Origin of the sequence: Victivallis lenta (assembly GCF_009695545.1) — a bacterium.
Classification (GTDB): Bacteria; Verrucomicrobiota; Lentisphaeria; order Victivallales; family Victivallaceae; genus Victivallis; species Victivallis lenta.
Genome location: NZ_VUNS01000018.1, coordinates 1 through 114,579, shown reverse-complemented (window position 1 = coordinate 114,579; position 114,579 = coordinate 1). Strand labels below are relative to the sequence as shown.

Below are 114,579 nucleotides of genomic sequence, written 5' to 3'. Positions count from 1 at the left end.
AACAGTACGAACGCGACTGCGCGCTTCAGAAGAAGATCGACGAATACAGGCAATCCGGCAGGAAACTGCCCGCGGAATGGATCAGAAACACATTCCTCCGCAAATATTACCGCGACAACGGCATGCTCCTCCAGTAAAGGACGCCGCACGTCTGTACTCGCGTAAAGGCGGCAAAGGCGCCGCCGTCTCTCCGGCCGGCCTCCCCCCCGGCCGGCTGAGACGCGCCTCCCCCAAACCGCATCGAGGGGTGCACGTATTTACAATATATGCGTTCCCCCTGCCCCTGTGTTCCGCTTCCCTATTCGCACGGGCCTCCGGCGGCGGCAATGCCCTGTATTCCCTGTTGCCGCGCAGCGCATACCGCACTTCAGGCCCCGATGCGGTCGCCGATCACCAGCTCTCCGCCAAGGTACGGCGCAACGCCGATCGCCCTCAATGCGGCGGCCAGCTCCGCGTTCGTCTCGAACGTGTTCCGCGTCGGCGGGCGCACCGGCCCGACCGGCTGGCCGATCAACTCCATGATCTGCTTCCCGGCCGAGCCGCCGAACCGCATCAGGAGAAGCACGAGCTTCTGGCTCAGGAGCTGCAGCTTCCGCGCCGTCTCCATATCCCCCTGCCTGAACGCCGCGATCATCCGGTGATACAGCGGCGCCGCATAGTTGTAGGTGCTGCCGACGCCGCCCTCCGCACCAAGCGCCAGCCCGGCCAGCAGAATCTCGTCCCGCCCGAACAGCAACTGAAAACGTTCCGGATCATAGTTCAGACTCAGCTGAAAATCCATCAGGTTCTCGTAAGTGAACTTGACTCCGGCCAGCATCGGAATCCGCTTCTCCGCCGCCTTCAGAAAGTCGAGCACCGGGAAATTGACTCCGGTCAGCGCCGGAATATGGTAAAAATAAAACGGCAGCTTCGGCGCCGCTTCGCTGATCTGCGCCATTGCATCGACGAGCTCCGCAACGCTGCCCGGCCGGAAGTAGTACGGCGCCACCGCAGCGATCGCGTCGGCCCCGGCCGATTCGGCGTGAGCGGCGAGTTCCTGCGACTCGCGCACTCCGTCCGAACCGACGTGCACGATGACCGGAATCCTGCCCGCCGCCGCCTTGATGAACGCTCCCGCCGCGGCTTTGCGCTCCGGCGCGGTCATGCCGGAACACTCCCCGGTCGAACCGCAGACGAAAAGCCCGGCCAGCTTCTGCCCGACCAGATAATCCGTCAGCGACGGAATCCGCTCGAGATCAAGCTCCAGATCCGACTGAAACGGAGTGTTTGCCGCGACGACCAATCCCTTGAATTTCATTTCATTCCACCTGTCTTTACTGTTTTCCAACCTGGAGATTCCAGTGCTTGTAATAAATATCGTCGGAGGCCGGGTTGCCCGGACGCCCGGACTTCCCGGAGGTGATCAGCTCGTTCTCCGCAAGCCCTCCCTGCACGTGGCCGTCGTAGAACGACGCATTGACCTTGCGGCTGTGGCGGTAGGCCACTCCCATGATCGTGCCCTCGCCGTTTTTGGTGTAGTACGAGGAACTGACCGCGTGGCTGTACTCGGGGTTCCAGCCGGTCGCGTCCATGAAGTCGAGCTTGCCGGACGGATTCCGGATCGAGCCGAGCTTGATGCTCCGCACGGACGGATTGTTCCACGCCGGCCCGAACTCGTTGTTGCGCCCGTAGGAACGCGCAATGTTCGCGCGCCCGTCCTTGTGGCTCGCCGCCGTATCGACCTGCAGCGCGAAGGTCGCCAGCGGGCAGAGCAGCTTTTCGGGCCAGTATTCGTAGGTCGCCCGGAACACGTCGCCGGTGACCAGTTTCATGAACTCTTCGTTGTGCATCCAGCGCTCTTTCGTCGCGGAGCCCTCCAGAACCGCGACCGGGACCGGCCAGTCGTTGTTGTCACCCGCGTAAATCACGGTGAAATTCCCGAAGGTTTTCAGATTGTTGATGCAGGTGGTGGACTGCGCCCGCGCCCGCGCCTGCTGGAGCGCCGGCAGCAGCATCGAAGCGAGAATCGCGATGATCGCGATCACGACCAGAAGTTCGATCAGAGTGAAATGCCTTTTCATAAGAAATCTCCTGATTATTTGGATGTTTCCGGAAGTTGAACTTTCTGAAGCCGGCGGTTGTTGACCTCCCCGATCCACAGGCAGTTGCGCCCGCGGTCGAAGGCGACCGAGTGGGGAACGTCGAATTCCCCCTCCTTCTTTCCCTTTCCGCCGACGGAAGCGAGGACGGTTCCGTCGAGCGCCGTGACGACCAGTCCGTGCCACTCCGGGCGCGCCACCGTCAGGAAAAGGCGTTCTCCGTCGGTGTCGAGCCCGAACAGCTGTCCCGCGTCGGGGCGGATTTCGAGCAGCACGCCCTTCCGGTCGAAAATCTGCAGCCGGCGGTTGTCCCGGTCGGCCACATAAACCCGGTTGTCGGAGCCGATCACGATATTGTGCGGATTTTTGAATTCACCGGGGCCGCTGCCCTCTTTTCCCCAGGCGAATTTGAATCTGCCGTCCGGCCCGAAGCAGGCCACCCGGCGGTTGCCGTAGCCGTCGGTGACGTAGATGTCGCCGTCCGGAGCGACTGCGACGTCGGTCGGCTTGTTGAAGTGCGTTTCGTCGCAGCCCGGCACGCCCTTCTCGCCGAGCGTCATGACGACTTCGCCGTCCGGCGTCATTTTGAACACCTGATGATTGCCGATATCGGTCGCGTAGAGGTAACCGCCGCTGCTGCGCAGCCCGTGCTTGTCCGCAATGAACTTCCGTCCCCAGGCGCGCCTGACCGCACCGGTTCCGTCGAGCTCCTGCAGCGGCTCACCGAGGCCGCCGGAGGCGAAGATGCGGCCTTCCTGAACGGCGATCCCGGTCACCGGCCCCGGATCGGAGCGGTCCGCGAGCAGCCGGACTTCGGCGCCGGTCAACGCCAGCGACAGGGTGAAAACGGCGGTGGTGAGAAATACGTTTTTCATTGTTCGGCCTTTCTGTCGGTGAGATTGCGTTCGCGTTCGGTCAGATGCCAGATATTCAGTCCCCGGAGCTGCTCGCGGCGCGGCGGCGCGAAACAGAAGCTCGTCAGGACTCCGACGCCGAGCGTAGTCAGCACGCCGAGCGTGATCGGAACCATATAGCAGACATGCAGGATGTTCCCGTCCGGAGCCTGCCTGACCCAGAAGTAGTTCGCCCAGATCGCAACCGCGCCGCCCGCGACCGCGCCGATGCCGGCGCCGGGGGCGTTCACGCGCGGCACAAGCATGCCGAGCAGAAAGATTCCGAGGATCGAACCCGAAAAAAGCCCGATCACCTGCCCGGACACCCGCGCGATATTGTCGTAGGCCGAAACATAGATGAAGAAGGCCAGCCCGATGCAGAGCGCCGCCCAGACGACGGTCCAGAGCCGCGCATAGAAGATCGACCCGGCGTCGCTGAGCGGGCTTTTGCGAAAACGCAGCTGGAAGTCGGTCATGGTCACCGTCGCCAGACAGTTCATGCCGGAGTCGACCGTCGAAATCACCGCAGCCATCAACGCCGCCGCGAACAGCCCCGCGAAACCGTGCGGAAACTCGCGCGCGACAAACTCCGGCAGCAGGCCGTTGTAGTTGTTTTCGGCGAGGTGTTCGAGTCCGCCGGTCGTATGATACCAGGCGAAGAGCCCGAGACCGACCGCCATCATCAGAAATCCGATCGGAATCGCGCCGAAGACATCGACCAGCAGCGCTTTCGCGCTCTCGCGGGCGTTCCGGGTCGAAAGGTAACGCTGCACGGTCATCTGGTCGGTTCCCTTCTGGGCCAGCGCATTGAAGAACATGCCGACAAGCAGCAGGAAAAACGCATTCGGAACAAAAGGCGACAATCCCCAGTTCTCCGCCGACTTCAGATAGGAGAAGTCGTGTCCGCGTTCCGTAGCGATCCGCCACATCTCGGGGAATCCCCCCTCAATCCGGTTGAACACCATGGCCAGCAGATAGGCGATGCCGAGATAGACCACGACAAGCTGGATCACGTCGGTCCAGATCACCGCCTTGATGCCGCCGGTCACCGCGTAAAGCGCCGAGCAGACGCCGACGATCACCATGAGCCACATGACCGGAATCCCGGTGAACGGTCCGAGCGCGATGGCCGACGCATAGATCACCACGCCGATGTAGAGCGCCCGCATCAGCAGGAAGAAACTGCTGCCGATCAGCCGGATGCCGAGCGAAAAACGTTTTTCGAGATACTCATACGCCGAGACGATCCCGAGATTCAGGAAGAAACGGATAAAGACGAAGATGATGACCGGAGCCGCCAGAAACGTCGCCAGATACCAGATTCCGAACCCCTCGAAACCGTAACGGAAGAAGTCGGCCGGACCGCCGAGGATGCTGACCGTGCTGACCAGTGTGGCGAGGATCGACATGCCCGCCCCCCACCACGGGATCGAGTTTCCGGCCACGAAGAACTCCTTCGAGTTGTGCTGTTCGTGCAGGAACTTCGTCGCCACCAGCATGAGTCCGGCGAGATAGACGAACAAAACCAGGTAATCAAGCCAGTTGAATCCCATTTTCAGAAACCTCCCTTCGGCATGCGGACAAATCCGATGCCGCCCATGTCGCTCTTCCGCCCGCCCTCGAACAGGATGCCGAGCGAACCGTCCGGCAGCTCGGCGAGATCGGAGTAGCCGCTGCGGCCGAGATAGACCGGCTGCGGGGCGCTCCACTCCTTCGCGACGGGCGATTTGCGCCGCAGCGTCAGCGCGGCGCGGCGGCACATGGCATCCGGCGCATAGCTGCCGCCGGCCGGATACAGGTAGTTCAGGGAGCCGTCGCTCCCGGCCAGGATCGAATTCTGGCAGACCACCGCCCGCAGCGCAGGGTCTGCGCAAGCCGGTTCGAAGCTCTCGCCGCCGTCTCTGCTCACGGCGAAGAAGCGGACCTCGCGGTGACTGGCGGTCGGGCGGATCGCCATCACGAGCGCGCCGTCCGGCAGTTCAGCGAGCATGCACTCGTCGGACTTCTCCATCGCGACACCGCCGGCCCGGAAGCTCCTGCCGCCGTCATCGCTCAGGATCAGCGTCGACTGATAAAAGTTCGTTCCCTTGTCCGGCCGGTTGCACCAGCCGGGAACGACGATGCGGCCGGCATATTTTCCATGCTTCAGCACAAGCGAGTGTCCCGGAGCGGGCAGAAAGACGCCCCACTCCTTCGGCAGCATCGGGGCGATATCGACCGGCTCCGACCAGTTCCCTCCGCCGTCGCCGCTCACGGTATGGAGTACGCGATAGTCGTGCTGTCCCCATTTTTTCGCCGGAACCTCGACGTAGAAAAGATGGAGCCTGCCTGAAACCGGGTCGATCGCCGGAGACGGATTGTTACTTGAAAATCCCTGGTCGTGTCTGCGGGTCAGGAAGCGGACCGGCTCCCAGCTTTTTCCGCCGTCGGCCGAACGGCGGTAGGCGATGTCGATCTCGCCGACATCGCCGAGACTCGTGCGGCGCGCCTCGGCGAAGGCGTGAAGCGTACCGTCCTTCCCGGCGGCCAGCGCCGGAATCCGGTAGAATCTGCTGCCGGCTTCTCCTTCCGGAAACACCGGCACAATGTCGCGCTTCAGCAACGCGCCGCGGACGGAAAAACCGTCGACGGTCACGGAACCCGACTCGACATTCAGCGCAAGCTCGCCGACCGTGTCGCGGCTGAAGGTGCCGTTCCAGACCTCCTTCCCGTCGAGTGAAACAGCCAGACCGGCGCCGCGTCGAGCCAAGCCGAGGCGGAGCTGCCGCGGCGCCTGCTCAAACCGATGGCCGAGCGGGCGGTTGCGGAAGTCGGCAGCGCCGTGATTTCCGGCATTGACCAGCAGCTTCTTCGCGCCGTCGAAGCGGAAGCCGTCCGCGCCGAGCTCGAAGAGCCAGCGGCACGATGCGGGGTCGTTCATGGTCAGCGCAAGTTCCACCGTAAAATCTCCATTGGCAAGCTGTTCCGGGAAGAGACAGCACTCCCCGGCCGGAATGGTTCCCGGCTTCGCCGAGTGCTGTTTCTCCGGAAAAACGCCGAATACCGGGTGTTCCGGTTCGACCGGTTTGAACTCCGACTGCGCCAGCAAAGCATCGAACTCCTTCTCCGAAAACCTCTTCCCTGACTTGCCGAGCCGGAAGAGCACATCGAGTTCGCGGTCGGAGAGGCCGCGGCTCCAGAGCGTAAGTTCATCGACCGCCCCGTCGAAACAGCCGCGCGGCTGTTCCCCGCGCCGCCCGCCGAGCAGCAGCGGCATGGCGCCGCGGCGGACGCCGCGGTTCTCCACCGCAGCCGAACCGGTGTCAAGCTGCGCTTTCTCGAGGCCGGTCGCACGGATCGCCAGCTTGCCGTCCCGGCAGGCCGCCGCGACATGAATCCATCCGGAGGAGGAGTCGACTGACCGGCTGAACACCTGCGACTGCCCCTTGCCGTCCGCGTCGCGGACGAGGAAGTCGAAGCGGCGGAGAGAGGGGGAGTAGCCGATCCACCAGAGCCGGTCCGCCGGGTTCATTCCGGCCTGCGAAAGCACGATCTGGTATCCCGATTTCGCCGAGGGACGGATGAAACAGGAGACGGTGAAATCCTTTCCGCCCGGAAAACCTGCCTTCTCCGGGACGAGTTCCCGAACCTGTCCCGCCGCATCCGCCGCTTTGCCCGCGACGCCGGGAAGCGCTTCATCTTCGAACGAAAAACAGAGCTCCGGCTCCGCCCCGCAGACGGCGGAGAGAAGAAGGGTGAGCATCGCTGCGACTGCCGGTGTTCTTTTCATGGAAATTCCTTCACGTTAATCTGTTTCGAGACAAGAGGAGACCTGCCCCGCCCGATCCGGGGCCCGAACGATCTGTTTTTTTCAGGAAAAAAAGCCCGGGATCAATCCTTCCGGTGCCGGGCGAGATGCTTCTGCATCAGGCCGCGCGCCAGCTCGATGTTGCGATCGTGCAGCGCTTCGACGATCATGCGGTGAACCTCGGCCGCGCTGGCCTGGTCCTGCCGGTTGCCGGGGTGCGCGTTCTGCCGGTGAAAGAAGCTTTCGATCAGCTTCACAAACGCCTGAAGCATGCTGTTGCCGGAGATTTCGAGCAGCCGCTGGTGAAAGCGCATATCCGCCTCGATCGAATCGGCGACCGCCTTCGGTTCGTCGGACTCCCGGCGGCACGCGTCGGCCAGTTCGAGGAGCTCCCGGTAATCCTCATCGGTCATGCGCTGCCCGACCAAATCGAGCATGCCGATCTCGAGCGCGAGACGCGCATCGAACAGTTCCTCTTCGGAAAGGCTCGAAAACGCCATCTGGAACCCGAGATACTTGACCAGCCGCCGGTAGTCGAGCGCCGCGATCGTCGTTCCGCGGCGCGGCGCGGCGTCAAGCATGCCGAGAAACTTCAACCCGTTGATCGCCTCGCGGATCGACACGCGGCTCACGTGGAACCGGTCCGCAAGCTCGACCTCCCCCGGCAGCTTGTCGCCGATCTTCATATTGCTTTCGATCGCCGTCTGCAGCAGGCGGTCGGCAAGCACGGTGCTCATGGATTCCGACACGATATCACACTCCCTGTTTTCGGTTTTATTTGTCTTACAATTATAATTATACCCAAAACAACCTGATTTGTCAATAGATAAACCAAAAAAAGTGACAAAAAAACAGAAATTCGGCGGGAAAACAAACCGAAAATATGCGATATGATACCGCAATTAGACTTACAAATAGAACGAATTTCATCTTCGGCTCCCGACAACCGGCCGGCTTCCGCGTCCGCCAGACCGAAGCCGGCGCCGGGGGAAACCCGCCGTCACGCAAAATTCCGGAATAAAAAACAATCCGCTCTTGACTTTAAGCGAAAAATTCGTCATAATATTAATGTCAAGCGTTTAACTAAATCCATGCGATTCCTGAAGGCGACAGATGAATAACGTTACGTTGAAACAGGTTGCGGAGCTTTCCGGGAAAAGTGAAGCCACGGTTTCCCTGGTGCTCAACTCCAGGCAGTACCACCGGGTTTCGCCCCGGACGCGCCAGCTGATCCAGAGCATCGCCGAAAAGCTCGGATACATACCGAACATGCAGGCGCAGGCGCTGGTGAAGGGGCGCACCCGGAATATCGCAGTCACCGCCAACGGCCTGACTCCGTTCTACAACGAATACATCCGCAGGATCACCCACCTGCTCGAAGCCCGCAATTACAATGTGTTCGCATTTGAGACCATGCTCAGCCCGAACCGGGAACGGCAGGTGGTCAACTGGGTCCGGCAGGGGCTGTTCGACGGCTGCATCTGCCTGGAATACAACCATTACACCCGTGAATTCTACGAACCGGCCATCCGCGCCGGAATTCCGTATGTGCTTCGCGGATGGGACATGCCAGAAGAGTGTCCGGCGCATATGATCCGGGTCGATTACCGGAGCGCGGTCGGCGAACTGTTCCGCCATCTCGCCGCCGAAGGGTGGCGGCGCTTCGGCGTCATCACCGACGGCAGCAGTTACTGCGAGGAGGCCACGGCGATGTCGGTCCGGAGCACACTTTATGCCGAGGCCGCGGAAAATTCCGGAGTCGCCCTCGACCCGGACGGCTGGATCGTCGTGCCTTTCGATGCGGAACGGCATCTCTGCTATATTTATGAACACAGCCGCGCCCTGTTCCGCAACCGCCCCGACATCGACGGCGTGATCGTTCAGAGCTCCTCCGACATTCCGGCCGTGTTCAAGGCGGCCGCCGACTCCGGGCGGCGGATCCGCACCGACCTCGCAATCGCCACGTTCGACCAGATTCCGCTGATCGAATTCATGCAGCCGCCGGTAAGCTGCATCGTCGAACCGAGCGACGAAATATCGCAAATGGCAGTGGACGGCCTGCTTGCACAACTGACCGGCACGGAGTCCGGGCCGGTCGACTTCAGCAGGCCGGTCGGAACCCGGCTGGTAATCAACGACTCCACCGTCCGGAACCGTTCCCCGGGCCCGCCGGATGCAGCGCCCGGCCGTTCGAAGCAGACCTCTTCCCAACCGTCATAACAGGAGAAACCATGAAGAAAAGATTCACCTTGATCGAGCTGCTGATCGTGATCGCCATCATCGCCATTCTCGCCTCGATGCTGCTGCCCGCGTTGAATCAGGCGCGGGCCCGGAGTCATCAGACCTCCTGCATGGGCAACCTCCGGCAACTGGCCATGACCTGCGTCCAGTACAACAGCGACTACAAAATGGGGGTCGCCTCCGGCGCGCTCGCGTCGGACGGATACATCCGCTGGCAGTCCGTGCTGCACCGTCTCTATCTGTATCCGGGCCAGGCGCGGGCGGCGACTTCCGCCGATCCCACCGGCAATCAGAAGCTGCACATTCAGGCGATCGGGGGCGATCCGGCCAACGGCTATCGGGCTTACGGCGTTTTCGGCTGTCCCGTCACCCGGAGGATCAGCAGTTCAGCCGCGTTTCAGGACCGCAACAACTACGGGATGAACCACTATGTCGGGTCAAACATCGCATCCTCCGTATGGGGCGTCGGTTACGATGCGTCGCGCGTCTACGACAAAGTGAAAAAGCCTTCGATGCGGCTGCTGATCACCGACGGACTCGGCAAAAACAACAACAGCGACAAAGGGTTCTTCGTTTCGAACCGTTCGGACATCGACGTCCGGCATATGAATTCCGCCAATACCGCATATCTCGACGGACATTGCAAACTCATCCATTTCGGCCGGATTCCCGGCAACGGCGTGAACGGCGACCCCGCCTGGGGAGCCGGCGGCAGCCACTATTTCTGGGGCTGGCATCCGTATCCGGACAACCAGTGACCCGCAGGCAATAAGGAAAGCAGAAAGGAATTCCATGAAGACAACGATTTTTGCACTGGCGGCAATCGGAGTCGCCGCCGCCCTGACGCTGCCGGCCGGAGAAGTCTCCCCCGAGCCCGCCGGACCCGGCTGGAAACTGGTATGGTCGGACGAATTCGATATCGACGGCGCGCCGAATCCGGCGAACTGGAGATATGAGTACCAGGGCTTCCTCCGCAACAAAGAGGAACAATGGTACACGAATTCTCCGGAGAATATCTTCGTGAAGGACGGCATGCTCCATATCGTGGCCCGTCTGGAAAAGGAGAAAAAACCGAACCCGAATTACAGGGAGGGCTCGGAGAACTGGAAGGAGAACCGCCGGTTCATCGAAATCACGTCCGCCGGAATCGTCTCGAACGGCAGGGCCGAATTCAAATACGGGCGGATTGTCATGCGGGCCAGAATGCCGAAGGGCGCCGGCCTGTGGCCGGCCTTCTGGACCATCGGCGCCGACCCGGAGAAACGGCGGAACTGGCCGGACAACGGAGAGATCGACATCGTCGAATATGTGGGCCGAAATCCGCACGAAAAAAGCTGGATGCAGGGAGCTTTGCACTGGCAGAGTCCCGAAGGAAAGTATCGCCAGAAAAACGGGAAATACGCCGACCGGCCGGAGCTGACCGACGGGTTCCATCTTTACGGGATCGACTGGAACAGGGATAAAATCGATTTCTTCGTCGATGACCGGGTATTCCTGAGCATCCCGATCGAACAATGCGGCAGCGAGGCATACAACGCATTCCGGGTTCCCCATTTTCTGCTGCTGAATCTCGCCGTCGGCGGCATGCTGGGCGGCAAAGTCGACCGGTCGGCCCTTCCCGCGGAATATCTGGTCGACTACGTAAGGGTCTACCAGAAGACGGAATAAGCCGTCTCCGCCATGTACGGCAGGCGGCCGGAGACGGCAGGATGGATCCGATTCCGGCGCCGCCGGGGAAAGGCATATTCATTTCACCGTCACAGCCGCAACACTGTTCAGCTCCAGCACGAGCGGAATAATGAGCTTGCCGTTCTCGAAACGGTATGCCTGAAGCGCCTCCGGAACCAGCTTCGCGGCCTCGCGGTATGCGGCGGTATCGGGATTCTCCCGGTAAGAAGGCTTGCCGGCCTTTTCAAAGGCCGCATAGCTGTTGGCGTGCGCGGAATCGATGCGGACGAGTTCGGCCCGGCCGAGTTTCTCCGGCCTCCCCGCCCAGTCGATCTCGAGCGTGACCGGAACCGGTTTCGCGGCGCCGAGCTCCTCCTCGCTGAACGTCGTCACGACAATCCGCATCGTCCCGTCCCCGGCGACGGCCGCCATCGCGTCGAACGGTTCGCTCGAAGCTTTGACCGGCAGCCGCTTCCCTTCAAGCCGGTTCAGCAGAACCAGTGCGTTGAACGACGGCTTCGGCACCGCATCGTAATGGGTCATGTAACCGAGGTCGGTCGAATAGTGGTGTTCGAGATTCAGATACGGGTGGTCGATCGCGCAGTAGAAATAGGTGCGCAGCACCCCTTCGTCGGCCATCAGGCGGTTCGCCTTGACCACGAACGCCGCCCCGGTCTGGGTGTCGAAGTGGCGGCTTCCCATGGCGGAGCCGTTGAATTCGGTCACGTGAACCGGCACGCCGCGCCCGGCAGGAAACGGCTCCATGCGCTTGCGGACATCTTCGATGCCGATGCGGTAAAGCTCCATCGCCCCCGCGAAGCCGCCGTAGATATGGGTGCTCGCATCGGTCACCGCGCCGTCGAGCCCGGCCCGGCGGGCCGCCTCCATCGCCCGCGACAGCAGGTTGTTCATCGCGCCGGACGGCGTGCCGATCCGCAGCTTTATGCCGCACTCCTTCTCAACTCCGGTCAGCGCCTCGAGGTAGGCGACGAAAAGGCGGCAGAACTCCTCATCAGTGCCGCGGAAGAAGTCCGAACCCGGCTCGTTCCAGCACTCGAAGACCCATTGCGACACCTCCTCCCTGCCGTAGCGGCCGATCCAGTGGCGGACCAGCGCTTTGACCGCCCTGCCCCAGAGCGCGAAATCCTTCGGCACATGGCCGCCGCTGTCGCGCCGGAGCTGCGGCGGAACAGTTTCGATGGTCGGCACCAGTTTGAGCCCGAGCTCCTTCACCGGATAGTCGAGATATTTGTCCACCGTGGAAAAGTCGTATGTCATATTTCCGGCCGCATCGATCGATTTGACCGGGAACGGCCCGTTGAAGAACTCCCGGGTGCGCAGGTATTCGAGTCCGCCCTCCTCCTTCAGCCGCCGGAGCGCGGTCCGCACCTGCGGCAGGTCGATCTGGCTGCAGTACGAGAGGTCGACGCCGTTCCAGACCCGGACCAGCTCCGCGGCCTCCTCCCCCGCGGGCCCGACCGCGATCACGCCCTTCGACGAATCGTAATTCCGCGCCTGTCCCTCGCCCTGCTTCACGACGGCGAGTTCGTCAAACCAGGCTTTGCCGGCCGTGCCGCCCCAGATGCGCAGATAGAGCGCAACGGATTTGACCTTCGGAGAGAGTCCGCCGGGACTGATTTCAATCACATGGTATCCCCAGGGGCGGTCGCCCGGCAGCAGCTGCCGGGTTACGTCGTCGTGCCCGATCACGTTGTCGTCCCGGTCGAAGAAAACCAGCTGAATCCCCGCATGGGCCCACGGCCTGCCGTCCTCCGGGCGCGCGATGCCCGCCTGTCTGAACCAGCCGCCGACGACAAGCCCCTCGCCGCTATACGGAAACTGCCGGCTGACGACGGTCGCGCCGCCGTCGAGTTCGAGCGTCGATCCCGCCCCGGGGAATGCATTTTTCACGACCTTCGCATGTTCAAAGCTGCCGAGGCCGAGGCCGTCCCAGTCGACGCCGCCCTTCTGCACAAACCAGTCGTTGATGCCGAACATGCCCGAAAACGAGCCGTCGCGCTCGACGTTCCGCCCCGGAACCATGATCCGGATCGAGAGGTTCGCGATGCGGAACGTCCCGCTCCTGCCGTAATTCCCGAAGCAGAGCCGGAACCCGTTTCCCGACACCGGCGTGCGGCTCTCGTACCGCCGGAACGGCGTCGCCCGGCCGGTGTTGAAGAGGTCGAGGTGGCTCTGCTCGGCCGTGCCGTCGAACAGCCCGAGCTGAACCGCGGCGGTCCGCCACGCCTCGCCGCCCGGCGCAATCGCGGTGGCGGAGGCGTCGAAGGCGATTTCGACGACGCTGCCCGGCGGGCACGGAATCAGCGGCGTCCCGCAGAACGAACCGGGCCCGAAGGCGAGCGCGGCGGTGTTTCCGTTCCGTTCGACTTCCGGAAGGCCGCCCCAGAGCGGCGTCACGACCCCGCGCCAGGCGGGATGCCCGAAATCGATGTCGAGTTTCATAAGCTCCGCCGCCGGAGCGGGGACGGACAGCAGCGCGGCCAGCGCCGCGAAAACAAGGGTGAACAGTTTCATTCCGATACAATCCTGTCTTTGCGTGCAAGAAACGGAGGCGGAGAAAATCACCACCACGAACAGAACCGTTCCGGAGCCTCGAAGGTGTTCTCGTCGATCTCCGCCGTACCGGCCGACGCGACATGGCCGTCCAGATACGAAATGCCCATGCGGTTGTTGTGCGGGAACGACATCCGGGCAAGATACTCGACGCGGCTGCCGTCGAGGCGGAGCGGATACGCGCCGCCGGTCATCTGCATGTCGACGCCGGTTTCGGTCGCGCCTTCGACCAGAAAGACGACCTTCGAAGCGTTCGGGACCCCTTCGATCCGGTACCATTTGCCGGTTCCCTTCCACGGCCAGTCGCGATTCGACACCCGGTTGTAAGTGCCGATGAGGTCATTGGCCGGCCCGAGCGTCGGACAGGCCCAGACCGACCTGACCCCCGGTGCGAACGGCGTATACTTGAGCCCGTTCATGTTGTAGCACCAGATGTCGTTCCACCACATGCCGCCCATATCCCCCCAGCCGGTCCAGAAACGGGCGGCCAGAATATAGCCGTTGTAATCATTGCAGTAAAGCGCGGAAGCCGTGCCGATCTGCTTCATATTGCTCTGGCAGGTCGCCATGCGGCCGCGTTCACGCGCCTGATTCAGCGCCGGCAGCAGCATCGCAGCGAGAATCGCGATGATCGCGATCACGACCAGGAGCTCAATCAAAGTGAATCTTTTTTTCATCATCTCCATCCTTATCGTTGAAGTTAGAAATCCCCAATCCGCCTCCCGCCGTTCAGCCTCCGATGCCGCCCGGAGTGCGGCAGCTCCGGCGCAGCACCGGTTCGCAGGGCAGGAACTCCTGACAGACCGCCCGGCGCCGCCCCAGCAGAATTTCGACCGCGCGGCGGCCGATTTCCGCCATCGGCTGGCGCACGGAAGTCAATTCGAACAGCGTCGAGTAGTAGTCGGTGTCCCCGAAGCCGGCGACGGATATCTCGTCAGGCACCCGCCGCCCGAGCTTCTTGAGCTCATCAAGCACATTCATCGCAATCAGGTCGTAGCCGCAGAGGATCACGTCGGGCGTCTCCGGCCGGTTCAGAATCTCCCGCAGCTGCCGCCTGCCCTGCTCCGGCAGCGGACCGTCCTCGCTCACGCGGTGCAATTCCCCGTAAACCGGCAGCCCGGCCTCCTCAAGACCGTCGACCGTGCCGCAGAAACGGCGGCTCGAGGAGTAGACCTCCGGAAAGACGCGGATACTCGCAAAACGGCGGAATCCATTGCGGGCCAGCGTCTTTACGAGCAGCCGCATCGCGTTGTAGTCATCCTGTCCGACAAAGTCGCCGCGGATCGCGTTGCGGCGGATCACCGGCGTATCGATCACGACACAGCGCAGGTCATACTCCTCGAACAGATCGAGCAGGCGATTGTTGAGGCCGTGAAAATCGTGGCGGATGAACGGGATGAAGACGACGCCGCTCGTCCGGTTCCGCTTCAGCCGGACGACCGTGCCGCGAACCGCCTCCGGATCCGGCGTGATCGCCATCATGCCGAACTCCGCCCCCTGTGCAAACGCGCTGCGCTGCATGCCTTCTATGGTCTGGGAATTCAGCAGCATGACCTCCGGGTAGAGGAACATGACCGATTTCGGCTCCGTTTCGCGGTTCGCATCGCAGCGGCGGACGATACAGCCGACGCCGTGCCGGTGCTCCACCACACCGCTCTCGATCAGGCGCCGGAATGCGCGGCGGACGGTTCCGCGCGACACGCCGAATTCGCCGGTCAGCTCATTTTCGGTCGGCAGCCTGCCGCCGACCGCGTACTGCGCCACGGCGATCCGTCTGAGCAATTCATCGGCGACTCGTTTCTGGGCATGCATGGCTCCGGCTCCATCCGTTCGGGTTCGTTATTTCCTTCACTCTATATTATGGCAGAATCGGAAACGGATTCCAAGGCGTGAAGATGGAAAAATGCAGAAACAGGACAATTTTGTCCCGTTTTCTGCTCGATTCAACATCCCGTGTCCTGCTTCCGACGCCCTGCCGGAGACAATTGCTGTACCGCCCGGCCCGAAGAACATGCAAAAAAAAATACCGGGAGACCGAACTCCCGGCATGAAACCTCTCCCGTTCCGAACCGCTACTCGTCCTTGCCCCAGAGGACGTCATTGCCGCCGTCGGTGCCGATGGCCCGGTAGTCCTTCCCGTCGACATGACCGTCCACAAAGGCGAAGTTGGCTCCGGCGTTGTTCAGATGCCGCCAGGTGGCGCCGGCCCCCTTCATCATGCCGCCCCGGTCCCAGGCGACCATGTCCGGCCAACTGCTGTTCTTGACGCTGATGTCGAAAATCAGCCCCCTGGCAGAAGGCTGGCGGACCTTGTTGAAGTTGCGGATCTTCACATTTGCAACCGGCGTATCGCCGTTCCCGCCGTTATCGGTCGCCATATAGCCGTTGATGCCGTAATTGGTCGTCTCGACCGTATTGTCGTCGCCGGTCGAAAGCGGACAGCCGAACGGTCCCTTCGGAAATTTCTTCCCGAACTTCGTTTCGGTGAAACACCAGTCCGTCAGCTTCGTATTCGGGGAATAATAGGCCATCAGCGTATCCTGCCATTTTCCGCTGTACGCACCGAAATTGCCGTTGCGCGCCGGAACCACCCGGTTCTGGTCCACATACATGATCATATAGGTCGCAACCTGCTTGAGATTGCTCGTGCATTTGATCTCCTTCGCCCGGTTCCGCGCCTGATTCAATGCGGGCAGCAGCATCGATGCCAGAATCGCGATGATCGCGATCACCACCAGAAGCTCAATCAAGGTAAAATTTTTTATGCGCATGATAACCTCCGTCCCATAATAATTAGTATGTTATGCAGCCGATGCCAGATGTGATCCCTCCAATTCCCTCCTGCTTAAACGGTTGTTGTTTTTTTCCACAAATCCAAGCAGTGTTTGCATTCCTGCATTTCCGGTTTCCGGCTGCTGCTGCATTCGCACCTGCTGCGCAGCACCTGCCGCGTTTTTCAACCGGACAATCAGGCATCTGTCTCTGCTTCACTTATTAATTATTATATGCAAACGGCTTAAAAAAGCAAGAGCCGACGCCTGTTTTCAGGGATTTTTCTCATTTCGTCAACGTCAACAACACCAGGCTCTTCGCCGGGATGGTCAGCTTCGAAAGCGGAACGCCGGTCTCGACCTTCAACGGAGCAATCGCAATCGGACGCTCCTCCGCGCTGTTGTGGCTGTGAAGGTTCGGAGCCGACAACGCCTCCGCGGACTTCAATTTCCAGCTTCCGCCGGAAATCCTGAATTCCGTCGGACGTTCCGTCGTCGGCAGCATGTTGTTCAGCAGCAGATAAAGCGTCTCCCCGTCGGCGGACTTCATCGCGGCGGCGCTGTAACTCTGGTCGGCGTTGAAAGCCGTGTACTCGCCGGTCACGCCGGAAGCGACCACTTCGGAGCCGTAAGGAACCTTTCCCAGCAGCCGGAACAGATCGGTGATGCCCGTGCCGAAATACCGCCCCTTCTCATCTTTATAGATCAGCCCCCACGGACCGGCCGACATATTGTGATAGGTCATCGCCGCGATCTCCGGGCGCGACAGGCAGTAGATGATCCATTCGGCCGTGTCGAGACAACCGATCAGCGCATGGGTCTGATACCAGTTCCGTTTCCAGTTCGGCTCGCTTCCCGGCGGCCATTTCCCGTGTTCGGAGATGAAAATCCGGATCTTCGGATTCGGGCAGGCCGCAATATCCTGCCGCAGGCTCTCGATATACGGAGCGATGGCCGAAGGCGGCATGCCGCGATAGTAGGGGTGGAACGAAATGTAGCTGAGCTCCGGCCCGAGCTCCCGCAGCACGATGCGGTTGAATTCGGGCCACTTCCCCTCCGACCGTTCGTTCCACGGCGCGGTGACCGCGTGCGCCGCGAACTTCGCATCCGGAATCACGCTGCGGATCGCCGCGATGAATTTTTTGCACTCCGCGCTGTAATGCTCCCCGGTATACAGGCTGTTGGCGCTGTAATCGAGCTCATTGCCGAGCTCCCAGATAACGGGTGCGACCGGTTCCCGGAAGCCGAGCCCGATCCGTTTCCTTCCCCAGACGGTATCGGGGCCGCCGGTCAGGAATTCAGCGAGGTCGCGCGCATCCTCCGGCGTCTCGCGCACCATGTTGACGACCCAGACGAATTGAGCCGCCGGGTCGAGCCGCCGCGTCGAGGCGATCCACTCGAGCAGTCCGTACTTCTGCGGAACTTCCGCTCCCCAGCCGATCGTCTTGTGCGGAGCGCGTCCCTCGAAGGGGCCGAGCGTCTTTTTCCATTGGAAAAACTGCGAATCGGAGCCGGCGGCACGGTTCAGCGGCAGCGGAACACCGGCAAGCTCCTTCCGGTAATTCCCGTCGAACGGCGTTCCGGGTTTCGCGGCCTCCGTGTACGGATTCACCCGGGCCATGCCGGGCCAGTCGTAATTCAGCCCGAACATGGCGCCGTCGTATTTCCGGATCACTTCGGCCGGATCGACGGTCACCACGGCAGGCAGACTCCGGTCGGTCACCTGAAGCGGCAGCGCAAGCCTGACGTTGTCGTATTCGGTCCCGGCGCCGGTGTCATCGGCATCGGCGATATCGGCCCGGGTTCCGCCGATGGTCAGGCAGGCTTTTCCCCGGACGCCTTTCGGCGTGTAGTCGCGGAAATGCCAGAGGCGCAGGTTTCTGAGCCATGCGGTGCCGCGATGGTCCTGCAGCGCCCAGGCAGACGGGGAACCTTTGAAATTCAGCACGAGCTCCGGCGTCTTCTTCGTCGCAACCGTAAAACCGCTCTTCGACGAACCGAGCGCATTTCCGCTGCCCGCGGTTTCGGGCAGCACGAAATTATCCGCGATGCCGATCATGGTCAGTTCGATATAGCGGCCGCCCGGAATGTCCGGCGCGAACTCATATTCCCAAACGACGCTGACCTTTTCCGGCGACGCGGTCACGCGGCGGATCACCGTCCCCTTTTCACTCTTCCAGCTCGTCACCGCCGCGCCGTCCGACTGCTCCGCCACCGGTTTGCCGGACATCGGGGAAACGAGCCCCTTCCAGGCCGCATCCATCAGAACGATGTCGTCCTTCAGAAACAGTTCGACGCCGTCCTCTTTGATCTTCAGCCGGTTGTCCGCGCCGTTCTCCACCGTCAAAGCCGCCGGGGCCAGCAGAGGAAACAGCAGCGCCCCGAGCATCGCCAGTCGAATCATGGTCACCTCCGTTCCACATTTTCCACACGATCTATTATATTATGGTTCAAACGTTTTAAAAATGCAAGCATCCGAACAGGAAAAAATGCGGAAAACAGATGAAAAAACGCCGTTCCCGCCTCATATCGAGGGGAAACGGCGCTTGAATCTCCGCAGGAAAACTACACGCAGTTCTTACCGCGCTTGACCCATTCGCGGATCCGCTGGAAAAAGCTGTAGAGCCCCGGAATGAAGACGATGCCGATCAGGGTGGCCAGCACCATGCCCCAGAAGGTCGTCACGCCGATGGCGCGGCGGCTGCCGGCGCCGGCCCCGCCGGCGATCACCATCGGGAAAACGCCGATCACGAAGCTCCACGCCGTCATCAGCACGGCGCGGTAACGCTGCGACGCGCCGGCGAGCGCGGCCTCGAAGACCGATCTGCCGCGCGCCCGCTCCTCCTTCGAGAACTCGACCATCAGGATCGCGTTCTTGCTCGCAAGTCCGACCAGCATGATGAGGCCGAGCTGCGCGTAGATGCTGAGCGCGAGATCCGAATAATAAAGTCCCCAGAAGCCGTTCGGGATCGCCGGCGAATAGTAGATGCCCATCAGACCGCCGAGCGTGGCGACCGCCACCGACGCAATCACCGGAATCGGGATGCTCCACGATTCGTACTGGCCGACCAGGAAGAGGTAGCCGAAGACCAGGGCCAGCAGCATGAGCCCGACGATCTTACCCTCGTTGCCGCGTTCCTGGTAGCTCATATCGACCCAGCTGATCTTGTAGTCCTTGCGGAAAAACTCGTCCTCCTCCATGATCTTCTGGATCAGGTTCATGACTTCGCCGCTGCTCGACCCCTCCATCGCCTGCACGTTGATCTTCGCCGCCATCGACTGGTTGAAGCGTTCGATCTGGCGCGGGCCGACGATCGGCCGCAGCGTCGCGACCGCCGACACCGGGACCATCTGCCCGGCGTTGTTCTGGACCATGATCTGGTCGATGTCGATCAGGCTCGAGCGCTCGTCCGGCTCGGACTGCATCTTGACCTTGAAGCTGTATCCGTAGATGTTGAAGTCATTGATGTAGTACGACGCAAGCTTGCTCTGCAGCGCCGTGAAGATCCGGTTGACCGGAATCCCCATCGCCTCGGCCTTGGCGCGGTCGAGATCGAGGAACAGCTGCGGTGAACTCGCTTCGAACGAGCTGAACGCATAGGCGACCTGCGGCGACTGTTTCTTGTCGTTCAGGATTCCGAGCATCCGGTAGAGCGCCTGCTCGAGCTCCTGCGGAGTCTGGTTGCCCGTCACCTGCAGCATGAAGGTCACGCCGCCCGTCGCGCCGAGCCCCATGATCGCCGGCGGCTGGAAGACGTTGATGAGCGCGGTCGGAATGCTCAGCCCGGCCGCATTGACCTTGTCGCGGATCCGGTCGATCTGGAGATCGCGCGTCTTGCGCTCGCTCCAGTCCTTCAGCGTCACGATGCCGAGTCCGACGTTCTCACTTTGTCCGCTCAGGAACGAAAAGCCGCTGACCATGATCAGATCCTTCACGCCGTCGATCTTCCTGACCTTTTCGTAAAATTCGTTCATGGTCTCGTCGGTGCGGTGCAGCGTCGCGCCGGGAGGCAGCTGAATGTCGCAGAGCAGCGCGCCCTTGTCCTCCGGCGGCAGGAACTGCGTCGGCACCTTCTCGAAAAAGAACAAATTCAGCCCGAGCACAATCAGGAACAGCGGAACCATGATGATCGCCCGCCGGACCAGGATTCCGGCAAAGAACAGATACCATTTGCGCGATCCGTTCAGGAAAATGTTGAACCCGGAGAAGAAAAAGCCCCTGCGCGGATTCGGCTTGCGCAGGATCAGCGAGCAGAGCGCCGGGGAAAGCGTCAGCGCGTTGACCGTCGACAGGCACAGCGCGATGCACATCGTAACCGCGAACTGCATATAGATCGTGCCGACCATGCCGCCGTAGAAGCCGATCGGGGCGTAGACGGCGACGGTCACCAGCGTGGTCGCGATGATCGCGCCGGTGATCTGCTGCATGGATTTGATGGTCGCCTCCTTCGGGGAGATATCCTCCTCCTCGAGGATGCGCATGCAGTTCTCGACCACCACGATCGCGTCGTCCACCAGAGAGCCGATCACGAGAATCAGCGCGAACATGGTCAGCACGTTGATCGTGAAGCCGAGGGCGATCATGAAAATGAACGTGCCGATGAGCGACACCGGAATCGCGAGAGTCGGAATCAGCGTCGCGCGCCAGTCCTGCAGAAAAAGATAGGTGATGCCGACCACGAGCAGCAGCGTGATGATCAGCGTGTCGACGATCTCGTTCATGGTCGTGCGGATGTATTCGGTCGGGTCGTAGCCGAGCTCGAATTCGACCCCTTTCGGCAAACGCGGCCGGACCTCTTCCAGAAATGCGTTGGCCTGGTCCACGACCTCGATCGCGTTTGCGTCGGTATTCCGGTAGATCGCCAGCGCGATCGACAGCCGGCCGTTCCACTTCGCCTCGGCGGAATAGTTTTCGGAGCCGAGCTCGATCCGCGCGATATCGCGCAGCCTGGTCTGCCGCCCCTTGTCGCCGACCTTGACCACGATGTCGCCGAACTCATCGACGGTGGTCAGGCGTCCGAGCGTATTGATCTTGAGCTGCAGATAATCGTTCGCGTACTCCGCGCCGACAGTGCCAACCGCGGCCTGCACGTTCTGGTTCTGGACCGCGGCGGCGATGTCCTCCGGCGTGATGCCGAGCGCCGACATGCGCAGCGGATCGAGCCAGATGCGCATGCTGTAATTCCGCACGCCCATGATTTCCGCGTCGCTGATGCCGTCGATGCGCGACAGCCCGTCGCGCACGTTCATGCGGACCCAGTTCGACAGCTCGAGATCCGACAGCGTCGAGCCGTCGGTCGTGAACGAATACATGGCGAGGATGTCGCTCGACCGCTTCTTGATGTTGATGCCGAGCGCCTTCACCTCCGAAGGCAGCGACGGTTCGGCGCGGCGGACGGCGTTCTGCACGTTGACCTGCGCGATGTCGGTGTCGGTGCCGGGCTCGAAAGTGATCGTCAGCGAATAGCTGCCGGCGTTGCTCGAAGTCGATGAAAAGTAGATCATGCCCTCGATGCCGTTGACCTGCTCTTCGACGACGGTGGCGACCGTATTCGCGATCACCTCCGCCGATGCGCCGGGATAGCTGGCCGAAACCATGATCGACGGCGGCGCGATTTCGGGATATTCCGCCACCGGCAGCCGGAAGATGCAGATGGCACCCGCCAGCACCGTCACGATCGAAATGACGAATGCGAGCTTCGGACGCTCAATGAAAATTCTCGAGATCATTCCGTATTCCTCACTTCTTCCGCTGCTCGTCCCTGACCGGGAACGGCGTGATCACGGCTCCGGGACGGACCTTGTTCGTGCCGCCGACGATCACCGTCTCCCCGGCCTCGGCGCCGGAGCGCAGAAGCTGCATGCTGCCGACCAGCGGCCCGGTCTCGACTTCGCGGCGGACCACCTTGTTCTCATTGTCGACGATATAGATGTAATTGCCGTTTTCGCCGGTCATGACGGCCGACAGCCGGACCGCCGGAAACGCCTTTTCGGCCCGGCGCGACAGAACGACCGTGACGAATCCGCCCGGAATCAGCTGCCCCTCCTCGTTGTCGAACGCGGCCCAGATGGTCAACGTGTTCGTGCCGAGGTCCACCTTGTTGTCGATGAAGGCGACCGTGCCGGGCGACTTGTAAGTGGAGCCGTCGGAGAGCATGATCCGGATGTTCCCGGTCTTCTTCAGCGTCTCCGCGTTCCCGAACAGCGACTGGTAATCGCGCTCGCTGATCGCGAAGTTCGCATAGATCGGCGAAGTCTGCACGATGTCGGCGAGCTTCTCGCTCTGCGGCGTCACGTAGTTGCCCTGCGTATAGGTGACCCGGCCGATCCGGCCCGTGATCGGCGCGTAGACCTTGCAGTACGACAGATTGTTCTCGGCGTCGAGCAGAGAAGCCTCGGCTTCGTGCAGCTTCGCCTTGGTAAGCGAGTAGAGCCGCTGGGCCTCGTCCATCGTGCTCTGCGAAACCGCGCTGCTCTCGCGCAGCGTCTTCTGGCGATTGAAATTGTCCTCGGCGTACTTGAGCTCGGCCTTGATCTGGTCGAGCTGCGCCTGCGCGCTCAGAACCTTCGCCCGGTAAGTCGTATCTTCGAGTTCGAACAGCAGATCGCCCTTCCTGACCAGGTCGCCCTCTTTGAACTTGATCGAGTTGATGTACCCCGAAATGCGCGCGCGCAGCTCGACCTCCTCGATCGCCTCGAGGTGGCCGACGTATTTCTTCCCGGCCGACTCCGAGATGCTTTCGACCTTCTCGACCGGAACCACCGGCGCGGGCTGTGCGGGCGGAGCCGCCTGCAGGCCGGCCACTGCGGCCAGAAGCGCCGCGACGGAAATCAACGTGCTGTTTCTCATTTTTCTTCCTTGCTTACGGTTTCGATATATTGATAAAAATCCGATAAATTCTTTTCCAGCATCTGCCGGTCCGCATCGGGGAACCGGTCGAAAAACAGTTCGGAGAGCTTCGTGAAATACGCATGCCCGTTCCGGAACTTCTCCGCCCCGTATTCGGAGAGGCGGATGCGGACCGCGCGCCGGTCTTCCGGCGACGGGCGCCGCTCGAGCAGCCTCTTCCGCACCAGCGCCTCGACCTGAGCCGAGGCGGTGCCGCTGCTCAAGCCGGCCGCGTCCGCGAGCGCCTTGAGCGTCACGCCCTCCCGCTCCCGGCGGGTCAGCTGCCGCACATGGCGCAGAATCCGCTGCTGGCTGATGGTCAGCTCCAGAAACGTCTCCGTCTCCGCGGCCGACCCGAGTTGAACCGCCCTTTCACGCATGAGACCGGCGATTTCGAAGATCAGCAGCCAGAACGGCCTGTCGCCGTATTCACCCTGTTTCATGCAATCCGTTCAATCCTGTTTTCAGACAACAAACCGTATAATATATCATTGCCTGCTTTATTTGCAACTCCTAATTACTTCATTTTTCAAACTTTCATGGTTCTCAAACAGCCGGATTGACCGGCGCAGCTTCCGGGGTTATATTAATCGGATCGACCTGGAGGAAATATCATGTTTGCGACGCTTCCCGCCTGGCTGCCGCCGATCCTGCTGTCGGCGTTCGGCCTCGGTTTTTACGACCTGTGCAAAAAACACGCGGTCAGGGACAACCCGATCATGCCGGTGCTGTTCCTCGCGACGCTCTGCGGCAGCACGTTCTTCGTGCTGGCCGTCGTCGTCACCGGGGAACTCGGCAGCGTCCTGTTCTGCGGAACGCGCACATGGCTGCTGACCTTTGCGAAAGCGCTTCTGGTGGCGGCAAGCTGGAGCTGCGTCTATTACGCGATGCGCGAACTGCCGATCAGCATCGTCGCGCCGGTCCGCGCCACGGCGCCGCTCTGGACGTTCCTCGGCAGCCTCTTCCTGTTCCGTGAAATCCCGACGCCGCTGCAGGGGATTGCGATGCTGGTCATCTTCGCCGGCTACTATCTGTTCTCGGTGATCGGCAAACAGGAGGGAATCAGCTTCCTGCACCACCGCGGCGCACACATGGTGCTGCTCGGAACGCTGCTCGGCTCCATCTCGGCGCTCTACGACAAATACCTGCTCGGAACGCTGGCGATTCCACGCGAAACGATGCAGTTCCACTTTTCGGTCGACCTGGTCCTGATTCTCGGAACCGCCTGGCTGATCCAATCCCGGTTCGGGAGCGGCGCGCGCAAATTCACCTGGCGCTGGAGCATCCCGGCAACCGGTATGCTGCTGATCATCGCGGACTGGCTCTATTTTTACGCCCTGAGCCTGCCGGATACGCAGATTTCGATCCTGTCGCTGCTGCGCCGCTGCAGCTGCGTGGTGACGTTTGCGGTCGGCAGCTTCTGCTTCCGCGACAAAAACATCAAGGTCAAGGCGGCCGCGCTCGCGGCGATCCTCGCCGGGGTCGTCATGCTGGCGCTGGCGAAATAACGCGCCCTGAAGCCCCATCGCAGGGCAGAGTTTCAGACGGACTTAACGGGCAGACCATGATTGGATTCCGGTCTGCCGCTTTGTCCGTGCGCTCAGCGCGAGGCGCGGGCGCGGCGCTTTTTGAAATCCTCGAATTCGGCGAGCGTGCCGGGGAAGTCGGTGATCTTCCCGTCGGCGATCTCGATGATGCGGGTCGCGAGACTGCTGATGAATTCGCGGTCGTGGCTCACGAAAATGATCGTGTTCCTGTAGAGCGACAGCGCGTAGTTCAACGCTTCGATCGACTCGAGGTCGAGGTGGTTGGTCGGTTCGTCGAGCGCGAGGACATTGCCGGCCTCGAGCATCATCTTCGCGATGACGAGGCGCGCTTTCTCCCCGCCGGAGAGAACCTTGACCGGCTTGTTGACTTCATCGCCCGAAAAGAGCATCTTGCCCATGAACGAACGCAGCTCCTGCTCGGTGAGTCCTTCGCGCGGAGCGAAGCGGGCGAGCCAGTCGATGGCGCGATCCTCCATGCAGAGGATATCCGACGCATCCTGCGGAAAATAGCTGAGCTCGACGGTATCGCCGTGGATGACGTTTCCGGCGCACGGCTCGATCAGCTTCAGCAGGATTTTGAGCAGCGTGGTCTTGCCGACGCCGTTGGTGCCGATGATGGCGATTTTCTCCGCATTGCCGATGACCGGGCTGAAATTTTCAAAGAGCTTCACGTCATAGCTCTTGGCGAGCTCGACCCCTTCGATGACCTTCTCGCCGAGCCGGGTCTGGGGAGTGAAGCGGATGAACGGGGAAACGCGGCTGGACGGCTTGATCTCCTCGAGCTGGATTTTATCGAGCTCCTTCTGGCGGCTGGTGGCCTGCCGCGCCTTCGAAGCGTTCGCGCCGAACCGGTTGATGAACTCCTTGAGCTCGGAAATGCGGCTCTCCTTGCGGGCATTTTCGCGGCGCATCTTCTCAAGAGCGATCTCGTTCGCGGTCATGAAATCGTCGTAGTTGCCGGTGAAGAGGCGGATCTCCTGATAGTCGAGGTCCGCGATGTTCGTGCAGACTTCGTTCAGGAAGTAACGGTTGTGGGAAATGACGATGACGGTCCCCTTGTGATTCTTGAGCAAATTGCAGAGCCAGTCGATGCTGCTCATGTCGAGGTGGTTGGTCGGTTCGTCGAGCAGCAGGATATCCGGGTTGTAGAACAGCACCTGCGCGAGCAGGACCCGCAGCTTGAAGCCGCCGGTGAGACTCGAAAGCGGCTGGGTATGCTTCTCCTCCGGGATGCCGAGGCCGACCAGCAGTTTGGCCGCATCGGCCTCCATGGTGTAGCCGCCGGCGTCGGCGAAAAGACCCTCGATATCGTTGGCGCGGTCCTCTTCCTCCGGAGTCAGGTCGACCTTGCTGTAAAGATATTCGCGCTCCTGGTGAATCTTCCAGAGCTCCTCGTTGCCCATATAGACGACGTCGAGGATCGGGACGTCCTCGTAGTCGTAATGGTTCTGCTTCAGAAAGCCCATGCGGCAATCCTTGTCGATCGAAACCGTGCCGGTGGTCGGCTGCTGCTGGCCGGAGAGGATCTTCATGAAGGTCGATTTGCCGGAGCCGTTCGCGCCGATCAGGCCGTAACGGCTGCCCGGCGTGAATTTCACCGAGACGTTTTCGAAAAGCGTCTGCTGGCCGAAGCGCATGGAAATGTCGGAAGCTGCGATCATCTGGTGTGATTCCTCAAGTTATTTGTTTTCCATAAAAAACATACATCCGATTAATATAGCTCTTCCTCCGACGATTTTCCAGCTTCCGGCGAAGAATTGAGCAAAAATGAAAAATCCGCGTTTTTTTCGCCGCCCCTCTTGACATTCCCCGGCCTGTTTGGTATAATTAATGTGGTTTAACGATTAGTTTCACAGCCTCGCATCCATCCCGGTCAGAGGTCCGATGCAGCCGGGTTTAACGATTAGTTTATCGAAAAATGGAGATTTCACGATATGAAGCGGGTTTGCCTGAAGGACGTGGCGGAAGCGGCGGGGGTGTCGGCGGTGACGGCGTCGATCGTGCTGAACGGCGGCAGCACGCGGAGCCGGGCGCGGGTCGGCGCCGCGCGGCAGGAGGAGATCCGCCGGATCGCGGCGGAGCTCGGCTACCGGGCAAGCGCGGCGGCGCGGATTCTGAAGTGCAAGGAGCTGAACGACATCGGGCTGCTGTTCTTCGAAAATGCGCAGAATATCCGCGAACACGTCGGCTTCACGGATCTGAACATTCAGTTCACGCGGACCTGCCGGGAACTCGGAATCCGCTGCCAGGTAGACTGGTTCGACTCCCTGCACCACCCGGACGAGCTGCCGGGGCTGCTGACCGACGGGCTGGTCGGCGGGCTGCTGATCGCCGGGAATCCGAACGGGGAGTCGGAACGCTTCCTGCGCGAGCAGTGCCGCATGCCCTTCGTGCGGATCGAGGAGCCGGGGGAATACTCGGTCATGTTCGACCCTGCTCCGGCGCTGCGTGAAGCGCTCGAATACCTGGCCGCGACAGGCCATCGCCGGCTCGGCTTCGTCAACGGTCCGGCACGCTTTCAACGCTACCGGCACATCCGCGGGATCGTCGCCTCCGAGACGGCCCGGCTCGGCATGGAGTCCCCGCAGGAGTTCTACTACGAAGCCGAGCCGTACGAAGATTTCTCAGTCGATGCGGTGCTGGCCGAACGGAGGCTCATGGACTGCGGAGAACCTCCCGATGCGGTTCTGGTCAGCAGCGCCGTGCTCGGCAAGGCGTTCGTGAGCCTCCTGCAGCAGCGGGGGCTGCGCGTGCCGCTCGACGTCGGCGTCGTCTGCTTCGAGGCGACCGACTGGGATGCGCTGAAGTTCGTGCCGCGGCTCACCGCAGTCGAATACGATTATACGGAAATCGCCGCGCGCGCCGTACGGATGCTGCAGGAACTCATGAAGAGCGGCACAGTCCGGGAGCCGCGGCTGCTGGTCCCGGAACGCTTCACGGTGCGGGATACCGTAATCGACCGGCGCGGCAGGAAACAATAACAAAGAACGAAAGGCGGGCACCATGAAACGGAAACATTTCACTCTGATCGAACTTCTGGTCGTTATCGCAATCATCGCCATTCTCGCGTCGATGCTCCTGCCGGCACTGAACCGGGCGCGGGACCGTGGAAAAGACATCAAATGCATCAATAATCTGAAGAATATGGGAAATGCCTTTCAGTTTTATGCCGCTGATTTCGAAGATCGCTTTCCTATTCCGCAACTCGGTCCTGGGGAATACAACAAAAACTACTGGGTGCTCGGTCTGAAGCCGTATATCGCCAAAACTAAAGTTTCCGGGACGGAAAACTACGGTGAAATCCTGATCTGCCCACGCGATATGCAGGAGATTCGGATCGTGGGTTACAATCCCATGACCAACTATGCCATCAACGGCCACATCGATCCCAGCGACGCCGGAACAAAGCTGAGGAAAGTAACCAGCTGCCCAAATCCGAGCACGCGGGGACTGGTCACGGATTTTAAGTGTCAGACCAATAAAAGCTGCCTGTGGCGGCGCTGGGAAAATCCGCTGATCCGCTTCGACTTCCGTCATGGAGAGGCCATCAACCTGCTCTTTGTCGACGGACACGCATCACGATACAGCGACAAAGGCCAAATCAGTACTGAGCAAAACAACTGGAATGCTTCGATGACCGGGACAGCAACTTTCGGCGGCTGGTAAAAATTTCCATCATTCCGAAATATGAAAGGATCTGCAATGAGAACATTTTTCGCCGTTTTCACCATTCTCAATTTCATGTTCGCAATCCATGCTGCCGACATTGCCATGTGCGACAACTACCAAACCGATTTCGACAACCTGAAGTCCGGCGGGATCTACCTTCAGGAGTTCTGGAGGGTGGATGACTGGCGTTATCAGGCGCAAAGCCTGGCCGTTGTCGGACACAATGGTGGAAAAGCGCTGAATGTCACGGCCAAAAACGGCCATCATGCCCGGATCTACATCACACCACGCCGCTCCGGCGGCGGCAGTGTCTCATTCGATTTCACTCCCGGCAACGGAATCTGGACCTTCTTCGGTTTCAAGCCGGAAAAAGCCAAGTGGGACGAATTTCAGGCGGCCCTGCTTTTTCCGCCGGCCTCTGACGGCAAGCTCTACCGGCTGGCCGACGGAAAAAAAGCGGAACTGCCCGGAACAAGCTTTTCCGCCGGCTCAACCTGCCGCGTAACCCTCGCTTATCGCTACGGGAATGGTAAAGGCATATACCGTTTCTCGGTCGAAGCCCCAAATGAAAAAAACTGCTGGCGTTCCGAATGGCTGCCGTTTGAAACCGCAGCCGATCGTCCAGTCGGCATTTTCGAAATCCGCAGCATCGAATGGAACAAGCCCGAATCCGCAAGCAACGGTATCGTTGATAACTTCATTTTTGAAGGCGACCGCTCGTTTGCCAAGCCGGAAATTCGCAGCAGCCGCTTCAGCCACCTGTTCCGCCGCGGAGAGCCGGTCGGTCTGAATGTCTTCATCACCGCCGGAGAGATTCCGCTGAACACCGCAGCCACCGTAACAGTGACCGATGCTTATGGAAAAACGGTTCACACTCAAACAGAACCAGTGACAGCCGCAACAGGCAAATCTATCCGGTTTCCCGTCGAAGTTCCATCCGAAAAACTGGAAAAGCTCGGTCTTTACCATGCTTCGCTGAATATCGGGGGAGACCACCCCGTTTCTGCCGAATCGACATTTGGCATTCTTACCGAAACTGCCGGGGACTGCACATCGTTCGATTCTCCATTCGGTGCATTCCTCTACCCGCTTGATGGCACTCTGTACGCGGAATACGGCCCCGATTACATGCGTCTCGCAGTACAGCAGATGCGAGAGCTCGGCATCCGCTGGGTCCGCTGTAATTTTCACTGGTACAGCGTCGAACCCGAAAAAGGGAAGTTCCACTGGGGAAAGATGGGAGAACTGGTCGATGAACTTTACCGGCAGGACATGCACGCATTCGCCGAACTCGTTAATACGACACGCTGGGCGACCAGCCGCAACAGCGAAGCCGGCGGTTCGGTCGATACCGGCCGCGAATGGCAGAGTGTCGCACCGCGCAATTTCGCGGACTGGGAAACTTTCTGTGCCCGTACTGCAGAACGGTTCAAAGGGAAAATCAAAGTCTACGAAATCTGGAATGAACCCGGAGCACCGCGCAATGGAAACAGCAATGGCTTCTGGCGCGACTCCTCGGAAAATTTCATTGAAATCATCAAACATGGCGCCGAGGCGATCCGTTCAATTGATCCGGAAGCAAAAATCATGGTCTCCGGTTTTCGCGCAGTTGATGCCGGCAGACATTTTGAAAACTTTGTCGAACGGGTTCTGCCGCAGGTGATTCAGGAAATCGACATCATCAGTTTTCATCACTGGGGCTCCGATGCCTGGAGTCCGAAAATTTACGATCTGAAACGGCTGATGAAGGAGTATGAACGCGAGCTGCCATACTGGGATTCCGAAGGGCCCGGCGCCGGAAAAACGCCGGACTGCATCAAGAACTTCATCTGGACCTGGAGCATGGGTGCGGAAAAAGTATTCCCGTTCATTTACAATCTTCCGCGTTATCCGGACCGGAGCCTCGTCAATCCGGATTATACGCCTACCCCCGGAACCATGACTTTCGCAACCATGACCCGCTTCCTCGCCGGGCTGAAGCCCGAGGGACAAGTTAACGCCGGTCCCGCTGTCCGCGCCTTTTCATTCTCGAACGGCAAACGGCGAATCGTCGCGGCGTGGTCCGAGCTGCCGGACAACCGGCCCGCCACGGCAACTCTCTCCGGACTCATCGGCGGCTTCGACCACTACGGCAATCCGCTGGAGGCAGTGAAAAAGGGCAGCTACGGCCGCAATTCGATTATCATCGGAGCTGCTCCGTGCTTCCTGGAGCTGGACTTTGACGGCCTTGATCCGCATGCAGCAGCACAAAAGCCATAAATCACCTTCCGAGCCAAACGGCGGCCGTTGACAACGGCGGAATACATGGTATCTTAATGTATCCATACACCATTTTCATGAAGGAACCGTCATCATGCCGACCGCCGCCCACCGCCGTTCCGCATTCGCGATTTTCGATCCGGCCTACTCCGCGCGGGAGCCGTACCCGCCCGCACCGCTGCTGCCGCGCTGGCTCTATCTGCGCTCCGAATATGAGTGTTTTCTGCTCGAACGCATGCGGCGGGATGTGGAAGAGGCAAAACTCCGGGTCGGGTATCCGGGCTGTTTTCATACGCCGTTCCGTGTCATTCGTTACCGCTGCCGGACAGTGCGGGGCGGCTTTACGCTCCGCATTCACGGCAGGCCGGAGGAGGCGAGGCTGGACGGCAGGCCGCTCACGCTCCCGGAACCCGGCGGAGACGGCTGCATCCGCATCCAATCCGGTCCAGGACTGCTGGAACTCCGGATTGCCGCGCCGGACGGTTCCATCCCCGCTCTCGCCGCCGAAACCGGCGACTGGGAAGCGTCGGCGGACGGCATATCGTATTCGCCCGCCGTTCCGGGCGGCGCACCGGATGACACGCGGCTGCCGGAGCTCTCCGTCACGCCGGTGGAGTTCGCTCCCGGCCGTTACGATGCCGGACGCGAGCTGCTCGCCCGGGTTGAGGTTCATTCGGCTTCGCGTCCGCAATTCGGGTGCGGAGAATCGCTCTCCGAACTTGAAAACCACGACGCAGCGCATTTCGAACAGAGTCTGGAACTGCGGGAATCCGCCCCGGGGATCTGGACGACGCCGCAGCCGCTCGCGTTCCGCTACCTGCGCGTCGAAGCCGGCTCCCCGGTCGAAGTCGTCTGCCGCGCCGTCTTCGCCCCGGCGCAGTACCGGGGCGCATTTGCGGCCGATCCGGAGCTCACCCGAATCTGGATGCATGCGGCCTATACGTTGCGGATCTGCCGGTATCACTTCCTGATCGATGGCGTGAAACGCGACCGGCTGCCGTGGGTCGGCGATCTCGCGCTGAGCCTGCTGGCCAACGCATATGCCTTCGGCGACCCGGAACCGGTGCGCCGCACGCTCGCCGTGCTTGGACGTGCCGGAATCCGCGAACAGCATTTGAACGGAATCGTCGATTATTCTCTCTGGTTCCTGATCTGTCACGACCTGTACCAGCTCTACTGGGCGGATGCCGCATTCCTCGAACTCCAGCGGGGAGAGCTGACGGACCATATCGAAGTCCTGCTGGCGCGGTCCGAAGAGACGGGCTTCCTGCCGTCGGAAGGGAGCTGGCTCTTCATCGACTGGGTGAAGTTCCCGAAGGAGAGCGCGCTCCAGATCCTGTTCCACTGGGCGCTCAGAGCGGCGCGGAAGCTGATGGAACGGCTTGGCGAACAGCAAACTGCGGAACGCTGCGCGGAACGGGCCGGACGCCTGAAGGAGCAGCTGTTCCGGACGGCGTTCGACGCGGAGCGCGGACTTTTCTTCGCAACTCCCGGAGAACCCGCCTCCGGCTTCTTCCGCCATCCGAATTTCCTGGCGATCCCGGCCGGGCTGCTTTCGGAGGAACAGCAGCGCCCGGTCGTCGCCGCGCTGCTCGGAGACGAACTTCCGCCGGTCGGAACCCCGTACATGGCCGCGGTCGAAATCTGGGCGCTTCACAGGGCCGGCGCTTCTCTGGCGGGCATCGAACGAATCCGCAGGATCTGGGGCGGCATGCTGAAACAGGGAGCCAGCACCTTCTTCGAAGCTTACCGGGAAGGTGCGGAGGGGGAAGAACTCTACTCGTTCTACGGCCGCCGTTTCGGCCTGAGCCTCTGCCACGCCTGGAGCGCCGGCCCCGCGGCGCTGCTGCCGATGCTCTTCTCCGGCTGCGAGCCGGTCGCGGACGGCTGGAAAAAGCACACCCCGTGCCGGGAGCTCCCGGACGGGGCGGCGGTCACGATCCCGACCCCATCGGGAGCGCTGGCATTCGAAGCGGTCAGTTCCGGACCAGAACCGAGTAGCGGTAATGATAACTGAGCTCTTCGCCGGGCTTCAGCGTGATCTCCCAGGTCAGCTCATGGCGCGGGTTGATGTTGTACACCCCGGCTTCGAGCAGCCTGTTCTTCGGCTCTCCCTGCGCCGAGATGAACTCGCCGGAGAATTGCAGCTTCGCAACGACCTTCGCATCGTGCGTGCGGAAGTTGCGGAGCTTGATCGTCCCTTCGACCTCGGGACGGCGGTAATTGTAGCCGCCGATGCTGACCAGCTCGCGGCTGCCGGGAAGCTCGTACTCGTTGCGGCTGCCGCTGACGGTCATCGCCTTCGTGATCTTGACGAGCGCTTCCTCGCCCGGATTGACCCACTTGATCGTGCTCTGGCCGAGCAGCTTCTCGCCGTCGACGATTTCGACCGGCGCAGTCGTGATCGGGGCCTTCAGGGGATTCCTGAAGCGGACCGCGTCCCAGAGGTCGCCGTCCGGATTCTCATTGCGGCTGCCGTAGTTCTGCTGGAACCGCCCCCACTGGTCGCGGCGGTCCGGAATCTCCCACTCTACGAGCCGCTCGTAATCCGCCCGGGCGGTTGCGAGGGTTTTGTAGAGCACATCGCCCTTTGCGAGCGTTACTTTGCCTCCCGGCGCAAAGTGGATATCCTCGCTCAGCCCGGTACCGGGCAGCGGAGAAACGGCGGAATCCGCCTCCATCTTGAAATTCATGGCCGCTTGCGCCATGGCGCGGGGCATCACCGCCCCGGTTCCGCCGTTCTCATTGGCATTCAGCTGCTGCAGAAACGCCTGCAGCGTCATGCCGGAAGCGAGCGGACTCGTGACGCCGATATATTCGAGGTTCGGGAAGCCGGAGACGAAACTCAGCTCCGCATCCTTCAGGTCCTCAAGCTCGTTGATGACCGTCGCGGACTGGTCGAGCTGAAGCTTCGACTCTTTTCCGAGCGCGATCCGGTAGGCCGGAGCCCAGGTCAGCCCGGGCGAAAGGTAGGTGATGTAAAACGGATTCCCGGCCGCCCCCTTGCGGTCCACCAGCAGCATCCGTTTCTCTTTCCTGAGCGTGGCGCTGATTCCCTCCGACTCGATCGAAGCGATCTGGTCGTTCCGGAAGGTGATGACCTTGCCGTTCTCCTGCAGCACGGCAAAGCAGGCGCTTTCCGGCGCGGCCTGCGGCCAGGAACCGTAACGCGGAGCCGGGAATCCCCCCTGCTCCGGCACCCGCTCCCCGACCTGAAGCACCGTGCCGGTGACGATGCGCGGCGGCAGGCCGTCGCCGCTCTTCAGCGTCACCGTCACTTTCATCCCTTCATAGGTCGCCGCCAGGTCGGCGAACGGATTCCGGTTCGGCACGTCACCGAGGCGCTTCACCCCGGTCACGGTCAGCCCGTCGCCCGGGGCGAACCAGAGCGTGCCGTGAACCGGCGTGACGCTTTCGTCAAGCAGGAACGCATCGGCCGGCGCCGAGGCGACCTCGCGGATGATGAGCGCATAGCCGTTCTTGAACAGCGCGGCGCGGGTGACCGGCGCCTTGGCCGTCGGCTCGGCCGCTCCCAGCAGCGCCGAGCCGGCCAGGCCGGACAACAACAGTTTCGATACCATGTTCATAACGATTTCTCCTTTCCGTGTGAACGGTTCTTTATCGGTGCCGTTTGTTAATACAATAGCCGCTTCCGGAAAAAAATCGTCAAAACATTGTCAAAAAAACGTAAAAAGATCACACCTTTCTCCGCGATCAAGGTGTGATCCGGGCGGAGATCGGTCAGAGCGGTTCGGCTGAAACCGATTCGGGGCCGACCAGGTAGAGGATCGCCGGGGAGGCGGCATACCCGCTTCCCGGAACCGGCTGCTTCTCCCCGAGATGGTTCAGCGCTTCGACAACGTTCCCCCTGACGTCAAGACGGATCTTCTCCGGCCGCAGCGAGGTCCAGACAGCCCAGACCTTCATTCCGTCCGGGCGCGTCCAGCCGGCGAGATATGTCTCCCCTCTGCGGGTCAGGACCGGCACGGTCGAGCCGGAGGGACAGAGCCGGCTCAGCGTCCGATAGGCCCGGAACGACGGTTTGGGCTCCAGATTTTTCCGCACGATGCCGAAATGGGCCTCCCGTTCGTCCGGCTGCCACTCCCCGGAACGGAAGTTGTACCAGAAAATCCGCTCGACGCCGCTGGCCAGCGCGATGAGATAGGTGCGCGGCAGCATTTCGGCCTGCTGCGATTCCGGAACGGTCTCGGAAACGGCCAGCGTCGTGCAGACGATGATGTTCCCCTTCAGGTCGCTGTCCAGTTTGTAAAGCGCGGCGACCGCACCTTTGTACGTGTCGGTTCCGGCCTCGATGACCGGGATGAATTCGTCGCCGGGCCTGAGGTTCCGGTCATGCAGAAAGCGGGCTGCCGGCTTGAAATCGATCTTGAACGCGCCGTCGAACTCCGGCGCGGGCTTCTGGTAGCTCTCCTTCTCCGGCACGCCCTCCTTCGTCCACCATGCATCCCAGCCGATATGGAACTGCTTCAGGTATTTGTCGTTCACCTGAACCTTCCCGCCGTCGGAGCGGAGGTCGTAGTAGAACGGCAGCCCGGACGGCAGCAGAAGCGTGCCGCCGCGCTTCACGTAATCGACCAGCGCCGGAATGTATTCCGCCGGAAACTCCTCCCCGCCGGTCGGAACCAGCACAGGATAACGTTCGACGGAGAGGCCGCGGAGCCGGTCGAGGCCGATCTCGTCGACCTGCCGGAACATGGCCAGGTTCCCGCTCTGGTTGAGATGCGCGGCGCCCGAAAAGCCCTTCTCCATATCGCAGACCGCCGCCGCCGTGGTCTTCGCCGGATCGATTCCGGCCCGCCGGAAGGCTGCCGGCAGTACTTCCCGGTAGAAAACCGGCGGCAGCGCCGTCGACCAGCCGACTTCGGTGATCCAGAGCGGCTTGTCGCCGACGCCGTATTTTTTCATCAGCGCCCCGAGGTCCCGGAATTCGGCGATCATCAGCTCCGGCACTCCCTGCCAGTGATACGGATGGATGTTCATGACGTCGAAATACGCCCCGGCGCCGGCCTTGAGCGAGTCCTCGATATAGCCGAGCGGAACCCCGGCGGTGCCGCCGTAAAGGACGGTCAGCTCCGGATCGATCTTCTTGATCTCTTCATAGGCGCGCTTCAGCAGCGGAACATAGTTCGCGCCGCTCGGCCTGTCTCTCCAGAAGCCGCTGCCGTTCTGCTCGTTCCAGACCTCCCAGTACCGCAGGTCCTTCGCGTAACGCGACACGATCCGGCGGACGTAACCGCCCCACGCATCGGGATGCCGCCAGGCCGGAGTCGCCCACGGAACGTCGTAGTCGAGAATCGGCAGGATGCTGACGTTCGCCTGTTTCGCGAGCGGAATGAGCTTGTCGAGGCGGCTGAAATCCCAGGCCCCCTGCTTCGGCTCGACGCCGTGCCAGTCGAAGTCGGTGCGGACCCAGTTGATGTCCGCCTCGTGCATGCGCTTGAATTCCTGCGGCGCGATATCGAGTTCGCCGCGGCTGACATGGGCGCAGACGCCGTAGGGATTGTCCGTGACCGCCGGAGCCGCCGCGAGGGAGAAACCGACCGCGGCGAATGCCATGCCCAGTGTTCGTTTGAAGTCCATAAAATCTCCTTATTTGCTTTCTGAGTTTCCGCTGTTCAGTTGCCGACCGTGCCGTCCGTGCCGCCATACCAGAACTTGAGGTTGTACGGCATGGCGTTGAGCTCTTTTCCCGTATGCATGGCGGCATGTCCGTCGGCGAACGAGGCGGCGGTCCGTCCGCCGTGCGCCATGACCACGCCCGCCGTCTCCTCGTCGGAGCTGCACCGGAACCGGGCGAACGAGTATCCGTTGCTCACCTTGAGCGTATCGGCGAAGATGAGGATATCGCCCGGGCGTTTCATCCGCGACAACGCGAACACGTAATATTCCGGGTCCTGTAAACGGGAGAGGATATAATCTCCCAGCGTCGTCGCGCGGGTGCTGTCCGCCGGGCTGTGGTCGATTCCGAATACGCTGTGATAGGAATCGAAGGACGCATCCCCCGGAGCGTTCCTGGCCTTCAGCGACGGACACTGAAGCGAGGCGCGGCCGACATAGCCGCCGTCCTGCACGTTGTACACGCCGCCTGCATCCGGCCGGCAGGAGAGAAGCCCGACCCACAGCCCCGCGGTCGTATCGTTGGCTTTGTTCTGCATGTAACCGATATAGTAATTGTCAAAATCGCCGGAATACTGGATCTGCGCCAGCATCGCCTGTTTCTTGTTGTTGAGGCATTTGCTTCCCCGCGCGCTCTCACGCGCCCGGTTCAGAGCCGGCAGCAGCATCCCCGCGAGGATCGCAATAATTGCAACAACAACAAGAAGTTCAATCAACGTAAATCTCTTTTTTTTCATTTGGCGAATCCTTTCGTCCGATAATCGGCAGTATGTTGCTGCCGCCGGGCGGGATTCGCGGTAAAGCGACGCGGAACGACGCCGATTCGCCGAACGCCCCGCTGCGTATGAAAATACCAACTCAACCTGACATGGAGGGAAATGAATGAAAAACTGACATTCGAATTGTGCTTAACATACTGCCGATTATGCGTCCTTGCGTCAATCGACACGACTGAATAGCTGGTAATAGTATGAACGATTTTCACCTTTTTGTCAAGCGGAAACCGTGAAAAATCCGGAAAAAACTGAAATCCGGCCTTCTCCGAAAAGCGGTGAAAGTATTTGACAGCCGCGGGAGGCGTGCTATCTTACCGGAATGACAATGACGGGAAAGCCGGGAGGAGATCATGCCCAACAGAATCAGTACGCCGTTGGCCATCAACGGAATGACGCTTCGGAACCGGTTCGTCCGGTCCGCCACCCACGAAGGGCTCGCCTCCCGGGAAGGCGTTTATACGCCGGAACTTGCGGCCGTTTACGAACGGCTCGGCCGCGCCGGGCTCGGGCTTGTCGTCACCGGGCACGCGTTCGTTTCTCCCGAAGGGCGCGCCGGCCGGAATCAGGCCGCCGCCGATTCCGACGGCTGCATCGGCCCGTGGCACGAAACGGTGGATCGCGTCCACGCTTCCGGCACAAAGATCGTGCTTCAGCTCGCCCACGCCGGAGGGGCGGCGGCGGATGCCGCTTCCGCAGTCGGGCCGTCGCCCTTCGTCTCCGGCCGGAATCGGCCGCCCTGCCGGGAGGCATCTGCCGGGGAGATTGCCCATATTGTCCGGAGCTTTGCCGAAGCCGCGCTCCGGGCCAAACGGGCCGGGTTCGACGGCGTGCAGCTTCACGCCGCCCACGGCTACCTGATCAGCCAGTTTCTCTCCGGTTTTTACAATCACCGTTCCGACGCATACGGAGGTACGCCGGAAAACCGGGCCCGGCTGCTCCTGGAAATACTCGGGGCGGTCCGGACCGAAGTCGGCCGGGACTATCCGGTCCTCGCTAAAATCAACTGCGAGGATTTCGCGCCGGGCGGCTTCAGCGCCGCCGAGTGCATCCGGCTCTGCCGCGAACTCGAGCGGCATGGCCTCGATGCGGTGGAGCTTTCGGGCGGAATCCCGGAGGCGGGGCCGCTGCTGAGCCCGGTCCGCACCGTCGACCCGCAGCCGGACGGCCCGGTTTATTATGAGGAATGCGCGCGCGAGCTCCGGCGCGGGCTTTCGATTCCGCTCCTGCTGGTCGGCGGCGTCCGCGACGCCGCCGCGGCGGAACGGCTGCTCGCGGAGGAGATCTGCGACGGCGTGTCGCTCTCCCGCCCGCTGATCCGCGACCCGGAAATCGTCAGACGCTGGCTCGCCGGAGAAACGGCCCGTTCGACATGCGTCAGCTGCAACGGCTGCTTCCGCCCGATTCTGACCGGCAGAGGCCTTTTCTGCCCCCGCGATCAAAGAGGAGCCCGGAATCATGACTCGTAAGTGATTGAAAACAAATAAAATAACGACTTTGATAAAAAAATACTCTATTTAGATATAAAAATATCGATAATAAAGGTCCGAACGCCTTGAAATCTCCGGGAAAAGTGTTATTTTAAGTGTTGCACGTGCGGATTGCAGGCTGGCCGGAAGAGGTGTCCGGCCAGCTTGTATCGTATCGGAAGCACTTATACGCGTCTAAATTGTAACGGAGACTTATATGGCGAATGTGAAGGTTCCGAAGCTGCCGACGATCCGGCGGCTGCCTACCTATCTCTATAAGCTGTCCGAAATGCGCAAGGCCGGTGTTGAAATCGTTGCGACTCCGGAACTTGCACGCTATATGAATCTCGGTGAAATCGTCATCCGCAAAGACCTCGCGCTGACCGGCGTCTCCGGCCAGCCGGGAGTCGGCTACAAGGTCCGGGAGCTGATCGAAGCGATCAAGAGCTACCTGAACTGGGACAATGTGTCGGAGGCGATTCTGGTCGGCGCCGGCTCCCTCGGCAGCGCTCTCATGGGCTACGAGGGGTTCGAGGAGTACGGGCTGCGGATCATCGCCGCCTTCGATGCGGATCCGGCCAAAATCGGCACCGAGGTGCGCGAGCGCAGCGTCTTCGACATCGACCGGCTCGAGGAGCTGACCCGGCGGCTTCAGGTCCGGATGGGCATCATCTGCGTTCCGGCCGATCAGGCCCAGGACGTCGCGGACCGCATGGTGGCCGGCGGAATCAAGGCGATCTGGAACTTCGCCAACGTCAGTTTGAAAGTGCCGGACGACGTGATCGTCCAACGCGAAGTCATCGCCGGCGGCCTCGCCGTCCTTTCGGTCAAGATGAGCCGGAAGCTCGTCGAAGAGGATTCCCAGGAGTGAAACGGTATTTCCCTGAATGTTAAGATAGACAGCAACAGTCACAAGGAGCGAAAATGCAGGAAACCATGGAAACCACCCAGGCGATGATCGACCATCTCGCCGCGGTAAACAAAATTCTGGAGAAGAACAACTACTCCGAAGGACGGCTGATTCCGATTCTTCAGGAGGTTCAGGCTGTTTATAAATATCTGTCGAAAGACATGATCAGCTATGTCGCGACCAGCATCGGCGTCCCGCCGTCGCGGGTCTACGGCGTGGCGACCTTCTACGCCCATTTCTCGATGCAGCCGAAGGGCAAATACATCATCAAGCTCTGCGACGGCACCGCCTGCCACGTCAAGAAGTCGCACAGCATTCTGCACGCCCTCTATGAGAAGCTCAAGCTCTCCGACGAGAAGCGCACGACGGACGATCTTCTCTTCACCGTCGAAACCGTCAGCTGCCTCGGAGCCTGCGGCCTCGCTCCGGTCATGCTGGTCAACGATTCCGTGCACGGCCAGATGACGCCGGAAAAGACCGACGCGATCATCGATCAGGTCATCGCGGAAGAAAAAGCCGCCAATCAGTAACATCCGGGAGAGAGTGAATAAAATGAGTACCGCAACCGTCAATTCTGTCGATCTTGATAAAATCGCAGCCGATTATAAGAAAGCCTACCAGAACGTCAAGCGCCGGATCATCATCTGCGGCGGCACGGGCTGCGTGGCCAACGGTTCGCTCGACGTCCGCGACGCGCTCGCCAAAGAACTCGAGAAGGCCGGCATCGACGTGATTCTCGAGGTCAAGGCCGAGGACCGGAAGAAGGAAGACACCTACATTTCGAAGTCCGGCTGCCAGGGCTTCTGCCAGATGGGGCCGCTGCTCCACATCGAGCCGGGCGACATCCTCTACACGAAGGTCAAGATCGCCGACGTGCCGGAGATCGTCGAACGCACGCTCCAGCGCGGCGAAATCATCGACCGGCTGCTCTACGTCGACCACAAGAACGGCAACTGCCACTGCAAGGGCGACGCCGAAATCCCGTTCTACAACCGCCAGAAGCGCGTGGTTCTCGCGAACTGCCGGATCGAGCCGGGCGACGTCCGCGAATATATTGCGCGCGGCGGTTACTTCGGCGCCCGCAAGGCGGTTCTCGAAATGAAGCCGGAAGAGGTCTGCCAGACCGCGATCGAATCCGGCCTGCGCGGCCGCGGCGGCGGCGGCTTCCCGACCGGCCTCAAGTGGAAGTTCACCCTCGCGTCGAAGAACGATAAGAAGTACGTCATCTGCAACGGCGACGAAGGCGATCCGGGCGCGTTCATGGACCGCTCGGTCATGGAGGGCAATCCGCACGCCGTCATCGAGGGCATGATGATCGCGGCCCGCGCCATCGGCGCCGATGAGGGGTATGTCTACGTCCGCGCCGAATATCCGCTCGCGGTCGAACGCATGCGCGCCGCGGTGAAGGACGCCGAGGCGATCGGCGTTCTCGGCGACAATCTGTTCGGCAGCGATTTCAGCTTCCGGGTCAACGTGATGGAAGGCGCCGGCGCGTTCGTCTGCGGCGAAGAGACCGCTCTCATCGCGTCGATCGAGGGCAAGCGCGGCATGCCGAAGCCGAAGCCGCCGTTCCCGGCCCAGAGCGGACTCTGGGGCAAGCCGACGGTCATCAACAACGTCGAGACGCTTGCGTCGGTTCCGGGCATTTTCCACAAGGGTCCGGAGCAGTACAAGTCGGTCGGCACCGAGAAGTCCCCCGGCACGAAGACCTTCGCTCTGACCGGGCATGTGGCGAACACCGGCCTCATCGAGGTGCCGTTCGGCACGACGCTGCGCGAGATCGTCTACAACATCGGCGGCGGCGTGACCAACAACGCCGGCGAAATCACGAACGAAGATTTCAAAGCCGTCCAGATCGGCGGTCCGTCCGGCGGCTGCCTGACCCCCGAAATGCTGGATCTGCCGCTCGACTTCGACTCGCTCAAGAGCGTCGGCGCGATGGTCGGCTCCGGCGGCCTCGTGGTCATGAACAAGCAGACCTGCATCGTCAAGATCGCGCGCTTCTTCATGCAGTTCACGCAGAATGAATCCTGCGGCAAGTGCGTGCCGTGCCGCGAAGGCACGCGCCAGATGCTCGCGCTGCTCGACGACATCATCGAAGGGCGCGCCGACCGTCACACGCTCGAGCTGCTCGAGGAGACCGCGAAGGCGGTCCAGCTCGGTTCGCTCTGCGGCCTCGGCAAGACCGCCCCGAACCCGGTGCTCTCGACGCTGCGCTATTTCCGCGAAGAGTACGAAGCGCACGTCCTCAAGAAGACCTGTCCGGCCGGCGAATGCAAGGCGCTGGCCCGGCCCGAAATTCTGGCCGACAAATGCAAGGGCTGCACGGCCTGCATGCGCAAGTGTCCGGTCGGGGCGATCACCGGCAAGGTCAAGGAAGTTCACGTCCTCGATGCGGACAAGTGCATCAAGTGCGGCGCCTGCAAGGCGGCCTGCAAATTCGGCGCGATCGTCGGCCTTTAATCCATCAATCACAGCCCTGGAGCATAAAATAAAATGAGTGAAGAAAAGAAAACTCTGTTTGTCAACAACCGCGAGATCGAGATCGCGGGCGAGCGGAATCTGCTTGAACTGATCCGCAAAGCCGGCATCGACATCCCGACCTTCTGCTACCATTCCGAGCTGTCGATCTACGGCGCCTGCCGTCTCTGCCTCGTCGACGTGAAGGGACGCGGCATCATGGCCTCCTGCTCGACCGCGCCGGAAGCCGGCATGGTGATCTTCACGGACACCAAGGCGATCCGCAACATGCGCAAAATCAACGTCGAGCTGCTTCTGGCCAGCCATAAGCGCGAGTGCCCGAGCTGCCAGCGCAGCGCGAACTGTTCGCTGCAGGACATCGCCCGCAAGCTCGGCGTCCACGACGTCCGCTACAAGCAGTCGATCAAGGACCTGCCGGTCGACGAATCGAGCCCGTCGCTGGTCCGCGACCCGAACAAGTGCGTGCTCTGCGGCGACTGCGTCCGGGTCTGCTCCGAGGTTCAGTCGGTCGGCGCGCTCGATTTCGCGTGCCGCGGTTCGAATGCCCGGGTCGTCCCGGCCTTCGACAGCAACCTCTCCGAAGTCGAGTGTGTGAACTGCGGTCAGTGCGCGCAGGTCTGCCCGACCGGCGCGATCGTGGCCAAGAGCAACATCGATCAGGTCTGGGATGCGATTTACGACCCGGACAAGATCGTCATCGCGCAGGTCGCTCCGGCGGTCCGCGTCGGTCTCGGCGAAAAGCTCGGCGGCTTCGCGATGGGCGAAAACGTCGCCCGCAAGATGGTCACCGCCATGAAGATTCTCGGCTTCGACGAAGTTTACGACACCTGCTTCGCGGCCGATATGACGATTTTCGAAGAGGCGACCGAGTTCCTCGACCGGCTTGAAAACAACGGCGTGCTGCCGATGTTCACGAGCTGCTGCCCGGGCTGGGTCAAGTTCGCCGAAACCTACTACCCGGAACTGCTGCCGAACATTTCGACGACGCGTTCGCCGCAGGCGATCTTCGGTTCCATCGCCCGCAAGACGCTGCCGGCCAAGCTCGGCGTCAAACCCGAAAACCTCGTCGTCGTGTCGATCATGCCGTGCACCGCGAAGAAGTACGAAGCGCAGCTGCCGAAGTTCTCGCAGGACGGCCGTCCGGATGTGGACTACGTGCTGACCACGAACGAACTCGCCCAGATGATTCAGTCGATGGGCATCCAGACCAACGAGCTCGAACCGTCGGCCTTCGACATGCCGCTCGGTTTCTCGACCGGCGGCGGCGTGATCTTCGGCGCGACGGGCGGCGTGATGGAAGCGGCGCTGCGTTTCGCGGTCGAGAAGGTCTCCGGCAATCCGATGAGCCCGATCGACTTCAAGGAGACCCGCGGACTTGCGCCGCGCAAGGAGGCGACGCTCGAGGTCGCCGGCAAAAAGCTGCGCATCGCGGTGGTCCACGGTCTTGCGAACGCCCGCAAGCTGGTCGAAGAGGTGAAGGCCGGCAAAGCGGCCTATGACTTCGTCGAAGTCATGGCCTGCCCGGGCGGCTGCGTCGCCGGCGGCGGACAGCCGATTTCGCACGACAAGGATTTCCGCACGAAACGCGCAGCCGGTCTGTACGACACGGACAAGGGCCGCCAGGTCCAGAAGCCGCAGGACAACTACTGGGTCGACAAGTGCTACGCGGAGAGCTTCGGCGGCCGCCCGGGTTCGCATGAGGCGCATACGCGGCTGCATACCCACTACCAGAACCGCAGCCAGCTGTTCGATGCGAAGAGCCCGATCCTGCGCAGCAAGAAGGAGGATGCCCTCCCGATCTGCGTGACCCTCTGCACGAAGCAGAGCAAGTGCCCGGGACAGGAGCTGCTCGGACGCGTGGTCGAGTTCGTGAAGCAGAAGGGCTGGGCCGACAGCGTGAACATCGACGCGGCCTTCAGTTCGCGCCCGGAAGCGGACGGCACGATCTCCGTCACGGTCGGCGACGTGGTGATTCCGCGCAACGATTCGGTCGAGCAGACCTTCGCGGAGGTCAGGCGGGCGATCGAAAGCGCGTTCGCCAAATAAGGCAGATGCGATTCCGCCGAAAGGGCGCCGGGAACGGCGCCCTTTTTTCGTCGCGGCTCCCGCAAAACCAACATAGAGCAATAAAAAGCCAAGCGAGAGAAAAAACCATCCGGTTTTGCTGCTATACTATAAGATAAAAGAGAGCAATCCAGCAACAACGGAAGTCTGTCATGCAATTGAATATGAAAGAATTCGTCGAAACGGTCCTCGCGTCCCCGCGCCGCTATGTGATGCCGATCATGACCAGCCCCGGCATGGAGCTGATCGGGGCCAAACCGGTCGATGTGTTCCGGGACGGGGAACTGCAGTTCCGCTGTATCGACGCACTGGCGAAAGCGACTCCGTGCGATGCGGCGGTAACCTTCATGGACCTGTCGGTCGAAGCCGAAGCCTTCGGGTCGCCGATCCGTTATTCCGAATACGAAAATCCGACGGTCACGGACCGGATCGTTTCGGACCGGAACGAAATCGACGCACTCGCAGTTCCGGAGGTCGGAGCGGCACGGACGGCGGAGGTGCTGAAATGCGCGAAACTCTGCGCCGCGAATCTCGACCGGCCGGTGTTCGGCGGCATGATCGGCCCCTTCTCGCTGGCCGGACGGCTGGCGGATATGACCGAAATCATGATCATGGCGGCAGTCGAGCCCGAGGCGGCCCACGCGCTGCTCGATAAGACGGCCTCTTTTCTCGCCGGTTATGCCGAAGCGATCAAGGCGACCGGCGTCAACGGAATCGTCATCGCGGAACCGGCGGCCGGGCTGCTCTCGCCGGACATGTGCCGAGATTTCGCGGCGGACTATGTCAGGCGAATCGTCGAACGGGTACAGGACGACAACTTCATGGTGATCCTGCACAACTGCGGGCGGACCGAGCAGCAGATTCCGGCGCTCCTCTCGACCGGGGCGATGGCGCTGCATCTCGGCAACGCGGTCAGCATCCCGGAAATCCTGCCGCAGATGCCGGAAAAAACACTGCTGATGGGCAATATCGACCCGGTCGGCATGTTCAAGAACGCGACGCCCGAAGAAATTTACCGCAAGACCGCGGAGCTGCTGGAAGCGACAAAGGAATATCGTAATTTCGTCCTCTCCTCCGGCTGCGACGTGCCGCCGGGCGTATCGATGGAGAACATCAGGGCCTTCTATCGCGCAGCGGCGGACCGCAGCCGGGCCTGAATCAGGTTTCCTGCGGCGCGGGAACGGACAAAGGTCAATCGCGATTGCCCTTCAGGGTAACTTCGCGGACTTTGCGGCGGGCGGAGAAGCGGGAGGCGAGCAGCAGGTAACCGGCCGCCGCGCCGCAGCCGAAAAGCGACAGGAGGCCCCACAGCAGCAGCGGCTGCGGGGAATAAGCCTGAAAAAGCATGGCGCCGAAATACGGCCCTGCCGCATAACCGACCCCGCGGGTCAATTCAAGCGAAGCCATGTAGCGCCCGGTTCCTCCGGAGGGTGCGAGGCTGCTGACGCCGGAGTAGAGCGACGGCATGACGGCAGCTTCTCCGAGGGTGATGATGAACACCGAAGCGGCCATCATCCAGGCATTGTGCGCGAATCCGAGGGAAAAATAGCCGGCGGTATAAAGGGCGGTTCCGAATACGAGCCGGGCCGGAAAGCTCAGCCGGAAGTGCTCGAGCAGCCGGGTCATCGGCATCTGAAAAACGATGATTGCCGCGCCGTTCAGCGAATAGATGAGTCCGAGCGCGTTCGAGGAGAGTCCCACCACGCCGGTCGCGTAAACCGACATGACCGAGTAGAGCTGTGAAGTCAGCAGAAACAGAATGAAGCTGCAGCCGAGCGTTCCGGTCAGCCGGCTGTCGGTGAACAGCCGCCGGACGGTGAAGTTCCCCGGAACCGCACGGGAAACCGGAGCGGAAGGCGCGCCGCGGCGCACGCTGCAGCATTTTCCGGTATACCAGGCGCCGAAAAGACAGAGCGCGGCGGTCAGGATGAAGAGCATCCAGAACGGCGCTTTCATCAGGAACGCTCCGAGCATCGGGCCGAGCGCCCAGCCGATGTTCGTGCCGATCCGGATGCGGCTGAAGATGCGCGGCCGTTCGGCGGGCGTCGAAATATCGCTCAGAAAGGCGTCGGATCCGATCTGGAAGAAGGTGCCGATTCCGGCATTGACCGTCAGCGCCGCCGCGAAGAGCCAGAACGGGGCATGGAAGAAGGCCATGCCTGCCAGCAGCAGGAACATCGCGGCGCGCGCCGTCTGGCCGAACTGCATCATGAACTGCCGCCCGATCCGGTCGGTCAGATATCCGGCCAGCAGCGGAGAAACGATGATCGAGCCGCCCATCAGCGGGAAGATCAGCCCGACCGTCGCCATCGGATAACCGCGCTCGCTGTGCAGGTAGATCGGCAGGAACGGATAGACGATCGAGTAGGCGAGCGAGTTGATCGCCCAGGCGCAGGCGAGTGAATTGGCACGGTTCTGGAGGATGCGGTATATCATCGGAATCACCGGTTTCGTTGTATGCCGGCAGCACCGGCGGATCGGCATTCCTGTAATATGTCACAAAAATACGGAAAAGCAAGCCCCGGTACTCCTCCCGCCGCGGGAGGAGTCCGGTATCAGGAGGTCATTTCGGGTAACCGACCGCCTGCACGTAGAGAATCTGCTCGTTCTCCCCGAGGTTGAGCAGCGGCCTGTAATCCTCCGCCTTGAAACTGGCCCGGAATACGGTCGCCAGTTTCTGCGACGCGCAGAAGAGATAGATGTTCTGGCCGACGAAGCCGCAATCCACATGGCAGAACCGTTCGGGCTGTCTGGCCGTATCGGCCGTGAAGATCACCATGAGCGGCGCGTCTCCGGCGCGCTTTTCAGAAGTCTGCACGAGTTTGTTGGCCGCGGCATCGTAGCGGAAGGTCCCTTCCGGAATGCAGACGTAAAGCGTGATCTCCTGCCGGTTCAGCGCGGTCGGAGCGGTACGCCTGCCGTCGTCGCGATTCACGCCGATGGCGGACCAGAGCAGGTTCGACAAGACCTCGCGCGGCAGCGCCCTGTCGCTGAAGCTCCGGCCGGTCCGGCGCGACTGCAACGCCTCCTGAAGCGGCATGCCGCCCTGCGTTTCGGGTTTCGGCAGCTCGATGTCCGCGGCGGAGAGCCCACCGGCGGCGACGATTGCGGCGAGAAACGACATCTTCTTCATCTTCATGCGGATATCCTCCCTGTTAACTGGAAGACAATAGCACGATTTCCGGCAAAATGCAAGTTTTTCACCCATGCCGCCGCGCGAGTTTCAGGAAGAAATCGACGAGTTCACGATTCAGTTTCGGCATCGGGTACTCGAGAATCGTCCGCTTTTTCCAGTAGATGATCCCGATGGCCGCCGCGATGCAGGCGAAGGCGGCCAGATAATTCTGCCACGACAGATACTCCCAGCCGGCGCTCCAGCGGATGGAGACCGGGCTGAACGGACGCCAGTAATCAACGCCCCAGTCGGAGCCCGATCCGAGCAGATCGAGCGCGAAATGCAGGTGGACGAGTCCGAAATAGACGGCGAACGCCGTAAGTTTCGGGCGTGAAAAACAGGCAAGCAGCGCGGCGAGAATAACTGCGAACGGCAGATTGTGCATCAGCACATGGTGCCAGTCATAGTAGCATTCCCAGCCGCCCAGCAGCGAAAGTCCGTCCAGATCCGGCGCGGAAGCGGCGACCATGCAGAAGAACCGCTCCCGCGGGCCGAAGGACGGGATGAAATTCCCGCAGATCCAGCCCGAGAGAATGTGGGTCGGAATATGCACGCGGACTACACCGGCTTTCCGTTGAAATAGACCTGCAGGTCGGTGTGCGTGTCGTTTTCAAGGTATTCGAGCTCCACTCCGGCCGGAGCCCGGGCCGTGATGAAGAGTTCATTCCCTTTCCTCTCCCAGCCGGCTTCGACCCGGCCGTGGATGGTCGGCCGGGCGCCCGAGGCGAACTCAAGACCGGTGATCCGCGGAGAGATCCGGAACTTCATCGCCCCCGGCGCGGCAGGCAGGATGCCGAGCACGAGCCTCGGCAGGAAATAAAGCGGCGCGGCCGACCAGCCGTGGCAATGGCTGCGGGTCGGGAATTCCCCGGTGTTCAGCGCGGCCGGGAAGGTCTCCCAGACCGTGGTGGAGCCGAGCCGCAGCATCGGCAGGTAGTCGCGGTAGATCGTCTTGAGAATCTCGTCCGCCATGCCGATTTTTTCGAACGCCTCATAAAGATAGAGCGCCGCAAACGGCGACGCGACCCTGATGAGCTCCGCCCGCGGTGTGACCGTGTTGGCTCGCGCGGCGGCGACGTGTTCCGGATTCGCGGCGTCGTAGAGCAGTGCGAGCATGCTTGTGTGCATCGACGCATCCTCCGAAACCGTGCCGTCGGCATGGATCGAGTCGGGCCATGCGAGCTTGCGCGCATCCCACTGCGCGTTGATCGCGCGCTTCAGCTCTTCGCGCTGCCCGCGGAACGCCTCGACCGGCTCGCCGAGCGATTCGCCGAGCTCGATCGCGGCGGTCAGGGCGCCGACCAGGAACATCGAGTTCTGCAGCAGAACCGGGTGGTCGCAATCGGTTTTGCTCCAGTCGAAAAGGTTCCAGGCGAGAGTTCTCAGCAGTCCGGTCTCCGGGTCGATCATCGACCGGGCTCCTTCGAGATTTTTGCAGACCATCGGCCAGACCTCGCGGCCGAAGGCGAGGTCGCCGGTTTCGTAACAGTACTCCTGAACCGAAATACCCCACATGAAGCTCCAGATCGGAATGATGCTCGACCAGCCGGACGGCACCTGGCAGCCGACCAGCGGGAAACGTTCGAGCGACTGCCCCGCCAGCCGGATGCAGCGGCGCACAAGATCGTAGGCGCCGAAGACGGACATCGCGAACAACCCTTCGTTGCGGGCGTCTCCGACCCAGAGCGTCTGCTCGTAAAGGGGGCAGTCCGTGAAGGTGTCCTCCATGCAGAGCTTCATGGTGCGGGCCGAAATCTCGTAGATGCGGTTGAGCCGGCAGTCGCTCGCGTTGAACTCCCCCTCCCGGACAACAGGATAAGTCGATTCAACCAGCCGGGCGAGCTGGATGCGGACCGGTCCCGCCGCGTTGCGCACGGTCAGGAACAGATAGCGTCCGCTGCGGCGGCGCATGCTGCTGTAACGGTTGTACCCCTCGCGGCAGATATAGCGCATCAGGTTGCGGTAGTTGCTGCCGGTGTGCTGCAGCCTGCCGTCCGGCGTCATGTACTCGAGCGCCGCGATGTCGAGCACGGTTCCGGCCGGCGCGAAAAGCGCGAAGTTCCAGAAGCCGACGTTCTGCTCGCCGAGGTCGTAACAGAGCTCAATGTCATAACCCGGAGCCGGATTCACCGTCGTGCAGTCGCCGTCGGTGTAGATGAGCGCCTCGGGATTCTCCACATCGCCGGATTCGAGCGGGAACGGCTCGCGCCACTGAAAGGCGCAGTGCGGATCAAGCGCGAGTTCGGCGCGATCGAGCAGCCGGGCGGCCGGATACTGTCCGAGAAACTCCTCAACGGTCCGGAGCGCGAGCGCCGCATTGACGATCCGGCTGAACGCGGCGCCGCGCTCGGCGGCCGGAGCATTGGCCCACACATACGGAATGTCCTCGGCAAGCCCGGCGAGTTCCGGGAATTCGACGATAGCGACCCCCTCGCCGCCGTTGTAGAAGTTGCGGACCGACACTCCGGCATCGGCCGGAAACGCGATCTCATAGTTCGGCCGGTGGCCGGTAAGCTGCGCCGGAGCCGCGACCAGCAGATTGCTGCCGGCCTTCAGGGAGACTTCGCCGTTCAGCGCACTGCGGCCGTTGACGCTGACCTTCACGTTCTCGAGCCCGAGATGGACCATCTGCGACTGCGGCGATTCGACCGTGAACGCGATCAGCACCGGAAATGAATTACAATGGTTGACCGTGGTGTCGCCCGGAAACAGCAGCCGGTCGGCCGGAATCGCGACGACCAGCGGCTCTTTCGCAACCCGGTGGCCGCCGACATAGCGGCGAAACAGGCATTCGCGGCGCGACAGCGGCTTCACGTCGCGCGGATGGAGTCCGCGCCAGGGCCCCTCTTCGGCGCAGCAGATCACTGCGGCCGGCTTCCAGTCGAATCCGGCCGCGACCGAGGCGTCGACGATTTCGAGCGGAGCCTGCTGGATGCTCGACTTGACCGTGTTCTCCACCCACTGCGGCATGCGGGCCGCGAGCCAGGAACCGTCGGTCACGATGGTCTGGTCGGGGCCGGTGAGTTCGATCTGCGCGAGGAAGCCGCCCCGCTGCGGAATCTGGTGAAACGTGCCGCAGCCGTAGTAGCGCACGGTCGCTTCGACGAGGTTGAGTCCCGGCCGCAGATAGCAGCTGATGTCGTAAATGTCGTACTGATAATGCTCCGGATAGGCGCGGGCCGGCCCGTCCCCGATCCACTGTCCGTTGATTTTCAAGCGGTAGTAGCTGTCGGCGGTGATCAGAATCCGTGCGGAGGCCGGAACCGATTCGAGACGGAAATCACGACGGAAGACCGAACAGAGATTGAAGCCGCGGCCGTCGGAGTCGGCCGGCCAGATCCACGATGCGGTGATGTTCATGGGTGCATGCCTGCGGGTTGTTGGTGATAAAAGGATTTTGATCAATATAGTGCATTCTTTCCGCACTTTCAAACGTTTCCGTAAAGAAAAAACGCGGGGAAACTTCCGGCCTCCCGGAACTCTCCCCGCATCGAAGCCGCCAGACGGTCAGAACGACGGCGCGACCTGGATCTGCCCGGCCGGGTTGAAGCTGCCGTCATTGGCGACCGGCGCCCAGACCGCGGAACGGACCGTCGGATCGTTCGGCCCGTTGACGCTGAGCTGAAGCACCCAGACCTGCCCGGTGGTCGTGTCGATCTTGAGCATGACCTTCTGCTCGCTGTTCCGGCCGCCCTGCTGCAGCTGAGCCACATCGATCTCTCCCTCGACCAGCGCATAGCGGCCATTCGGATAGAGCTGGGAATTCGCATTGTTGTCGGCCCGGGCCGGCAGGGAAGTCAGAATGCCGACCGTCAGCAGCACGAATGCCGCGACACCGCCCAGAATCATCAGTTTCGTCATGATACAACCCTCCTCGTTGGTTTGACTCGAACTCTCTCCCCGGGATGGGGAAAGCACAACTCTTCATGGGAAATAATGTATCACCGGTCGAAAGGAAATGCAAGATGCGGGCGGGAAAATTTCACTGTGCGCCGGGCCGGAGCTGTCTGAGCTTTTCGCGCAGCCGTTCGGTCAGCAGCGTCGAACGCGCCTCGAGCCTGCTGTTCTCCACCGCCATCCGGACCGCCCGGCGGCTGCCGACCAGAATCAGCAGCTTCTTCGCCCGGGTCATGGCGGTGTAAAGCAGATTCCGCTGCAGCATCATGTAATGCTGGGTCAGGAAAGGCAGCACGACGACCGGGAATTCGCTGCCCTGCGCCTTGTGCACGGTCACCGCGTAGGAGAGCGTCAGCTGGTCCGCCTCGTCAAGCGCGTAGTCGACTGAATGCGGCCCGTCGAAGACGACGGTGAATTTCTTCGCCTCCGGCATGATGCGGGTGATGCGGCCCATATCGCCGTTGAACACGCTCTTATCGTAGTTGTTCGCAATCTGCATGACCTTGTCGCCGAGCTTGAACATGCGTTCGCCGAAGCGGAAAGCGATTTTATCGCCCGGATTCAGCAGCGCTTCAAGCCGTTCGTTGATGGTGACCGTGCCGCAGCAGCCGCGGTTCATCGGAGTCAGAATCTGCACGTCGTCGACCGGATCGAACGGAAAACGCGCCGGAATCCGCTCAGCGACCATCTTCTCGATGATCGCCAGCGCCTTTTCGGGGTCGTCCTGTTCGATCCAGTAGAAATCGGCAAGCTCGCCGTCCTGCATCTGCGGTTTCTCCGGCATGACGCCGCGGTTGACCCGGTGGGCGTTCACGATGATCCGGCTTCCCTCCGCCTGGCGGAAAATCCGCTCAAGCTGCGTCACCCGGAACCAGCCCGAGGCGAGAAAGCTTTCCAGCACCGTTCCCGGCCCGACCGAAGGCAGCTGGTCGCGGTCGCCGACGAGAACGACCGAGCAGCCCGGCTCGATCGCCCGGAACAGCGCCTGCGCGAGCAGGAGGTCGAGCATCGAAACCTCGTCCACGATCAGGAGATCGTACGGCAGCGGCGCCCCGGCGCCATAGGTGAACTTGTTCGTGGCCGGGTCGAACTGCAGCAGCCGATGGATCGTTTTCGCCGCACTGCCGGTCGATTCGGAGAGCCGCTTGGCGGCACGCCCGGTCGGAGCGGCGATGCCGATCCGGAGCCCGGCCTTGCGGGCGCGCCGGACGATCTCCCCGACGACCGTCGTCTTGCCGACGCCGGGACCGCCGGTGATGATCGTCAGAGGGGACTCGTTGACGCGGTCGACCGCCAGCTGCTGCTCCTCGGCCAGCAGCAGCTTCCCCCCGGCGACCGGACGCAGCTTTTTCCCCGCGAAAACCGGCTGGCAGGCGAGCCGGGCGACGAGTTCCGGCAATTCAAGCTCGGCGCGGGCCAGCATCGGCGTATAAATCCGGTTGTCCATGATCCGCAGCAGCCGCCGCTCGACCGCCGCTTCGATGCCGAGCCGGGCCGTTCCGGGCGGCACGCCGGCCAGGTCGGCGGTCGCCGCCATGAGCTCCTCGAGCGTGCAGCAGACGTTTCCGTTCGCAATCATGTTGTTCAGCGTAAAGACCGCCGCCGCGGTCAGCCGCGACACGGCATCACGGGCGACGCCGAGCGCCCTGGCGATCTCATCCGCCTTCAGGAAGCCGATTCCGTCGACCTCTTCGGCCAGGCGGTACGGGTTCGTGCGCACCATCTGCGGCGCGGCTTCGCCATAGCGCTTGAACAGCCGCGAGCAGAAGGCGGGAGAAATGCCGAGCCCCTGCATGAAGATGTAGCTGTCGCGCCGCGCAGCCGACTCCCGCCAGACCCGGGCGACGGCTTCGGCTTTCTTGGGGCCGATGCCGGGAACCTGTTCGAGGCAGGATGCGCCGCCGTCGAGCATGTCGAGCGTTTTTTCCTTGAAATGGTCCACGATGAGCCCGGCGGTCTTTTTGCCGATGCCGGGAATCGCGCCGGAACTCAGGTAGCGTTTGATGCCGTCCGGCGTGCTCGGCAGGATGATCCGGAAGCTCTCCGCCCTGAACTGGCGGCCGAATTCGGCATGCTGTTCCCAGAAGCCTTCCAGTTCGACCTCCTGTCCGGCGGCGAGTCCGGCCAGCGCGCCGCGCGCGGTATATTCGCGGCTGCCGGTTTCGCGGATGCGGAGGACGGCGAAAGAGCCGTCATCGTTCTCATAGATGATCCGGGCGATCTCCCCGCGCAGCACGGCGCGCTCCCGGGCTTCGAGCCCGCTCACGGCCGCCTCCTCAGTTCGAACAGCGTCAGGCCGTCCGCATCGAACCGCCGGATGAACTCCTCCGGGTGGGCGTTCGCCCAGTCGAGCTCGATGCGCGGCTCCGGCGCCGGGAAGGTGCGCAGATCCACCAGCAGGAAGTCGGCCCCGGCCGTGCGCAGGCGCTCCAGCCAGGTTTCATAGGAGCCCGGAATGCGCATCTCCTCGAAGCTGTGGTAATCCCACGGATCCGGCTTGCCGGAAGCGGTGACCGGAATCGAAAGCAGCGTGTTGCCGCCCTCCGACCCGATGAAGTTGTAGTAGTAGGCGCCGCAGTAGGCGATGCGCAGGCCGAGCCGCGTTGCCGACTGGTCGAGAAGCTGCCGGACCTCCTCGTTGGCCGGAGAGACGAACTGGCTCCGGATGGAGGAGGCGATGGCCTGGGACGCGCCGAAGCGGTATCCGGCGTCGAGCAGGAGAAACACGGCGGTCCCCGCCGCTATTCCAATTCTCAGAATCCGGCTCCGGCTCCGGAAAAAGCCGAACAGAATCGCCCCTCCGATCGCGTAATGGAGCAGCATCGCCAGGCCGTGCGTCGGGTAATGAAGCTGCCGGTACGAAGCCAGATAGAGCAGCGCCGCAATGACTGCCGCCATCCCCCGGCCGGAGCGGAAGAACCGGAATCGCCGGAGCCGTTCCAGCGGCACGGCGCCGCAGACGGCGGCGAGCATGGCCAGCGGAATGATCTGCCTCGGCTGGGTCATTGAAGGGTAGACCCGCAGCTGGATTGCGAGCAGCACGACAATAATCGCGCCGAGCACCGTGGCGGCCTTCACCCGGAACGGCCGGCGGCCGAAACGCTTCGTGCCGATCCAGCCGGTCAGCGCCGCCGCGAGAAAAACGAGAAGCAGCAGCGCATTCGGGAGATGGAGACTGTTGCTGTCCGCATTGACGAAGAACGCCCAGGCCCGGCGGCTCCAGCCGATCGCCGGAGCGTGAAGATCGAGGTAGTTCGGGAACAGCACCCATTCGCCGATGCCGATCCGGGCCGGGAAGAACGGATTCCCCGCCACGATCCAGTTGGCGATGAAGCAGGGCGATGCCGTCACAGCCGCCGCCGAAATACACCAGAGCAGATTGCGGCGGCAGGCCGGACGCAGAAACCAGACGGCGGCCCCTGCCGCCAGCAGCGCGGGCGGCGCGAGCATGAGCCCGAGGTATTTGGTCCCGGCCGCCATGCCGAAGCCCGCTCCGGCCAGCAGGAACCAGCCGGGCCGGTTCCGCCGCGCGCCGGTCACGAGAAAAACCAGCCCGATGAGCAGGAACGTTCCGGTCACGATATCGGTATTGGCCACGGTCGCGTTGCGGAACACCACGCCGGTAAAAGCGACGAAAAGCCCGGCCCCGATGGCGGACATGCGCCGGAATCCGACTGCCAGCGCGCCGGAAATCGCCGCGAATACGCCGAGCAGCAGAAAGAAAAACTGGTAATTTTTGGCGAAGAAATCGGTGCCGGCGGAAACCATCTGCCAGGCGTAGATGAGTTCTCCATAACACGGGTAACTGGAGGTCACGAAACCGGGCTGCGTCAGCCGCTCGACCGTACCGGTGGCGATCCACACCGCCGGATAATACAAGTGATAGATCATCGCATCGGTGCCGATCGCGGAGAGATAGCCGTAGGCGCGCCACTGGTAGCCGAGGAATCCGCACAGGAGCGCCAGAAGCGCGAGCTCGGGCAGAGAGAGCCTGAGCGGCGGGAGCTTCAGGCGCGGCCGTTCGCGTTCGACGGCCAGCACCGCCGCGCCGGCAACCCATGCCGCGACAAAGGCGCTGCCCGCCGTCAGCAACCCGGCAGACCCGAGTATGGCCGGAACCGCCGTCATGAAAAGGACGTACAAAAATCCGGCGACGGCGAAGAATTCGAACCAGTTATGCGGCCGGAACCGCCGGGCCAGCAATCCCGAGGCCAGCAGCAGCGGCAGCTGATAGAGCAGGTAAAATGCCGGCAGGATCGCACCGGTCAGTATATTCGTGAATTCCGTCATGATGTTCATGATGAAACGTACCACGTTTTGACCGGAAAGTCAATCCCGGCAGACAAAAAATCCCCCGCCGTGCCTGCGGCGGGGGATCGGAAAAAAGCGGAGTTATTTCGACTGCGACAGGAACGGCAGTTCGATATTCTGCTGCTGGCACAAATTCAGATACTGAACCGCAGTGAGCGTCACAGTGACCGCAATCAGCACAAGGCTCACGGCGGCCAGCGTCAGGTAAAGCCGCGACGGCGCACCGGCCGCGGGAGCCGGCTTGAACTTCGGCTCGACAGCGGGCTTCGCCTCCGCTTCCGCAGCAGGCTTGACCTCTTTGACGGCGGCAACCTGGATCTCTTTTTCGGCTGCGGGCTTCGCCTCCTTGCCCGCGGCGGCAGCGCTCGTGCCCGCCGCGGCAGCATTCGTGCTCCCGGCAGATTTCAGCAGATGATCGCTGACGGCCGGTTTGTGGCCTGCCCCCTTCAAACCGGGGACATCCGGGCCGACCGTCCCCTCCGGCAGCGGTCTCGCCGCCGGCACCGTATGCAGCAGCACAACAGGAACTCCATCCTTCGACTGCTGCTCTGCTCCGTGGCCGGGCAGCACCATGGTCGCCTTCGACGGATCGGCGGCCGGGGCGGCAGGAGCCGGCACCTTCGGCGGAATCATGCCGGGGCGCGCCGGACGGGCAATCTTGATCGTATCGCTGCTGTCGAGGTCGGACTCGGAGTCCTCCCCGGCGATCTTCACGCCGGCCGGGGTGACCGCCGACGGCCGTAGACGCACGGTTTTCCGGGTCTTGGTGTCTTCGGAGTCGGACGGAGCCGCGTCTGCCGGACCATTGACCTTGACGCTCGCAGGCGAAACCGCAGTCGGCTTGAGAACGATGGTTTTGCGGGTCTGCGTATTGGCGCCGTCGCCCGCCGGCCTGCCGACAATCGGAATCGCCGGTTTGATCGACGGGCCGGCGGTCTGCGTCGCAATCGGCTTGAGCTTGACCGTGCGGCGGGTCTGGGTGTCTTCCATGACCTCGAGGTTGCCGGTATCGGTATCGCGGCCGCTCAGCGGATCGGTGAGCGGAGCCTTCGGCAGCGGGGTCAGATTGATTCCGGCAGGAGTCACCGACGGCCGCAGACGCACGGTTTTCCGGGTCTTGGTATCGTCGCTGTCCTCGACCGGCGCGTTATCTTGATTGTTCTTATCCGGATCGACCATCTTTCACCCTTTCATTCTGGCTGATACAATCGAAAAATAATCTCTCATTGAAAAATTTAACGCCGCTTTTCGGAAAATCAATCCGTTTGCCGGGATAAATGACAAAAAATATTCGAAAAAGATCTCCTCCTGCCCGGATTCGGGCATTTCCGCCTCCGCAGCGCCTCCTGTCATACGGCCGGAACCGGAGGAGAGCAATGCCGGAAACGCGGGAGAAACGGATCATATGGAAATAATATGTATTTTTTTTAAATACAGTATTGACATTGCCGCCCGATTGTGTCATAATATATACTGTATTGAAAATAAACACAGAGAAGCACAGATTCCTTTATGGTCGAAAACAATATCAGGTTCAGCCGCGCGGATCAGCTGACGCAGCACTTGAAAGAACGCTGCCGGAAGCTCGGCATCGGCGAAAAATTCCTGTCGGTCCGGCAGATCATGGACGAGTTCAACGTGAGCCAGATCACGGTCAAGCAGGCGATGGAGCGACTCTGCGAATCGGGCGTGCTCGAAGCGCAGGAGCGGCGCGGCTACTTCGTGCGCCATGCGCCGCGTTACGGAAAAATCGCCTGCCTGATCCCGGCTGAAATATCGAATCTCCGCTGGGAGTTTCCCGGGCTGCTGCTGCGCGAAACCTCTGCCGCCGGATTCGAACAGATCATCGTGGATATGCCGAGCAATGCCGCGGGCATCGCGATGCTGCCGGAACTCAAGGCCGATGCGATTCTGTTCATGCCGTACGGTCACGAACCGATCACGCCCGACCAGTTGAACCGGATGATGGCCCAGCCGGTTCCCGTGGTGATTCTTTACGGAACGGTCCGGGTCGAAGGGTGCCGGTATGTCGACAACGACAATGAATTCTGCGGAATGCTGGCCGCGACGCATCTGCTGATGAACGGGCACCGCAAACTGGCGGTTCTGGTTTCGGAGCCGGAAGTCCCGCTGGTCCGGGAGCGTATCGCCGGGTTCCTGAAATGCGCGGAGGCGTACCGGCTCGACATCGAAGTGCTGAATCCGCACATCAGGGTGGGAGAACACTCCCCGACGAAAAGCGGCGAGTTCTTCAGGCGGTATCTGGAAGCGAATCCGGAACCGGGATTCACAGGGCTGTTCGTCCTCTCCGAGCTCCCGGCGCAGGAGATCGCCCGGACGGCGCGCGAGTACGGACTCGACATCCCGGAAGATTTCAGCCTCATCACGCTCGGCCGAAGCTCCCGTGAGTCCGAACTTGACTTCACGACGATCAACAGCCGCCGCGACCGGGTCGCCCACTATGCGGTGCGTCTCGTCAAAGAGCATTTCGAGCAGGTGAAAAACGCACCGACGCACTATATCATCACTCCGGAGATTCATTTCGGCAAAACCGTGAAAAACATCAATGTTCCTCAACTTGGAAAGGCGGGAAAGTAAAGGACGGCTCTCCACAATATTCAGATCAATGCCGTACTTTTCTGCGCATAATAGAGGGTATGTGAAGCTTTCTGTTCCGGTTTTTCATGACAACTCCTTTGGGTTAAATAAGTTTTCTGCCTGCGGCAGCTGAATTGTTCTATCTGCTTTTCTTATTTTGTTCGTCTGCATTGTCGCGGGATTCGCGGGGGAAATACATTTCCCCCGCACCCCCATTTCTTACTCTGTGCCGGGCTTTCATTTCCCGTGGGTTGCGCCCTTACCGCCCGCGGCAGAGGACTTTGTCCTCCTTACTTGTCCGCCTGCGGCGGCCAACTCTTCACCGCCCGCTTCGCGGGCTGCGGCAGAGGGCCTTCGCTCCGCTGCGTTCACCTTCGTCGCACCTGCTCCTCGCTGCCCGCTTCGGCTGCCGCCGAACCGTGCAGTCCGTTCACATCCGCTGCGCGGCGCATACCGCGCTTTTTTTGCCGGGCATCTGTGCCATCTGGCTTCACATACCCTCTATTATGCGCAGGCCTTTTACCCTGATCGAACTTCTCGTCGTGATTGCGATCATCGCGATCCTCGCCTCGATGCTGCTGCCGGCGCTGAACTCGGCGCGGGACCGGGCGAAAGACGCGAAGTGCACCGGCAACCACAAGCAGGTGATCGCCGCACAGCTCATGTATTCCGGCGACAACAACGGCCGGATGGTCGTCAACACCATGGGACGCCCCTTCGGGGACGTGCTTCTGGGCGTCAAGCTGAACGCGGCCCCGAACTGGGACTACACGCCGGATTCCAAATTCGCCAGCTACATCTCCCCCGGCAGCAAGCAGGTGCTCGTCTGCCCGTTCCATATCGGCGCCGACTCGAAGCAGTTCGACGGCTGGCAGACCAACGGCATGTACATGGGCGTCTGGGATACCAGCTACACGAACAACACCGACAAGACCGGCGCATATATGAACATGATCAACTCGGCGAACGTGTTCTATATGGTCAACAAGGTCCGGCGGCCGAGCGAGCTGCACGTCTATGCCGACACCGCCCAGTACGGCAGCGGCGACTATTTCAAGGTGCCGCGCGGCATCAATCAGTACAGCCACATCAGCAACGGCGTCGGCGTGCCGTCCGGCGGAACCGATTCCGGCATCTGGCTCGGCCATCACGACTCGGCAAACGTCTCCTTCATCGACGGCCACACGGCCCGCAGGAATTCGTCCGAACTCCGCAACGGCGTCATGCAGGTCAGAAAGGTCATCACGAAGCAGCTCGAGCGGCGCATGATGTAATCCGGCGCGTCTCCCCGTTCCATCCGTCTTCCGCAGGCCCGGCCTCTGCCGGGCCCGGGATCGTATGCCCATTCACCGTAACTCCAGGAACCATTGCATGAACAGGATCAAACTGGCGGCCGCCGTCCTGGCCGCCGCCCTTGCACTTCCCGCCCTCCGCGCCGGCGACTCCCCCTGGGGAATCGCCGCCCATCCGCACTCCGAAATGGAGTGGAAGAACATCGACAGACAGCTCGGCATGATGCGCGAAGCCGGGATGACTTCGCTGCGCCACGACATGAAATTCTCGGGCATCGCCCGCAAGAAAGGCGAATACGATTTCCGCCGGTATGATGAACTGCTTGCCAGGCTCGACGAATACGGAATGCACTTTCTGCCGATTCTCGAAGGCTATGACTGGGAGATCGAAAAGAGCCGTCCCGACGCCGTGCCGCTTTACAAGCATCCGGAGGAGTGGCGGAAATTCGTCCGCGCCTGCGCTGAACACTACAAAGGCAGGCTCAAAGTCTGGGAAATCTGGAACGAGCAGGACGGAGGCTTCTGGAAGCCGAACCCGAATGCCTCGCAATACGTCCCGCTGCTCAAAATCGCCTATGAGGAGCTGAAGGCGGCTGATCCCGAAAATATCGTGGTCGTCGGCGGACTCTGCGGCTGGAACACGGGCTATCTGCGCGACATGTACGCCGCCGGGGCGAAAGGATTCTTCGACCTGATCGCAGTCCATCCGTACGGCTACGGCCCCGACCAGAGTTCGTTCCAGCAGAAGCGCATGGCCGAATTCAAACAGATCATGGCCGACAACGGCGACGCCGCGAAACCGCTCTGGATCACCGAGTGCGGCGGCGCCACTCACCGCAGCAGCCTCATCGCTCAGCAGCCGGACGTATTCAGGAAAGCGATCGGATATGCGGCCGGGAAAATCGGCCGAGCGCTGCCGGAAAACCTCGTCGTCGGCGCCCCGGTGTCGCAGGAGTTCCCGGACCGCGATTTCAGCGACACCCGCGCCTGGCTGCCGGGAGCGAAGCTTGTGCCGGTCACTCCGGACGAACTCGCCGAAGCCGACCCGGCGAAACTGCCGGTTTTCCTCGGCTGCGAACATACGACCGTCGAAGAAGCCTACAAAAAGCCGATGCTCGAATATGTGAAGAAAGGCGGAATCCTGCTCGCGTTCGGGGAGGTTCCGATGTACAACCTCCGCTACCGCAACCGGCAGGGAAACTGGTCGACGCGCGGCGCGGCGGACGAACTGCACTCCCTTTTCGGAATCGGCTTCCAGGCGTGGTGGACGAAGCCGGGAATTCCGAAGTTCACCCTGCGGACCCGGACGACCGGAGCGGGAAAAGAGGCGGGAATCAATGATTTCAGAAACGTCTACACCACCCGTTTCCTGACCGCCGCGAACATGAAGGAGGGCGACGCCTGCGTACCGCTGGTCGAGGCGCTCGACGGCAAAGGCGAACCGGCCGGAGAAGGCATGGCGCTCTATACCTTCCGCGACCGCAAAGGCGCGATCCTCGGCTGCACGATGCAGTTCGCCGGCGGCTTCACCGAGCAGGAACAGGCGGAGCTGCTCCAGACGCTCTACCTCTCGTATCTTGCGAACGGCATCGACCGGCTCTACTTTTACGACTTCCACAGCGACGGCGAAAGCCCGGCCGAACGGGAGAACAACTTCGGCATCGTCCGCTGGAATTACGAACCGAAGCCGGCCTACTTCGCCTACCGGGCGATGACCGCCGCGCTCGGGCGCGCTCCGAAATTCGCCGGACGGGTCGAAGGCGTGCCGGAGCACGTTCAGGCGCTCCTCTTCGACCGGGCCGAAGGCGGCAGAGTGCTCGCCGCCTGGTCGACCGGGGAACCGCACCGGTTCGAATACGCCGGGAAAGCTGTCGAAGCCGGAACGAAGGTCTCCTTCACGGCACTCTGACGCCGTGCCGGTTCCTCCCGGCCGGGGCGTCAGGGACGGAACCGGGTGCCGCGCCGGAAGCGCTCCGGACTCTCCCCGATGCAGCGCCGGATGAACCGGCAGAAATAACTGACTTCGGGAATTCCGGAGCGGCGCGCCACCTCGGCCAGCGGCAGGCGCGTCTGCTGCAGCAGCGAAAGCGCGTGCTGCAGACGCAAATTCGCCAGATACTCGGAGGGCGTCAGCTCCATCTTCGCTTTGAACACGCGGCGGACGGTCGAACGGCTGAGCCCGAGCTCGTCCGCAATCGCGTTCACATTCAAATCCGGATCGGAAAAGTTCTCGCGGCAGAGCCGGATAATCCGCGCCGTCAGCTCCGACTCGCGCGAACCGTCGCCGTCGCCGCCGACCCGGGCCAGGATCGCGCCGATCACCGAGACCATTTCGCGCCAGCAGAACGGCGTCATCTCCTGCATCAGGAGCCCGAAGCGGATGAACAGGTCATGCGGGCAGCTGCCGGACGGGGTGCAGTGCGGCGAAAATCCGTAACCGCGCATATATTCGCCGGCAAGCGGGCCGTCGAAGGCGATCCAGCGGTACTCCCACCCCTCCGGCCCGGCTTCATGGTCATGCGGCTCGAACGGCAGATGATAAAAGACGTCGCCGGGACGGACCGGAACCGTTTCTCCCGCAATGCGGCTGCGCCCCTCCCCGCGAACCGTCCAGAACAGCTGGACGAACGGCTTCTCGCCGGCCGGAACGAACTCCCGTTCCCCCCCGCGGATTTTGAAATGGCCGACCGAACGCGGATAGAACGGCAGCGCGACATTCGGCAGCTGCTGCGGATTCGGCCGGTGGACGACCAATATTTCCGACTCTTCGTTACGAATTCTCACATCTGCCCCCAAAGTACCGTAACTGCACCAACAATCCAATTGCCTTCCGGCGCATTCACCGGTATAATATAGGCATCGAGACGCAAAAATGCAATTCATGGAGGCTTTCATGTCGAAAATCGTACTGGTCGGCGCGGGCGGCGTCATCTTCGCCCAAAATTTTCTCAAGGATATCCTGACCGACCCGGAGCTGCGGACGCACGAGGTCACGCTGATGGATATCGATGCCGGGCGGCTGGCCAACGCGGTCGCCGTCGCCGGGCTCATCGCGGCAAAGCTCGGCATCCGCTTCACCCCGCACGCCACGACCGACCTCCGCGAAGCGCTGAACGGCGCGAACTACGTCATCACGATCTTCCGCTCCGGGACGATCCGGCACCAGGAACTCGAGTATGAAATCCCGATGAAATACGGCGTCGACCAGGTCGTCTCCGACACGCTCGGCCCCGGCGGAATTTTTCGCGGACTGCGCACGTTGAAGGATCTCTTTGAAGTTCTCGAGGTCATGGAGCAGGAGTGTCCCGGCGCATATCTGCTGAACTACGTGAACCCGATGTCGATGAACACCATCGCGCTCTCCAGGCGCGCCCGGACCGTCAGGGTCGCCGGGCTCTGCCACAGCGTGCAGCACACTTCGCGGCAGATTGCGGAGTGGACCGGAACGCCGTACGAAAAACTCCGCTTCCTTGCCGCCGGCGTCAACCATATGGCGTTTCTGCTGAAACTCGAGGCGGACGGGCAGGACCTCTATCCGAAACTCCGCGCCTGCCTCGACCGGCCGGAAATCTACAAAAAGGAGAAAGTCCGCTTCGAGATTCTGCGCCACTTCGGCTACTTCCCGACCGAGAGCAGCGGACACAACAGCGAATACCTGCCGTACTTCCGCAAACGACAGGACCTGATCGACCGCTTCTGCCGCAACGATTTCCCGGAGGTGGACGAAAACGGCATCGACTGGAATTCAATGAGCGCCGGCGTCTCCGGCGCATCGGTGCAGATCTGCCGCGGACTCCAGATCCGCAACGAAAAACAGATTGCCGGATATCTGGACGGGAGCCGCGAGATCGACCTCGCGTCAAGCGTCGAGTACGGCGTCCAGATCATCGCGGCCATCGAGAAAAACCGGCCGCTCGCCGCAAATCTGAACGTCATGAACCGCGGACTCATCGCGACGCTGCCGCCGGAATGCTGCGTCGAAGTGCCGTGTCTCGTGGACGGCGGCGGCATCGTCCCCGGCAGAATCGAAGATTTCCCCGAACAGCTCGCCGCAATCGACCGCGGCATGGTCGGCGCCCAGATCCTCGGCGCGCAAGGCGCGCTCGACGGCGACCGGCGCGCAATTTTCCACGCCATCGCCGCCGACCCGAATACGCAGAGCAAGCTCGGACTCGACGAGATCCGGTCGATGACCGACGAACTCTTCGACGCGCTGGCCGACGTCATCGACCCGCGTTTTTCCAGATAACGCCCCGGCCGCCTGAAACGTCGCGGAAAAACCGGAGGAGAACAAAGCGCCTCCTCCGGCCGCCGCACCCGGTGAAACGAACGGGAGTCACCGGAAAAAGACCGTCTCCCCGAACCGCTCGAGATCCCAGAGCTCCCGGCCGCGGATCACGAAAGCCGGATTTCCGCGCTCAAGTTCGCGGTGTCCGCGCCAGGCCTCGGCTTCGAGCCCGGCCAGCGACGCGGCGTTCCGCTCCGCGAGCTTCGCGGCGAGCCGCGCAAGCGCAAGCCGCCGGTTCTGAAGCTGCGAACGCTCTTCGCACGCCGTTGTGCGCAGCCCGGTCGGACGGTGCAGCGCCTGAACCCGCGTATCCGCCGTGTTCACATGCTGACCGCCCGGCCCGCTCGAGCGCGAAACCGTGACCTCGACATCCTCGGGCCGGAACGCGAGCACCGGATCGGCCTCGAACCGGCGGATGCCGGCGAACCAGTTCCGCCGCTTGTGGTGCGGCCGGAACGGACTGGCGGAGACCCAGAGAACCGTGCCGCAGAGCAGCGCGGTCATGGCTCCGGCCTCCTTGCCCCCCACTTCGAAAAGAACCGACCGCAGCGAATCGCGTTCCCAGTCACCGCAGAGGTCGACCGGGCAGACGGAGACCCCCGCCGCCATCAGGCGGCCGGAAAGAAACCGTGCCAGCTTCGCGGTCAGGAGACGGCACTCCTCCGGTCCCTGTCCGGAAGAGATTTCAAGAAAAATGCGTTTCATGGCTCACTCCCTTCCGGCCGGACTTTTGTAAGTCAGCACCGGCGTGAAGGCGGCAATGACCCGGACAATCCCGGCGGCTTCGAGATCGGCGACGACCGTGTCGACGTTCTTATAAGCCTCCGGCGCCTCCTCGAACAACAGCGCACGGTCGCGGCAGACGACGATACCGCCGAGCTTCGTGCGGCGCAGGGCCTCCGCATCATACCGGTTTTCAAGCCGGGAACGCGCGCCGGAACGGTTCCACTTGCGCCCGGCGCCGTGGGCGCAAGACCAGAGATTGTCCGCCTGCTCCCCGCAGGGTTCAACCAGATAACTCGGCGTGCCGCGCGAGCCGGCGATCACGAACGGCAGACCGGACTCCGTCGAAGCCGCGCCCTTGCGGTGAATCCACCGGCCGGCGGCGAAAGGGTCGGGAGCAACCGAATTATGGCAGTTGTCCGAAACGCATTCGCCCTCGGCGCCGGCCAGCGAAAGAAACCCTTCCGCGGCGAGGCGGCGGCTCCGCTTCGCCCACGCCAGCAGACGGTTGTGACGCTCGAGATAGCGTTTCCCCGCCTCCGACTCCGGATCAAGTCCGCCCTTCGGCGTACGTTCGAGGAGCGCGGGGCCGTGACCGCGGCTGCCGGAGTGGACCAGCAGCCAGAGGTTCCGCCGGTTGAGCCCGAGCTCCCGCGCCCGGTCCGGAAGCCGGATTCCGGCGAGCTCCTGCAGCTCCGCGAAATGGTTGCCGTGACCGAGCGTGCCGAGCTCGCGGCGCAGCCAGTCCGGCCACTCCGCCGGAAAATCGGCTTCCGGCACCGGAATTCCTCCGGAAAGCAGCCGCCGTTCAAGCCGGGCGGCTTTGAATTTTCCGGCCGGAACCGTGGTGCGGAAGAACGCCATGCCGCAGCCCGCATCGCCGCCGACGAGCTCGGGATAGATGATTTTTTCCGTCTGCACGGCAGCACCGACCGGGGCTGAAAGCCCCGGGTGCAAATCCGGCATCCCGGCGGCGGCGGTTACTCCGGGCAGCGCCGCCGTTTGTTTGAGCTGTTCGACCGCCCGCCCTTCCATCCAGGTGGAGGCGGAATGGTAAAAATGGATCTTGTCCTGTGTATTCAAAACAGAATTCCCCGAAAACATGATTATGAACAAAGAGAAAATAAGGCCCGGACGGCCGGAATCCGGGCACACGAATCCACGGAATGTTTTCGAGAGAAAGACCGCAGGAGAAGCGTGCCGGAATCAGCCGGCGAAAGCCGGAACAAGTTTTGCGGTTGTGCGGTTCATAAGTCACCTCCATGAGTTGAAGTGCTGCATCTTTTCTAAAATATCCCGCTGTCGGAAAAAATGCAAACGGATTTCGGCGGAGGAGGTTGATTATTTCCGTTTTCAAGCCGATATTATATGATCGTCATAAAGAGAAACGCCTGTCAATACGGAGGAATTCGATGTTTCAGGACCCCTTCATCCTGTCGGTGCTGCTCGCGCTGGCGGCCGTCACCGGAGTTTTCTTCGGCGTGCCGCGCCTGCGCCGCTCCGGATGCGCCGCCACGACGGGCATGAAAGTCGCCGCACCGGGGTGCTTCGTCTCTCTGTTCCTGTTCGCGCTCATCCTGACCTTCGTCTCGACGGCCGGGGCCGGTCTTTTCCTGCTCGCCGCCATTCCGCTGATCCTGGTGCCGACTGCATTCGTCCTGCTGCCGAACCTGACCGGAATTGTGCAGGCCCGGCTCGGGCTCGAAGTCACGCCCGGCCAGAAACTCGCCGCAATGATCTGTTATTTCTGCTTCATGCTTCTGTTCCTGATTCTGCTCGCCATTCTCTTTCTATGTTACTACCGTTATGCCGGAGCCGGGAAATAAACGTTTTTTCCGACTTCAGCAAACTGTTTTCTAATATTTTCCGCAAATCTTCCGAAAAATCCGATTAATTTCGGTTTTCACTATTGACATTCCGCTTCCGATATGTCATAATTAATCTAGAAAACTGTTTGCTAGAAATAAACAATCGGAGAGGCCGCTTATGACATTGAAGGAAATCGCCGAGGAGCTGAAGGTTTCGCCCTCCACCGTGAGCCGGGTGCTGAACGGCCGCAGCAAGAACTTCTCCGTGAAGCCGGAGCTGCGGAAACGCATTCTCGAGCAGATCGAAGCCAGCGGCTACCGGCCGAACCGCGTTTTCAGTTCGCTGCGGAACAAGGAGAACAGCCAGATTTCGTTTCTGTTCTACGACCGCAACCTGCTGCGGCAGACCAACCCGGTCTCCGACGCGGTCGATGTGATTTCGCGCGAACTGCCGAAGCTGAACTACACCTTCAACTTCATTCCCTGCGAGTCGGTCCGGAACCTCTACTACCCGGTGCCGGAGTGGAAAGTCGCCGGGCTGATCGTGCCCGACGTGATCTACCCGCGCCAGCTCAGGAATATCGAAGAGGCCGGAATCCCGTATGTCGTGGTCAACGGCATCTGCGGCAAATCCGGCAGCGCGGTCATGAGCGACGAAGCCGCCAACATGCGCCTCGTGATGGAGCACCTGCACGCGCTCGGACACCGCCGCATCGGCTATCTCGACGGCTTTGTGCCCGGCAATCACCACCACAGCTACAACGACCGCAAGCGCGGTTACGCGGAGTTCTGCGAGGAGTACGGCCTCGAGGAGTTCCAGAGCGAACCGTGGAAGTACTCGCCGGTCGAAGCCCAGTTCGACGAGCTGCTGAAACAGAAGATCACCGCCGTCGTCTGCTACAACGACGAACTGGCCCGGCAGGTTCTTTACTACGCCTGGCGCCGGGGCGTGGAGATTCCGCGCCGGCTCAGCGTGGTCACCTTCAACAACGTTCCATCGCAGAGCTTTGCGATTCCGCCGCTCGACGCGCTCGCGGTGCCGGGGGCGGAAATGGGCGCCGCCGCCGCCCGCATGATCGTCGGAAAACTCGAAAATCCGGACGAATATCTCGGTTATTCGATCCGCATTCCGGGCAGACTCGTGCGCCGCGAATCGGCGGCACCGGCCCCGTCCGCCTGACCGCCGGAAGATTCTCACCGCAATTCATATCATGCAAGGAGGAAACCGAATGAAAAAAAGATTTACACGGCTCGAGCTTTTGTGAATATGCCGCAATATAACCGCGATTGCGCATAATACCGGGTATGTGAAATTTCCGTATGCGGTCTGTCATGATGTAACTCCTTTTGGTTAAATGAATTTATTCGGCCTCTGGCGGCAAAATTGTTCTGTTTGCTCTTCCTGGTCTCGTCCGTCTTCATTGTCGTGGGATTCGCGGGGGAAATACATTTCCCCCGCACCCCCATTTCTTACTCTGTGCCGGGCTTTCATTTCCCGTGGGTTGCGCCCTTACCGCCCGCGGCGGAGGACTTTGTCCTCCTTACTTGTCCGCCTGCGGCGGCCAACTCTTCACCGCCCGCTTCGCGGGCTGCGGCAGAGGGCCTTCGCTCCGCTGCGTTCACCTTCGTCGCACCTGCTCCTCGCTGCCCGCTTCGGCTGCCGCCGAACCGTGCAGTCCGTTCACATCCGCTGCGCGGCGCATACCGCGCTTTTTCGCCGGGCGGCAATGCTGTTTCGTTTCACATACCCGGTATTATGCGCAAACCGTTCACACTGATCGAGCTTCTGGTCGTTATCGCGATCATCGCGATCCTTGCCTCGATGCTGCTGCCGGCGCTGAATCAGGCGCGCGCCCGGGCCAGGCAGACCGACTGCCTTTCGAGCCTCAAAATGCTCGGGTTCGTCTTTCACACCTACATGGACAGCTACGACGGCTTCCTTCCGGCGGTCGCCACCGACGGCGGCCTGGTCACCTGGCGGGACCGGCTGGCGATCAGCTGCGGCATCAATGAAACCGACGGCGACGCCCGGGCCGTCCGGATGGCTGCTTCCGGCTTCTACTGCAAAGCGAACAGCGCACTCCATCCGAAAAAGGGAAAAATCATGAACTACGGCATGAACGACCGGGTCGCCTGGTATCAGACCCAGTTCGCCAAAAGCAGCCAATTCAAATATCCGTCGAAGCTCTGCCTCGCTTCGGACGGCTCCTACTCCGACGTCGGCTGGAACAGCTGGTACAACAATCACGTCAACGAAACTTCCCTCCACCTCTTCACGATCCACGGCACGGGGAATTCCGCGCAGATTCTCTATCTCGACGGACACGCCGCGGCGACCATGCGCGGCGACATTCCGGGGAATCGCAAAACGCCGTTCTGGTGGGGAAAGGACGAAGAATGAAAAAGTTCCTGCTGCTGCCGCTGCTCCTCCTCGCCGCCCTGCCCGGCTATGCCGCCGGGCTGCCGGAATCGCTCAAGACCGTGAATGCGGGGGCGTTCGACTGGAACATTCTCCGATTCCGGCTCACCCCGATTTACGGCGACTGGAAGGCCGGGCGCGTCGGACCGGCCCGGACGGACCGGAACGCCGACGGCGCCGTCACCCTGACCTCGCCGGTCGACTTCACGACCGAAAACGGTGAATACCGGACCACGCTCACGCCGCTCGGCCCGAACCGGTTCCGGCTCAAAGTCGAGCCGGTCCCGCCGCCGACGGTCAAAATCAATCTGCAGTATCTGGAAGTCTCGATCCCGGCCGGTTCCGCTGCCGCCCTCGAATACCGGGCCGCCGGAAAAGGGGAGAGGCGGAAATTCGTATTCCCGTCGGAATATGTAAAAATGGAACTGCTCCGGCAGTCCGGCGTCACCGAAAGCGTGCTCCAGCTCTCCGACGGCGAACGGGTGATCTTCCGCGGAAACGGCAGCATCTATGTACAGGACGACCGCAAGTTCGGACAGGATACCTTCGCGCTGCGCTTCTGGTTCGGCAGGCCGCCGTTCGAGCTCGAGATCGAACGGCAGGAACAGCATTCGATCCCGGTGCCGCTGGCGGGGGCCGCCAACCGTTCATTCCGCGACGACATCGCGGATGACCGGCAGGGCGGCTGGACCGATCAGGGCGCCTCCAACGACCTGCGGATGCTGAAGCCGGGCCGGCTCCGGTTCAACAACCTCGACTTCGACGTAATCGACGAACAGAGTGAAAATACGCCCGGCGCAATCATCGTCGCCGGAACCGACCGCGGTTTCGCCCCTGCCGAAGTCGAGCTGCCGCTGCCGCCGGTGAAGGCGCGCGGCCTCGCGCTGCTGCACGCTTCGGCCTGGACCATGCCGGGCAAGATCGGCGAACTCGAGATCACTTATGCCGACACCGGCACCGAAACCATTCCGGTCACCGGCGGCAGGGAGTGCGGCAACTGGTGGAATCCGAACGACCTGCCGAATGCGAAGGTGGCGTGGCGTTCAAGCAACCCGAGCGTTCCGGTCGGACTGTACGTTTCGACCTTTCCTCTCGGCGGCAGCGAACCGCGCCGCATCCGCTTCCGGAGCACCAACCCGGTTTCGGCCTGGATGATCGCCGCCGTCACGCTGACCGGACAGCCGGTCCTGCTGCCGGACCACCTGCCGCAGCCGCTGGTCGCGGCGGAAAACGATCAATGGGTCCGGCTCGACTACCGGCGCAGCATCACGCCGGGCAGTCCGCTCGACTTCTCGTTCATCGGAGCGGACGAGGCTCCGGCCGGCAAATACGGCCATGCGATCGTCGCCGCCGACGGCTCGATCGGCTTCGAGCAGGCGCCGGAGAAACACTTCCGCGTCTACGGCACGAACCTCTGCGAAACGGCGCTCTTTCTCGAAAAGCCCGAAGTCGACCGCCTCGTGCGGTTCCTGCGCTCGCACGGCATCAACACCGTGCGCTTTCACCACCATGACAACGGACTCGTCGACCCGGCCGCGCCGGATTCGGTCACGCTGAACCCGGCGAACCTCGACAAACTCGATTATCTGTTCGCAAAACTCAAGGAGAACGGCATTTACATCACCTTCGACCTCTACACGAGCCGCAAGCTCAAGCCCGGCGACAAGCTGCGATCCCTCGAAAAATATCCGAAGCTCAGCCACAAGCATGCGCTGATCCTGTCGAAAGAGGGAGTTGAAAACTGGAAGGCCTTCACGAAACGGTGGATGAGCCACGTGAACCCCTACACAGGCCTGAGCTGGGCCGAAGACCCCGCCATCCTCTTCGTGAACCTCGTCAACGAGGATACGCTCTCGTATGTCTGGAACTCCGAACCCGTGAAATCCGTATTGACCGAACTTTTCGGCGACTACTGCCGCAGGAACGGCATCACGGACACCCGGGTCAGCTTCGGCAACCACCACTTCGCCCGCTTCCTGCACGACACGCATACGGCCTATCTCGACGAGATGACCCGCTTCGTCCGGGAAGAGGTCGGCGCGAAGTTTCTGCTGACCGGCTGCAACTACAACGGCAACAGCGCGACGACGCTGCTGCGCGACCGGTTCGATGTCGTAGACGACCACGGCTATCACGACCACCCGGCCTTCCCGAAGCACCCCTGGGCGCTGCCGCACAGTTACAGCCAGCTTTCGACGATCCCGATGGAGGCTCCGCTGCCGGGGCATCTCGTGCCCGGACGCATTTACGGAAAGCCGTTCTTCGTAACCGAGTTCAACCTCTGTGCGCCGAACCGGTTCCGGGCCGAGGACGGTCCTCTGGTCGGCGCCTACTCCGCGCTGCAGGACCTGAGCGGCCTCTACCGGTTCAACTTCTCGAGCACGCGCTACCGGATCAACCGGCTCGACACCGGAATCATCGTCTTCGAGTCGGTGAACGACCCGGTCATGCAGCTTTCGGACCGGATTTCGGCGGCGCTTTTCCTGCGCGGAGACGTCAGGACCGCGCCGGAAAAGTACGGCTTCACGATTCCGCGCGACTTCTATTCGGAACGGCGCGACACCGGTTTCCCGAACATCCGTCCGCTGCGGCTGATCACGCGGATCGGCGCGACCTTTGACGACCGGCCCGTGCCGGGCGTGAGGCCGTTCGACCGCATTGCGGACCCGCATATCGCCGAACTGCTGAAGCAGTTCCGTGAAACCGGCGTTGCGGTCAGTTCGACCGGCGAGCTCCGGCTCGACACGAAGCGGGGAACCTTCACCGTCGAAACGCCGCGCGCGGCGAGCGTGACGCTGCCGGAGGGAACGCTTTCGAGCGGAACCCTGACGGTCTCCGGCGCGGACACCTTCCAGACGCTCACGGCGATCTCGCTGGACGGGAAAGCGCTGCGGGAGAGCAGTTCGATCGTGCTGCTGCACCTCTCGGACGTGATGGCGACGGGAACCCGCTTCGCCGATCAGGACCGCAAAATTCTCGAAAAGACCGGAACGGCTCCGCTCCTGCTGCGGCGGGCGGCCGGAAACGTCGAACTGCGGACCGCATCGCCGCTTCGGGTCACGGCGGTCAACATGCAGGGGGACGCAGTCGGAGAGATCCCGGCGGAGTGGAAGGACGGGCTCCTGCGCTTCCGCGCCGACAACGGCGCGTTTCCCGGCGGCCTGGCCGGCTACCACCTGAGCGGAACAGAATAAGACGAAGCGGCCGGGCACGCCTGCAAACACGTCCGGACGGAGACGCGCCCCGGCAGGGGCGCGCACTCCAGCAGCACAGCAAGGAAATCCCGGCGGGGAACGCAGGCCGCGAAGTGCGGCCGCGCACGTTCCTTCCGACAGCCCCCCGGAACCGGCGTTTTTTACTTCGCGTACACCTCGATCTCGTCGAGACCGTACTCTTCTCCCGCCGCCGGCTCCTCGCAGGTAACCCGGACAAAGCCGAAGCGTTTCGGCGCGAATGTGATCGTCCTCGTCTCCCCCGCCTTGCCATCCGCCTGTTTGTATACGGAACTGAAGTTCTTTCCGTCCTCCGAAATCTCAACCGTGTATTTCTTCGCCGCGGTCTTTCCCCAGTTCAGCACGATTTTCCCCGCCGTGCGGACACTGCCGAGCTCCAGCATGATCCACTGCGGCTTGGTTCCGGCGGCGACGATCCAGCCGGTCCCGGCCATGCCGTCCGAAGCGAGCGGCGGCAGGTTGTCCGGCAGCGCGCCGCTCGCACTCATCCTGCACCGGAACGCAAGGTTCTGCACCGGCGGATAAACCTCGACCTCCCAGAGCGAAAACCCGTAGTCGGTCAGCCGTTCACGACAATCGACCCGCACATACCGCGCCGTCCGCGGACGGATATCGATGACCCGGTACGCTCCGAGTTTGCCGTCTTCTTCCGTAAACACATCCGTGTAATGTTCGTTGTCGTCCGAAAGCTGGACCGCATAACGCATCCCGGCGGAACGCTCCCAATTCAGCACGATGCGCCCGATCCGGCGCGGCGTGCCGAGATCGAGCGTGATCCACTCGTCATCCGTCTTGCCGGAGGACCAGCGCGTGGCCGCCACCCCGTCGACCGCCAGGTCGGCCGGATACTTCGGCAGTTCGATCGAACTGGCGAACACCTCGCAGTTCAGCGCATAATTCGGATAACCGGCGGCGAATCCCGTCACCGCCGCCGCCATCGCAATCATGACCAGACATTTCTTCACGTCCGCACGCACCCTTTCCGCATTCATCGGTTACAAATTGCGCAGCCGCACGCACGCCCGGCGGGCGTCGGCGAGAATCTCCTCTTCCCCGTCGATCCTCCGGTTTTCCATCAGAATCCGCCCGTCGCAGATGACCGTGTCGATCACGCTCGAATCGGCCGAGTAGACCAGATTCGCAGCGAGATGGTAGTCCGGCGTCATCAGCGGATGGGCGAGGTCCACCAGCAGCGCGTCGGCAAGCTTCCCCTCCCCGATCAGACCGGCGTCGATTCCGAACGCCTCGGCACCGGCCCGCGTCGCGGCGTGGAGAATGTCGCCGTCACGCCCGGCAGTCGGTTCGCCCGATTCGTTCTTGGCCGAAAGCGCCGCGAACTTCATCTCCTCGAGCATCGAAAGATTGTTGTTCGAAGCGCAGCCGTCGGTCCCGAGCGTGAACCGGCAGCCGCCGAGCTCGACCGCCTTGTGATAGCGGAACTGCCCGGAAGCGAGCTTGAAGTTCGAACACGGACAATGCGATATCCAGCTTTTCCGCTCCCGGATGATGTCGATATCCTCATCCGAAAGATGGACCGCATGCGCCAGCACGGTGCGCGGCCCGAGCACTCCGAGCGAATCGAGATACGCGACCGGCGACATGCCGTGCGCGCCGACGCACTCCTCCACCTCGCGCGCCGTCTCGCTCGCATGGATGTGGATCACCCGCCCGGTCCGCGCGGAATCCTCGGCGACCGCCCGCAGGATCGGCTCCGCGACGGTGTAGACCGCGTGCGGCGCATAGGTGACGGAAATCCGCCCCGAGGAGTCGTCGCCGAGCTCGAGCAGCTCCTCGTTGCAGCGCCGGTTGCGCTCGAGCACTTCGCCGTCGGAGCCGGAGATATACAGCAAACCGACAGCGGCCCGCAGCCCCATCTCCCGGACCGCCCGCACCGTGTCGGGCTGATACCAGTACATGTCGTTGAAAAATACCGTGCCGGTCCGGATCATCTCAAGCGCCGCAAGCCGGGTGCCGATGCGGATATCGTCCCCGGTCAGCTTTGCCTCCGCCGGCCAGACGTAGTCGTTGAGCCAGGTGAAAAGCTCCATATCGTCGGCATAGCCGCGCAGCAGCGTCATCGCGGCATGCGTGTGCGTGTTGTAGAAGGGCGGCACGATCGCCTTGCCGGAGCCGTCGATCACCCGGGCCCCTTCGCATTCGATGCCGGGAGCGATGCGGACAAACCGGTTTCCTTCAATCAGGACATCAGTCCCTCCGCCGTCGAGCCGCACATTTCTGATCAGAAGCGAATTCATCATCTCCGTTCCATCCGTTCGAGTTCGGGAGCGACCGATCCGGCCGCGCGCACCGTGTTGAGTATCTTCTCCTCCAGCGCCTTCGAAGGACGGTTGAGCCCCGGAGCAAGGGCGCCGCCGAGCACTTCGAGCGCACCGTAATTGTCGAGCGCCATGGTCGGGTCGATATATTTCAGGTGGGTCGGCTCCTCCAGCACGAAATTCAGCGGAGACTTCGCGTTCAGCACACGCTCCGCGGGAACCTCCGGCCCGAACTCGTCCTCGACGCCCATATTGGCGATCAGCGCAGGGCCGTTCACCAGTATCGACAGGTCGAACCGGCCGCAGAGGGCGCCGCGGATGCCGGTCGCACAGACCACGCACCAGGCATCCGCCACGGCTTTTTCTATCCCGGCCCGGTCGGAAAGGTCCACAATCGAAGCGCCGAAGGGAGGCTTGACCTTTTCCGCATCATCGACGACGATGACTTCGGCCCCCCCTTCCGCCGCATACAGAACCACGCCGGAACCGACCTTGCCGCAGCCGAACACCACGATCCGCCGGCCCGAAAAATCGCCGTATCCGAAGCGGGCCATGCCGCGCCGGAAACCGTCGCCGGTGCCGAGCGCGGTCTCGATCTCCTTGATTCTCCCCTCGTCGGCCAGAAAGACCGGCTGCCCGCAGTCGCGGTAACGGTACATGCCCGAGCGGGTCAGCTCGACATAGCCGTACTTCGCCCGCACACCGGCATTCGCCCCGGCGCAGTCGAGGACGACGTCGTAGAGCTCTCCCGGCAGCGGATCGTCCGTCACCCGGACGCCGCTCTCCCGCAGCCGCCCGACCACGGCCGGATCGTACGGAATTCCGCGCCCGAAGCCGACGGTCAGCTCGGCGCCGGCCTCCAGCAGCGCGACATGCTTCATCATCGTATTGCGGAATACCGGCGTCGCATCGAACACCATGCGGCCGGCCAGCGGACGCGATGCGCCCCAATCGCGGATCTGCTCCGCCAGAGCCGGAAACTCATCCGGCCGGTAAGTTTTCAACAGTTCGCGGTAAATTGCTTCACTCTTCATTCGACTCTCCGGAATGCCGACGTCCCGAGCCGGGAGCGGCTTTTCAGGTTTTCATCTTCCCGACGAGAGTATAACGTACCGCAAAACCGGCGAAAGCGCAAATGCTTCCTCCCCGAATTCCGCAAAAAGAGTGCAGAAAAATGTCCGTTCGCCCGCTCCTCCCGGCGATGTTCCCTCCCCGGAGCGAAAATATTTTTGAAAAAAAGACGGAAGAGCCCTTGCTTTTCAAACGATTTTACTGCATAATTAATTACAAGAACTCTCTGAGAGAGTCGGTACACAAAGGAGTTTTCCGCACCGATGAGAAGCATCTCGAAAAGCGAAGCCGTCAGGAACCTGATCATCGAAGACATTCACGCCGGCTGGTACGCCAGCGGCGACGCGCTGCCCTCGATCGAAACGCTGGCCAAACGCTTCGAAGTCAGCAAAAACACGGTTTCACTCGCTCTTTCCGGGCTGCGCGAAGCCGGGATCGTCAGGCTCGAACACGGCAAGGCCACCCGGGTGACCGGACAGCTCTTCAAACGCCACGTCGAAGTGATCGTCTACGGCCAGTACCCGGCCCTGCATGATCCGTTCTGGGGAGAATTCACCCGCGGCATCGAGGACGAACTCAGGGAGCACGCCGACGTCACCTTCCGCCAGACCTCGCTGGTCGAATCGTTCCTGTGGACCGGGGAGGAGATTCCGGAGCATATCCGGCGCGGCGGCCTCCTGCTGCTCGGCACGGCCTCCGAAGAGTTCGTCCGGCGGATCAGGCAAAGCAGAATTCCGTTCGCGCTCGTCTTCGATGCGAATCCGGCCGGAAAATATCCGTTTTTCAGCGTCGACCTCGAGCCGGCCATCGACGAAATCGTCGCCCGCTTCGCCCGGGCCGGATGCAGCCGGGTCGCCTACATCGGCACCGAAGGCGACCACAACATGGGCCGCGAAAACATCAACCGCCGCAAACACCGGCTCTTCAACGCGGCGCTCGAACGGCACGGGCTGCCCGTGCTGCCGGAACTTCACTCCGACTGCCTGCACTTCATGCGCTGCGGTTACCGCGCCATCCGGGAACTCCTCGAAAAACACCGGGCGCCGGATGCCGTCTTCTTCGCTTCGGACGTTCTCGCGCCGGGCGGCTACAAGGCCCTGCATGAAGCCGGACTGCACGTACCGGAGGACGTCGTCGCCGCCGGATGCGACAACCTCGAAATCGGCGATTACGTCGTGCCGCCCCTCACGACCATCGAATTCGACCGTTACGGGATCGGGCGGGCAGCCGCATCCGGGCTTGTCGCCCGGCTGCAAGGGCGGGAAAGCATCCCGTCCCGCTTCTTCCCCGCAGCAATCGTCAACCGGGAATCGTTTCCCATACAACACTCGTGATACAAAGGAGACGGTATGATGAAGAAATTTACCTTGATCGAACTGCTTGTCGTAATTGCGATCATCGCGATTCTCGCCTCGATGCTGCTGCCGGCGCTGAATCAGGCGCGCGGCCGGGCGAAGGACATCAACTGCGTCAGCAACCAGAAACAGCTCGCGCTCGGCTGCATCCAGTATTCGGAGGATCACAACGGCTTCCTACCGCTCTACGGCGCGTCGACCAGAACCAACCCGGTCTACGCAAAGTGGCAGACGCTGATCCTGCCCTATGTCTATCCGGGCGTCCCTGTCGGAACCGACAACAACGCCTACCTGCAGATCGCCGACGGCAAGGCAAAGCCGCGCGGGCTTTTCAAATGCCCGAGCGCGACCCCGACGGCGGAAACCATCGCGGCGCAGCAGAGCAACAACTACGGAATCAACCTCTACATCTCGTGCATCTCCCCGTCCGACCCGAACTATCCGCTCGGCGCCGCGCTGAAGCGGATCAAGAACCCGAGCCAGCGGTTCATGATCTCGGATATGCAGGACCTCACGAACGCGAACGAACCGCGGATCATGAACAAGAACGACTTCGGTTTCCGCCACATGGGCGGCAGGGGCGCCGTGATCGGCTATGCGGACGGCCACGTCAGCGCCATGAACAGCGACGGCATACCGGCAGCCGGCTGGTACGTCTACTTCTGGGGACAGGCGGTCGCAAACTGAAAGGAGCCGATTCCGATGCATCACCGCGACATGCGCAAAATCTTCCCGGCCGACAGCGGCGAAGTGCTGCTGAATCCCGGCATGGGTTACCTGTTCCTCCAGCGCGGACACCGTAAAGTCCGCTTCGACGAGCTTGCTCCCGGAGAATGGTTTCTCTCCCGGCCGCTCTCCGACAAGATCATCTTCGACGTCGCCTGGAGCGTCGTCGAACCGGAAGAGGGCCGCTTCGACTGGGAGAATCCGGCGTGGGAAGGCTGCATGCAGAGCTGGATCGACGCCGGATTCAAGGTCGGGCTGCAGATTCGCGGAATGGGCGCAAACGGCACTTTCCGCAATGACGGAACGCCGCAATGGGTCTTCGACGCAGGAGCAGGATTCATCGACGAACCCGGTCCTCCGGACGGGCCGCCGCGCCGCTACCCGGTCTACTGGGACCCGGTTTATCTCGAAAAAAGCGCGAATTTCATCGCGGCCTTCGGCGAACGCTACAACCGCAATCCGGCAGTCGAGATGGTCTTTCAGGGGTTTCTCGGCCATTTCGGCGAGATGCATCTGTCGGAGCACACGCCGATCCGCCCCTGGGCCGAAGCCGGCTTCACCCTCAAACGCTACACGGCGGCGCTGAAACACCTGACCGGCGCATTCAAGGCCGCCTTCCCGGACAAGCCGATTTTCCAGGAGCTCGGGAACCCGAGCTACAACACCCCCTGCCCCGGCTGCGGCGCGGAACCGATTTCGCTCGTGCAGGCGAAGGAGCTCGTGCCGTACCTCGTTTCGGAGGGGATCAACCTCAAATACAACGGGCTCGGCGCCAACTGGGACCGCTGGGGGAGCGACCCCTTCATCGAAGGATGGTACGTCGACTACTGCCGCGCCTATCACGACCGGGTCAGGCTCATCGTCGAAAACATCGCAACCTTCCATGCTCCCGCCGAGCTCGAAACGCTGCGGCGCTGTCACGCCTCCTACACGAACCGCGGCGGCGAGCTGCCGGGACTGCCGGAGTGCCGGATCGGCGAACTCGACGACGACTGCTTCCGCCGCATGGAAAACTACGATCCGCTCGGCAAGCGCCACTACCTCGACGGAACGCGCGGCAGACCGGAGCTCCGGCAGCGCGTGCAGTACGACGCAGCCCGCATCGCCGGCTACCGCCTGCTGCCCGCCGAGCTCCATTATCCGGCAGCGCTCCGGCCCGGCGAAACCGCCGTGCTGACCAGCTACTGGGAGAACCGCGGCGCCGCCAAGCCGCACGACGACTTCGGCATCCTCTACGCCCTCGTCGCCGAGAACGGCGAAACCGTCTGGGAGAGCGTGACCGCCCCCATCCTGCCGACCTCCACACTCGCCTGGGCGCCGGGGGAACGAACCGGGGAACGCACGGAACTGCACCTGCCGCCAGGCCTGCCGCCGGGACGTTTCCGGCTGGCTGTCGGCATGCGCCGTCTCGCCGACCTCCGGCCGATCCGGCTGCCGCTCTACGGCGGAGACGGCTTCCGGTACGACCTCGGCCCGATCGAACTTGCAAAGGAACCGCTTTCATGAAATCCGCAATTTCCGTCTGTCTCGTCTGTCTCGCCCTTCTGCCGGCCGCCGTCCCCGTTCCCGCAGCGGAGGACGAAACATTTCCGCCGGTCGAACAGCTTCCCGCCGAAGTCGTCCTCGCTCCTCAGCCGGAGGTTGCAGTCGACGCGGACGGCAACTATCTGGTGAACGGCCGCATCCGCTACCTGCTCGGCGTGCAGAGCGTCACCGGCAGCTCGGCCGACGACATCGCTCCGACCAGCGGCTACGACGCAAGCCTGAAATGGCTCTACGAGGAACCGCTGACCTATCGGAACGCGCAGCGCCTCGGCTTCGACACGGTCGCCGTTTTCACCGCCACCGACTGGATCAGGCGAATCTTCCCGGAATTCCGCGACAAGGCGTTCTCCGAAAAAAACAAGGCGGCCGGGAAAGCCGTGCAGACGAACGGGCTGCCGACCCTTGTGGACTTCACGGCCTTCCCGTGGGGCCACGGAAAAATCGCCGAGGATCCGGCATTCGCCGCCCGGCTGCCGGAAGGAGCAGTCAACGAATACCGCTCCCGGGCCAACAACCACTGGGTCCCGTACAATCCGTTCCATCCCGAAGGAAAAAAACTCTACCGCATGATCTGGGAAGCGGGCGTCCGGGAGCTGCAGCAGGGCGGCAATCCGCTCATGCTCTGCGAACTCTTCAACGAACCGGCCTACGACGACCCGAGTCCGTACAACCGGAAGCTGTTCGCCGGATTTCTCGAAAAACGGTACGGCACGCCCGGGGCGATGAACCAGGCCTACGGCAGCAGCTACCCGGATTTCGCATCGGCCGCAAACTTCAGGACCGCGAATGAGAACCGCGGGCTCTTCGTCGACTGGTCGAAGTTCATGGAATCCGGCTTCATCGAGCTTACAAAGCTCGGCGTCGAAACCATCCGCGGCCTGGCTCCCGATGCCCGGCTCTGCTTTCAGGTCATGGGCGGCAGCTATTACCGCAGTTTGCCGCGCTCGAACATGAATCTCTTCGAAATCAACCGGCAGCTCGACGCGATCTCGCTGCCGACCGGCGGCGGCGTCTCGATCGAACCGGCGGCGGGCTACGACGCGCCGCCCGAGTACGCGGGTTCGGCTCCGGCGGTCCACTCCGGCGTCACCGAAGGAATCCTGATGCGCGCCTTCTTCCGGGCGCTGGCCGACGGCAAGCCGATGCACAACCCCGAGGCGTACACAGGCAGCAACTACCGCTCGACCCTGAACCGGATCTGGCTCGACTTCGTGCGCGGCTCGAACGCGACCTACCTCTTCGAGTGGTCGAAGCGCGCCTGGGACTGGGAACCGGCCGGAAGCGAAGAGGGCGGCAGGCGCATCGCCGAAAAGTTCCCGTGGATGATCCTGAACCCGTACGCCTATCCCGCCGCCGACTTCCGGTCGATCATGGACGCCAAAAAGGAGATCTTCCGTTTCGCCGAATACTTCGCGCCGCGCAGCCGGAACATTCCGTGTGAAACGGCGGTTCTGCTTTCGCACCCGACCGAACGCATGGCCGGCGCCGTGCCGATTCCGGCCCGGAACGAGATCACGACGGCCGCCGGAGCGCTCGCCTTCACGCACCGCCCCTTCGACGCGGTGCTTGAGGAGCAGCTGCCCGAAGGCCGGCTCGGTCGATACAAAGCGGTCGTCGCCGTCGGCGTCCGGAATACGCTGCCGGGTACCGCGGAGGCGCTGCGGCGTTTCGTCGAAGCAGGCGGCATCCTCATCGCCGGGCGCGAATTCATGACCGAGGACGAATACGGCCGCCCGTCCGACGCCGCCGGACTCTTCGCCGGACTTTCGTTCGAAAAAAACGAAAATGCCGGGCTCGAAGAAATCTCGTTCGCCGTCCCCCGCCCGGCCGCCCTGCCCGGCAGGCTTGCCGGACGCAACACGGTCCGGATGAAACTCTCCGGCAATTGGAAGGTGCTCGGCTCGTGCGGAGACACGCCGGCCTTCGCCGTCCGCAAGCTCGGCCAAGGCGCCGTCTACGTATTTACGCCGCAGCTTCAGGATTACGCGCTCGGAGCGCTGCTCGGCACCGCGCTTGAGCGGCACGGCATCCGTCCGGCGCTCGATCTTGTCCGCCATCCGCAGGGGGATCTTGCGGTCAATGTCGAAGCGCACGCCGCGAAGCGCGGCGGCACGACGCTGTTTTACCTGTTCAACTGGGACGGCTACCCGAAGCTCGTCGAGCTCGCGCTCCCGCCCGGAAGCTCCGCCGCGGATTTGATCCGCAACCGGGCGCTTCCGGTGCGGAACGGCCGGGCGCTCCAGCTGCTCGAACCGCAGAACCGCGCGATAATCGGCGCCGGCGGCAAAGCGGAGCTTGAAGCGGCTTTCGGCCCGCTCCCTCCGCTCACCCGCTCCGAGCTGGAACGGGAAGCCGATGCGCTCGCGGCCGCCGTCCGGGCCGAAAGGGCCGCCCGCGCCGCCGCCGCTTTCCGTTACGAGGTCGATCCGGCGCAGACCGCGCCGCTCGACCTGCGGGAGCACTGCAACCGCGGCTTTGCGGACAGCGTCGCCGGCGACGGCAAAGGCGGCTGGACCGATCAGGGCCGCGACAACTCGCTCGGCGGCGTGCCGTGGGGAACCCTGGAATTCCTCGGTGTGCCGTGCGAGCTGATCCGCTTCGACCAGAACGACAACCGGACCTGCATCATGCTGCATTCGAAATCGGTCCGCAGCGAATTGCCCGTCTCGGTCGAAAACATCCCGGTCAACGCGAAAGTGCGGTCGCTCGTCTTCTTCCACACCGCCGCCTGGTTCCAAAACGGCAGGGAGGCCATGCGCTACCGCATCCGCTACGCTTCGGGGCGAACGCTCGAACTCCCGGTCGTCTGCGGGGAGAACATCGGCGACTGGTGGATGGGCAGCGCGAATTACGCGGTCAACCATCTCGTCGCCTGGAAGAACAGGGAAAACCGCGGCTTTTACGGCTGGCGCTGGGTCAATCCGGCGCCGGAGGACGAAATCCGCTCTTTCGACATCGTCGGGAACGACGGCGAAATCGTCCCCGCCGTGCTTGCGGTTTCGGCGGAACGGTACGACGGCAGAGCGGCGGCCGTTCCGGTCCGCATCGGGCAGCCGGCACTTTCCGGCTTCGGCGGCATCGCCGCCGAACAGCGCGACGGGCTCGTCCGGGCCGTCGTGACGGAGAAAACCGGCCCGTGGGGCGGCCTTATGCTGCATGCGAAGGATTTCCGTCCGCTCGTCCGCAGACCGGGCCTGCTTGAGCGCGGCACGCTCCGCTTCGAGGTCAACGGCGGGTGCGATCAGTTCGGCAATGCGCGCGGCGGGCAGAAAATTCAACTGACGCTTCTTGCCGCCGGCCGCGATTTCCGCCAAAACAGGCACGGCGCCATGCAGAATCTCGAAAACGGGCTCGCGGAGAAGGCGGTCGACAACGACCCGGCGACATTCCAGGAGGTCCGAATCCCGCTGTCGCGGTTCGGAAAACTCCCGGAAAATGCGAATGGACTCTTCTTCCAGCTTCGCGGCGACAATTCAAGCGGATTTGAAATCCGCGACATCGTCATCGAACTGCCTGAGGAGGACGATCCGCCGCCGGTTCCGGTCAGGACCGAACGGCTCCTGCCGGTGAATCCGAAGGAACTGTATGCGATCGGCCAGGTCCGGGTGCAGGCGGAAAACGGCGGAGTTGCCGTACAGACCGCGGCCGAAAGCGGCCCGTGGTCCGGCTTCATCACCCATTTCGCCCCCCTGCCGGACATCACGCCGGAAGAGTGGAAAAACGGCTCGCTCGAATTTGAGCTCGACGGCGGCAAAACCGGCGGCCAGCAGCTTCAGTTCACGCTGTCGGACCGCCGGACGAAGCAGAACTCCCGGCAGGTCTCCGCCGGAAAAATCGTCCCGGGCAGACAGACCGTGACGCTGCCGCTCGGCGCCTTCGCCGTTGACGGCAGGGCGCCCGAAGTCACCAGCCTCATGGTCCAGTTCCAGGCCGACAAAAGCGGAATCGCCCCGTTCACCATGGGCCCGGCCAGAATCGTCACGGTAAAATAGCTTACAGCAGCCGGAGCTGGATCATATCGTCGTTTTCATCGACGTCGCCCTTGCGCCGCCGGGCTTTGACCGTCTGGCGCGGCAGCGCCGAAATTGCGTCGCGCGGCGCATCGGCGGCCTTTTCGAGCAGCTCGAGGATCACGTTGGCGCGCTCAATGACCGGCTGCGGAATTCCGGCCAGCTTCGCGACATGGATTCCGTAGCTGCGGTCCGTGCTGCCCGGCACGATCTGCCGCAGGAAGATGATCTGGTCGCCGTACTCCTTCACCGCAACGTTGTAGTTGTTGACGCCGCGCCGGGTCTGGGCGAGTTCGGTCAGCTCGTGGTAGTGCGTCGCAAACTGCGTACGGCAGCGGCAGGAGGGGTCGTCGTGCAGGAACTCCGCGACCGCCCAGGCGATCGAAAGCCCGTCGAACGTGCTCGTGCCGCGGCCGATCTCGTCGAGAATGACCAGGCTCTTCGGCGTCACATGGTTCAGGATGTTCGCGGTTTCGACCATCTCGACCATAAAGGTGCTCTGGCCGCGCGCCAGGTCGTCGGCCGCGCCGACGCGCGTGAAAATCCGGTCGACCAGCCCGAGCTCCATCGACTCGGCCGGAACGAACGATCCCATCTGCGCGAGCACCACCAGCAGCGCAGTCTGCCGGATGTAGGTCGATTTGCCGGCCATGTTCGGCCCGGTGATCAGCATCATGCGGTTGCGGTCGCCGTCGAGCAGACAGTCGTTCGGCACGAATTTGTCCGTCCCCATCGCCGCATCGAGCACGGGGTGGCGGCCCGCCTTGACGATCAGCCGGTCGTCCTCGAAAATGCGCGGGCGGCGGTAGCCGTGGAGCCGGGCGCACTCGGCGAGGCTCGCAAGCGCATCGACTCCGGCCAGCGCGTCGGCGGCGGTCTGAATCCGGACGGTGTATTGAAGCGCAAACTCCCGCAGCTCCTGAAACAGCTGCGCCTCAAGCGCCTTCGCCTTCTCCTCCGCGCCGAGGATCTTGCTTTCGAGCTCCTTGAGCTCCGGCGTGATGAACCGTTCGGCGTTGACCAGCGTCTGCTTGCGCACGTAGTCTTCCGGCACCATCGAAAGGTTGGCTTTGCTGACCTCGATGTAGTAGCCGAAAACCGAGTTGTACTTGACTTTCAGCGACCGGATGCCGGTCCGTTCCTGTTCCCGGAGCTGAATCTGCGAAAGCCACGCCTTGCCGTCGGTCGCGGCGCTGCGGAGCTCGTCGAGCTCCGCATTGTAGCCGGCCCGGATCACACCGCCGTCGGAGAGCTGCGCCGGCGGATTCTCCGCGATCGCGCTTTCGATCTTTTCGACCAGTTCCGGAAAGAGCTCGAGCCGGCCGTTCAGCGTTTCGAGCAGCGGAACATTGAAATTCGCGAGCAGGCTCTTGACCCCCGGCAGAACATCGAGCGACACGGCCAGCGTCTGAAGATCCCGCGCGTTCGCGTTGCCGACGTTCAGCCGCCCGACGATGCGCTCGAGGTCGCGCACGACGCCGATCGTTTCGCGCAGCTCGGCCAGCGTCAGCGGATCGTCCCGGAAGGCGCCGACCGCATCGAGCCGCGCGACGATCGCATCATGGTCACAGAGCGGGCGCAGCACCCAGTTCCGCAGTTTGCGGCCGCCCATCGGGGTTTCGGTATGATCGAGCACGCCGAGCAGCGAACCGTTTTTGCCGGTGCCGAACATCGTCTCGACCAGCTCGAGATTCCGCAGCGAAATCGAATCGAGCTCGAGCGAGGAATCCAAACTATACAGCTCGATCCGGCAGATGTGCGAAGCATCCTGCCGGAGATTTTCGGTCGCGTAACGCAGCACGGCCCCGGCGGCGGAGACCGCATCGGGCAGATCCCGCAGCCCGAACCCGTCCAGCGTGCCGACCTTGAACTGGCGCTTCAGGAAATCCTCGGCGAAGGAGAAATCGAAATAATCGTTGTCCACCGTGGTCCAGAGCAGCTTCGTGCGCGGTTCGGGGCGGGCTCCCTCCTCCTCGTTGAACCGGGCGTCGAGCCGGTGGCTGATCACGCACTCGCGCGCGCCGAGCCGGTTGAATTCCGTGGCGAGCTTGTCGTTCCCGGCGATCCGGCAGACCCGGAATTCGCCGGTGCTGATGTCGAGGCTGGCGAGCGCCCACACGTCTTTGCCCTGCACGAGACAGGTCAGATAGTTGTTGCAGGAGGGGGAGAGCAGCGCGTTGTCGACGATGGTTCCGGGCGTGATGACCCGGGTGATCTGCCGCTTGACGATCCCTTTCGCAAGGCGCGGGTCCTCCATCTGCTCGGCGATGGCGACCTTGACCCCCGCCGCGACGAGCCGCGGCAGATAGGTGTCGAGCGCGTGATACGGAAATCCGCACATCGGGTAGCCCTGCCGCCGGGTCAGGGTCAGCTCGAGCACCGAGCTGACCTTCTCCGCATCCTCGAAAAACTCCTCGTAAAAGTCGCCGAGCCGGAACAGCAGGACCGCATCGGGCGGAATCGACGCCTTCGCCTCGCGATACTGCTGCATCATGGGGGTGAGATTAATGTCTGCCATAATGCTCCAACAGTGCTTCCGCGTTCCAATATTTATCCCCGCCCGCAATCCGCAGCACGCGCCCGAAGAAGCAGGAGTGGTAGTCGCGGCCGGGATACCGGGATTCGATCAGGCTCTTGTCGCAGAAATCCCGGCCGTGCAGCGCGGCGCGGCAGGTTTTCCGGCATTCGATCACGAGTTCGGCTTCGGCGATGGCCGGCGCTTCGACCCGCCCGGCTTCAACGGCCGTGAAGCCGGCGGCGGCGAGCTTGTCCGGCACATCCCGCCCCGAAACGGCGCCGAGTTCCGCGACGGCGTCGCGGTAACGGGAGTCGAAAACCGACAGCGTGAACGTGTCGTACCGTTCGAGAAGCTCGAAGGTGCGGCGCTGCGGACGAACCAGCACCATGACCGCCGGCTCTCCCCAGAGAAAACCGAGAAATCCGCCGCCGACCGCCATCGCATTATATTCGTTCGCCGCAAAATCTCCGGCGGCAAGCACGAGGTGTTCCTCCTTCCAGATGCGGAACGCATCGCAGTTGAAGTCGGAAAAGGCGATCTCTTTCCAACGATCCGAGTTCGGCATAATCATTTCTCCCGCTGAAATTCAAGTTCGACCGCGACCGACCGGGCATGCTGCGCGGCGCCCGGCTTGTCGATCCTGACCTTCGCGCGCCGCACCGCGTCATATTCGAGCACGAGGCGGCCGACCGCTCCGGCCAGCGCCTCGATGAGCTTGAACGACGAGCCGGCCGCGAGAGCCTGAATCCGCTCTTCGATCTCGGCGTAATTGACCGTATCGGCGAGTTCGTCGCTCCGGGCCGCTTCTGCCAGGTCGGTTTCGAGCTCGACGTCGATCGTGACGCCCTGTCGCCGTTCCCGTTCCGCCGGGTAACAGCCGATGATCGCATTGACCCGCAGGCCGCTGATGAAAATCCTGTCCATAAAAAATCCGTCATTCGTTGAGTTTGTAACGCACCCGCTGCTCCGGCGTCGGCTGCATGAGCAAATTGTAGCGGGCGTTTTTCCAGAAGGCGTCGCTCGCAAAGAATCCCATATGCGCCGCGCCGATGTGATACACGGCGCGCCATTCGATCGGCGACCGCGAAAAGGGCGGCATTTTAATCTCCCGCGTCTTGCTGTCGAACCGCGCGCTCGAAACCAGCACCTTGCCGTCGCCGGCGCTGTATTCGGTCTCGAGCAGCCTGCCGTCGGCGCCGACCCGGATGACCGCCGCGGTATCGACCGCGTCGCCCGCAAAAAGATAGAGCAGGCAGTTCTCGGGCGGCGCGGAGGGAACCGACAGCGCGCGGCGGAACTGCCAGGCGCGGACGAGGCATTTGATCAGGTGGTCCCGCGCGATGAGGCGGCGTTCCTCCGGCGTCTTCGACTCCGCATCCGGAATCACGAGCTTCCAGTAACGGTCGTTGGCCGGGTCGCCGAGTCCCCATTTGTTCTGGAGCCACGCATTCGGGTTGAAAAGGTCGTAGGCCGCAAGCCCCGCGCCGCCGCTGAGCTCGAAGGCGACCGTTCCGCCCGACGCCCCCGGCAGCATCTGGTAGTAACTCGGGAAAGTCGCCAGAATGCCGGACGGCAGCCGCGGCGCACCCGGCACCAGCACGAGCCCCTCGACCAGCTCGCGGAACGTGTCGAGATAGCCGTCGTTCGGCGTGCCGACCACCAGCAGCTTGTCAACCATCAGGCAGCCGCGCCAGTCAAGTTCCGGCAGCTTCTCGGGGTCATGCGGCAGATCCTGGTCGCCGTACATCAGGTAGTAGCGGGCCAGCAGCCCGCCCATGGAGTGTGCGACGAGGTCGAACTGAACATCGTAATCCCGGACGCCGTACTCCGCTTCGTAGAGCTCCTGCAGATATCTGCGCTTTTCGAGCAGAAATTCGTGCAGCTTCGCGGCGCTCTCCGGCAGGTCCCGCCGCCAGTCGTAGGCGAAGCTGAACAGATTCGGGTGCTTCCTGCCGCGCGGCAGCGGACGGCTGCCGTCGACGTAGCCGGCCTTCACAAGCCGGTCCACGGCCAGGCCGTAGCCGGGCTGGCGGAACGTGAAACCGGCGAAACGGATCTCGGCATCGTCGAGAATTCCGGCAGGGACCGACGGGGAGACGAGCGCGGCGAGCGGTTTTCCGATCTCCATCGGCAGCCCGAGCGCCTTCAGATTCGCATCCGAAAAAGTCGCGGTCGAGAAATTGCCCCAGACCGGCCCGGCCGGGTCCGCGAGCCGCGCCCCGAGAAAGCCGTGGATGATGACAACCGGATTCCGGTCGATTCCCTCATAGGAGCGGGCGGCGAGCGCGAGTTCGCTGTTCAGGATCGAATTACTCACGGCGGTCGACTGGTACGAACCGACCGGCGAAGCTGCGCAGCCGGCGAGCACGAGCAGCAGAAACAGTGCGAAAACGGCGTGTATCGGCTTCATCCCGCTCCTTTTCATTTCAGGGAAAACTTCAAAATCGGGTGCAATCTTTATATAATACCACGAAATTCCGGTTTTCGCAAAACGAAAAGTTGTTTTACCGGGGAAAAAGTGCTATATTACCTGACGATAATACGGATATTCGATACTTGCACCTCGGAAACAATATGGCAAAACTGGAACTGATTCGAAATTTCTGCATCATCGCGCATATCGACCACGGAAAATCGACGCTGGCCGACCGCCTGCTCGAACTGACCGGCACGGTAGCCAAGCGTGATCTTCAGGAGCAGCTGCTGGACGGGATGGATCTCGAACGCGAACGCGGCATCACGATCAAATCCCACCCGGTCCGCATGGAGTACGCGGCAGGAGACGGCAACACCTACGAGCTGAATCTGATCGACACCCCGGGACACGTGGACTTCGCCTATGAGGTTTCGCGTTCCCTCGGCGCATGCGAGGGGGCGCTCCTGCTCATCGACGCGACGCAGGGCGTGCAGGCGCAGACCGTCGCAAATGTGAACCTCGCCTTCAAGCAGAATTTGAAGGTCATCCCGGTCATCAACAAGATCGACCTGCCCGCCGCGAACCTCGAACTCTGCTACGAACAGATGGAGGAGGTGCTCGCCCTGCCGCGTGAAGAGGCCCTCTGCGTCTCCGGCAAGACCGGCGAAGGCGTGAAGGAGCTGCTCGAAGCCGTGGTCAGCCGGATTCCGCACCCGGAACTGCTCGATATCCCGGGCACGGCGGCGCTCATCTTCGACTCGAATTACGACACCTACCGCGGCGTGGTCAACTACGTCCGCGTCAAAAACGGCACCTTCCGGCGCGGCACCCGGATCCGGCTTTTCAACAACGGAATCGAGAGCGAAGTCAAGGAAGTCGGTTTCTTCAGCCCCGAAATGCGAGCGGCGGACGAGCTGACCGCCGGCAGCGTCGGCTACCTGCTGCCGAACCTCAAAAGCCCGTCGGACACGAAGATGGGCGACACGATCACCGACGTCAAGGACCCGTGCCCGGAGCCGCTGCCCGGCTTCAAGGAGGTGCGGCCGATGGTGTTCTCCGGCATCTACCCGATCGACACGGCCGACTATGAACAGCTGAAGGCCAGCATGGGCAAGCTCCAGCTGAACGACGCGGCGTTCCTGTACCAGGCCGAGACGTCGGCCGCGCTCGGCTTCGGCTTCCGCTGCGGCTTCCTCGGGCTGCTGCACATGGAGATCATCCAGGAACGGCTGAGGCGCGAATACAACTGCGACATCATCGCTACCTATCCGTCGGTCATCTACAACGTCTACATGAAATCCGGCGAGATGATTCCGGTCGACAACCCGGTGTTCCTGCCGGACCCGTCCGGCATCGAACGAATTGAGGAGCCGATCATCAACTGCCACATCATGATCCCCTCCGAATACATCGGGGATGTCATGAACCTCGTGATGAGCAAGCGCGGAATCTGCACGAACACGGTTTCGGTCGATGCAAGGCACGTCATCATCACCGCCGAAATCCCGATGCACGAAATCCTGATCGATTTCCACGACAAGCTCAAATCGATGACGCGCGGCTACGGCAGCATGGACTACGAACCGGCCGGGTACCGTGCCGACAAGCTCGTCAAGCTCGACATCCTGGTCAACGGCGAGCCGGTCGACGCCTTCAGCTCGATCGTCCACACCGACATGGCCTACGGCCGCGGCCGCCAGCTGGCCGAGCGGCTGAAGGACGTGATTCCGCCGCAGATGTTCCAGATCGCGATCCAGGCGGCGGTCGGCGGCAAAGTCATCGCCCGCGAAAGCATCCGGGCGATGCGCAAGGACGTGCTGGCCAAATGCTACGGCGGCGACATCACGCGAAAGCGCAAGCTGCTCGAAAAGCAGAAGGAAGGCAAGAAGCGCATGAAGCAGATCGGCCAGGTCAATATCCCGCAGGAAGCGTTCGTGGCCGTACTGAAAGCGACCGAAACCAATAGCTGAGGAGTCCGGATCATGACGTTCTGGCAGAAGCATTGCGCCAGGAAGAAGCTGACGAAGCTCAGAACCGAAATCCGGCTCTGCCGTCACAACGACGACGACCTGCTCGGCGCCGAGGCGAAACGGGAGCTCGATGCGCTGCTCGGAGACATGAAAGCCGTTCCGGCGGCGGAGTGCGGCCGGCGGTATGACGAATTCGCATCGCGGTTCCGCAAGGCGGCGCCGCCGTACCGCCACCAGGCCATCCGCGGACTGCTCGACCTGCTGCTCGTGGTCGGCGCGGTCGCATTCGGCATCCGCGCGCTGTTCCTGCAGCCGTTCCGTATTCCGACCAGCAGCATGCAGCCGACGCTGTACGGAATCCACTACATCGACGGCGGGCGCAGCACGAATCCGCTGCTGGGCAAGCTGCCGGGGCCGCTCGACTGGCTGCTTTTTTCGACCCGCCGCGCCGAGGCGACGATCAAAACGCCGGGCGAACTGGACGTCAACTCGTTCCGCGCCGCCGGCAGCATGCTGGCCGATTCGACCTCTTTCACGATCGGGGGGACAAAGTACAAGCTCCCCGGCGACGAGCGCAAAGTCATCGAATACGCCGACCTCGAGGCCGGGAGGAGCTACAGGCCGGGCGAGAAGCTGGCGGACGGCTACCTGTCGATGGGAGACCATCTGTTCGTCGAACGCTGGAGCATCTACCTGACGCCGCTCAGGCGCGGCGACGTCATGGTGTTCACGACCGAGGGACTCGAGGCCGACGGGCGCAAGCTCGCGGATCTCAGCGGCTTCTTCTATATCAAGCGGCTGGTCGGGCTGCCCGGCGATACGCTGAAAATCGTCGGCAATGTCCTTATGATCAAACCGGCGGGCGAAGAGAAGTTCCGCCCGGTCTACGAAATCGAGCCGGCCTTCGAAAAACTGTACAGCGGCAAAGGCGGCTATCAGGGGCATCTGGGCGGAATGGGGAGCCTCATCGCTTCCCCGCAGCAGGAGTACGTGGTTCCGAAGGACCATTATTTCATGATGGGCGACAATTCGCAGTTCAGCCTCGACAGCCGCTTTTTCGGCGCCGTGCCGCGCCGGAACCTGGTCGGCCGGGCGTGGGTCGCCTTCTGGCCGTTCTCGCGGCGCTGGGGGCTGGTCGACCGGGCCGGGGCGCTTGACGTGCCGACCGGACGGGCGGAAAAGGGAACCTTCCCGGTCATGTACCGGCAGTAACCGCCAGGAAAAGCGAAACGATCGCGTTTCAGGACCCGGGGGCCTGGGGGAAGGCCCCCTCGAAGTCCGTACCGGAACAGGCAGCTTTCGCGGGAGAGGACGCCGACGGCGGGTGAGCCGCCTTCACGGGCGTACAGGCAAACGATGTTCGAAACGGAAAATCAGGTCGAACTCGACGCTTTCTCCCGGCTGAATTTTCCGGGCCGTTCCGTTCCCGATGTCCGCCGCCCTGCCCAGCACACTCGCGTTGGTCGGCTCGAGTCCGAGCGCGTATCCTCCCGAAAGACAGTTTTTCCACTGCACGAAATTCGGCAGCGTCCCGGCCGAATATTCGATCCGGAGACGGATTCCGAGCGCCGGATTTTCCACCGCAATCCCGGCCATGCCGTCCGGTCCGGCCGGCAGGCGGTGGTAGAAGCACTGCTCCCGGTAATCCGCCCGCGGCTCGTCGAGGCGGTCCCACCCGGCCAGCCCCGCCGCGGCCTCTGCGTCGCGCGGAATCACCTCGTGCGCCTCCACGTCGAACACCAGTTCCGGCGACGCGAACGGATAACCGAGGTTGCAATGATACAGAATCTGCAGGTAGTCCTCCCGGCAGGAGCGGTTCGTCACCCGGTCGTGCAGCCGGATCACATTCTCTCCGAGCCCGGTCGAAATCGTGCGGCAAAGCTCGAGGTGCTCCCCGAACATCGCGCATTCCCGCAACGTGCCCGACGCCTCCAGCCGATAGCGCCCGCCTTCCCAGCCGCGCCGGATGCCGACATCCTCGGCCGCAAGATTCGAAATGCGTCCGTGAAGGCCGAACTCCCCGTTCGCCGCCCCGACATTGCGGAGTCCGGCAGTCGTCATCAATCCGCCCTGCCAGTTCCGCAGCCACCCTTTTCCGGACGCTTCGTGGCGCGCCCCGGCGGAATAACCGGTCTGCGAACGAAACACCAGCGGAATCCCGCCGAACGAGCAATCCACCAGATCCATGCCGCGGTCCGGCGACACGGTGAAGGCGAGCCCGGAACCGTTCCGGAATGCGATGACCCGGTCACCGCGCCCGTTCCCCTCCTCCAGCGCCATCAGCCGCGCGTCGGCAAGCTGCGCCATGCTCCCGGCATAGCGCATGCACTCCGTCTCTTCGTACCTCTCTCCCATGATTCGCACCTTTCCCGTCGGGGTTCAACGGTCACGGAACTCAGACGAATTCGCGGACCTCGCCGAGACAGAGCAGATTGTTCGTCTCGCGCGCCTGCGAATTTTTCGACAGCATGACCACCTTGTCCTCCGGCCTCAGCCGTTTTTCGGCAATCAGGCGGCGGGCGGTCTCCTTCGAAAGCTCAACCGTGCTCTCCATGAACTCATTATACTCGGCGTAAACGCCGTAGACCAGCGCGAGCTGCCGCACGACGCAGCGGCGGTAGGAGAGCGCATAGACCGGCACCGGCGGCCGATAGGCCGCGCAGCAGCGCGCGGATTTCCCCTCGGCCGTATTGCAGACGATCGCCCGGATCGGCAGCCGCTCCGCCGCATCGACTGCGGTGCGGATCATGAAATCGTACTCGCGGTCGCCGCCGGTATCGACGCCGTCGATGTGGTTGAAGAATCCGGCCGACGATTTTTCGGCCTCCTCGACGATCCGGTTCATCATGCTGACCGCCTCGACCGGATAACGGCCCTGCGCGGTCTCGCCGGAAAGCATGACCGCGTCGGTCCCGTCGTAAACCGCGTTGGCGACATCATTGACCTCGGCCCGGGTCGGCAGCGGATTCTCCTGCATGCTCTGCAGCATCTGCGTCGCGGTGATGACCGGCTTGCCGGCCTTCCGGCAGGAGCGGATCAGCTCCTTCTGGATCAGCGGGACCTCCTCGAGCGGAATCTCGATGCCGAGGTCGCCCCGGGCCACCATGATCCCGTCGGCGGCCCGCAGGATTTCATCGATGTTCTTCACTCCCTGACGGTTTTCGATCTTCGCAATGATCCGGACCGGACTCTTTCCGGCATCGAGCAGTTCGCGCACGGCCGCGATATCGGCCGCATTCCGGACGAACGAGTGCGCAATGTAGTCGAGCTCAAGCTCGATCGCGTTCGCGATAAAGCGACGGTCTTTCTCGGTCAGCGCCTCGGTATTCAGCTCGACGTCCGGCACATTGACCGATTTATGGTTTTTAAGCACGCCGTCATGGACCGCCGTGCATTTGAGCATTTTCCCCTCGCGGGCCAGAACCAGCAGCTCGACGGCGCCGTCGTCGCAGACGATCCGGCTGCCCGGCGCGACCTCCGCCGCAAAAGCCGGATAATTGACCTGGACTCCCGCCGGCGCCTCGACCGCATCGCCCGTCATATAGACGGTGTCGCCCTGCTTCAGCGCGAGCGGCTCCGTCAGGTTGGCGGTCCGGATATTCGGCCCTTTCGTATCGACCATGATCGCAATCTTGTCCGAAACCCTGCGGACCATCGCAACCGCCCGGTCCATTTCGCCGACCTCCATATGCGCAGTGTTGAAGCGGACCACGTCCATGCCGTTCTTATAGAGCGCCAGCAGCAGCTCCGGGGTGCAGGTCGACGCGTTCACCGTCGCCACGATCTTCGTGAATTTCATTGTCTGACTCTCCTCATTTCCAGTACAGGAAGTATTTTCCGAACCGTTCAAACGCCGCTTTCTCCAACTCCTCGCGGCAATCGGGGTGGGCGATGCTGATCAGCAGCCTGGCCCGCTCCTGCAGCGGTTTTCCGTAAAGATCGACCGCGCCGTACTCCGTCACGACGTAATGGACGCGGCTCCGGGGCGTCACCACCCCCGCTCCGGCGTCCAGCACGGGAACGATCTTGCTGATTCCCTTCGCCGTCCGCGACGGCATGGCGATGACCGGCTTGCCGCCCTCCGAACGCGAGGCGCCGTAGACGAAGTCGAGCTGCCCGCCCACGCCGGAGTACATCCGCGTGCCGAGCGAATCGGCGCAGACCTGCCCGGTCAGATCGATCTGGATCGCGGAATTGATCGCAACGACCTTCGGATTCCGGGCGATGCGGAACGGATCGTTCGTATAGGCCACCTCGCGCATGCGCACCATCCGATTCCGGTCCGCAAACTCGAACACGCGCCGCGACCCCATCAGGAAGGAGGCGACGATTTTGCCGCGGTCGATCTTCTTGCGCGCGCCGTTGACCACCCCCGCCTCGACCAGAGGCAGCAGCCCGTCCGCAAACATTTCGGTATGGACGCCGAGATCCTTCCGGTCCGACAGCTGCGACAGTACCGCATTCGGAATCGCGCCGATGCCGAGCTGCAGGCAGGAACCGTCCTCGACCAGTTCCGCACAGTGGCGGCCGATCGCCCGCTCGATCTCGTCCGGCAGCGGAAAAACGGTCTCGTCGAGCGGAGAGTCGTCTTCGACCAGACAGTCGATCCGGCTGAGTTCGATCTCGCCGTCGCCGTAGGTGTACGGCATGTTCGGATTCACGACGGCAACCACATATTTGGCGGTTTCGATCGCCGCCGGCCCGATATCGACCGAAATGCCGAACGACACCCGGCCGTGACGGCCGGGCGGCGAAACCTGGATGAAAGCGGCGTCGCAGCCGACCACGCCCCTGCGGATCAGCTGCTGCGTCTCATGCAGAGAGACGGGAATGTAATCGGCGGCGCCCCGCTGGACCTGCCGCCGCATATTGTCGCCGATGAAAAACGATTCGGAGCGGAACACCCCTTCGAACTCGGGCGCGGCATAATCCTCCGTACGCCCGGTGTGGATGTGACGCAGAAAAACGTTGCGCAGAACGCCTTTCCGGCCGCGCGCGCAAAGCGCCTCCACAAGCACCCGCGGCACGGACCCGGAACTGCTTATATAGATCGATTCTCCCGAACCGATCTTCGCAACGGCATCCGCCGCGGACACGACACGCGGGAGCTTGCTCATTCTCCTCCGAATGCTTGGAGTTATTCTACGCGTCGACGATCGCGAACATCAGCGTAATCTGGAAGACGACCTTCTCGCCGACCTTGATGTAACCGGTGCCCTTGCCGAAACGCCCCTTGGCCGGCGGCAGTTCGATATCGACGATCAGCTGATCGCCCGGGTAGACCGGCTCGAAAATCTCGGCGCGGTCGATCGACATGAAATAGCCGAGCTTGCCCTCGTTGCCCGGACGCGCCAGCACGAGCGCACAGCCGGACTGCGCGGTGATTTCACACAGCAGCGACTCCGGCATGACCGCATAATCGCCCGCCTGAGAAAAAATCTCCTCGTTGCCGGTCAGGTTCTTGACCGCGATGACATGGTCGCCTTCGACCTTCGCGATATAATCGATCAGCAGGAACGGGTAGCGGTGCGGAATGAGCGACATGATCTTCGTCACGTCCATCGGCGTCGCGTCGGACTTGTCGAATTCCGTATGCAGGACCGGCATGGCGGAGGCACCCGATTTCGGCCGCGTCGCCAAGGTGATTTTCGCTTCGCAGGTCACGCCGGAGTTGTTCGAAGTCTGCGCCTTCACGACCGCTTCTCCGTTTTCGACCGACAGGACCTCTGCCTCGACCCTGACCCGGTCGCCGGGATTGTTCGGACGGCGGAACTTGACCTTCTCGACCACCCGCATATAAACGTCGAGCTCGCCGGCCGGATCGAGCAGCGGACGGACCGCCAGCTCGCCGAGCTGCTTCATCGCCTCGACCTGAAGAACTCCCGGCATGATCGGGTGCCCCGGGAAGTGCCCCTGAAAAAAGTTTTCATTGATCGAGAGATTCTTGAGCCCGACGTACTGCGTGTCGGAAAGCTGCTCCGCGCGGTCGAGCATCAGCATCGGGTAGCGCTGCGGAAGAATCGCCTTGATCTCCTTGATTCCAAAAAACTTGCCCATTATCTTTCCCTTGTTCCCTTATTCGTTAAGCATTGTTTGCAGCCATGATCTCTTTCTGCAGCATCCCGGCAAGCTCGACGTTTTTCGGATGCCCCGGCTTGATTGCGATGATCGTGCCGGTAATCCGGCAGCCGGAGAGGTAAACGTCTCCGACGATATCGAGAATCTTGTGGCGGACGATCTCGTTCGGGTAACGCAGCGCCTCCTTGCAGATGATCGCGCCGTCGTGGATGATCGCGGCCGCGTCGAGGCTGCCGCCCTTCACCAGCCCCATGGCCAGCAGCTGCTGGAGGTCGCCGAAGTCGACAAAAGTGCGCCCTCCGGCGATTTCGGTTTCGTAGGCATCCGGCGTCGTTGCGGTGAACTCATAGAACTGCGGATCGATCGGACAGCCGGGAAAGCTCGTCGTACAGGCGATGCGCAGCTCCGGCCCCGGCACGATCACCAGCCGGGTGTGGCCGCCTTCGACATAAAGCGGAGAAGCCGGAGTGAACACTTTCGCCTCGGCCTCCTGCACCTGAACACCCGCCTCGCGCAGCATCCGGCAGTAGGGCAGCGAGCTGCCGTCGCCGATCGGCGGCTCCATGCCGTCCATCTCGACGATGCAGTTGTCGATATGGAACGCATTCAGCGCCGACATGATATGCTCAACGGTGAACACCACGGCATTGCCGCTGGCGATCGTGGTGCCGCGCCGGACGTCGACCACGTTCGAAGCGAGCGCCCTCACCTCCGGCCTGCCGGGCAGATCGACGCGGCGGAAGACGATACCGGTATTTTCGGGCGCCGGCTGGACGCGGACCGCCGAACGGGCGCCGGAATGCAGTGCGATTCCTGAATAAACGGCTGAGTTGACGACTGTCTGCTGTTTTTCCATCGAATAATCCGCTTTCAAGATTGAATTTTAAACTTCACGCGCCATAATATAGTACGTAAAATTGAATTTGTACAGTTTTTTTGCAAGGTTTTATGTCTGAAAAAATCAAAACAGTCGTCATCACCGGGCCGACGGCCACCGGAAAAACCGCGCTGGCGGTAAAGCTGGCCCGGCTCTATCCGGCCGAAATCGTCAGCGTCGATTCGCGGCAGGTCTACCGCGGCATGGATATCGGAACCGGCAAGGACCTCGACGAATACGGCCTCGTGCCGCATCACCTGATCGACATCGCCGACCCGCAGAGCGAAGTCTATCATCTCGCGCGTTTCGTCCGCGACGCCTACCGGGCCATCCGGGAGATCGCGGCGCGCGGCAGAATCCCGATCCTCTGCGGCGGCACCGCGCTCTACCTCGCGGCGCTGCTCGACGGTTACCGCCTGCCGGGCGGAGCGCTGCCTCCGCGTAAAAAGGGAGTCGAACGGGTGCGTCAGAATCCGGACCACGAGCAGTCGTTCGAGCCGCCCTTCGAGCTTGACGCACTGATCCTCGGCGTCTATTATCCGCGCGGCGAAGTCCACGCCCGGATCGAGGCGCGGCTCGACAGCCGCCTGACCGACGGACTGGTCGACGAGGTCCGAAAGCTGCATGAGGTCAACGGAGTCACCTGGGAGCAGCTCGAATTCTTCGGGCTCGAATACCGCGAAGCCGCCCGCTACCTGAAAGGCGAATGCACGCTCCTCGAAATGCGGAACACGCTGCTTTGCCGCATCCGCCAGTTCGCCAAGCGGCAGGATATCTTCTTCCGCAAACTCGAACGCGAAGGGCACGACATCTACTGGCTGAAGGCGGGCAGGGAGCCCGACCCGTGCGGACTTCTCGAGCAATTCCTAAAGGATGAGCCGCTGCCGCCGCCGGCCCTTCGCCTCTGCGACATCAATTACGGCAGGAAATAACGGCCCCCTGTTCAGTCTCCCGGAAAAAAGGCGCGACCCCGCAACTAACGGCGGGGATTGCATCACGCCCCGGGAAACGGAATATTTCCCTTCTGAACTCCATACCGGACGCGCCGCCGAAGGGAAAATCCGGAAAAAGGCAAAAAAAGTGGCGAGAGAGACGGGGCTCGAACCCGCAACATCCACCGTGACAGGGTGGTACTCTAACCAATTGAGCTACTCCCCCGCATAACTGCGGCGTCGTCATGATTCTGCGGATACTTCGGCCACTGAAAAAGTGGCGAGAGAGACGGGGCTCGAACCCGCAACATCCACCGTGACAGGGTGGTACTCTAACCAATTGAGCTACTCCCCCGTATCCGTCGAACATCGACAACGTTTTTAAAAATATCATCTTTTTCAGGAAATGCAAATCCATTTCGGGAAGAAAAACAAAGATTTTCAAGAAAAAACACATCCGGTTGCATATTTTCGCGCCGGATGCTACATTAACCCGACCCACAGGAAGAGGAGAACACGGAAGGTTGCATCATGATTCTCAAAGATATTCTGGCGGCGGCCGTCGCCGGTGAAACGCTCGATCCGGCCAGGCTTGCGTTCCTGCTCGAACTCAAGGAGCCCGGCGACCTCGAAGCGCTTTACCGGGCCGCTTATCAGGTCAAGCTCAGGTACATCGACAGCAAGGTCCGGCTGCGCGGGCTCATCGAGGTATCGAACGTCTGCGGCAAAAACTGCTTCTACTGCGGCATCCGCGGCGGGAACCGAAAGGTCGCCCGCTTCACGATGTCCCTCGAAGAGATCGTGGCGGCGGCGCGGCACGCGGCCGAGTTCCGCTACGGTTCGGTCGTGCTGCAGGCCGGGGAGAGGAGCGATCCGGGCTGGGTCGATTTCATCGAAAACGCCGTGCGCGAAATCAAGAAGCTCGACGGCGGCCGGCTCGGCATCACGCTGTCGCTCGGCGAACAATCCGAAGAAACGTTCCGCCGCTGGTTCGATGCGGGAGCACACCGCTATCTGCTCCGCATCGAAAGTTCGGACCCGGCGCTTTACGCGAGACTGCACCCGGCCGACCACAGCTACGCCGCGCGCGTCGAATCGCTGCACCTGCTGCGGAAAACCGGCTACCAGGTCGGAACCGGCGTCATGGTCGGGCTGCCGGGGCAGACGACGGCGAATCTCGTGCACGACCTCGAATTTTTCAAGTCGCTCGATGTGGACATGATCGGAATGGGGCCGTATATCGTTCACCACGACACGCCGCTCGGGCGGCAGTTCCCCGACGCCGGCAGCGACGCGGGCCGCCAGCTTGAACTCGGGCTCAAAATGATTGCGGTAACCCGGCTCCATCTCCGCAATGTGAACATCGCGAGCACGACCGCGCTGCAGGCGCTCGCGCCGAACGGACGCGAACTCGGGCTCCTTGCGGGCGCGAACGTCATCATGCCGAATATCGGCGACCTCGCCTACCGCAAGGGGTATCTGCTTTATGAAAACAAACCCGGAACCGACGAAAACGCCGGCACGGCGCGCGAAAAGCTCGAACGGGCGGTGGCCGCCATCGGAGAATCGATCGCCTATGGCGAATGGGGGGATTCGCCGCATTTCGCGGCCCGCGCCGGCAGGGGAGCGGGCGAATGAAAATCTTGTCCCCGGCTACTTGTATTCCGCCGCTTGACAGATTAGATTATGGTGTTGTGCCGAAAAACATGCAAGACAGGAAACAGAAAATGAAGTGGACAAAATGGCTCATGTTCGCCGTGCCGGTTCTGGCCGCCGCGGCGGTGCTCTCCGGCTGCGCCTCCTATGACAACAACTATCTGAGGCCGGAGGATTTCGCGGCCTATCTCGAACGCGACGGCGTGAAGGTCGACGGCACACGTCCGCTGCCGGGCGATCCGTTCCGCGCCACGAGCGGCTGCGCCATCATGATCGACGGCAACGAAATCGGCGTCTACAAATACGACCGCAGTTCGAGCGTCCAGGAGAAACGGGTCGAGAAGATCGGCGACGAAGGACGGACCTACATTCAGGGAATCCCGTTCCCGGTCGAGGTCCGCGGCTCGTTCATGTTCCTCGGGCTCGAAAAAAATCCGCAGAAACGGCGGATTCTCGAGGTGATCGACAAATTTTACTGAGGCGGGTCCATCGGAACGCCGGAAACGACAATCCGGGCAGCGGACAGGCAATTATCCAAGGAACAGAGGAAGGTAACAGGGTATGGTGGACAAGAAGTATGTGTACTCCTTCGGCGGCGGCGACTCCGAAGGCTCCGGTTCGATGAAGGATCTGCTCGGCGGCAAGGGCGCGAACCTTGCGGAAATGGCTTCGCTCGGCCTGCCGGTGCCGCCGGGCTTCACGATCACGACCGAATGCTGCGTCGATTATTTCAAGGAAGGCAGCCGCCTTCCGGAAGGACTCGACAGGCAGGTCGAAGCCGCGCTGCGCAAGGTCGAGCAGGTCATGGGCATGAAATTCGGCGACCCCGCCAATCCGCTGCTGGTCTCCTGCCGCTCCGGCGCCCGCAGCTCGATGCCGGGCATGATGGAGACCGTGCTGAATGTGGGCCTGGCCACCTCGACGATCCCCGGGCTCATCGCCAAAACCGGCAACGAACGGTTCGTCTATGACGCCTACCGCCGGCTGATCATGATGTATTCCGACGTAGTCATGGAGAAAGCCGAAGGGATCGAGCCCGAAGAGGGCAAGGCGATCCGCAAGCAGCTCGATGAAATGCTTGACCGCCTGAAGGAGTCCAAAGGGTACGCCAGCGATACCGACCTGACCGTCGAAGACCTGAAACAGCTCTGCGAGGCCTTCAAACGGAAGGTCAGGGAGACGCTCGGCAAGGAGTTCCCGGACGACCCGATGCAGCAGCTCCGGGGCGGCATCTGCGCCGTGCTCAAGAGCTGGAACGGCAAAAAGGCCGTCTCCTACCGCCGCATCGAGGGGATTCCGGACGAATGGGGCACCGCGGTCAATGTGCAGAGCATGGTGTTCGGCAACATGGGCGACACTTCCGCCACCGGCGTTGCCTTCACGCGCAACCCGGCCACCGGAGAGAACAAGTTCTACGGCGAGTGGCTCGTCAATGCGCAGGGCGAGGACGTCGTCGCCGGCACCCGCACCCCGAATCCGCTGAACGCCGACACCTGCAACGAACAGAACAAGCACCTGAAGTCGCTCGAAGAGCTCTATCCGGCGCTCTACAAGCAGCTGTTCGACATCCGCAACAAGCTCGAAGCGCACTACCGCGACATGCTCGACATCGAGTTCACGATTCAGGAAGGCGTCCTCTACATGCTACAGTGCCGCGTCGGCAAGCGGACCGGAACGGCCGCCCTCAACATGGCGATGGACATGCTCGACGAAAAGATGATCGACGAGAAGACCGCCGTGCTGCGCGTTTCCCCGGCACAGCTCGACGAGCTGCTGCACCCGATCCTCGACCCGAAGGCCGAAAAATGTGCGGCGCTCATCGCAAAGGGGCTGCCGGCCGGTCCGGGCGGGGCGGTCGGACGCATCGTCTTCTCAAGCGCCGAGGCGGTCGCCGCCGCCGCGAAGGGCGAAGCGGTGGTCATGGTCCGCGAAGAGACGAATCCGGAGGATGTCGAAGGCATGCGCGCCGCGACCGGCATCCTGACCGCGCGCGGCGGCATGACCAGCCACGCGGCTCTGGTCTGCCGCGGCTGGGGCAAATGCTGCATCGTCGGCGCGGGTTCGCTTGTGATCGACGAGGCGAAGGGAACGCTGAAGGTCGGCGGGAAAACCTACACCTCGGCCGATGCGATCAGCCTGAACGGCACGCGCGGATATGTCTACGAAGGACGGCTGGCGACGATCGACTCGAGCGAGAATCCGCAGTTGAAACACTTTATGGCGCTGGTGGACAAGTACCGCCGGCTCGGTGTCCGCGCCAACGCCGACACGCCGGACGACGCGCAGATCGCGCGCAGTTTCGGCGCGGAGGGCATCGGCCTCTTCCGCACCGAACACATGTTCTACGGCAAAAACAGTGAAAAGCCGCTCTTTGCGCTGCGCAAAATGATTCTGTCGCACACCCGCGAAGAGCGGGTGAAGGCGCTGGACGAGCTCTTCGTTTTCGTGAAGAGCGACATCAAAAACACGCTCAAGGCGATGGGCGGGCTGCCGGTCACCTTCCGTCTGCTCGACCCGCCGCTGCACGAATTCGTGCCGAATGCTCCCGAGGCGCGGGCCGAACTGGCCGCATCGCTCGGCATCACGGTCGAAGAGATCGCCAAGCGGGCCGAAAACCTGCATGAGGTGAATCCGATGATGGGACACCGCGGCGTCCGCCTCGGCGTGACCTATCCGGAGGTCTCCGAGATGCAGATGCGCGCGATTCTCGAGGCCGCCTGCGAGCTTGAGCGGGAGGGGGAAGCGTGCAAGCCCGAAATCATGATTCCGGTGACCTGCGACTCCTCCGAGCTCCGTTTCCAGAAGAAGATCCTCGCCCGGGTGGCGGAGCAGGTCGCGAAAAAATTCGGTCTCGACTCCGTCGCCTACAAAGTCGGCACGATGATCGAGATTCCGCGCGCCTGTCTGCTGGCGGACGAGATGGCCGCCGAAGCCGATTTCTTCAGCTTCGGAACAAACGACCTGACCCAGATGACTTTCGGCTTCAGCCGCGACGACATCGGCGGATTCCTCGGGGATTACCTCGACAAGAAGCTGCTTGCGGCGGACCCGTTCCAGACCATCGACCAGTCCGGCGTCGGCAAGCTCATCGAGTATGCGGTTGAAAACGGCCGCCGCACGAAACCGGAGCTCAAAATCGGCATCTGCGGCGAACAGGGCGGCGAGGCGAAGTCGGTCGCGTTCTGCGACCGGATCGGACTCAATTACGTCTCGTGCAGCCCGTTCCGGGTTCCGATCGCCCGCCTGGCCGCGGCGCAGGCCGCGATCGTCGACGGCAGATAACGCTTGCCTGAACACCTGCGGCGGAGGCCGGGAGAGATGGCCCCGGTTTTCCGCCGCCGCCAGAATACGGGGATTGCTGCATGGATGAACGCCGTTATGTGGAGCTGACCGACGAGCGGGGGACGATCAACCGCATCGCGTGGTATGACAGCGGCGGTGACGGTCCTCCCGTTCTGCTGATCCACGGTTTTGCCGAATACGCCTGCACCTGGGATGCGGTCATCGATCTCCTGCCGGATGGTTACCGTTATATCCGCCTGGACGTCAAAGGCTTCGGCTACTCGTCGAAGAACGATCCCGAACACACGACGCTTTTCGACCTGGCCGCCTGCACGGCGGAATTCATCCGCCGCTTCGACCTGAAGAATCTGGTTCTGGCCGGGCATTCGATGGGAGGAGCGATCTCGTGCCTGCTGCTCTCTTACGCCGACATCGCGGAACGGGTCGACAAGCTCATCCTGATCGATCCGGCCGGGATGTTCACCGAGGTGCCGGAATTCATCGCGTCGCTTGCGCTGGTCTCCCCGCAGAATCCGCTGCTGCGCTTCGCCAGCGAAGACCTGATGGTCTATCTGGTCATGAGCCAGGCCTATTTCCGCGAAGGGAAGATCAGCCAGGAGCTGATCCGCCAGTACGCCGAAGCGATGCGGCTGCCCGGCGCGCGCGAAAGCGTGATCGCCGCCGCACGGAACTTCCGCATTCCGAACGTCCCGGCGTTCCAGGCAGAATTGCGGAAGCTGAAGCTGCCGACGCTGATCATCTGGGGCGCCGAAGACCGGATCATTCCGCTCGACGACGCCGACAAATTCCACGACTGCCTCGTGAACTCGAAGCTCGTCGTCTTCCCGGAGTGCGGCCATTCTCCGCAGGAGGAGATGCCGGAGGAGACGGCTGCCGCCGTGGCCGAATTCCTGAACGATGCCGCCGCACCGGCGCTCCCGGAACCGGACGGCGCCATCCCCGCGATGCCGGATGCGGCGGCGGAGCAGAAACCGGCGCTCGGCGCCCAGCTCAGATCGCTGACCGACTCCTACACGCTGAAAATGCACCGGCTGGTCGACCGCTGGAGCTTCGGTACGATCTTCCTCTTCGGCTTCATCAAAATCCTGCAGCTGCTCAAGAAGTTCGGAATGCGGGCCGAGGAGAACGGCTGGCGCAAGGCGACCGGAATTTTCCTGCGCAACGAATATTCGAAATTCGTGCTTTCGTGCTTCCGTCTGACCTATTACAAGCAGGAGCCGGTGCCGGACAACTTCATCACAGCCCGGCAGCTGCTGATCCGGAATCTGGCCGATTATATCCGCAACCACAGCCAGCTCCACTGGTCGGCCGCGCCGGCGATGTTCCGGCTCGGACGCAAAAAGATCGACTTCACGGACATCGCCGAGGCGTTTTACGACAAAACCGGCGAGCTGCTGTGGATCGAGATGCACTTCGATACGAGCCGGGAGAACTTTTCGCTGCTGACGCCGGAGCAGATCCGGGATGCGCTGCGCCGCATGGTCATCAACATCAACAAGCTGCGGGTCAGCGAATGCGGCGACCAGGGGCGGGTTCTGGCCGGACGGCTGCGCCGCTGGGCCCGGCGGGTCCCGGGTTACAGCTACGGAGCGCGCCATGAACTCAAAAACCTGGTCGAGCGCCTGCTGACCGCAACCTTCATCCACTGCGAGCTCCTGCCGAGAGACCCGGCGGCGATGCGGGGGCGGCGCCTGTCGAGCCCGAACCTGCGCAAATACCGGAATCCGGGCTGGGGTGTGCTGAATGTCATCGCGCGCTATACGCCGGATTTCCGAGAAGCCGACCTCTGGGTGCAGTTTCATCACGTCCCGGTGGACGGCATGCCGATGCAGGAGCTGCTGGCCGATCTCAAGCAGAGCTGGGGATGCGCCGGCGTGCTCGCCTACCCGGCGCTCAGTTCCCCGGCCGCGCGGCCGGAAATTCTCTATGCCGGAAACCGGCTGTTCCGCAACCGGTTCTTCATCGACTTCGAGCCGATGCTGGCGCTGCGCCGCGAGCTGAACGCCAAATACGTCACGCTGATGGAGGGCCCGGCGACGGTGGCCGGCATGTTGATCTGGGGCCTGGCGCAGCACCGGTTCTTCCGCAACTGCAAGATGCTGTTCCCGGTCGACTCCGAGCCGAAGAGCGGGAACCCGGCCGAGCGGGAACTGAGCCTCGTCTTCATCCGGGCCGGGAAATACATCGACCGCAGCAACCCGCTGGATGGTTTTCTGAATTTCCAGAAGGAGTTCAACCAGCGGCTCTGGCATACGCGGAAGGGGTCGAGCGAAAGCTACGAACTGCTCGAACTCTATTCGATGATCCACCCGCTGTTCTACCAGATCGCGCTGCGGCTGATGCCGGGGTCGATGAGCGAATTCGTCGGTTCGATGGGGCTGTCGATTCTGCGCAACGCCGACGTGTTCATCAGCCCGCTGAGCGACCTGCAGGTCAACGGATTCATGACCATCGGAGACCTGACCCATCCGACCGAAGACGGAGGCACGGCCGGAGCCGTCTCCTCCTGCGGCACCCGCGACCAGATCCGGTTCTATCAGGAGGCCATGACCGACCTCGCCAGAAACTACCGCCGTTTCCTCGAACGGCAGCCGTAAAAACACAGCGGAAACATTTCACGGCGTCTTCACTCCTCCGGATATCTCCTCATGCAAAGATGCGGCCGGATAATTCCGACTTTTTCCGATCCCCCTCTTGACAAACCGCCGCCGGTTTGGTATAATTAATATAGAACGTTTCATGGAACGATACGAAAGGATTTCATATGAATCGCGACCGGGTTGTCAAGCTGAAAGATATCGCCGATGCCGCCGGCGTAGCGGTCGCCACGGTATCCGCGGCGCTGAACGGGACCGGAACGGTTTCGAACGCGATGCGGGAACGGGTGCGCAAGGTTGCCGCGGAAATGAATTACGAGCCCAACATGGCCGCCAAGCTGCTCAAGCAGAAGCGAAGCCGCGATCTCGGGCTGATCGTCAGCGACCTCCCGGAGCGGATCTTCGGCTCGGGTTACTTCATGCCGATGATATCGAGCTTCATCCGCCAATGCGAATCGGAGGAACTGCGCTGCCAGATTGAATACCACGACCCGGCTTCCTCAAAGATTCCCTCGCTTCTGGTCAACGGTCTCGCCGGCGGTGTGCTTCACGGAGGAACCATCTCTCCGGCCGTGCGGAAATTTCTGGAGGAGAATCCGGATTTTCCTTTCGTCGCCCTCGAAGAGGAATCCAGATACAATCTGCTCTCCGATTACGAACTCGCCTTCTACAAGGCGGTCCAGTACCTGACGGCGCTGGATCACCGCCGCTTCGGCCTGGTTACGGGGCCGCTGGAATACCGTCGGCAGCGGCAGATTGAAACCGGTTTCCTGCGGGCCGTCGATGAATTCGCCCTCGATTACCGTCCGGACGAATGGTCGGTCCGGTTGCCGCTCAAAGAGGATGCCGCCACCACGAGGGGCGCGGTTGAATTCGGGCGGAAACTGTTTTCCCGCAAAGAGTTTCCGAGCGCCGTAATCTGCAGTGACGGCCGCGCGGCCAAAGGGATTCTCTATGCCGCCTGCGAAGCGGGAGTCCGGGTGCCGGAACAGCTGAGCGTCTTCGCCTGCAGCTCCCAAGCGGAAGCGGAACAGAGTTTTCCGACGGTCAGCTCAATCGCCTGGAACGCGCCGGAAGCGATTTTCCGCGGGATTTACATGCTGAAGACCCTGATTGAGGGCAGACCGTTGAAAGAACCGCAGATTCTGATCGAGCCGACCATGACCATTCGCGAGACAACCGCAAAGCATATTGGATAGTACAGGAGATCAAAAACGATGAAGAAGAGTTTCACCTTGATCGAGCTGCTGGTCGTCATTGCGATCATCGCCATCCTCGCCGCCATGCTGCTTCCGGCGCTGAACGGCGCGCGTGAAAGGGGCCGGGCCACCTCCTGCCTCAATCAGCAAAGTCAGCTTCACCGCGGCTTTCTGCTGTATGCTGAAGACAACAACCAGTTCGTCTTCACGAATTTCACGACCACCGGAGTCGTCTCCTGGGGAAAATACCTGAAGGAGCAGAAATACATCGGAGTGCCCGGAATTCTGTACTGCCCGACGATCAAGACGAATTCCGATCCCTACCTTCAGCAGACCTACGGCATGTACCGGACCAATTTGTACAACACATTCTACAACGGAAAAAAAACGGTCTGGGGAACCTTCGCTTCCGGCAGTCTCTATTACTCCCAGAAAAAGATGCGCCGCCCCACCGAAATTTTCATGTTCGCCGACACCATGCGCATCGTGCCCAGCGGCAATGCCGGCAAGGGAATATACGTGTTTTCACCGGGCTGGGACGGTTCCGGCACCGACACCAGCGGAATCACCCTGATTCACACCGGACGCTGCAACATGACCTTCTTCGACGGGCATGTAAAATCGCAGAGCAGCAACGAACTGAAAGAACTCGGATTCAAATCCGCAGTGATTCATGGAGGCAGGTGTGAACTTTAAGATGATGAGACAGATGATTCTTATTCTCGCTGCCGCCATTTTTCTTCTTGCTCCGGCTGCGGAAGCGGCAGACGGAGACACGGTCACGGCGGCAGCGCCCGGCGCCGCCTTTCTGCAGGGGGAGGAACTGCGTTTCTCCCTGGATGCCGGAGCGGCGGAAAATGGACGCTGGATTCTCCGCAACTGGCAGGACGAAATCATCCGGGAAGAAAATTTTTCCGGCGCCGGCTTCACTCTGCCCGCTCTTCCGAACGGTTACTACAAGCTCGAAGTCGCCGGAATCCCCGGCAGCCGCAGCTTCGCCGTGGTCCCCGACCCGGAAAAACGGGAAAAAAATCCGGACCTGTTTTTCGCCGTCGACTCCGCGCAGAGCTGGCTGGCCGCGCCTCAGAAGGAGAATCCGTTCCGGCCGGCGGACGCTTTCGCCATAGTCTCCGAGGTTGCACGCCGCGCCGGTATCCAGATGGTCCGCGAGCGCCTGCGCTGGAGCGATGTCGAGCCGGAACCCGGCAAATTCGACTGGAAACAGTACCGGCTGAATGCGGATTTGCTTTCCGAACGCGGAATCCGGATTTCCGGGGTCTACCATGATGCGCCCTCCTGGACGAGAAGCAACACTCCCCGGCTGCCCTCCGACCTGATGGCGAATTATCGTTTCGCCCGGAAGCTCGCCCGGGAATTCAGGGGAAAGATGACCGTCTGGGAGTTCTGGAACGAACCCGACATCGGATTCGCCCCGGAAGGCGCCTGGGATTATGCCGCCGCGCTGAAATCGGCCTACCTCGGATTCAAGGCCGGCGACCCGGAGCTGACCGTCGCTCCCGGCGGATATGCGCGTACTCCGCTGCTGAATTACAATCACGTCGTGCTGCTCAACGGAGCCGGCGATTATGCGGATATCTTCAATATGCATACCTACGCCGTCATCCGGGACTTCCCGGCCGTGCTGCAGGATATCCGGAATCATCTGAAGCGCCATAACCTCACTCATCTGCCGATCTGGTTCACGGAAAACGGCTCCAACATGGAGGGAGCAGCCCGGGAGGAGAGCGGAATCAAGGGCGTTCGAAAGCACTCCCCCGCCCAGGAGCTCCTGGTTGCCGAATATATCGCCAAAATGATGATTACCATGCAGTTTCTCGGAGTCGAACGTGATTTCTTTTTCGTCCTGCCGCCTTACAACGAACGGGCCGGCAAAAAGGATTGGGGCATGCTGCGGCACGATTTTACGGTAAAGCCCGGTTATGCCGTGCTTGCAACACTGATCGACCGGCTCGGCAACGCGGAGCCGGAAGGGGAGATCCGGCTGGGCGATGGAATCAAAGGCTTCCTCTACCGGCGCAGAGACGGCCGGAAAATCCTGGTTTACTGGAGCATTTCCGAGCTCGATACAAAGGAGGAACGTCCGAATCTCGACACGCAAAACCTGCTGTCCCGCAAATTCGCCCTCCCCGGGAGCGGCGGCAAACTGGCAGGAGTCGACCATTTCGGAACACCTTTCGAAGCGGATGGAGCGCAAATGACGGCGACCCGTTTTCCCGCTTTCATCGATTGTCCTCCTTCGCTCCGGCCCGACATTCCGTTCATCTCGCAGAAAACAGAGAGAAGCGAACCGGAAAAACTTGACAGAAGCATTGTCTTCCGGACAGAGCTTTCCGATGACTTCAAACTCTGGGTCGGCAAGGACGGGACGGACATCAGGAACGACACCGTTCGTTTCAAACTTCAGGCATGGAATTTTTCCGGCCGGGAAAAGCAGGGGCGGATTTCCGTTTCGGGAGGCGGCAGCAGGGGAATTCCCGATGCGGTCACTCTGCCGCCATTCGGAAAATCGGAGTTTGAAGTCTTCTTCAAGCCGGCGCTGAATGAAACATTCAAAGGCGAACTCCGGGTCGAAGGTATTTTCGGCGGCAGGGCGACTTCTCCGCTCGTCATTCCGCTGCGGAACCTGAAGGCGGGAATGGAAGCCTGCCGGGAAGTCGAAATGCCGCAGCTTGTCGACCCGGTGAACTGGCGCAAAAATTCCTCCGGCGAGCAGACGGCCGCATACGATGAGGATGAAAACGCGCTTTGCTTCACGACGGAATATCCTGCCGGAGTCGACCGCTGGACCTATCCCGAATATACGCTTCAGCTGCCTCAGGAGTCACTGGCCGGTGCCAGGATCATCGCATTCGAAGCCAAAAGCTCCGAGCCGAAGGGAATCCGGCAAATGCTGCTGATGCTGGTGCTGAAAAACAGAAAAACACTCCAGCTCAAGGTGAATGTGCCGGACACGGAATGGGAAGAGTGCCGCATCCAGCTTCCGCCCGACATCGACGGCGGAGAGATCGTAAAAATCCGGCTCGGCATCAATTCACGCCGGGACCGAATCTCCTACCGGATACGGAACGTCAGATTTTTTTACGCACGTTGATCTCACGATGCATCCTCCGTCCGGAAAACGGGAAACGGGAAAAAGCAGCAGGCCGTTCAGCAATCGAGAAACTCCCGGCGGACGGCAATCGGCGCGAGCGCCGACCAGCCGCAGAAGTCGGGCTCGCCCTTCGCCGGCCGGCCGGAGTCTTCCGGCGAATAGTTCTCCCAGATCGTTCCGGTGGAACGGAACAGCCGAAGCGTTCCTTCGAACAGTTTTGACGCGATCGACCGAGCCAGCGCTTCCCGGCCGCAGCTCCGCAGCCCCCGCAAAATCATATAATCCATGAAGATCCAGACCGGACCGGCTGAATAGCCGTTCTCCGGATCGTAATCGGGGTCGTCCGCCGCAAGGGTCGGAACCGGAACCGGGCGACAGAATTTCGCAGGATCGTTCAGGTGCGCCAGATAGCGGTCGAGCCGTTCCTCCGGCACGACGCCGGCCGGCAATGTCCAGTAGCTGGTCGCAAAGAAGCGGCGAATCGGCGTACCGTCGGCGAGCGTGTCAAAATAGAAGCCGTCCGCCTCGCTCCAGGCGATCCGGTTGATCGCCGCCGCGATTGCGGCATGCTCCTGCCGGTATGCGTCGATCTCCCGGCCCGGACAGCCGATCCGTTCCGCGATCCGGGCGAGATTCCTGGCGTTGAAAGCCATCTGGGCACTCGTGTCGATCCAGTCGGCCTGCCGGTTCCAGCAGAAGCGCGGGTCGGGCAGCAGCTTTTTACCGGTCGTCGCCTGAAAAGCGGGGTGAATATGCTCCTTCCGCAGCGGGATTCCGCCGGTGGGGTCCGGGCCGGAACGCGGCCAACGCGGCAGATTGTCCAGCCCGCAGCCAAAGGGATCGCTGAAAAACATTCCGTCCGGCTGGCGGAAATGCGCCCGGCAGAAAGCGTGATGCCGGACCAGAGCCGGGTAAACCCGCTCCAGCCGCCCTGGAAACAACCCTGCTTCGGCCAACTCCAGTTCGGCCCAGGCCAGAATCGGCGGAGCAAAAGAGATCGGGTGCTCTTTCGACCACTTCGACTCCCCGGTCGGCAGATATTGGCGACTGATAAAACCGTCAACATCGGCCAAACGGTAAAAATTATCGAGCGAATTCTCCAGCGGATAGCGTTCCGGGTGATACTTCGCCCAGAATATGCAAAAAACCGTGTCCCAGAGAAACAGATCGCTGAAATTCCCGCCGGTTCCAAGCCGGGGGCGCAAAACCGGACCGAACGGCCCTTCGCGGTCGAGCTTGCGGTCGGCGATGCGAAGAGCCGCTTCGTAGAATTCGTCGGCGGCGGTCATCGGGTCTTCAACTCCAGCAGAACCGGGGTGTCACAGAATTTCACGCCTTCGATACGGCTTCGGCCATTCCGGTTCCGGATGCGGACGCGAACCGGTTCCGAGGTGAACCAGGCGCGGTCCGAACCGAGAAGGAGGTCGTACACACCGGTATTTTCCGATGCCAGCTCGAACGGCAGCTCGACATCGGCAACCGGGAGCTCAGTCTGCCGGTCAGCCGCCCGTCCTCCATTCCAGAGGGCCAGAAAGAGCGCGCCGTCCTGCCTCCGGAACAGATAGGCATGCGGATCGAATGAACCGTAGAGCACTTCGAGCCGTCTGCGATTCTCCGTATCGGCGATAACGGCAATTTCATGATCCAGCACCTCGAACTCGCTACCTGGCGGGAACTTCGCATTCAGATGACGAAGAGCGAAATATCCCGGACGCGGCAAATAACCCGGTCCGCAGGTCAGCCCGAAAAACGCGCTGTCTACCGCCCGGTACCAGTAGTAGCGGTCCACTCCGAGCGCAAGATTCTGGAGCATTGAGCGCAGCAGGTACTTGGCCTGTACATCGTGCGAGACGGAAGCGGCCGGATCCAGCGACGGCTGGGCATCGACGGTCCAATAGCCGAACTCGGTGATCCAGAGGGGAATCGATTTTCCGGCCGGAGAGAGACGGTCCACCGTTTCACGCATTTTCAGCAGTTCTTCTGCATAGTTCGCGGTTTCGCCGTTGAACCGGCGCATGCTCTGATACGATGCCTCAGGCGGGACCTCCTGCCGGTATGGATGCAACGCGACGGCATCGACAAGTTTCCCGGCGCCGAGCTCGAAGCAACGTAGAAGAAAAGCATGATCCATGCGGGAGATGCCGCCGAATATGATCTTCGCCGCCGGGTCAACGGCGCGGATGTTTCCCACTGCGCTGCGGAGTACAGCCATATACTCCTCCGGCGTCGCGCCGTTCTCCTCGTTCCACACCTCATACTCCTTCACCTGACCGCTGCCGGCACTGCCGAAAGTTTCGGCCATATAACGGGCGTAGCGGCCGAATCCGGCATGAAAAGCGGCATTCTGTCCCTTGAGCTCGTCAAATCCGCCCGGCGTGCCGGGAACATTGTAATGCCGATTCCCGTAAGCGAGGATCATCAGCGGCTCAAGCCCTGCCCGGTCCAGTGACGCCATGAAGTCGAAGGCGCTCTGCGGCAACTGCATGATACCTTTCTCCGATTCCGCCTCATTCCAGGAGAAGTGAAACCGTACCCGTCTGACGCCGCTGCCGGCGATGACCGGCAGCTCCCGGTCCGAATTGCGCGTATGCAGATTGAGTCCGAACACCGGTTTCACCCGGCGCGCGACGGGACGGACAAAGGTCCCCTGAATTCTCCCGCCGGCCGGAAACTCCGCCTTGTCAGAGAGAATCAGCGAAGCGATGCGAAGCGGGAAAGCAGCCTTGCCGTCCGAAAAAGCGCCGAGCGCAACAGCCTGTCCCCATTTCGACGGCAGTACAGGCTGCTTCTTTTCATAGACCGTACGCCCGCCGAACCGGATCGAAAGTTTCTCCGGAGACCAGAGCAGAACGAGCTCATTCCATCGCCCTGCATCAAGTTTCGCGGCAGGCATGGTCCACCAGAAACAATTCTGCCAGTTTTCGCGCAGGTCGCAGGCAAAATTACCATTGCGGTCAATCCAGAGGCGGAGTCCGCTGCCGCCCTCCATCACATCAAGCAGACAATATTCTCGCCCCGGTTCCGTCGCAGCAAGCGGCCGAAACCGAATCAGCAGGGAACCGGAACCGGCCGGGAATCTGGCGGGAAGCCGATAACAGGCCGATGTGTTCCCGGTCTCCAGCGCACCGTCCTTCAGCGTGACCGCGGCGACGGGCGGCAGGACTGCCCGGCCTGTGCAGCCGTCGCCGGAGCGGGAAAAATCCCAACGAAACTCCGCCGCTCCAGCAAGCATGACGCAACAGGCGGTAAAAAGAATCAGAAATCTCTTTCGCATAACCGGTTTTCCTCCTCAATTCCAGGGCCAGCCGAAGCGGGGCTTCATATAGAGCGGCCAGTCGAGCCGTTCCTGCGGAAACTCGGTCGGAAAGCTCTGTACATGGGTAACGGTCGCCGCATGAGTATCGGCATACAGGATATTCCATTTAACAACGTGACCGGAAAGCGATTCTCCGGTGGTCAGGTCGAAAAAGCCATAACCCGGATTCATATCGTTGACCCAGCCGCCATGAAGAGAACCGTCGGCAGCGGTCGTTTTCTGCGGCGCCGCATCGGCGAGCACCAGCACCCGGGAACGCAGTCGAGGGTCAATGATTGAATCCTTCATGCGCGTCTTGAGACGGAAGTAGTTGTTATACGCATACGAAACTTCGCCTTCGCTTTTTTCCGAGGGACATTTGAAAACCTTTCTGTCTCCGCCGAGATGGGGAACCAGCTTGTTCGGCCAACGGTCAGCACTGTGCGCAACTCCCAGCGGGAACCAGTATTCATCATTGTCGGCAAGATAAGAAGTGCAGGCATAGCCGAGCTGCTTCAGATTACTGAGACAGCTGCTGAGTTGTGCCCGTTCCCGCGCCCGATTCAGCGCGGGCAGCAACATTGAGGCGAGAATCGCGATGATCGCAATCACGACCAGAAGTTCGATAAGGGTAAAACAGCGATATTTCATCTTAACAATCCTTTCCGGGTTGGTTATCATTCACAGCGAGCGGAGCGATCCGCGTTCAATCAAAGTACCGGAAAGCAACCGGACACTAGGCGGAAGCGTCAGTTTCCGGTGCTTCGCATCGATCCTCTGCAGAAGTTCCGCCATGGCAGTCCGGCCGATATCGACCAGCGGATTTTCAATGCTGGCAAGCGGCGGTTTCAGGCTGCAGCAGACCGGAATCTGGTTGTCGAAGCCGATTATACTCAGCTCTTCCGGAATCCGTAAACCGCGTTCTCCGCAGGCGCGATAGAGACCGACACAACCCCAGTCATTGGTGACAACGGCAGCGGTGACCTTCTCCGGGTATGCCAAGATCCGGCCGAGCGTCCGGCCGAGCAGCGGCGGAATCGGATCGGGATTTGGCGAGGAAACAGTGGAGAATTTTTCTTCGAAAAAGAGCGCGCTCCGCCAGAGTCCCCGAGCCGCCATCGCCTCCCGGAATCCCTCCGCCCGCTGTGCGAACATTCCGTGATCCGGATCGGTACTGATAAAGGCGATCACGCGGTGTCCGCGCCGGATCAGTTCCTCCGCGGCAAGTGCTCCGGCTGCATGGTTGTCGAGAACCACGTTCGGAAAGCGACGGTTGAACCCGTTGACGCCGAACCAGACCATCGGCACCTTTTCCGCCAATTCCCCAATCCGGCGGAGTCGTTCGTCACCGTGGCGGAAATTGTGCTTGACCAGAATTCCATCAAATTCGGAAAGATGCCGGAATAATTTTTCATCGCTGCAGTCGAGCAGTGTGAAAAAGTCCGGTCTGACACCGTAAATCCGGCAGATTTCTGAAATTCCCTCCGCACAGGAGCGGGCCGGGAAGGAGTCCTCCCAATGGAACTGCATATCGAAAAACAGGATGGCGACGCGTCCACCCTCGGCCAGGTTTCGCCGGGAGTTTTTCCGCGGACGCCGCAACGGCACATAGTGAAATTCCCGCATGACGGAGAGCGTACGTTCCCGAAGTTCAGGATCAACGTTGATCGCATTGTTCATCACCCGGCTGACGGTACCGAGAGAGACACCGGCCCGGGTCGCGATATCACGAATGGTAAATGTTTTCTGCATTGTCTTGACACCTTGTTTTCGCTATAAAATATGACAAAGATAATGCAAAAAGCCAAGAGTCTCCCGGATAAAATCATGAAAATAAGAACCTTTTCGACGTTTATTTCATGAACTAACGAAAAAGAGGAAAAAATAAACTCGAACGCATCATCGAATAGCAGCGAAGTCCGCCTGTCCGCGCGTCAAGGCAGCGTGCGTACCGGCGGGCTCACAAACCGACTCGAAGATTCGGCTGGTGAGCCGGTCGGGTCTGCAGCGCGAATGCGCAGAAAGACGGCGCCCCGGAAGGGGGGGGTGCGCCTTCCCTTTTCGAAGCCATGGTGCGCCAGTGGGACGAGCGTCCTGTTCCGCGCCAAAAAAAGACCCGCCTTAACGTGTGCGAAACGTCAAGGCGGGTAAAAAAATTCCCGGCACCGTGCTACTCTCCCATAGTCAAA

General features: G+C 61.9%; 82 protein-coding genes and 2 tRNA genes. 36 read left to right on the top strand and 48 right to left on the bottom strand.

Annotation, left to right across the window (positions count from 1 at the left end; genetic code table 11):
* Positions 1-367 precede the first annotated feature (367 nt).
* The 6 genes from FYJ85_RS15395 to FYJ85_RS15370 all read right to left on the bottom strand — a co-directional run bounded on the left by FYJ85_RS15395 (position 368) and on the right by FYJ85_RS15370 (position 7,507).
* A complete protein-coding gene (locus FYJ85_RS15395) occupies positions 368-1,297 on the bottom strand; it encodes a dihydrodipicolinate synthase family protein (protein WP_154419417.1) in 930 nt (309 codons plus the stop codon).
* 16 nt (positions 1,298-1,313) lie between these two features.
* The gene (locus FYJ85_RS23225; protein ID WP_177995376.1) at positions 1,314-2,060 is read right to left on the bottom strand and encodes a type II secretion system protein; all 747 of its coding nucleotides are present in this window, start codon (positions 2,058-2,060) and stop codon (positions 1,314-1,316) included.
* A gap of 14 nt (positions 2,061-2,074) precedes the next feature.
* On the bottom strand, positions 2,075-2,953 hold the full coding sequence (locus tag FYJ85_RS15385; RefSeq protein ID WP_106053375.1) for a peptidyl-alpha-hydroxyglycine alpha-amidating lyase family protein: 879 nt from the start codon (positions 2,951-2,953) through the stop codon (positions 2,075-2,077).
* On the bottom strand, positions 2,950-4,524 hold the full coding sequence (locus tag FYJ85_RS15380) for a sodium:solute symporter family transporter (RefSeq protein WP_154419416.1): 1,575 nt from the start codon (positions 4,522-4,524) through the stop codon (positions 2,950-2,952). The genes FYJ85_RS15385 and FYJ85_RS15380 overlap by 4 nt, the downstream gene beginning before the upstream one ends.
* A gap of 2 nt (positions 4,525-4,526) precedes the next feature.
* The gene (locus FYJ85_RS15375) at positions 4,527-6,740 is read right to left on the bottom strand and encodes a sialidase family protein (RefSeq protein WP_154419415.1); all 2,214 of its coding nucleotides are present in this window, start codon (positions 6,738-6,740) and stop codon (positions 4,527-4,529) included.
* A gap of 101 nt (positions 6,741-6,841) precedes the next feature.
* On the bottom strand, positions 6,842-7,507 hold the full coding sequence (locus FYJ85_RS15370) for a FadR/GntR family transcriptional regulator (RefSeq protein ID WP_154419414.1): 666 nt from the start codon (positions 7,505-7,507) through the stop codon (positions 6,842-6,844).
* Positions 7,508-7,871: 364 nt separating this feature from the next.
* Between FYJ85_RS15370 and FYJ85_RS15365 the strand changes: the two genes are divergently transcribed.
* The 3 genes from FYJ85_RS15365 to FYJ85_RS15355 are packed head-to-tail and all read left to right on the top strand — an operon-like array spanning position 7,872 to position 10,667.
* The gene (locus FYJ85_RS15365) at positions 7,872-8,978 is read left to right on the top strand and encodes a LacI family DNA-binding transcriptional regulator (protein WP_154419413.1); all 1,107 of its coding nucleotides are present in this window, start codon (positions 7,872-7,874) and stop codon (positions 8,976-8,978) included.
* An 11-nt stretch (positions 8,979-8,989) separates the two neighbouring features.
* Positions 8,990-9,757, top strand: a complete 768-nt coding sequence (locus FYJ85_RS24085; protein ID WP_106053380.1) for a prepilin-type N-terminal cleavage/methylation domain-containing protein — start codon at positions 8,990-8,992, stop codon at positions 9,755-9,757.
* Positions 9,758-9,791: 34 nt separating this feature from the next.
* Complete coding sequence (locus tag FYJ85_RS15355; RefSeq protein WP_106053381.1) at positions 9,792-10,667, top strand: glycoside hydrolase family 16 protein; 876 nt, start codon at positions 9,792-9,794, stop codon at positions 10,665-10,667.
* A 78-nt stretch (positions 10,668-10,745) separates the two neighbouring features.
* Here the strand turns inward: FYJ85_RS15355 and FYJ85_RS15350 are convergent, their stop codons facing one another.
* From FYJ85_RS15350 to FYJ85_RS15315, 9 genes are all read right to left on the bottom strand, one after another.
* The gene (locus FYJ85_RS15350) at positions 10,746-13,202 is read right to left on the bottom strand and encodes a GH39 family glycosyl hydrolase (protein WP_154419412.1); all 2,457 of its coding nucleotides are present in this window, start codon (positions 13,200-13,202) and stop codon (positions 10,746-10,748) included.
* 47 nt (positions 13,203-13,249) lie between these two features.
* Positions 13,250-13,921 carry a prepilin-type N-terminal cleavage/methylation domain-containing protein gene (locus FYJ85_RS24080; protein ID WP_268878768.1) on the bottom strand — a complete coding sequence of 224 codons (672 nt, stop codon included), beginning with the start codon at positions 13,919-13,921 and terminating at the stop codon, positions 13,250-13,252.
* Between the two features lie 49 nt (positions 13,922-13,970).
* The gene (locus FYJ85_RS15340) at positions 13,971-15,053 is read right to left on the bottom strand and encodes a substrate-binding domain-containing protein (protein ID WP_154419411.1); all 1,083 of its coding nucleotides are present in this window, start codon (positions 15,051-15,053) and stop codon (positions 13,971-13,973) included.
* Between the two features lie 260 nt (positions 15,054-15,313).
* A complete protein-coding gene (locus tag FYJ85_RS15335; RefSeq protein WP_154419410.1) occupies positions 15,314-16,012 on the bottom strand; it encodes a type II secretion system protein in 699 nt (232 codons plus the stop codon).
* Between the two features lie 30 nt (positions 16,013-16,042).
* Complete coding sequence (locus FYJ85_RS24075) at positions 16,043-16,165, bottom strand: hypothetical protein (protein ID WP_268878767.1); 123 nt, start codon at positions 16,163-16,165, stop codon at positions 16,043-16,045.
* A 133-nt stretch (positions 16,166-16,298) separates the two neighbouring features.
* The gene (locus tag FYJ85_RS15330) at positions 16,299-18,416 is read right to left on the bottom strand and encodes a hypothetical protein (protein ID WP_154419409.1); all 2,118 of its coding nucleotides are present in this window, start codon (positions 18,414-18,416) and stop codon (positions 16,299-16,301) included.
* Between the two features lie 161 nt (positions 18,417-18,577).
* Positions 18,578-21,742 (bottom strand): efflux RND transporter permease subunit, encoded by a 3,165-nt coding sequence (locus FYJ85_RS15325; RefSeq protein WP_154419408.1) that lies wholly within the window; start codon positions 21,740-21,742, stop codon positions 18,578-18,580.
* A gap of 10 nt (positions 21,743-21,752) precedes the next feature.
* Positions 21,753-22,862 (bottom strand): efflux RND transporter periplasmic adaptor subunit, encoded by a 1,110-nt coding sequence (locus FYJ85_RS15320; protein ID WP_106053387.1) that lies wholly within the window; start codon positions 22,860-22,862, stop codon positions 21,753-21,755.
* Positions 22,859-23,344 carry a MarR family winged helix-turn-helix transcriptional regulator gene (locus tag FYJ85_RS15315; protein WP_158703972.1) on the bottom strand — a complete coding sequence of 162 codons (486 nt, stop codon included), beginning with the start codon at positions 23,342-23,344 and terminating at the stop codon, positions 22,859-22,861. The genes FYJ85_RS15320 and FYJ85_RS15315 overlap by 4 nt, the downstream gene beginning before the upstream one ends.
* Before the next feature lie 171 nt (positions 23,345-23,515).
* On the opposite strand from FYJ85_RS15315, the gene FYJ85_RS15310 reads away from it, so the two are divergent.
* Positions 23,516-24,409 carry an EamA family transporter gene (locus FYJ85_RS15310; protein WP_154419407.1) on the top strand — a complete coding sequence of 298 codons (894 nt, stop codon included), beginning with the start codon at positions 23,516-23,518 and terminating at the stop codon, positions 24,407-24,409.
* Between the two features lie 92 nt (positions 24,410-24,501).
* On the opposite strand, the gene FYJ85_RS15305 is transcribed toward FYJ85_RS15310, so the two are convergent.
* Complete coding sequence (locus tag FYJ85_RS15305; protein ID WP_106053389.1) at positions 24,502-26,109, bottom strand: ATP-binding cassette domain-containing protein; 1,608 nt, start codon at positions 26,107-26,109, stop codon at positions 24,502-24,504.
* A 273-nt stretch (positions 26,110-26,382) separates the two neighbouring features.
* Here FYJ85_RS15305 and FYJ85_RS15300 point away from each other — a divergent pair, with 273 nt between their 5' ends.
* From FYJ85_RS15300 to FYJ85_RS15285, 4 genes are all read left to right on the top strand, one after another.
* Positions 26,383-27,429, top strand: a complete 1,047-nt coding sequence (locus tag FYJ85_RS15300; RefSeq protein WP_106053390.1) for a LacI family DNA-binding transcriptional regulator — start codon at positions 26,383-26,385, stop codon at positions 27,427-27,429.
* A gap of 22 nt (positions 27,430-27,451) precedes the next feature.
* Positions 27,452-28,114, top strand: coding sequence for a prepilin-type N-terminal cleavage/methylation domain-containing protein (locus FYJ85_RS15295; protein WP_106053391.1), 663 nt, complete (start codon positions 27,452-27,454; stop codon positions 28,112-28,114).
* 36 nt (positions 28,115-28,150) lie between these two features.
* Positions 28,151-30,376 (top strand): beta-galactosidase, encoded by a 2,226-nt coding sequence (locus tag FYJ85_RS15290; protein WP_158703973.1) that lies wholly within the window; start codon positions 28,151-28,153, stop codon positions 30,374-30,376.
* Positions 30,377-30,470: 94 nt separating this feature from the next.
* Positions 30,471-32,393 carry an alpha-L-rhamnosidase-related protein gene (locus FYJ85_RS15285; protein ID WP_154419406.1) on the top strand — a complete coding sequence of 641 codons (1,923 nt, stop codon included), beginning with the start codon at positions 30,471-30,473 and terminating at the stop codon, positions 32,391-32,393.
* On the opposite strand, the gene FYJ85_RS15280 is transcribed toward FYJ85_RS15285, so the two are convergent.
* From FYJ85_RS15280 to FYJ85_RS24070, 3 genes are all read right to left on the bottom strand, one after another.
* Positions 32,353-33,963 (bottom strand): hypothetical protein, encoded by a 1,611-nt coding sequence (locus FYJ85_RS15280; RefSeq protein WP_154419405.1) that lies wholly within the window; start codon positions 33,961-33,963, stop codon positions 32,353-32,355. The two genes, FYJ85_RS15285 and FYJ85_RS15280, sit on opposite strands and share 41 nt — an antisense overlap.
* Before the next feature lie 154 nt (positions 33,964-34,117).
* Entirely contained in the window at positions 34,118-35,977 is a 1,860-nt protein-coding gene (locus FYJ85_RS15275) for a beta-galactosidase (RefSeq protein WP_154419404.1), read from the bottom strand.
* A 35-nt stretch (positions 35,978-36,012) separates the two neighbouring features.
* Positions 36,013-36,750, bottom strand: coding sequence for a type II secretion system protein (locus FYJ85_RS24070; protein WP_154419403.1), 738 nt, complete (start codon positions 36,748-36,750; stop codon positions 36,013-36,015).
* A 389-nt stretch (positions 36,751-37,139) separates the two neighbouring features.
* Here FYJ85_RS24070 and FYJ85_RS15265 point away from each other — a divergent pair, with 389 nt between their 5' ends.
* The 6 genes from FYJ85_RS15265 to FYJ85_RS15240 all read left to right on the top strand — a co-directional run bounded on the left by FYJ85_RS15265 (position 37,140) and on the right by FYJ85_RS15240 (position 44,867).
* On the top strand, positions 37,140-38,255 hold the full coding sequence (locus FYJ85_RS15265; protein WP_154419402.1) for an NADH:flavin oxidoreductase: 1,116 nt from the start codon (positions 37,140-37,142) through the stop codon (positions 38,253-38,255).
* Between the two features lie 217 nt (positions 38,256-38,472).
* Entirely contained in the window at positions 38,473-39,126 is a 654-nt protein-coding gene (locus tag FYJ85_RS15260; RefSeq protein WP_106053398.1) for a redox-sensing transcriptional repressor Rex, read from the top strand.
* A gap of 53 nt (positions 39,127-39,179) precedes the next feature.
* The gene (locus FYJ85_RS15255; protein ID WP_206213227.1) at positions 39,180-39,695 is read left to right on the top strand and encodes an NADH-quinone oxidoreductase subunit NuoE family protein; all 516 of its coding nucleotides are present in this window, start codon (positions 39,180-39,182) and stop codon (positions 39,693-39,695) included.
* Positions 39,696-39,717: 22 nt separating this feature from the next.
* Positions 39,718-41,628 (top strand): NADH-quinone oxidoreductase subunit NuoF, encoded by a 1,911-nt coding sequence (locus FYJ85_RS15250; RefSeq protein ID WP_106053399.1) that lies wholly within the window; start codon positions 39,718-39,720, stop codon positions 41,626-41,628.
* A 33-nt stretch (positions 41,629-41,661) separates the two neighbouring features.
* Positions 41,662-43,692 carry a 2Fe-2S iron-sulfur cluster binding domain-containing protein gene (locus tag FYJ85_RS15245; RefSeq protein WP_106053400.1) on the top strand — a complete coding sequence of 677 codons (2,031 nt, stop codon included), beginning with the start codon at positions 41,662-41,664 and terminating at the stop codon, positions 43,690-43,692.
* A 170-nt stretch (positions 43,693-43,862) separates the two neighbouring features.
* On the top strand, positions 43,863-44,867 hold the full coding sequence (locus FYJ85_RS15240; protein ID WP_206213226.1) for a uroporphyrinogen decarboxylase family protein: 1,005 nt from the start codon (positions 43,863-43,865) through the stop codon (positions 44,865-44,867).
* Positions 44,868-44,901: 34 nt separating this feature from the next.
* On the opposite strand, the gene FYJ85_RS15235 is transcribed toward FYJ85_RS15240, so the two are convergent.
* From FYJ85_RS15235 to FYJ85_RS15200, 8 genes are all read right to left on the bottom strand, one after another.
* Positions 44,902-46,146 (bottom strand): MFS transporter, encoded by a 1,245-nt coding sequence (locus FYJ85_RS15235; protein ID WP_158703974.1) that lies wholly within the window; start codon positions 46,144-46,146, stop codon positions 44,902-44,904.
* A gap of 127 nt (positions 46,147-46,273) precedes the next feature.
* Positions 46,274-46,849 carry a nitroreductase family protein gene (locus tag FYJ85_RS15230; RefSeq protein WP_158703975.1) on the bottom strand — a complete coding sequence of 192 codons (576 nt, stop codon included), beginning with the start codon at positions 46,847-46,849 and terminating at the stop codon, positions 46,274-46,276.
* 61 nt (positions 46,850-46,910) lie between these two features.
* Positions 46,911-47,438, bottom strand: a complete 528-nt coding sequence (locus FYJ85_RS15225; protein ID WP_106053403.1) for a metal-dependent hydrolase — start codon at positions 47,436-47,438, stop codon at positions 46,911-46,913.
* 5 nt (positions 47,439-47,443) lie between these two features.
* Positions 47,444-50,245 carry an alpha-L-rhamnosidase-related protein gene (locus FYJ85_RS15220; protein ID WP_154419401.1) on the bottom strand — a complete coding sequence of 934 codons (2,802 nt, stop codon included), beginning with the start codon at positions 50,243-50,245 and terminating at the stop codon, positions 47,444-47,446.
* A 147-nt stretch (positions 50,246-50,392) separates the two neighbouring features.
* The gene (locus tag FYJ85_RS15215; protein WP_106053405.1) at positions 50,393-50,746 is read right to left on the bottom strand and encodes a hypothetical protein; all 354 of its coding nucleotides are present in this window, start codon (positions 50,744-50,746) and stop codon (positions 50,393-50,395) included.
* A 121-nt stretch (positions 50,747-50,867) separates the two neighbouring features.
* Positions 50,868-53,048 carry an SF1B family DNA helicase RecD2 gene (gene recD2 / locus FYJ85_RS15210; protein WP_206213225.1) on the bottom strand — a complete coding sequence of 727 codons (2,181 nt, stop codon included), beginning with the start codon at positions 53,046-53,048 and terminating at the stop codon, positions 50,868-50,870.
* A complete protein-coding gene (locus FYJ85_RS15205) occupies positions 53,045-55,081 on the bottom strand; it encodes a glycosyltransferase family 39 protein (protein WP_154419399.1) in 2,037 nt (678 codons plus the stop codon). The genes recD2 and FYJ85_RS15205 overlap by 4 nt, the downstream gene beginning before the upstream one ends.
* A gap of 93 nt (positions 55,082-55,174) precedes the next feature.
* Positions 55,175-56,272, bottom strand: a complete 1,098-nt coding sequence (locus FYJ85_RS15200; protein ID WP_154419398.1) for a hypothetical protein — start codon at positions 56,270-56,272, stop codon at positions 55,175-55,177.
* Between the two features lie 333 nt (positions 56,273-56,605).
* On the opposite strand from FYJ85_RS15200, the gene FYJ85_RS15195 reads away from it, so the two are divergent.
* The 3 genes from FYJ85_RS15195 to FYJ85_RS15185 all read left to right on the top strand — a co-directional run bounded on the left by FYJ85_RS15195 (position 56,606) and on the right by FYJ85_RS15185 (position 60,892).
* Positions 56,606-57,691 (top strand): LacI family DNA-binding transcriptional regulator, encoded by a 1,086-nt coding sequence (locus tag FYJ85_RS15195; RefSeq protein ID WP_154419397.1) that lies wholly within the window; start codon positions 56,606-56,608, stop codon positions 57,689-57,691.
* Positions 57,692-58,197: 506 nt separating this feature from the next.
* Positions 58,198-58,965 carry a type II secretion system protein gene (locus FYJ85_RS15190; protein WP_154419396.1) on the top strand — a complete coding sequence of 256 codons (768 nt, stop codon included), beginning with the start codon at positions 58,198-58,200 and terminating at the stop codon, positions 58,963-58,965.
* 97 nt (positions 58,966-59,062) lie between these two features.
* Positions 59,063-60,892, top strand: coding sequence for a glycoside hydrolase family protein (locus tag FYJ85_RS15185; protein WP_206213224.1), 1,830 nt, complete (start codon positions 59,063-59,065; stop codon positions 60,890-60,892).
* A gap of 29 nt (positions 60,893-60,921) precedes the next feature.
* On the opposite strand, the gene FYJ85_RS15180 is transcribed toward FYJ85_RS15185, so the two are convergent.
* Positions 60,922-61,767, bottom strand: a complete 846-nt coding sequence (locus FYJ85_RS15180; RefSeq protein WP_206213223.1) for a helix-turn-helix domain-containing protein — start codon at positions 61,765-61,767, stop codon at positions 60,922-60,924.
* A gap of 109 nt (positions 61,768-61,876) precedes the next feature.
* Between FYJ85_RS15180 and FYJ85_RS15175 the strand changes: the two genes are divergently transcribed.
* The gene (locus tag FYJ85_RS15175; protein WP_158703979.1) at positions 61,877-63,232 is read left to right on the top strand and encodes a family 4 glycosyl hydrolase; all 1,356 of its coding nucleotides are present in this window, start codon (positions 61,877-61,879) and stop codon (positions 63,230-63,232) included.
* Positions 63,233-63,319: 87 nt separating this feature from the next.
* Here the strand turns inward: FYJ85_RS15175 and prfH are convergent, their stop codons facing one another.
* Entirely contained in the window at positions 63,320-63,976 is a 657-nt protein-coding gene (prfH, locus tag FYJ85_RS15170; RefSeq protein WP_106053414.1) for a peptide chain release factor H, read from the bottom strand.
* Positions 63,977-63,979: 3 nt separating this feature from the next.
* On the bottom strand, positions 63,980-65,077 hold the full coding sequence (locus FYJ85_RS15165) for an RNA ligase RtcB family protein (protein ID WP_206213222.1): 1,098 nt from the start codon (positions 65,075-65,077) through the stop codon (positions 63,980-63,982).
* Positions 65,078-65,406: 329 nt separating this feature from the next.
* Between FYJ85_RS15165 and FYJ85_RS15160 the strand changes: the two genes are divergently transcribed.
* The 4 genes from FYJ85_RS15160 to FYJ85_RS15145 all read left to right on the top strand — a co-directional run bounded on the left by FYJ85_RS15160 (position 65,407) and on the right by FYJ85_RS15145 (position 71,415).
* Positions 65,407-65,820, top strand: a complete 414-nt coding sequence (locus tag FYJ85_RS15160; RefSeq protein ID WP_106053415.1) for a hypothetical protein — start codon at positions 65,407-65,409, stop codon at positions 65,818-65,820.
* Between the two features lie 160 nt (positions 65,821-65,980).
* Positions 65,981-66,982, top strand: coding sequence for a LacI family DNA-binding transcriptional regulator (locus FYJ85_RS15155; RefSeq protein ID WP_106053416.1), 1,002 nt, complete (start codon positions 65,981-65,983; stop codon positions 66,980-66,982).
* A gap of 576 nt (positions 66,983-67,558) precedes the next feature.
* Entirely contained in the window at positions 67,559-68,203 is a 645-nt protein-coding gene (locus FYJ85_RS15150; RefSeq protein WP_106053417.1) for a type II secretion system protein, read from the top strand.
* Positions 68,200-71,415, top strand: a complete 3,216-nt coding sequence (locus FYJ85_RS15145) for a hypothetical protein (RefSeq protein WP_154419392.1) — start codon at positions 68,200-68,202, stop codon at positions 71,413-71,415. The genes FYJ85_RS15150 and FYJ85_RS15145 overlap by 4 nt, the downstream gene beginning before the upstream one ends.
* 161 nt (positions 71,416-71,576) lie before the next feature.
* Here the strand turns inward: FYJ85_RS15145 and FYJ85_RS15140 are convergent, their stop codons facing one another.
* The 3 genes from FYJ85_RS15140 to FYJ85_RS15130 are packed head-to-tail and all read right to left on the bottom strand — an operon-like array spanning position 71,577 to position 74,764.
* Positions 71,577-72,446: a discoidin domain-containing protein gene (locus FYJ85_RS15140; RefSeq protein WP_154419391.1), complete on the bottom strand. Its 870-nt coding sequence runs from the start codon at positions 72,444-72,446 to the stop codon at positions 71,577-71,579.
* A gap of 3 nt (positions 72,447-72,449) precedes the next feature.
* Positions 72,450-73,712, bottom strand: coding sequence for an amidohydrolase (locus FYJ85_RS15135; RefSeq protein WP_154419390.1), 1,263 nt, complete (start codon positions 73,710-73,712; stop codon positions 72,450-72,452).
* The gene (locus FYJ85_RS15130; RefSeq protein WP_154419389.1) at positions 73,709-74,764 is read right to left on the bottom strand and encodes an NAD(P)-dependent oxidoreductase; all 1,056 of its coding nucleotides are present in this window, start codon (positions 74,762-74,764) and stop codon (positions 73,709-73,711) included. Before FYJ85_RS15130 ends, FYJ85_RS15135 begins: the two co-directional genes overlap by 4 nt.
* Positions 74,765-75,064: 300 nt before the next feature.
* On the opposite strand from FYJ85_RS15130, the gene FYJ85_RS15125 reads away from it, so the two are divergent.
* Genes FYJ85_RS15125 through FYJ85_RS15110 form a run of 4 tightly spaced genes read left to right on the top strand, consistent with a single transcriptional unit; the run spans position 75,065 to position 82,419 of the window.
* Complete coding sequence (locus FYJ85_RS15125) at positions 75,065-76,135, top strand: LacI family DNA-binding transcriptional regulator (protein WP_154419388.1); 1,071 nt, start codon at positions 75,065-75,067, stop codon at positions 76,133-76,135.
* Between the two features lie 15 nt (positions 76,136-76,150).
* A complete protein-coding gene (locus FYJ85_RS15120) occupies positions 76,151-76,843 on the top strand; it encodes a type II secretion system protein (protein WP_206213228.1) in 693 nt (230 codons plus the stop codon).
* Positions 76,844-76,858: 15 nt separating this feature from the next.
* Complete coding sequence (locus FYJ85_RS15115; protein WP_154419387.1) at positions 76,859-78,388, top strand: DUF4832 domain-containing protein; 1,530 nt, start codon at positions 76,859-76,861, stop codon at positions 78,386-78,388.
* Positions 78,385-82,419 carry an alpha-amylase family protein gene (locus tag FYJ85_RS15110; RefSeq protein WP_154419386.1) on the top strand — a complete coding sequence of 1,345 codons (4,035 nt, stop codon included), beginning with the start codon at positions 78,385-78,387 and terminating at the stop codon, positions 82,417-82,419. The genes FYJ85_RS15115 and FYJ85_RS15110 overlap by 4 nt, the downstream gene beginning before the upstream one ends.
* Before the next feature lies 1 nt (position 82,420).
* Here the strand turns inward: FYJ85_RS15110 and mutS are convergent, their stop codons facing one another.
* Genes mutS through FYJ85_RS15090 form a run of 4 tightly spaced genes read right to left on the bottom strand, consistent with a single transcriptional unit; the run spans position 82,421 to position 87,365 of the window.
* Positions 82,421-84,955 (bottom strand): DNA mismatch repair protein MutS, encoded by a 2,535-nt coding sequence (gene mutS, locus FYJ85_RS15105; protein WP_106053425.1) that lies wholly within the window; start codon positions 84,953-84,955, stop codon positions 82,421-82,423.
* Positions 84,942-85,520 (bottom strand): flavin reductase family protein, encoded by a 579-nt coding sequence (locus tag FYJ85_RS15100; RefSeq protein ID WP_158703981.1) that lies wholly within the window; start codon positions 85,518-85,520, stop codon positions 84,942-84,944. Before FYJ85_RS15100 ends, mutS begins: the two co-directional genes overlap by 14 nt.
* A gap of 2 nt (positions 85,521-85,522) precedes the next feature.
* Positions 85,523-85,879, bottom strand: coding sequence for a dihydroneopterin aldolase (gene folB / locus FYJ85_RS15095; RefSeq protein WP_106053427.1), 357 nt, complete (start codon positions 85,877-85,879; stop codon positions 85,523-85,525).
* 10 nt (positions 85,880-85,889) lie between these two features.
* The gene (locus tag FYJ85_RS15090; protein WP_106053428.1) at positions 85,890-87,365 is read right to left on the bottom strand and encodes an esterase/lipase family protein; all 1,476 of its coding nucleotides are present in this window, start codon (positions 87,363-87,365) and stop codon (positions 85,890-85,892) included.
* A 164-nt stretch (positions 87,366-87,529) separates the two neighbouring features.
* On the opposite strand from FYJ85_RS15090, the gene lepA reads away from it, so the two are divergent.
* Positions 87,530-89,341 carry a translation elongation factor 4 gene (gene lepA, locus FYJ85_RS15085; RefSeq protein ID WP_106055717.1) on the top strand — a complete coding sequence of 604 codons (1,812 nt, stop codon included), beginning with the start codon at positions 87,530-87,532 and terminating at the stop codon, positions 89,339-89,341.
* 12 nt (positions 89,342-89,353) lie between these two features.
* The gene (lepB, locus tag FYJ85_RS15080; RefSeq protein ID WP_106053429.1) at positions 89,354-90,553 is read left to right on the top strand and encodes a signal peptidase I; all 1,200 of its coding nucleotides are present in this window, start codon (positions 89,354-89,356) and stop codon (positions 90,551-90,553) included.
* 123 nt (positions 90,554-90,676) lie between these two features.
* On the opposite strand, the gene FYJ85_RS15075 is transcribed toward lepB, so the two are convergent.
* The 5 genes from FYJ85_RS15075 to lpxC are packed head-to-tail and all read right to left on the bottom strand — an operon-like array spanning position 90,677 to position 96,275.
* Positions 90,677-91,696, bottom strand: a complete 1,020-nt coding sequence (locus FYJ85_RS15075) for an aldose 1-epimerase family protein (protein WP_154419384.1) — start codon at positions 91,694-91,696, stop codon at positions 90,677-90,679.
* A 40-nt stretch (positions 91,697-91,736) separates the two neighbouring features.
* Positions 91,737-93,140, bottom strand: coding sequence for a pyruvate kinase (pyk, locus tag FYJ85_RS15070; protein WP_106053431.1), 1,404 nt, complete (start codon positions 93,138-93,140; stop codon positions 91,737-91,739).
* A gap of 13 nt (positions 93,141-93,153) precedes the next feature.
* Positions 93,154-94,458, bottom strand: a complete 1,305-nt coding sequence (locus FYJ85_RS15065; RefSeq protein WP_154419383.1) for an acetyl-CoA hydrolase/transferase family protein — start codon at positions 94,456-94,458, stop codon at positions 93,154-93,156.
* A 25-nt stretch (positions 94,459-94,483) separates the two neighbouring features.
* On the bottom strand, positions 94,484-95,398 hold the full coding sequence (gene fabZ / locus FYJ85_RS15060; protein ID WP_106053433.1) for a 3-hydroxyacyl-ACP dehydratase FabZ: 915 nt from the start codon (positions 95,396-95,398) through the stop codon (positions 94,484-94,486).
* Positions 95,399-95,423: 25 nt separating this feature from the next.
* Positions 95,424-96,275 carry a UDP-3-O-acyl-N-acetylglucosamine deacetylase gene (gene lpxC, locus FYJ85_RS15055; RefSeq protein ID WP_106053434.1) on the bottom strand — a complete coding sequence of 284 codons (852 nt, stop codon included), beginning with the start codon at positions 96,273-96,275 and terminating at the stop codon, positions 95,424-95,426.
* A 92-nt stretch (positions 96,276-96,367) separates the two neighbouring features.
* On the opposite strand from lpxC, the gene FYJ85_RS15050 reads away from it, so the two are divergent.
* Positions 96,368-97,228 (top strand): tRNA (adenosine(37)-N6)-dimethylallyltransferase, encoded by an 861-nt coding sequence (locus tag FYJ85_RS15050; RefSeq protein ID WP_154419382.1) that lies wholly within the window; start codon positions 96,368-96,370, stop codon positions 97,226-97,228.
* A 149-nt stretch (positions 97,229-97,377) separates the two neighbouring features.
* On the opposite strand, the gene FYJ85_RS15045 is transcribed toward FYJ85_RS15050, so the two are convergent.
* A tRNA-Asp gene (locus tag FYJ85_RS15045) sits at positions 97,378-97,454 on the bottom strand.
* A gap of 52 nt (positions 97,455-97,506) precedes the next feature.
* Positions 97,507-97,583 (bottom strand) — tRNA-Asp (locus FYJ85_RS15040).
* A 176-nt stretch (positions 97,584-97,759) separates the two neighbouring features.
* On the opposite strand from FYJ85_RS15040, the gene hydE reads away from it, so the two are divergent.
* From hydE to FYJ85_RS15005, 7 genes are all read left to right on the top strand, one after another.
* Positions 97,760-98,866 carry a [FeFe] hydrogenase H-cluster radical SAM maturase HydE gene (hydE, locus tag FYJ85_RS15035; RefSeq protein WP_154419381.1) on the top strand — a complete coding sequence of 369 codons (1,107 nt, stop codon included), beginning with the start codon at positions 97,760-97,762 and terminating at the stop codon, positions 98,864-98,866.
* 89 nt (positions 98,867-98,955) lie between these two features.
* Positions 98,956-99,363, top strand: a complete 408-nt coding sequence (locus FYJ85_RS15030; protein ID WP_106053437.1) for a hypothetical protein — start codon at positions 98,956-98,958, stop codon at positions 99,361-99,363.
* Between the two features lie 82 nt (positions 99,364-99,445).
* Positions 99,446-102,166, top strand: a complete 2,721-nt coding sequence (ppdK, locus tag FYJ85_RS15025) for a pyruvate, phosphate dikinase (RefSeq protein WP_154419380.1) — start codon at positions 99,446-99,448, stop codon at positions 102,164-102,166.
* Between the two features lie 80 nt (positions 102,167-102,246).
* Positions 102,247-104,784 carry an alpha/beta fold hydrolase gene (locus FYJ85_RS15020; RefSeq protein WP_154419379.1) on the top strand — a complete coding sequence of 846 codons (2,538 nt, stop codon included), beginning with the start codon at positions 102,247-102,249 and terminating at the stop codon, positions 104,782-104,784.
* A 167-nt stretch (positions 104,785-104,951) separates the two neighbouring features.
* Positions 104,952-105,983: a LacI family DNA-binding transcriptional regulator gene (locus FYJ85_RS15015; protein WP_154419378.1), complete on the top strand. Its 1,032-nt coding sequence runs from the start codon at positions 104,952-104,954 to the stop codon at positions 105,981-105,983.
* An 18-nt stretch (positions 105,984-106,001) separates the two neighbouring features.
* On the top strand, positions 106,002-106,679 hold the full coding sequence (locus FYJ85_RS24065; protein WP_154419418.1) for a prepilin-type N-terminal cleavage/methylation domain-containing protein: 678 nt from the start codon (positions 106,002-106,004) through the stop codon (positions 106,677-106,679).
* A gap of 1 nt (position 106,680) precedes the next feature.
* On the top strand, positions 106,681-109,095 hold the full coding sequence (locus FYJ85_RS15005) for a hypothetical protein (protein WP_154419377.1): 2,415 nt from the start codon (positions 106,681-106,683) through the stop codon (positions 109,093-109,095).
* 56 nt (positions 109,096-109,151) lie between these two features.
* On the opposite strand, the gene FYJ85_RS15000 is transcribed toward FYJ85_RS15005, so the two are convergent.
* The 4 genes from FYJ85_RS15000 to FYJ85_RS14985 are packed head-to-tail and all read right to left on the bottom strand — an operon-like array spanning position 109,152 to position 114,142.
* On the bottom strand, positions 109,152-110,384 hold the full coding sequence (locus FYJ85_RS15000; protein ID WP_106053442.1) for an MGH1-like glycoside hydrolase domain-containing protein: 1,233 nt from the start codon (positions 110,382-110,384) through the stop codon (positions 109,152-109,154).
* A complete protein-coding gene (locus FYJ85_RS14995) occupies positions 110,381-112,369 on the bottom strand; it encodes a glycoside hydrolase family protein (protein ID WP_154419376.1) in 1,989 nt (662 codons plus the stop codon). Before FYJ85_RS14995 ends, FYJ85_RS15000 begins: the two co-directional genes overlap by 4 nt.
* Positions 112,370-112,384: 15 nt before the next feature.
* Positions 112,385-113,041 carry a type II secretion system protein gene (locus FYJ85_RS14990; protein WP_106053444.1) on the bottom strand — a complete coding sequence of 219 codons (657 nt, stop codon included), beginning with the start codon at positions 113,039-113,041 and terminating at the stop codon, positions 112,385-112,387.
* A 30-nt stretch (positions 113,042-113,071) separates the two neighbouring features.
* On the bottom strand, positions 113,072-114,142 hold the full coding sequence (locus FYJ85_RS14985; protein ID WP_154419375.1) for a LacI family DNA-binding transcriptional regulator: 1,071 nt from the start codon (positions 114,140-114,142) through the stop codon (positions 113,072-113,074).
* Positions 114,143-114,579 lie beyond the last annotated feature (437 nt).

What these genes read in the sequence shown, in the direction of transcription:
- FYJ85_RS15395 (WP_154419417.1), bottom strand. Translation starts at nt 1,297, where the DNA reads ATGAAATTCAAGGGATTGGTCGTCGCGGCAAACACTCCGTTTCAGTCG.
- FYJ85_RS23225 (WP_177995376.1), bottom strand. Translation starts at nt 2,060, where the DNA reads ATGAAAAGGCATTTCACTCTGATCGAACTTCTGGTCGTGATCGCGATC.
- FYJ85_RS15385 (WP_106053375.1), bottom strand. Translation starts at nt 2,953, where the DNA reads ATGAAAAACGTATTTCTCACCACCGCCGTTTTCACCCTGTCGCTGGCG.
- FYJ85_RS15380 (WP_154419416.1), bottom strand. Translation starts at nt 4,524, where the DNA reads ATGGGATTCAACTGGCTTGATTACCTGGTTTTGTTCGTCTATCTCGCC.
- FYJ85_RS15375 (WP_154419415.1), bottom strand. Translation starts at nt 6,740, where the DNA reads ATGAAAAGAACACCGGCAGTCGCAGCGATGCTCACCCTTCTTCTCTCC.
- FYJ85_RS15365 (WP_154419413.1), top strand. Translation starts at nt 7,872, where the DNA reads ATGAATAACGTTACGTTGAAACAGGTTGCGGAGCTTTCCGGGAAAAGT.
- FYJ85_RS24085 (WP_106053380.1), top strand. Translation starts at nt 8,990, where the DNA reads ATGAAGAAAAGATTCACCTTGATCGAGCTGCTGATCGTGATCGCCATC.
- FYJ85_RS15355 (WP_106053381.1), top strand. Translation starts at nt 9,792, where the DNA reads ATGAAGACAACGATTTTTGCACTGGCGGCAATCGGAGTCGCCGCCGCC.
- FYJ85_RS15350 (WP_154419412.1), bottom strand. Translation starts at nt 13,202, where the DNA reads ATGAAACTGTTCACCCTTGTTTTCGCGGCGCTGGCCGCGCTGCTGTCC.
- FYJ85_RS24080 (WP_268878768.1), bottom strand. Translation starts at nt 13,921, where the DNA reads ATGATGAAAAAAAGATTCACTTTGATTGAGCTCCTGGTCGTGATCGCG.
- FYJ85_RS15340 (WP_154419411.1), bottom strand. Translation starts at nt 15,053, where the DNA reads ATGCATGCCCAGAAACGAGTCGCCGATGAATTGCTCAGACGGATCGCC.
- FYJ85_RS15335 (WP_154419410.1), bottom strand. Translation starts at nt 16,012, where the DNA reads ATGCGCATAAAAAATTTTACCTTGATTGAGCTTCTGGTGGTGATCGCG.
- FYJ85_RS24075 (WP_268878767.1), bottom strand. Translation starts at nt 16,165, where the DNA reads ATGCAGCAGCAGCCGGAAACCGGAAATGCAGGAATGCAAACACTGCTT.
- FYJ85_RS15330 (WP_154419409.1), bottom strand. Translation starts at nt 18,416, where the DNA reads ATGATTCGACTGGCGATGCTCGGGGCGCTGCTGTTTCCTCTGCTGGCC.
- FYJ85_RS15325 (WP_154419408.1), bottom strand. Translation starts at nt 21,742, where the DNA reads ATGATCTCGAGAATTTTCATTGAGCGTCCGAAGCTCGCATTCGTCATT.
- FYJ85_RS15320 (WP_106053387.1), bottom strand. Translation starts at nt 22,862, where the DNA reads ATGAGAAACAGCACGTTGATTTCCGTCGCGGCGCTTCTGGCCGCAGTG.
- FYJ85_RS15315 (WP_158703972.1), bottom strand. Translation starts at nt 23,344, where the DNA reads ATGAAACAGGGTGAATACGGCGACAGGCCGTTCTGGCTGCTGATCTTC.
- FYJ85_RS15310 (WP_154419407.1), top strand. Translation starts at nt 23,516, where the DNA reads ATGTTTGCGACGCTTCCCGCCTGGCTGCCGCCGATCCTGCTGTCGGCG.
- FYJ85_RS15305 (WP_106053389.1), bottom strand. Translation starts at nt 26,109, where the DNA reads ATGATCGCAGCTTCCGACATTTCCATGCGCTTCGGCCAGCAGACGCTT.
- FYJ85_RS15300 (WP_106053390.1), top strand. Translation starts at nt 26,383, where the DNA reads ATGAAGCGGGTTTGCCTGAAGGACGTGGCGGAAGCGGCGGGGGTGTCG.
- FYJ85_RS15295 (WP_106053391.1), top strand. Translation starts at nt 27,452, where the DNA reads ATGAAACGGAAACATTTCACTCTGATCGAACTTCTGGTCGTTATCGCA.
- FYJ85_RS15290 (WP_158703973.1), top strand. Translation starts at nt 28,151, where the DNA reads ATGAGAACATTTTTCGCCGTTTTCACCATTCTCAATTTCATGTTCGCA.
- FYJ85_RS15285 (WP_154419406.1), top strand. Translation starts at nt 30,471, where the DNA reads ATGCCGACCGCCGCCCACCGCCGTTCCGCATTCGCGATTTTCGATCCG.
- FYJ85_RS15280 (WP_154419405.1), bottom strand. Translation starts at nt 33,963, where the DNA reads ATGAACATGGTATCGAAACTGTTGTTGTCCGGCCTGGCCGGCTCGGCG.
- FYJ85_RS15275 (WP_154419404.1), bottom strand. Translation starts at nt 35,977, where the DNA reads ATGGACTTCAAACGAACACTGGGCATGGCATTCGCCGCGGTCGGTTTC.
- FYJ85_RS24070 (WP_154419403.1), bottom strand. Translation starts at nt 36,750, where the DNA reads ATGAAAAAAAAGAGATTTACGTTGATTGAACTTCTTGTTGTTGTTGCA.
- FYJ85_RS15265 (WP_154419402.1), top strand. Translation starts at nt 37,140, where the DNA reads ATGCCCAACAGAATCAGTACGCCGTTGGCCATCAACGGAATGACGCTT.
- FYJ85_RS15260 (WP_106053398.1), top strand. Translation starts at nt 38,473, where the DNA reads ATGGCGAATGTGAAGGTTCCGAAGCTGCCGACGATCCGGCGGCTGCCT.
- FYJ85_RS15255 (WP_206213227.1), top strand. Translation starts at nt 39,180, where the DNA reads ATGCAGGAAACCATGGAAACCACCCAGGCGATGATCGACCATCTCGCC.
- FYJ85_RS15250 (WP_106053399.1), top strand. Translation starts at nt 39,718, where the DNA reads ATGAGTACCGCAACCGTCAATTCTGTCGATCTTGATAAAATCGCAGCC.
- FYJ85_RS15245 (WP_106053400.1), top strand. Translation starts at nt 41,662, where the DNA reads ATGAGTGAAGAAAAGAAAACTCTGTTTGTCAACAACCGCGAGATCGAG.
- FYJ85_RS15240 (WP_206213226.1), top strand. Translation starts at nt 43,863, where the DNA reads ATGCAATTGAATATGAAAGAATTCGTCGAAACGGTCCTCGCGTCCCCG.
- FYJ85_RS15235 (WP_158703974.1), bottom strand. Translation starts at nt 46,146, where the DNA reads ATGATATACCGCATCCTCCAGAACCGTGCCAATTCACTCGCCTGCGCC.
- FYJ85_RS15230 (WP_158703975.1), bottom strand. Translation starts at nt 46,849, where the DNA reads ATGAAGATGAAGAAGATGTCGTTTCTCGCCGCAATCGTCGCCGCCGGT.
- FYJ85_RS15220 (WP_154419401.1), bottom strand. Translation starts at nt 50,245, where the DNA reads ATGAACATCACCGCATCGTGGATCTGGCCGGCCGACTCCGACGGCCGC.
- FYJ85_RS15215 (WP_106053405.1), bottom strand. Translation starts at nt 50,746, where the DNA reads ATGACGAAACTGATGATTCTGGGCGGTGTCGCGGCATTCGTGCTGCTG.
- FYJ85_RS15205 (WP_154419399.1), bottom strand. Translation starts at nt 55,081, where the DNA reads ATGAACATCATGACGGAATTCACGAATATACTGACCGGTGCGATCCTG.
- FYJ85_RS15200 (WP_154419398.1), bottom strand. Translation starts at nt 56,272, where the DNA reads ATGGTCGATCCGGATAAGAACAATCAAGATAACGCGCCGGTCGAGGAC.
- FYJ85_RS15195 (WP_154419397.1), top strand. Translation starts at nt 56,606, where the DNA reads ATGGTCGAAAACAATATCAGGTTCAGCCGCGCGGATCAGCTGACGCAG.
- FYJ85_RS15190 (WP_154419396.1), top strand. Translation starts at nt 58,198, where the DNA reads ATGCGCAGGCCTTTTACCCTGATCGAACTTCTCGTCGTGATTGCGATC.
- FYJ85_RS15185 (WP_206213224.1), top strand. Translation starts at nt 59,063, where the DNA reads ATGAACAGGATCAAACTGGCGGCCGCCGTCCTGGCCGCCGCCCTTGCA.
- FYJ85_RS15175 (WP_158703979.1), top strand. Translation starts at nt 61,877, where the DNA reads ATGTCGAAAATCGTACTGGTCGGCGCGGGCGGCGTCATCTTCGCCCAA.
- prfH (WP_106053414.1), bottom strand. Translation starts at nt 63,976, where the DNA reads ATGAAACGCATTTTTCTTGAAATCTCTTCCGGACAGGGACCGGAGGAG.
- FYJ85_RS15160 (WP_106053415.1), top strand. Translation starts at nt 65,407, where the DNA reads ATGTTTCAGGACCCCTTCATCCTGTCGGTGCTGCTCGCGCTGGCGGCC.
- FYJ85_RS15155 (WP_106053416.1), top strand. Translation starts at nt 65,981, where the DNA reads ATGACATTGAAGGAAATCGCCGAGGAGCTGAAGGTTTCGCCCTCCACC.
- FYJ85_RS15150 (WP_106053417.1), top strand. Translation starts at nt 67,559, where the DNA reads ATGCGCAAACCGTTCACACTGATCGAGCTTCTGGTCGTTATCGCGATC.
- FYJ85_RS15145 (WP_154419392.1), top strand. Translation starts at nt 68,200, where the DNA reads ATGAAAAAGTTCCTGCTGCTGCCGCTGCTCCTCCTCGCCGCCCTGCCC.
- FYJ85_RS15140 (WP_154419391.1), bottom strand. Translation starts at nt 72,446, where the DNA reads ATGAATGCGGAAAGGGTGCGTGCGGACGTGAAGAAATGTCTGGTCATG.
- FYJ85_RS15135 (WP_154419390.1), bottom strand. Translation starts at nt 73,712, where the DNA reads ATGATGAATTCGCTTCTGATCAGAAATGTGCGGCTCGACGGCGGAGGG.
- FYJ85_RS15130 (WP_154419389.1), bottom strand. Translation starts at nt 74,764, where the DNA reads ATGAAGAGTGAAGCAATTTACCGCGAACTGTTGAAAACTTACCGGCCG.
- FYJ85_RS15125 (WP_154419388.1), top strand. Translation starts at nt 75,065, where the DNA reads ATGAGAAGCATCTCGAAAAGCGAAGCCGTCAGGAACCTGATCATCGAA.
- FYJ85_RS15120 (WP_206213228.1), top strand. Translation starts at nt 76,151, where the DNA reads ATGATGAAGAAATTTACCTTGATCGAACTGCTTGTCGTAATTGCGATC.
- FYJ85_RS15115 (WP_154419387.1), top strand. Translation starts at nt 76,859, where the DNA reads ATGCATCACCGCGACATGCGCAAAATCTTCCCGGCCGACAGCGGCGAA.
- FYJ85_RS15110 (WP_154419386.1), top strand. Translation starts at nt 78,385, where the DNA reads ATGAAATCCGCAATTTCCGTCTGTCTCGTCTGTCTCGCCCTTCTGCCG.
- mutS (WP_106053425.1), bottom strand. Translation starts at nt 84,955, where the DNA reads ATGGCAGACATTAATCTCACCCCCATGATGCAGCAGTATCGCGAGGCG.
- FYJ85_RS15100 (WP_158703981.1), bottom strand. Translation starts at nt 85,520, where the DNA reads ATGCCGAACTCGGATCGTTGGAAAGAGATCGCCTTTTCCGACTTCAAC.
- folB (WP_106053427.1), bottom strand. Translation starts at nt 85,879, where the DNA reads ATGGACAGGATTTTCATCAGCGGCCTGCGGGTCAATGCGATCATCGGC.
- FYJ85_RS15090 (WP_106053428.1), bottom strand. Translation starts at nt 87,365, where the DNA reads ATGAAGCCGATACACGCCGTTTTCGCACTGTTTCTGCTGCTCGTGCTC.
- lepA (WP_106055717.1), top strand. Translation starts at nt 87,530, where the DNA reads ATGGCAAAACTGGAACTGATTCGAAATTTCTGCATCATCGCGCATATC.
- lepB (WP_106053429.1), top strand. Translation starts at nt 89,354, where the DNA reads ATGACGTTCTGGCAGAAGCATTGCGCCAGGAAGAAGCTGACGAAGCTC.
- FYJ85_RS15075 (WP_154419384.1), bottom strand. Translation starts at nt 91,696, where the DNA reads ATGGGAGAGAGGTACGAAGAGACGGAGTGCATGCGCTATGCCGGGAGC.
- pyk (WP_106053431.1), bottom strand. Translation starts at nt 93,140, where the DNA reads ATGAAATTCACGAAGATCGTGGCGACGGTGAACGCGTCGACCTGCACC.
- FYJ85_RS15065 (WP_154419383.1), bottom strand. Translation starts at nt 94,458, where the DNA reads ATGAGCAAGCTCCCGCGTGTCGTGTCCGCGGCGGATGCCGTTGCGAAG.
- fabZ (WP_106053433.1), bottom strand. Translation starts at nt 95,398, where the DNA reads ATGGGCAAGTTTTTTGGAATCAAGGAGATCAAGGCGATTCTTCCGCAG.
- lpxC (WP_106053434.1), bottom strand. Translation starts at nt 96,275, where the DNA reads ATGGAAAAACAGCAGACAGTCGTCAACTCAGCCGTTTATTCAGGAATC.
- FYJ85_RS15050 (WP_154419382.1), top strand. Translation starts at nt 96,368, where the DNA reads ATGTCTGAAAAAATCAAAACAGTCGTCATCACCGGGCCGACGGCCACC.
- hydE (WP_154419381.1), top strand. Translation starts at nt 97,760, where the DNA reads ATGATTCTCAAAGATATTCTGGCGGCGGCCGTCGCCGGTGAAACGCTC.
- FYJ85_RS15030 (WP_106053437.1), top strand. Translation starts at nt 98,956, where the DNA reads ATGAAGTGGACAAAATGGCTCATGTTCGCCGTGCCGGTTCTGGCCGCC.
- ppdK (WP_154419380.1), top strand. Translation starts at nt 99,446, where the DNA reads ATGGTGGACAAGAAGTATGTGTACTCCTTCGGCGGCGGCGACTCCGAA.
- FYJ85_RS15020 (WP_154419379.1), top strand. Translation starts at nt 102,247, where the DNA reads ATGGATGAACGCCGTTATGTGGAGCTGACCGACGAGCGGGGGACGATC.
- FYJ85_RS15015 (WP_154419378.1), top strand. Translation starts at nt 104,952, where the DNA reads ATGAATCGCGACCGGGTTGTCAAGCTGAAAGATATCGCCGATGCCGCC.
- FYJ85_RS24065 (WP_154419418.1), top strand. Translation starts at nt 106,002, where the DNA reads ATGAAGAAGAGTTTCACCTTGATCGAGCTGCTGGTCGTCATTGCGATC.
- FYJ85_RS15005 (WP_154419377.1), top strand. Translation starts at nt 106,681, where the DNA reads ATGATGAGACAGATGATTCTTATTCTCGCTGCCGCCATTTTTCTTCTT.
- FYJ85_RS15000 (WP_106053442.1), bottom strand. Translation starts at nt 110,384, where the DNA reads ATGACCGCCGCCGACGAATTCTACGAAGCGGCTCTTCGCATCGCCGAC.
- FYJ85_RS14995 (WP_154419376.1), bottom strand. Translation starts at nt 112,369, where the DNA reads ATGCGAAAGAGATTTCTGATTCTTTTTACCGCCTGTTGCGTCATGCTT.
- FYJ85_RS14990 (WP_106053444.1), bottom strand. Translation starts at nt 113,041, where the DNA reads ATGAAATATCGCTGTTTTACCCTTATCGAACTTCTGGTCGTGATTGCG.
- FYJ85_RS14985 (WP_154419375.1), bottom strand. Translation starts at nt 114,142, where the DNA reads ATGCAGAAAACATTTACCATTCGTGATATCGCGACCCGGGCCGGTGTC.